This window comes from Streptomyces litchfieldiae, from assembly GCF_031845365.1.
GTDB classification, from domain to species: domain Bacteria; phylum Actinomycetota; class Actinomycetes; order Streptomycetales; family Streptomycetaceae; genus Streptomyces; species Streptomyces litchfieldiae.
Window position 1 is genome coordinate 1 of record NZ_JAVREL010000008.1, and the last position, 115,343, is coordinate 115,343.

Annotated in this window: 98 protein-coding genes and 4 pseudogenes (1 of these 102 running past the window's edge); 36 read left to right on the forward strand and 66 right to left on the reverse strand. The window is 73.0% G+C overall.

Annotated elements, in window-relative coordinates:
- From RM590_RS15230 to RM590_RS15265, 8 genes are all read right to left on the reverse strand, one after another.
- Positions 1-1,129 (reverse strand): condensation domain-containing protein (locus tag RM590_RS15230; RefSeq protein WP_311705096.1); only part of this gene is annotated, 1,129 nt, incomplete at its 3' end.
- A 16-nt stretch (positions 1,130-1,145) separates the two neighbouring features.
- Positions 1,146-2,870, reverse strand: coding sequence for a carbamoyltransferase N-terminal domain-containing protein (locus RM590_RS15235; protein WP_311705097.1), 1,725 nt, complete (start codon positions 2,868-2,870; stop codon positions 1,146-1,148).
- Positions 2,871-2,934: 64 nt separating this feature from the next.
- Positions 2,935-4,152: an MFS transporter gene (locus RM590_RS15240; RefSeq protein ID WP_311705098.1), complete on the reverse strand. Its 1,218-nt coding sequence runs from the start codon at positions 4,150-4,152 to the stop codon at positions 2,935-2,937.
- 3 nt (positions 4,153-4,155) lie between these two features.
- Complete coding sequence (locus tag RM590_RS15245) at positions 4,156-16,509, reverse strand: non-ribosomal peptide synthetase (RefSeq protein WP_311705099.1); 12,354 nt, start codon at positions 16,507-16,509, stop codon at positions 4,156-4,158.
- Between the two features lie 149 nt (positions 16,510-16,658).
- Positions 16,659-17,774, reverse strand: a complete 1,116-nt coding sequence (locus RM590_RS15250; protein WP_311705100.1) for a glycine amidinotransferase — start codon at positions 17,772-17,774, stop codon at positions 16,659-16,661.
- A gap of 66 nt (positions 17,775-17,840) precedes the next feature.
- A complete protein-coding gene (locus RM590_RS15255) occupies positions 17,841-19,352 on the reverse strand; it encodes an amino acid adenylation domain-containing protein (RefSeq protein ID WP_311705101.1) in 1,512 nt (503 codons plus the stop codon).
- Positions 19,353-19,425: 73 nt separating this feature from the next.
- On the reverse strand, positions 19,426-20,394 hold the full coding sequence (locus RM590_RS15260; RefSeq protein ID WP_311705102.1) for a TauD/TfdA family dioxygenase: 969 nt from the start codon (positions 20,392-20,394) through the stop codon (positions 19,426-19,428).
- On the reverse strand, positions 20,385-21,254 hold the full coding sequence (locus RM590_RS15265) for a 2OG-Fe(II)-dependent halogenase WelO5 family protein (protein WP_311705103.1): 870 nt from the start codon (positions 21,252-21,254) through the stop codon (positions 20,385-20,387). Before RM590_RS15265 ends, RM590_RS15260 begins: the two co-directional genes overlap by 10 nt.
- A 614-nt stretch (positions 21,255-21,868) precedes the next feature.
- On the opposite strand from RM590_RS15265, the gene hppD reads away from it, so the two are divergent.
- The 4 genes from hppD to RM590_RS15285 all read left to right on the forward strand — a co-directional run bounded on the left by hppD (position 21,869) and on the right by RM590_RS15285 (position 25,295).
- Positions 21,869-22,942: a 4-hydroxyphenylpyruvate dioxygenase gene (gene hppD / locus RM590_RS15270; RefSeq protein ID WP_311705104.1), complete on the forward strand. Its 1,074-nt coding sequence runs from the start codon at positions 21,869-21,871 to the stop codon at positions 22,940-22,942.
- The gene (locus RM590_RS15275) at positions 22,939-24,048 is read left to right on the forward strand and encodes an alpha-hydroxy acid oxidase (protein ID WP_311705105.1); all 1,110 of its coding nucleotides are present in this window, start codon (positions 22,939-22,941) and stop codon (positions 24,046-24,048) included. The genes hppD and RM590_RS15275 overlap by 4 nt, the downstream gene beginning before the upstream one ends.
- 73 nt (positions 24,049-24,121) lie before the next feature.
- A complete protein-coding gene (locus RM590_RS15280; RefSeq protein WP_311705106.1) occupies positions 24,122-24,799 on the forward strand; it encodes a type 2 periplasmic-binding domain-containing protein in 678 nt (225 codons plus the stop codon).
- 82 nt (positions 24,800-24,881) lie between these two features.
- Positions 24,882-25,295 (forward strand): DUF2000 family protein, encoded by a 414-nt coding sequence (locus RM590_RS15285; RefSeq protein ID WP_311705107.1) that lies wholly within the window; start codon positions 24,882-24,884, stop codon positions 25,293-25,295.
- On the opposite strand, the gene RM590_RS15290 is transcribed toward RM590_RS15285, so the two are convergent.
- The gene (locus tag RM590_RS15290; protein WP_394813876.1) at positions 25,283-25,843 is read right to left on the reverse strand and encodes an alpha/beta fold hydrolase; all 561 of its coding nucleotides are present in this window, start codon (positions 25,841-25,843) and stop codon (positions 25,283-25,285) included. The genes RM590_RS15285 and RM590_RS15290 overlap by 13 nt on opposite strands.
- 422 nt (positions 25,844-26,265) lie before the next feature.
- On the opposite strand from RM590_RS15290, the gene RM590_RS15295 reads away from it, so the two are divergent.
- Positions 26,266-26,799, forward strand: a complete 534-nt coding sequence (locus RM590_RS15295) for an NUDIX hydrolase (RefSeq protein ID WP_311705109.1) — start codon at positions 26,266-26,268, stop codon at positions 26,797-26,799.
- Between the two features lie 6 nt (positions 26,800-26,805).
- On the opposite strand, the gene RM590_RS15300 is transcribed toward RM590_RS15295, so the two are convergent.
- Positions 26,806-28,080, reverse strand: a complete 1,275-nt coding sequence (locus RM590_RS15300) for a hypothetical protein (RefSeq protein WP_311705110.1) — start codon at positions 28,078-28,080, stop codon at positions 26,806-26,808.
- Positions 28,081-28,290: 210 nt separating this feature from the next.
- On the opposite strand from RM590_RS15300, the gene RM590_RS15305 reads away from it, so the two are divergent.
- Complete coding sequence (locus RM590_RS15305; RefSeq protein WP_311705111.1) at positions 28,291-28,566, forward strand: hypothetical protein; 276 nt, start codon at positions 28,291-28,293, stop codon at positions 28,564-28,566.
- A gap of 28 nt (positions 28,567-28,594) precedes the next feature.
- Positions 28,595-28,861, forward strand: coding sequence for a hypothetical protein (locus tag RM590_RS15310; protein WP_311705112.1), 267 nt, complete (start codon positions 28,595-28,597; stop codon positions 28,859-28,861).
- A gap of 214 nt (positions 28,862-29,075) precedes the next feature.
- On the opposite strand, the gene RM590_RS15315 is transcribed toward RM590_RS15310, so the two are convergent.
- A complete protein-coding gene (locus tag RM590_RS15315) occupies positions 29,076-29,516 on the reverse strand; it encodes a VOC family protein (protein ID WP_311705113.1) in 441 nt (146 codons plus the stop codon).
- A gap of 102 nt (positions 29,517-29,618) precedes the next feature.
- On the opposite strand from RM590_RS15315, the gene RM590_RS15320 reads away from it, so the two are divergent.
- Positions 29,619-30,212 carry a TetR/AcrR family transcriptional regulator gene (locus RM590_RS15320; RefSeq protein ID WP_311705114.1) on the forward strand — a complete coding sequence of 198 codons (594 nt, stop codon included), beginning with the start codon at positions 29,619-29,621 and terminating at the stop codon, positions 30,210-30,212.
- 82 nt (positions 30,213-30,294) lie between these two features.
- Here RM590_RS15320 and RM590_RS15325 read toward each other — a convergent pair whose 3' ends face one another.
- The gene (locus RM590_RS15325) at positions 30,295-30,645 is read right to left on the reverse strand and encodes a DoxX family protein (protein ID WP_311705341.1); all 351 of its coding nucleotides are present in this window, start codon (positions 30,643-30,645) and stop codon (positions 30,295-30,297) included.
- Between the two features lie 118 nt (positions 30,646-30,763).
- Between RM590_RS15325 and RM590_RS15330 the strand changes: the two genes are divergently transcribed.
- Positions 30,764-31,678 (forward strand): LysR family transcriptional regulator, encoded by a 915-nt coding sequence (locus RM590_RS15330; RefSeq protein ID WP_311705115.1) that lies wholly within the window; start codon positions 30,764-30,766, stop codon positions 31,676-31,678.
- Positions 31,679-31,683: 5 nt separating this feature from the next.
- Here RM590_RS15330 and RM590_RS15335 read toward each other — a convergent pair whose 3' ends face one another.
- The 8 genes from RM590_RS15335 to RM590_RS15370 form a co-directional block, all read right to left on the reverse strand.
- On the reverse strand, positions 31,684-33,348 hold the full coding sequence (locus RM590_RS15335; protein ID WP_311705116.1) for an alpha/beta fold hydrolase: 1,665 nt from the start codon (positions 33,346-33,348) through the stop codon (positions 31,684-31,686).
- Between the two features lie 70 nt (positions 33,349-33,418).
- Positions 33,419-33,976, reverse strand: coding sequence for a TetR/AcrR family transcriptional regulator (locus RM590_RS15340; protein ID WP_311705117.1), 558 nt, complete (start codon positions 33,974-33,976; stop codon positions 33,419-33,421).
- A gap of 31 nt (positions 33,977-34,007) precedes the next feature.
- Positions 34,008-34,874: a viomycin phosphotransferase gene (vph, locus tag RM590_RS15345; RefSeq protein WP_311705118.1), complete on the reverse strand. Its 867-nt coding sequence runs from the start codon at positions 34,872-34,874 to the stop codon at positions 34,008-34,010.
- Between the two features lie 32 nt (positions 34,875-34,906).
- Entirely contained in the window at positions 34,907-35,122 is a 216-nt protein-coding gene (locus tag RM590_RS15350; RefSeq protein WP_311705119.1) for an acyl carrier protein, read from the reverse strand.
- A 46-nt stretch (positions 35,123-35,168) separates the two neighbouring features.
- Positions 35,169-35,672: a hypothetical protein gene (locus RM590_RS15355; protein WP_311705120.1), complete on the reverse strand. Its 504-nt coding sequence runs from the start codon at positions 35,670-35,672 to the stop codon at positions 35,169-35,171.
- A gap of 24 nt (positions 35,673-35,696) precedes the next feature.
- Positions 35,697-36,008 (reverse strand): hypothetical protein, encoded by a 312-nt coding sequence (locus RM590_RS15360; RefSeq protein ID WP_311705121.1) that lies wholly within the window; start codon positions 36,006-36,008, stop codon positions 35,697-35,699.
- A 268-nt stretch (positions 36,009-36,276) separates the two neighbouring features.
- Entirely contained in the window at positions 36,277-38,106 is a 1,830-nt protein-coding gene (locus RM590_RS15365; RefSeq protein WP_311705122.1) for an ABC transporter ATP-binding protein, read from the reverse strand.
- Positions 38,103-38,858, reverse strand: a complete 756-nt coding sequence (locus tag RM590_RS15370; RefSeq protein ID WP_311705123.1) for an ABC transporter ATP-binding protein — start codon at positions 38,856-38,858, stop codon at positions 38,103-38,105. Before RM590_RS15370 ends, RM590_RS15365 begins: the two co-directional genes overlap by 4 nt.
- Before the next feature lie 209 nt (positions 38,859-39,067).
- Here RM590_RS15370 and RM590_RS15375 point away from each other — a divergent pair, with 209 nt between their 5' ends.
- A complete protein-coding gene (locus RM590_RS15375) occupies positions 39,068-39,397 on the forward strand; it encodes a hypothetical protein (RefSeq protein ID WP_311705124.1) in 330 nt (109 codons plus the stop codon).
- 568 nt (positions 39,398-39,965) lie between these two features.
- On the opposite strand, the gene RM590_RS15380 is transcribed toward RM590_RS15375, so the two are convergent.
- From RM590_RS15380 to RM590_RS15405, 6 genes and pseudogenes are all read right to left on the reverse strand, one after another.
- Positions 39,966-40,862, reverse strand: a complete 897-nt coding sequence (locus RM590_RS15380; RefSeq protein WP_311705125.1) for an LLM class flavin-dependent oxidoreductase — start codon at positions 40,860-40,862, stop codon at positions 39,966-39,968.
- A complete protein-coding gene (locus RM590_RS15385) occupies positions 40,859-41,677 on the reverse strand; it encodes a flavin monoamine oxidase family protein (protein ID WP_311705126.1) in 819 nt (272 codons plus the stop codon). The genes RM590_RS15380 and RM590_RS15385 overlap by 4 nt, the downstream gene beginning before the upstream one ends.
- Positions 41,678-41,705: 28 nt before the next feature.
- Positions 41,706-42,302, reverse strand: a pseudogene (locus RM590_RS15390) (FAD-dependent oxidoreductase); the annotation flags it as partial.
- The gene (locus tag RM590_RS15395) at positions 42,242-43,159 is read right to left on the reverse strand and encodes an SRPBCC family protein (RefSeq protein WP_394813877.1); all 918 of its coding nucleotides are present in this window, start codon (positions 43,157-43,159) and stop codon (positions 42,242-42,244) included. The gene RM590_RS15395 and the pseudogene RM590_RS15390, both read right to left, overlap by 61 nt.
- Positions 43,160-43,264: 105 nt before the next feature.
- Complete coding sequence (locus tag RM590_RS15400; RefSeq protein WP_394813878.1) at positions 43,265-44,335, reverse strand: non-ribosomal peptide synthetase; 1,071 nt, start codon at positions 44,333-44,335, stop codon at positions 43,265-43,267.
- Positions 44,317-45,534: an MFS transporter gene (locus tag RM590_RS15405; RefSeq protein WP_311705129.1), complete on the reverse strand. Its 1,218-nt coding sequence runs from the start codon at positions 45,532-45,534 to the stop codon at positions 44,317-44,319. The genes RM590_RS15400 and RM590_RS15405 overlap by 19 nt, the downstream gene beginning before the upstream one ends.
- Before the next feature lie 425 nt (positions 45,535-45,959).
- On the opposite strand from RM590_RS15405, the gene RM590_RS15410 reads away from it, so the two are divergent.
- The 4 genes from RM590_RS15410 (at position 45,960) to RM590_RS15425 (ending at position 49,924) form a co-directional block, all read left to right on the forward strand.
- The gene (locus RM590_RS15410) at positions 45,960-46,610 is read left to right on the forward strand and encodes a class I SAM-dependent methyltransferase (protein WP_311705130.1); all 651 of its coding nucleotides are present in this window, start codon (positions 45,960-45,962) and stop codon (positions 46,608-46,610) included.
- A 143-nt stretch (positions 46,611-46,753) separates the two neighbouring features.
- Positions 46,754-47,353 carry an SRPBCC family protein gene (locus RM590_RS15415; protein WP_311705131.1) on the forward strand — a complete coding sequence of 200 codons (600 nt, stop codon included), beginning with the start codon at positions 46,754-46,756 and terminating at the stop codon, positions 47,351-47,353.
- Positions 47,354-47,516: 163 nt separating this feature from the next.
- On the forward strand, positions 47,517-49,136 hold the full coding sequence (locus RM590_RS15420; RefSeq protein ID WP_311705132.1) for a radical SAM protein: 1,620 nt from the start codon (positions 47,517-47,519) through the stop codon (positions 49,134-49,136).
- Positions 49,133-49,924, forward strand: coding sequence for a class I SAM-dependent methyltransferase (locus RM590_RS15425; protein WP_311705133.1), 792 nt, complete (start codon positions 49,133-49,135; stop codon positions 49,922-49,924). The genes RM590_RS15420 and RM590_RS15425 overlap by 4 nt, the downstream gene beginning before the upstream one ends.
- A gap of 105 nt (positions 49,925-50,029) precedes the next feature.
- Here RM590_RS15425 and RM590_RS15430 read toward each other — a convergent pair whose 3' ends face one another.
- From RM590_RS15430 to aztB, 7 genes are all read right to left on the reverse strand, one after another.
- Complete coding sequence (locus RM590_RS15430) at positions 50,030-50,509, reverse strand: hypothetical protein (protein ID WP_311705134.1); 480 nt, start codon at positions 50,507-50,509, stop codon at positions 50,030-50,032.
- Positions 50,510-50,667: 158 nt separating this feature from the next.
- A complete protein-coding gene (locus tag RM590_RS15435; RefSeq protein ID WP_311705342.1) occupies positions 50,668-51,054 on the reverse strand; it encodes a YchJ family protein in 387 nt (128 codons plus the stop codon).
- A 100-nt stretch (positions 51,055-51,154) separates the two neighbouring features.
- Positions 51,155-53,941, reverse strand: a complete 2,787-nt coding sequence (locus RM590_RS15440; RefSeq protein WP_311705135.1) for an ABC transporter substrate-binding protein — start codon at positions 53,939-53,941, stop codon at positions 51,155-51,157.
- Positions 53,942-54,131: 190 nt separating this feature from the next.
- Positions 54,132-55,349, reverse strand: a complete 1,218-nt coding sequence (gene aztD, locus RM590_RS15445; protein WP_311705136.1) for a zinc metallochaperone AztD — start codon at positions 55,347-55,349, stop codon at positions 54,132-54,134.
- Between the two features lie 70 nt (positions 55,350-55,419).
- Positions 55,420-56,301 carry a zinc ABC transporter substrate-binding protein AztC gene (gene aztC / locus RM590_RS15450; RefSeq protein WP_311705137.1) on the reverse strand — a complete coding sequence of 294 codons (882 nt, stop codon included), beginning with the start codon at positions 56,299-56,301 and terminating at the stop codon, positions 55,420-55,422.
- A 44-nt stretch (positions 56,302-56,345) separates the two neighbouring features.
- A complete protein-coding gene (locus RM590_RS15455) occupies positions 56,346-57,647 on the reverse strand; it encodes a hypothetical protein (RefSeq protein WP_311705138.1) in 1,302 nt (433 codons plus the stop codon).
- Positions 57,644-58,534 (reverse strand): zinc ABC transporter permease AztB, encoded by an 891-nt coding sequence (aztB, locus tag RM590_RS15460; RefSeq protein ID WP_311705139.1) that lies wholly within the window; start codon positions 58,532-58,534, stop codon positions 57,644-57,646. Before aztB ends, RM590_RS15455 begins: the two co-directional genes overlap by 4 nt.
- 57 nt (positions 58,535-58,591) lie before the next feature.
- Here aztB and aztA point away from each other — a divergent pair, with 57 nt between their 5' ends.
- The 5 genes from aztA to RM590_RS15485 all read left to right on the forward strand — a co-directional run bounded on the left by aztA (position 58,592) and on the right by RM590_RS15485 (position 64,289).
- Complete coding sequence (gene aztA, locus RM590_RS15465; RefSeq protein WP_311705140.1) at positions 58,592-59,305, forward strand: zinc ABC transporter ATP-binding protein AztA; 714 nt, start codon at positions 58,592-58,594, stop codon at positions 59,303-59,305.
- 32 nt (positions 59,306-59,337) lie between these two features.
- Complete coding sequence (locus tag RM590_RS15470; protein ID WP_311705141.1) at positions 59,338-60,096, forward strand: class I SAM-dependent methyltransferase; 759 nt, start codon at positions 59,338-59,340, stop codon at positions 60,094-60,096.
- Positions 60,097-60,277: 181 nt separating this feature from the next.
- Positions 60,278-61,681 carry a dihydropyrimidinase gene (hydA, locus tag RM590_RS15475; RefSeq protein ID WP_311705142.1) on the forward strand — a complete coding sequence of 468 codons (1,404 nt, stop codon included), beginning with the start codon at positions 60,278-60,280 and terminating at the stop codon, positions 61,679-61,681.
- 11 nt (positions 61,682-61,692) lie between these two features.
- Positions 61,693-62,706 (forward strand): TIGR03842 family LLM class F420-dependent oxidoreductase, encoded by a 1,014-nt coding sequence (locus RM590_RS15480; RefSeq protein WP_311705143.1) that lies wholly within the window; start codon positions 61,693-61,695, stop codon positions 62,704-62,706.
- Positions 62,707-62,798: 92 nt separating this feature from the next.
- On the forward strand, positions 62,799-64,289 hold the full coding sequence (locus RM590_RS15485; RefSeq protein ID WP_311705144.1) for an NCS1 family nucleobase:cation symporter-1: 1,491 nt from the start codon (positions 62,799-62,801) through the stop codon (positions 64,287-64,289).
- Between the two features lie 25 nt (positions 64,290-64,314).
- Here RM590_RS15485 and RM590_RS15490 read toward each other — a convergent pair whose 3' ends face one another.
- Both RM590_RS15490 and RM590_RS15495 read right to left on the reverse strand, forming a co-directional pair.
- Entirely contained in the window at positions 64,315-64,926 is a 612-nt protein-coding gene (locus RM590_RS15490) for an aspartate carbamoyltransferase (RefSeq protein ID WP_311705145.1), read from the reverse strand.
- A complete protein-coding gene (locus RM590_RS15495; RefSeq protein WP_311705146.1) occupies positions 64,898-65,341 on the reverse strand; it encodes a MarR family winged helix-turn-helix transcriptional regulator in 444 nt (147 codons plus the stop codon). The genes RM590_RS15490 and RM590_RS15495 overlap by 29 nt, the downstream gene beginning before the upstream one ends.
- Positions 65,342-65,515: 174 nt before the next feature.
- Between RM590_RS15495 and RM590_RS15500 the strand changes: the two genes are divergently transcribed.
- Together RM590_RS15500 and RM590_RS15505 are read left to right on the forward strand one after the other, a co-directional pair.
- Entirely contained in the window at positions 65,516-66,427 is a 912-nt protein-coding gene (locus RM590_RS15500; RefSeq protein ID WP_311705147.1) for an ABC transporter ATP-binding protein, read from the forward strand.
- The gene (locus RM590_RS15505) at positions 66,424-67,311 is read left to right on the forward strand and encodes a hypothetical protein (protein ID WP_311705148.1); all 888 of its coding nucleotides are present in this window, start codon (positions 66,424-66,426) and stop codon (positions 67,309-67,311) included. The genes RM590_RS15500 and RM590_RS15505 overlap by 4 nt, the downstream gene beginning before the upstream one ends.
- A 14-nt stretch (positions 67,312-67,325) precedes the next feature.
- Here RM590_RS15505 and RM590_RS15510 read toward each other — a convergent pair whose 3' ends face one another.
- From RM590_RS15510 to RM590_RS15530, 5 genes are all read right to left on the reverse strand, one after another.
- The gene (locus RM590_RS15510; protein WP_311705149.1) at positions 67,326-68,018 is read right to left on the reverse strand and encodes a response regulator transcription factor; all 693 of its coding nucleotides are present in this window, start codon (positions 68,016-68,018) and stop codon (positions 67,326-67,328) included.
- Positions 68,019-68,102: 84 nt separating this feature from the next.
- Positions 68,103-69,683, reverse strand: a complete 1,581-nt coding sequence (locus tag RM590_RS15515) for a sensor histidine kinase (RefSeq protein ID WP_311705150.1) — start codon at positions 69,681-69,683, stop codon at positions 68,103-68,105.
- Between the two features lie 66 nt (positions 69,684-69,749).
- Positions 69,750-70,181 carry an NUDIX hydrolase gene (locus RM590_RS15520; RefSeq protein WP_311705151.1) on the reverse strand — a complete coding sequence of 144 codons (432 nt, stop codon included), beginning with the start codon at positions 70,179-70,181 and terminating at the stop codon, positions 69,750-69,752.
- Between the two features lie 417 nt (positions 70,182-70,598).
- Entirely contained in the window at positions 70,599-71,429 is an 831-nt protein-coding gene (locus RM590_RS15525; protein WP_311705152.1) for a hydrolase, read from the reverse strand.
- A 54-nt stretch (positions 71,430-71,483) separates the two neighbouring features.
- Entirely contained in the window at positions 71,484-72,227 is a 744-nt protein-coding gene (locus RM590_RS15530; protein ID WP_311705153.1) for an SIR2 family NAD-dependent protein deacylase, read from the reverse strand.
- A 23-nt stretch (positions 72,228-72,250) separates the two neighbouring features.
- On the opposite strand from RM590_RS15530, the gene RM590_RS15535 reads away from it, so the two are divergent.
- The 3 genes from RM590_RS15535 (at position 72,251) to RM590_RS15545 (ending at position 76,419) form a co-directional block, all read left to right on the forward strand.
- Positions 72,251-74,056: a gamma-glutamyltransferase family protein gene (locus RM590_RS15535; protein ID WP_311705154.1), complete on the forward strand. Its 1,806-nt coding sequence runs from the start codon at positions 72,251-72,253 to the stop codon at positions 74,054-74,056.
- Between the two features lie 117 nt (positions 74,057-74,173).
- Complete coding sequence (locus RM590_RS15540) at positions 74,174-75,538, forward strand: hypothetical protein (protein ID WP_311705155.1); 1,365 nt, start codon at positions 74,174-74,176, stop codon at positions 75,536-75,538.
- A 50-nt stretch (positions 75,539-75,588) separates the two neighbouring features.
- Complete coding sequence (locus tag RM590_RS15545; protein WP_311705156.1) at positions 75,589-76,419, forward strand: inositol monophosphatase family protein; 831 nt, start codon at positions 75,589-75,591, stop codon at positions 76,417-76,419.
- Positions 76,420-76,508: 89 nt separating this feature from the next.
- Here RM590_RS15545 and RM590_RS36240 read toward each other — a convergent pair.
- A pseudogene (locus RM590_RS36240) lies at positions 76,509-76,911 on the reverse strand (hypothetical protein); the annotation flags it as partial.
- 98 nt (positions 76,912-77,009) lie between these two features.
- Here RM590_RS36240 and RM590_RS15555 point away from each other — a divergent pair.
- The 3 genes and pseudogenes from RM590_RS15555 to RM590_RS15565 all read left to right on the forward strand — a co-directional run.
- A pseudogene (locus RM590_RS15555) lies at positions 77,010-78,046 on the forward strand (non-ribosomal peptide synthetase); the annotation flags it as partial.
- Positions 78,047-78,289: 243 nt separating this feature from the next.
- Positions 78,290-79,708 (forward strand): phytoene desaturase family protein, encoded by a 1,419-nt coding sequence (locus RM590_RS15560; protein WP_311705158.1) that lies wholly within the window; start codon positions 78,290-78,292, stop codon positions 79,706-79,708.
- A 99-nt stretch (positions 79,709-79,807) separates the two neighbouring features.
- On the forward strand, positions 79,808-80,953 hold the full coding sequence (locus tag RM590_RS15565; protein ID WP_311705159.1) for a glycerate kinase: 1,146 nt from the start codon (positions 79,808-79,810) through the stop codon (positions 80,951-80,953).
- Positions 80,954-80,972: 19 nt separating this feature from the next.
- Here RM590_RS15565 and RM590_RS15570 read toward each other — a convergent pair whose 3' ends face one another.
- From RM590_RS15570 to RM590_RS15595, 6 genes are all read right to left on the reverse strand, one after another.
- Positions 80,973-81,569, reverse strand: coding sequence for a Dps family protein (locus RM590_RS15570; protein ID WP_394813868.1), 597 nt, complete (start codon positions 81,567-81,569; stop codon positions 80,973-80,975).
- 158 nt (positions 81,570-81,727) lie between these two features.
- Positions 81,728-82,426, reverse strand: coding sequence for a hypothetical protein (locus tag RM590_RS15575; RefSeq protein WP_311705160.1), 699 nt, complete (start codon positions 82,424-82,426; stop codon positions 81,728-81,730).
- 5 nt (positions 82,427-82,431) lie between these two features.
- A complete protein-coding gene (locus tag RM590_RS15580) occupies positions 82,432-83,187 on the reverse strand; it encodes a hypothetical protein (RefSeq protein ID WP_311705161.1) in 756 nt (251 codons plus the stop codon).
- A gap of 13 nt (positions 83,188-83,200) precedes the next feature.
- Positions 83,201-84,994, reverse strand: a complete 1,794-nt coding sequence (locus RM590_RS15585; protein ID WP_311705162.1) for a vWA domain-containing protein — start codon at positions 84,992-84,994, stop codon at positions 83,201-83,203.
- A 149-nt stretch (positions 84,995-85,143) separates the two neighbouring features.
- The gene (locus RM590_RS15590) at positions 85,144-85,710 is read right to left on the reverse strand and encodes a hypothetical protein (RefSeq protein ID WP_311705163.1); all 567 of its coding nucleotides are present in this window, start codon (positions 85,708-85,710) and stop codon (positions 85,144-85,146) included.
- On the reverse strand, positions 85,707-86,855 hold the full coding sequence (locus RM590_RS15595) for an ROK family glucokinase (RefSeq protein WP_311705164.1): 1,149 nt from the start codon (positions 86,853-86,855) through the stop codon (positions 85,707-85,709). Before RM590_RS15595 ends, RM590_RS15590 begins: the two co-directional genes overlap by 4 nt.
- 333 nt (positions 86,856-87,188) lie before the next feature.
- On the opposite strand from RM590_RS15595, the gene RM590_RS15600 reads away from it, so the two are divergent.
- The 3 genes from RM590_RS15600 (at position 87,189) to RM590_RS15610 (ending at position 89,557) form a co-directional block, all read left to right on the forward strand.
- On the forward strand, positions 87,189-88,208 hold the full coding sequence (locus tag RM590_RS15600) for a LacI family DNA-binding transcriptional regulator (protein ID WP_311705165.1): 1,020 nt from the start codon (positions 87,189-87,191) through the stop codon (positions 88,206-88,208).
- Between the two features lie 56 nt (positions 88,209-88,264).
- The gene (locus RM590_RS15605) at positions 88,265-88,390 is read left to right on the forward strand and encodes a hypothetical protein (protein WP_311705166.1); all 126 of its coding nucleotides are present in this window, start codon (positions 88,265-88,267) and stop codon (positions 88,388-88,390) included.
- A gap of 84 nt (positions 88,391-88,474) precedes the next feature.
- On the forward strand, positions 88,475-89,557 hold the full coding sequence (locus tag RM590_RS15610; protein ID WP_311705167.1) for an amidase: 1,083 nt from the start codon (positions 88,475-88,477) through the stop codon (positions 89,555-89,557).
- A 1-nt stretch (position 89,558) separates the two neighbouring features.
- On the opposite strand, the gene cutA is transcribed toward RM590_RS15610, so the two are convergent.
- From cutA to RM590_RS15640, 6 genes are all read right to left on the reverse strand, one after another.
- Positions 89,559-89,882, reverse strand: coding sequence for a divalent-cation tolerance protein CutA (gene cutA, locus RM590_RS15615; RefSeq protein ID WP_311705168.1), 324 nt, complete (start codon positions 89,880-89,882; stop codon positions 89,559-89,561).
- Positions 89,883-89,994: 112 nt separating this feature from the next.
- A complete protein-coding gene (locus RM590_RS15620) occupies positions 89,995-90,624 on the reverse strand; it encodes a hypothetical protein (protein WP_311705169.1) in 630 nt (209 codons plus the stop codon).
- Positions 90,625-91,047: 423 nt separating this feature from the next.
- The gene (locus tag RM590_RS15625) at positions 91,048-91,857 is read right to left on the reverse strand and encodes a sporulation protein (protein WP_311705170.1); all 810 of its coding nucleotides are present in this window, start codon (positions 91,855-91,857) and stop codon (positions 91,048-91,050) included.
- A complete protein-coding gene (locus RM590_RS15630; protein WP_311705171.1) occupies positions 91,845-92,405 on the reverse strand; it encodes a hypothetical protein in 561 nt (186 codons plus the stop codon). The genes RM590_RS15625 and RM590_RS15630 overlap by 13 nt, the downstream gene beginning before the upstream one ends.
- A gap of 156 nt (positions 92,406-92,561) precedes the next feature.
- Positions 92,562-92,738, reverse strand: a complete 177-nt coding sequence (locus RM590_RS15635) for a hypothetical protein (protein ID WP_311705172.1) — start codon at positions 92,736-92,738, stop codon at positions 92,562-92,564.
- Between the two features lie 229 nt (positions 92,739-92,967).
- Positions 92,968-93,681 carry an SGNH/GDSL hydrolase family protein gene (locus tag RM590_RS15640; RefSeq protein WP_311705173.1) on the reverse strand — a complete coding sequence of 238 codons (714 nt, stop codon included), beginning with the start codon at positions 93,679-93,681 and terminating at the stop codon, positions 92,968-92,970.
- Positions 93,682-93,760: 79 nt separating this feature from the next.
- Here RM590_RS15640 and RM590_RS15645 point away from each other — a divergent pair, with 79 nt between their 5' ends.
- A complete protein-coding gene (locus tag RM590_RS15645; protein WP_311705174.1) occupies positions 93,761-94,441 on the forward strand; it encodes a TetR/AcrR family transcriptional regulator in 681 nt (226 codons plus the stop codon).
- Positions 94,442-94,515: 74 nt separating this feature from the next.
- Here RM590_RS15645 and RM590_RS15650 read toward each other — a convergent pair whose 3' ends face one another.
- From RM590_RS15650 to allB, 3 genes are all read right to left on the reverse strand, one after another.
- The gene (locus tag RM590_RS15650) at positions 94,516-94,938 is read right to left on the reverse strand and encodes a ribonuclease domain-containing protein (protein WP_311705344.1); all 423 of its coding nucleotides are present in this window, start codon (positions 94,936-94,938) and stop codon (positions 94,516-94,518) included.
- Positions 94,939-95,068: 130 nt separating this feature from the next.
- On the reverse strand, positions 95,069-96,172 hold the full coding sequence (gene alc / locus RM590_RS15655; RefSeq protein ID WP_311705175.1) for an allantoicase: 1,104 nt from the start codon (positions 96,170-96,172) through the stop codon (positions 95,069-95,071).
- Positions 96,169-97,515, reverse strand: a complete 1,347-nt coding sequence (allB, locus tag RM590_RS15660; RefSeq protein WP_311705176.1) for an allantoinase AllB — start codon at positions 97,513-97,515, stop codon at positions 96,169-96,171. The genes alc and allB overlap by 4 nt, the downstream gene beginning before the upstream one ends.
- A 104-nt stretch (positions 97,516-97,619) precedes the next feature.
- Between allB and RM590_RS15665 the strand changes: the two genes are divergently transcribed.
- Genes RM590_RS15665 through aceB form a run of 3 tightly spaced genes read left to right on the forward strand, consistent with a single transcriptional unit; the run spans position 97,620 to position 100,707 of the window.
- The gene (locus tag RM590_RS15665) at positions 97,620-98,432 is read left to right on the forward strand and encodes an IclR family transcriptional regulator (RefSeq protein WP_311705177.1); all 813 of its coding nucleotides are present in this window, start codon (positions 97,620-97,622) and stop codon (positions 98,430-98,432) included.
- 40 nt (positions 98,433-98,472) lie between these two features.
- The gene (locus tag RM590_RS15670; protein ID WP_311705178.1) at positions 98,473-99,063 is read left to right on the forward strand and encodes a nucleotidyltransferase family protein; all 591 of its coding nucleotides are present in this window, start codon (positions 98,473-98,475) and stop codon (positions 99,061-99,063) included.
- Between the two features lie 45 nt (positions 99,064-99,108).
- Positions 99,109-100,707, forward strand: coding sequence for a malate synthase A (gene aceB, locus RM590_RS15675; RefSeq protein ID WP_311705179.1), 1,599 nt, complete (start codon positions 99,109-99,111; stop codon positions 100,705-100,707).
- A 15-nt stretch (positions 100,708-100,722) separates the two neighbouring features.
- Here aceB and RM590_RS15680 read toward each other — a convergent pair whose 3' ends face one another.
- Genes RM590_RS15680 through uraD form a run of 3 tightly spaced genes read right to left on the reverse strand, consistent with a single transcriptional unit; the run spans position 100,723 to position 103,853 of the window.
- Positions 100,723-102,099, reverse strand: coding sequence for an 8-oxoguanine deaminase (locus tag RM590_RS15680; protein ID WP_311705180.1), 1,377 nt, complete (start codon positions 102,097-102,099; stop codon positions 100,723-100,725).
- A 16-nt stretch (positions 102,100-102,115) separates the two neighbouring features.
- A complete protein-coding gene (gene pucL / locus RM590_RS15685) occupies positions 102,116-103,003 on the reverse strand; it encodes a factor-independent urate hydroxylase (protein WP_311705181.1) in 888 nt (295 codons plus the stop codon).
- Positions 103,004-103,010: 7 nt separating this feature from the next.
- Positions 103,011-103,853: a 2-oxo-4-hydroxy-4-carboxy-5-ureidoimidazoline decarboxylase gene (gene uraD / locus RM590_RS15690; protein WP_311705182.1), complete on the reverse strand. Its 843-nt coding sequence runs from the start codon at positions 103,851-103,853 to the stop codon at positions 103,011-103,013.
- Positions 103,854-104,150: 297 nt separating this feature from the next.
- Between uraD and RM590_RS15695 the strand changes: the two genes are divergently transcribed.
- Positions 104,151-106,970 (forward strand): ATP-binding protein, encoded by a 2,820-nt coding sequence (locus RM590_RS15695; protein ID WP_311705183.1) that lies wholly within the window; start codon positions 104,151-104,153, stop codon positions 106,968-106,970.
- 313 nt (positions 106,971-107,283) lie between these two features.
- Positions 107,284-108,027, forward strand: coding sequence for an SDR family oxidoreductase (locus RM590_RS15700; RefSeq protein WP_311705184.1), 744 nt, complete (start codon positions 107,284-107,286; stop codon positions 108,025-108,027).
- A 117-nt stretch (positions 108,028-108,144) separates the two neighbouring features.
- On the opposite strand, the gene RM590_RS15705 is transcribed toward RM590_RS15700, so the two are convergent.
- The 7 genes and pseudogenes from RM590_RS15705 to RM590_RS15735 all read right to left on the reverse strand — a co-directional run.
- Positions 108,145-109,212 carry a methyltransferase gene (locus RM590_RS15705; protein WP_311705185.1) on the reverse strand — a complete coding sequence of 356 codons (1,068 nt, stop codon included), beginning with the start codon at positions 109,210-109,212 and terminating at the stop codon, positions 108,145-108,147.
- Positions 109,213-109,276: 64 nt separating this feature from the next.
- Positions 109,277-109,777, reverse strand: coding sequence for a cupin domain-containing protein (locus RM590_RS15710; protein WP_311705186.1), 501 nt, complete (start codon positions 109,775-109,777; stop codon positions 109,277-109,279).
- 2 nt (positions 109,778-109,779) lie between these two features.
- Positions 109,780-111,396 carry an FAD-binding oxidoreductase gene (locus RM590_RS15715; RefSeq protein ID WP_311705345.1) on the reverse strand — a complete coding sequence of 539 codons (1,617 nt, stop codon included), beginning with the start codon at positions 111,394-111,396 and terminating at the stop codon, positions 109,780-109,782.
- Positions 111,397-111,533: 137 nt separating this feature from the next.
- Positions 111,534-112,130 (reverse strand): annotated as a pseudogene (locus RM590_RS15720) (3-deoxy-7-phosphoheptulonate synthase); the annotation flags it as partial.
- A gap of 229 nt (positions 112,131-112,359) precedes the next feature.
- The gene (locus RM590_RS15725) at positions 112,360-113,979 is read right to left on the reverse strand and encodes an FAD-dependent monooxygenase (RefSeq protein ID WP_311705187.1); all 1,620 of its coding nucleotides are present in this window, start codon (positions 113,977-113,979) and stop codon (positions 112,360-112,362) included.
- 107 nt (positions 113,980-114,086) lie between these two features.
- Entirely contained in the window at positions 114,087-115,310 is a 1,224-nt protein-coding gene (locus RM590_RS15730; protein WP_311705188.1) for an aspartate kinase, read from the reverse strand.
- 11 nt (positions 115,311-115,321) lie between these two features.
- Positions 115,322-115,343: the 3' end of an FAD-dependent monooxygenase gene (locus RM590_RS15735; RefSeq protein WP_311705189.1), read on the reverse strand. It continues 1,166 nt past the right edge of the window; the window shows 22 of its 1,188 coding nt (coding positions 1,167-1,188); the start codon falls outside the window, past its right edge; the stop codon is at positions 115,322-115,324.

The following is a 115,343-nucleotide window of genomic DNA, read 5'->3' on the forward strand; positions in this document are numbered from 1 at the left end:
CCGCACACTGCACCGGCAGCACTTCCCACACCGGCACCCGCCCCGCCACCCGCGCCGCGTACGCCACCCCCACATCCCGCAGCACCACCCCCACCGACCAACCGTCCACCGCGATGTGATGCAACACGAGCGCGAGCACGTGCTGTTCGTGTCCGATCTCGAACAGGGTGGCCCTCAGCGGCAGTTGTGTGCCGAGTTCGAAGGGCCGCGCGGCCTCCGTCGCCAGCGCCTCCCGCAGCCCCGCCTCCGGCACGGCGGCCACCCGTAACCCGACAGCGGTGCCGATGACATCCGCGGCGTCCCGGATCACCTGGTACAGCACGCCGTCGGACTCCTCGTACACCGTCCGCAACGCCTCGTGCCGGGCCACCACATCGGCCAGCGCCCGCTCCAGCGCCACCCGGTCCAGCCGCCCCGACAGCCGCAGCGCCAGCGGCACGTTGTACAGCGAACCCGTGCTCTCCAACTGCTCGATGAACCACATCCGCTGCTGGCTATAGCTCGCCGGAACCCGGGCGGAACGCTCCGCCGGCACCAGCGGCGCGGTCCGCTCGGCCGCGCGCGTGCCGTGTTCCATCAGGGCGCGCACCGTCGGCCGTTCGAACAGGTCCCGGACCGACACCTCCAGCCCCATCACCGACCGGACACGGCTCACCAGACGCGTCGCCAGCAGCGAATGACCACCCAGCTCGAAGAAGTCGTCGTCCACCCCCACCCCGGGCACATCGAGCACCGCCGCGAACAGCGCGCACAACAGCTCCTCCTGGGGGGTACGCGCGGCGCGGCCGGCGCCGGTCAGCAGGCGGGGCGGGGGCAGCGCGGCCCGGTCCACCTCGCCGGACGCCGTGTACGGCAGGTCCTGGAGGAACACCACCACGTCCGGGACGGCATACCCCGGCTGCCGCTCACCGGCATGGGCGCGGATCTCGGCCTCGGTCGGGACCGGGCCGCCCGGGGCGGGCACGGCGTAGACCACGAGCAGTTCGTACGCGTCCCCGTCGTCGTCCTCGTACGCCAGGAGCACTCCCACGGCGCGGGAGATGCCCGGGTGTGCCGCCACGACGTCCTCGATGGCCGCGAGTTCGGGGGACCCTGATGGGGAGGTGCCGATGACCGAGTGATCGTTCATGGGATCTCCGCGGGTGTCAGGCGGCCGAGGCGGGCCGGTCGAGGCGGGTGTACAGGCGCTGTTCCGACCAGATGTAGCGGGTGCCGCCCCACGCGGCCGCGGAGGCGACGTCCGGGAAGAAGCCGCGTCCGTTGAGGTTGGCGCTGGTGTTGCACAGCACGGGGATGCCGCTGAGGCGCTCATAGGCGGTCAGGATCCGGCCGGTGACGCTGCCCGCCCGTTCGTCGATGGTCTGGAGCCGGGCCGTGCCGTCCAGGTGGACGATCGCGGGGACCCGCTCGGCCCAGCCGGGGCGCATGTGGTGCTCGAACAGCATGTAGGGGTCGCTGCCGCCGGGGGCGAAGACCTCCGCCGCCCGCGAGGTGAGGCAGATCGGGGCCACGGGCCGGTAGGCGGCCCGGTCCTTGATGTGGTTGAGCCGGTCCTTCATGGCCGGGTCGGTCGCGGGCGCGAGGATGCTGCGATTGCCCAGCGCCCGGGGGCCGATCTCGGCCCGGCCGGACAGTACGACCACAGGTTCGCCCTCGGTGTGCAGCAGCTCGGCCAACTGCCGTTCGTCGCAGGGCCGGACGTGCCAGCCGGCCGGCACGCCCCCGGGCACCAGGGACGGTCCGCTGTAGACGTTCCAGTCCAGGGCCGTCCGGCCGTCCTCGCGGAACATCTCGCAGCACGCGGTGCCGATCGCCGCCCCCGAGTCGTTGGAGAACGGCGGCACCCAGATGTCGGCGAACAGCCCGCTGTCGCGCAGCATGCTGTTCCACTTGATGTTGAGCGCGCAGCCGCCGCCGAGCACCAGGTTCGGTTTCCAGGAGGCACCGCGCCGCAGCAGGTCGGAGGGGCGCTGCCAGGGCAGCCGGCGCCCCATCAGCGCGGTCAGCCGCCGCAGCAGCAGGTCGCCGAGGTACGCCTGGAAGGTGGCTATGAGGTCCGCGTTCGACAGACCGGGCAGCAGTTGGTCGCGGTTGACGGCGATCTTTTCGCCGATCTCCTTGGCGTTGTCCTGGGACACCGTGGAGAAGCCGGCGATGATGTCGTCGAACACCGGGAACGCGGTCTCCTCGACGGTGCCCAGCGCCGCGTAGGCCATGGCCTTGCCCGCGATGGACAGGTGGTGCCGGATGACCTCGTCCGCGTCGAGTCCGCTGGTGTCCCGGTGGAACGGCTCGAACTGCGAGCTGAAGTCGGCGAAGCTGTTGCCCATGACCGGCAGGCCCAGAGCCGCCGCGCCGACGGTGCGGGTGCGGGCCTCGACGTGGTAGAGGCGGGGGATCACGCCGCCGTCCCAGACGAGGACCATGGCGTCCTCGCCGCGCCGGGCGAACGGACTGGAGCAGTAGGCGCCCATCAGATGGTTGCTGACATGGTGGTAGCTGGCGTAACCGCCGCGCGCCGCGCCGAAGTCGTGGTCGGCGAAGGTGAAGCGCTCCACCGGGCCGCCGGTGCCGACGCCGTCCTGGTACCAGGCGACGGGGAGTTCCAGGGGGTCGCCGCCACTGCGGGTCGCTATCGCCGGCGCGCCGTCGGCACCCCGCGTGTACCACCCGTCCACGACGAAACGGTCCACGTCGGAGGGGGCGATGCCCTCCGACGCGAGGATCCGCGTCACCCGGTCCAGGTCCCCCAGGTAGCTGTACCGGCGCCCGTTCTCGAGCTTTTCCACTTCGACGCTGAACACAAGACGGCCGTCCTCGATCACAGCGACTCCGCCGTCGTGCGAGATCTTGATTCCGCAGATCAACATGGTCCGACAAGCCTTTCTGGCTCGGCGTGCTTACGTTCGGGATACCGCTGCCGGTGTCCGCGGCTCAGGCGGGGACTTCCGGCTCGTGCGTGGGCACTTCCGGCTCGGCAGGGGCCGGCACCGGCCGCTGGCACAGGAAGCCCACCCCGGTGATCAGCAGGCCGCCCAGCCCGGCGGCGGCGAATCCCCAGCCGGCCGAGCCGTGGTCGATCACCAGGCCCACCACGGGGCTGCCCAGCGCGATCCCCAGCCGGGTGGCCGAGTCCTGGAGCCCCATGGCCTCGCCCCGCACCTGGGGCGGGGCGAGCCTGCTCACCGTCTCGGTGCACGCGACCAGCGTGGGCGTGCACATCAGGTTCATCGGGATCAGGGCGATGCCCAGCAGCCACCAGGGGTGGTCGAACAGGCCGACGGGCATCACCAGAGCGCCCAGCAGCACCGCCAGGGTGGCCTGGGGCAGGGACTTCTTGGCGGCGCCGTATACCAGGCCACCGGCGATCGACGCGACGGACATCATGGCGATGACCACGCCCGTCCACGCCGTCTCGCCGTTCTCCCGCAGCGCCGCGATCAGCGCGATCTCGGTGCCGACCAGGGTGAACAGCGCGCCAACCGAGACGAGCAGGGCCGCCACCAGCCGGCCGTCCAGCCAGTGCCGCATGCGCGGCCGGGCCGTCGCCTCCCCGGGGGTCACTTCCCGCGCGGCCCGGATCGGCAGGTTCGTCACGTACAGCACGGCCGACGTCAGGCCGATGCAGACGCCGATGCCGGTGAGCGCCGTCTCCGTGGAGAACTGAGTGGTCACCAGGACGATCAGCGTCGGCCCGATGATGAACGACGCCTCGGCCAGGGTCGTGTCCAGGGTGAACACGGGCCGCCGCTGTTCCTCCGGCACCAGCGCGGTGAGGAACTGACGGGTCAGCGAGTTCGCGGGCACGGTCAGGAGACCGGCGGGCACCGCGAGCACGGCCAGCGCGACATAGGGCAGGTGCGGCGCGGTGAGCCAGAAGGCGGTCGAGAACGTGCCGCAGACGGCGACCACCCGCCGCAGGCCGTGCCGGTCGATCATCCGGCCGACCGCGGGCGCCCCCAGGGCGCCCCCGATGGTCGTCGCGGTGCCGACAAGGCCGGCCTCCCCGTAGCCGCGGTCGAGGGATTCCACGACGTGCAGCGTCATCGCGATGCCCATGGTCGTCATGGGCAGCCGTGCGACGAACATCAGCAGAATCGTTCCCCGGACCCGGGGCAACCCGAGCACGCGGCGGTAAGCCTGCGGCAGCATCCTCTACAGCTCCTCTGCGGTTCCGCGCGTCAGCGCCCTTGGCGCCCCCGGCCGGGGCAGGCGCCGGCCGGCGGTTCGCCCCGGCGCCCTGGTCCTGGTGGCGGGCGTCCCGCTCTCGTCCGGGGTGACGCGAACGAGGACGCCGTCGGCGCGCCAGCGCACGGGTACGCCCGTGCGGAAGAGGCGGGCGTTGCGTCCCTCGGCCCGCTCCCGCGCCGTCCGAAAGGGGTTGGCGACGAACCCGTGCTCCGTGCCGCGCTCGTCGTCGAGATAGCCCCGGGCCAGGCCGGGGCCCGCGACGAACAGCTCCCCCACCGCGCCCACCGGCACCGGCCGCAGCCGCGAATCCAGCACGAGCACCTGGGAGTTGGCCCCCGGCCTGCCGATCGCCCGGTCGCCGTCGCGGGCGGGGTGGACGAGGACGGTGCCGGTCGTCTCCGGCGTCCCGTAGGCGGTGAACACCTCGGTGCCGCCGTCCCGGGCGAGCCGTGCCGACGCGGCCGGGGCCGGCCCGGGGCCGGTGACGACCGCGCGCCGCAGGCCCGTGAGCCCGGTCAGGTCGTGCCGTTCGAAGAAGGCGGGCGTGCCCTCGACGTGCGTGGCTCCGTGCGCGCGCAGATACGCGGCGAGGTTCCCGCCGGGCGCCGCTCCGTTGTCCCGCGCGGCGGGGCCGGGGTGCAGCAGGAGGGTGTGCCCGTTCAGCAGGGCCAGGCAGGTCGCGGTGACGGCTCCGTCGTGCGGGTGGATGACCTCGTCCGTGCCCAGGCCGAGGTCGGCGCCGGCCGCGTACGCGTGGTGGACGAGCGCCCCATGCTCGATCAGCACTCCCCGGTCCGAGCCCGGCGGGTACCACACGCAGGCGAGGTCCCCGCCCGTCGTCGGCCGGTCCCGCCACGGCCGCGGTCCGGCGTCCCCGGCCCGGGCGCCGGTGAGCGGCACCACCGTCACCCTGTCCGGAACGCCCGCCGGGCCCTCGGCGCACAGCGCGAGCCGGGCCGCGCTGTCCCGCAGGATGTGGCGGATCCGTTCCGCCGACTCGTCCGGGGCGAACGGCACACAGACGGCGCCCGCGCGCCAGATCGCCAGAGCCGCGACGACGGAGTCCGCGCTGCCGTCGGCGCACACGGCGACCGGTTCACCCGCGGTGACGCCGCGGCGGTGGACCAGGTGCCCGGCCAGCTCACCGGACATCTGCTCCAACTGCCCGTAGGTCAGGCGCGTGTCACCGGCGACCACGGCCGGCGCGGTGGGCGAACGGTCGGCCCGGGCGCGGAAGAGGGCGGGGACGGCGGCATCGGGCGGGCAGGGCAGCGAGGTCCCGCGGCCGAGGGCGACGAGGGCGTCCCGTTCGCCGGGCGTGACGTGGCGCAGCTCGCCGACGGGGGTGTCGGCCGTCGCGGCGAACTGCTCCAGGATCGTCCGGTAGAGGGCGACCAGCCCTTCCACGGTGCCCCGGTCGAACAGGCTGAGGGCGTAGGTGAACGTGCCGACGAGGGTCTGCCCGCCGTCGTTGATCTCGGCGCTGAGGTCGAACCGGGTGATGATCTCCTGACGCCCGTCCGAAGCGGCGTCGTTCAACGCGTAGGTGCGCAGCGGGGCCTCTGGAGCGGCATGCGGACTCCCGCCGTCGTGGTCCGCCGCGGTCTGGGCGAATGAGTGGACGTCGAACCATACCTGGAACAGCGGGTGCCGGCTCGCGTCCCGGGCCAACCCCAGCTCGGCGACGAGCCGTTCGAAGGGCAGGTCCTGGTGCTGCTGCGCCTCCATGATCCGGTCGGCGACCTTGCCGATGAGCGTCCTGACATCATCGTCGCGCTCGATGGTGAAGCCGATCGGCAGGGAGTTGATGAAACATCCGATGAGATCATGGGTCGCCGGGTGCTGCCTGTTGAACGCGGGCACCCCGACGATCAGCCGGTCCTGGCCGGAGTACACCGACAGCATGAGGTACCAGCCGGTCAGCAGCACGTGGAACAGGCTGACGTTGAGCTCCTTGGCCAGATCGCGCAGGGCCACGGAGACGTCCGCGTCGAATTCGAGGGTGAGGTACGCGCCGCGGTAGTCGAACCGGGGCGGCCTGGGGTGGTCCGTCGCCAGGTGGGGCGTGGTGTGGCCCGCCAGCCGGGCGCGCCAGTGGTCCAGCAGCGCGGGCAGCCGTCCGCCGTCCAGCCCGCTTCGCTGCCAGGCGGCGAAGTCCCGGTACTGGATGGGTAGTTCGGGCAGCGGCGGGGGCGTGTCCGGGCCGTGGTCCGGCCGTGCGAAGTGGGTGTGGAACGTGCCCACCTCGGCGAGCAGCAGATCGGCCGACCAGCCGTCGAACGCGATGTGGTGGGCGTAGAGCCCGACGACGGCCGGGCGGCCGGAGCCCTCGGGCGGGAGGTAGAAGGAGACGCGGAACGGGCACTCGGCGGTCAGGTCGAAGCCGCGTTCGGCGTCCTGCCGTGCCCGGGCGTTCAGTTCGGCGGTGTCCGCCACGCGCACGCGGTCGACGGCCAGCGGCACGTCCAAGAGGCGCTGGTAGGGCTCGCCGTCGGCGTTCTCCGCTATCACCGTCCTGAGCACGTCGTGCCGTTGGAACACCGCCCGGATGGCGCGCTCCAGGACGTCCAGGTCCGTGCCGGGCAGCACCTCGTAGAGCAGGTAGATGTTGTAGGCGTTGCCGCCCTGTTCGTAGCGGTCCACGAACCACAGGCGTTCCTGCGCGGACGACAGGACCTGGGCGGACTCCTCCCGCGCGTCGAGCCGGGGGATGGCGGCCGTGGGGGTTTCGGCCAGGTCGAGGTTGTTCAGCAGCTCGGCGATCGAGCGGTGCCGGAACAGCGCGGCAATGCTGACGTCCGCGTCGAGCGCCTTGCTCAGCCGGCCGACCAGCTTGATCGACAGGATGCTGTTGCCGCCCAGGTTGAAGAAGTCGTCCCGGACGCCGATCCGTTCCGCCGGCACGCCCAGCACCTCGGCCATCACCTCCCGGGCCCGCGCCTGCGCGGGGGTGCTGGGGGCGAGGAAGTCGTCGGTGGCGATCAGTTCGGGCTCCGGGAGTGCCCTGGTGTCCAGCTTGCCGCTGATCGTGCGGGGCAGCCGGTCCAAGCGCACGAGCGCGGACGGGATCATGTACTCGGGCAGCTTCGCCCGCAGGAATTCCAGGATGTCGACGGTGGCGAGCGCTTCCGCGGCGGTGTAGTAGGCGGCCAGGGTGGCGCCCTCCCCGCGGGCCCGGACCACGACCGCGCACTGCCGCACGCCGGGGAAGCCGGCCAGGACCGTTTCGATCTCGCCCAGTTCGACGCGGTGGCCGCGGACCTTGACCTGGAAGTCGTTGCGGCGCACGAACTCCAGGCTGCCGTCCGGGGACCAGCGCACCAGGTCCCCGCTGCGGTACAGCCGGGCGTTGCGCCCCAGCGGCGACGTGCCGCGGTCGGCCCGGTCCGCCGGTGACTGGTAGAGGTTCGGGATGAACCGCTCACGCGTCAGCTCCGGCCGGTTGAGGTAGCCCTCGGCCAGGCCCTCGCCGCCGATGAACAGTTCGCCGACGGCGCCGACCGGCACCGGCCGCAGCCGCTGGTCCAGGACGTAACCGGCCACGTCGGGCAGGAGCGTGCCGATGTCGGTGGAGCTGACGTCCGTCTCGTCGTAGAGCTTGGCGCAGGTGAAGACGGTGGTCTCGGTGGTGCCGTATCCGGCGGCCAGCCGCGGCAGGCCGGCGTCGTACCGCTCGTACCAGGAGCGCAGGAGCGGAACGTTGAGGGCCTCGCCGCCGAAGAAGACGTACCGCAGGTCGTCCACCCGCTGCCGGTCGTCCTTGGTCAGCGCGACGTCCATGAACTGGAAGAAGGCCGTGGGCGTCTGGCACAGCATGGTGACGCGCTCCCGGCGGCACAGCGCGTAGAAGAGCTTCGGGTCACGGGTCTCCTCGAAGCCGGGCACGACGAGCCGGCCGCCGTAGAGCAGCGCCCCCCACATCTCCCAGACGGTGAAGTCGAAGGTGTAGGAGTGGAACAGCGTCCACACGTCGTCCTCCCGGACGTCGTACACCTCGTCGGTGGCCATGAACAGGCGGACGACGTTGGCGTGGGACTGCGGTACGCCCTTGGGCGTGCCCGTGGTGCCGGAGGTGTACAGCACATAGGCGTGGTTGCCGCTGGTAGCCGGGGTGTCCGGGTTGGTGAGCGGTTCCTCGTCGAGCCGGTCCAGGAACTCGGGGTCGTCGACGGCGAACACGGCCGGCGGCACGCCGTCCGGGTGCGGCGTCCCCTCGGCGATCCGCGTCAGGCGGCCGGCGTGCCGCCGGTTGGTGATGACGGCCCGCGCCCCGGTGTCCCGCAGGATGAAGGCGATCCGCTCGTCGGGGTAGGCCGGGTCCACGGGAACGTAGGCGGCGCCGGCTTTGAGCACGGACAGGATGGACTGGATCAGGTAGTCGCTGCGGTCCAGACACAGCAGGACCAGGGAGTCCGGCTCGGGGCGGGCGTCGCCGAGCAGGTGGTGGGCGAACTGGTTGGCGGTCTCGTTCAGTTCCTGGTAGGTGAGCCGCCTGCCCTTCCAGACTAGCGCGATCCGATCCGGGGCGGCCTCGGCCCGCGCCTCGAACAGCCGGTGCAACAGGGCGTCGGAGTCGTAGCGCGCTCGCGGAGCACTCCACCGGTCCAGCAGCTCCCGGGACTTCTCCTCGCTCAGGTAGGAGAGGTCAGCGACGGTGAGCTCGTCGCGGGAGGCGCCGCGGCCGGCCAGTCGGGCGAACTGCCGCAGCACCGTCAGATAGGTGTCGCCCAGGCTTTGGACGGTCGCCGGATCGAAAAGGCTGGTCGCGTAGTTGAGGCTGATGCGCAGGCTGTCGCCGGAGTCGTCCACGAAGGTGCTCAGGTCGAACCGGGCCACGTCGTAGAGCATCGTGGTCTCCGGCGAGAGGCGCAGCACCTCCGGCTCCCCGTCCGTGCCGTCGCGGGGCGGCGCGCCGAAGCTCTGCACGCCGAAGGCGACCTGGAAAACGGGGTGCCGGCTCATGTCCCGGGGCACGTTGATGCCCTCGACCAGCCGCTCGAAGGGGAGCTCCTGGTGTGCCAGCACCTCCACGACCTCCGCGGCGGTGGCCCGGATGTAGTCCAGCAGCGGGCCGTCGGGATCGATGCGGGAGCGCAGCGGCAGGGTGTTGACAAAGAAGCCGACGAGCCGCTCCAGTTGCGGGTGGTCCCGGTTGGCGAACGGCGTTCCGACGACGATGTCGTCCTGGCCGCTGAAGCAGCGCAGCGTGAGGAAGTGGCCGCTGAGCAGCAGGCTGAAGAGGCTGACCTTCAGCTCCTTGGCCAGTTCGCGCAGGTGCCGCGACACCTCGGGCTCCACGTCGAGGATGATGTCGGCGCCCCGGTAGTCCAGCGTCTCCGGCCGCGGGTGGTCGGTGATCAGCGCCAGGGTCTCGAAGCCGTCGAGCTTGTCCCGCCAGAACCGCATCAGGTCCTCGACGCGCCCCCCGGAGAGGTACTCGCGCTGCCACGCCGCGAAATCCCGGTACTGGAGGGCGGGCACCGGCAGGTCGGCGACCGGGTCGGTGCCGGGGGGCGCCTGGGCGTGCAGCCGGTAGAAGGTGGTCAGGTCCTGGAGCACGATGTCCGTGGACCAGCCGTCAAACGCCACGTGGTGGATCACGAAGGACAAGTAGCGGCTGTGGTCGTCGGCGACCTCGTAGAGGCGTGCCCGGATGGGCAGTTGCTCCGAGAGGTCGAAGATCAGCCGCACCTGCTCGCGCATGTCCTCGTGCATCACCGCGCGATCGGCGACAGTGACCGTGTCGATCTCCCGCGGCACGGCCTCCATGTCCCGCACGACCTGGTAGCCCTCGCCGTCCGGCCGCTCCCGGATCAGGCTGCGCAGGATCTCGTGGTGGCGGTGGAGGTCGCGGACGGCGCGGCTCAGCGCCCCGATGTCGACGCCGTCGGCGAGGCGGAAGACCAGCGGCAGGTTGTAGGCGTTGGATCCGTCCTCGAACTTCTCGATGAACCACAGCCGTTCCTGCGCGAACGACAGCGCCTGGTCCTCGGGCACGGTGCGGGGCGCGGGTGGGATCTCCGGCACGGCGGGCGCCCGGCCGCCGTCGCCGGGCGCGCCGCCGCGGCTGTCGAGGCCGTGCAGGCTGTCGACGAACGAGCGGACGGTCCGGTGCGCCAGGAGCCGGCCGGGGCCGGCGGGGATTTCCAGCTCCCGGGTGAGGGCCGTGACGAACTTGATGGACAGGATGCTGTTGCCGCCCAGTTGAAAGAAGTCGTCGTCGATGCCGATCTCGTCCGGCGGCAGGGAGAGGACACGCGCCATGACGCGGCACACCCCGGCGTCCGTGGCGTCGCGCGGCGGAACGCGGCGGCGCCCGCCCGGCGCGTCCGGCTCCGGCAGCGCGGCGCGGTCCACCTTACCGCTGATCGTCAGCGGCATGCTGGCCAGCCTGACGGTGGCATCGGGCAGCATGACGGCGGGCAGGACCGCCCGCAGATGGCCGGCCAGGGCCTCGGCGTCGACGTCGCCGTCCGCGACGTAGTAGCCCACCAGCGCCGCACGGCCGGTGTCCCGGACGACGGCCACGCTCTGGCGCACCCCGGGGAAGTGGGACAGGGCGGTCTCGATCTCGCCCAGCTCGATCCGGTGTCCGCGGATCTTCACCTGAAAGTCCTTGCGGCCCAGGTACTCCAGCTCGCCGTCGGAGCGCAGGCGCACCATGTCCCCGGTCCGGTAGAGCCGTTCGCCGTCCCTGGTCAGGAACTTCTCGGCGGTGAGCGCGTCGTTGCCGAGGTAGCCGCGCGCGAGGCCGGCGCCGCCGATGAACAGCTCGCCGACCGCTCCGGCGGGCACCGGGCGCAGGCAGGCGTCCAGGACGTGCGCCGTCTCACTGTCCAGGGGCAGCCCAAGGCCCACGCCCGGGCCGGGCCGGGGCTCGGTGTGCGGGTAGGAACGGGAGGTGGACCAGATGGTGGTCTCGGTCGGGCCGTACATGTTGGCCGCGTCGATCGACCGGGCCAGCACCCGGTCCAGCAGCTCCTCGCTCAGCCGTTCGCCGCCGATGAGCAGCAGCGTGCCCTCGGTCCCGGTAAGCCGGTCCAGCATGAGATCGCAGACGCTCGGCGTCATCTGGACGAAATCGAGGCCGCGGCAGTCCAGGGCCTCCGGCAGCCCGGTGGCAAGCTCGACGGTGCCGCCGGTGAGCAGCGGCAGGCCGTACTCCAGGCCAAAGATGTCGAAGACGTGGCTGGTCACGCTGTAGGTGCTGAGGGCGGCCCGGTCACCGAAGTGGCGTGCCTTCACCGCGTCCAGCACCAGGCAGAACGACCGGTGCTCGATCATCACTCCCTTGGGCAGGCCGGTGGTGCCGGAGGTGTAGAGGACATAGGCCAGGGCGGAGGCGTCGGCCGGCGTGGGCGGATCGGTGTCCCGGGCGGCCGCCAGCGTTCCGGCGAACTCCGGTGCGTCCAGGGCGAGAACGGCCCGGGCCGGGGTGCCGGCCAGCCGGTCGCGGTACCGGACGGTGGTGAGGACGACGCGTGCCGCGGTGTCGGTGAGGACGTGCGCGGTGCGCGCCTCGGGGGTGTCCGGGTCGAGGGGCACGTAGGCCCCTCCGGCCTTCATGACCGCGAGCATCCCGACGACCAGGTCGATGCCCTTGTCCAGGTAGAGGACGACGGGCTCCCCGGGCCGCGCGCCGTGGTGGCGGCCGAGGACGTCCGCCAGCCGATTGGCCTGTTCGTTCAGGGCCCGGTAGGTGAGCCGGTCGGCACCGGCGATCACCGCGATCCGCTCGGGCGTGCGCCGCGCCTGCTCCTCGAAGCGCCGGTGGAACGGCTCCTCGCTCGGCGGGTCGGCGGGCGGCGGGTTCAGCGCCGCGGTGACCTGCCGCCGCTGGCCGGGGTCGATCAGGTTCAACTCCCGCCAGGGACCACCGCTCTTGGCCGCGACCTGGTCGAGCAGGTGGCGCTGCGTGCGGAGCATCTGCTCGACGCAGGCGCCGTCGAACACCTCCTCGGCGTAGCTGAGCCGGAACTCGATGGCCTCAGGCGTCTCGGAGACGATGGCCGTCAGCGGGTAGTCCAGCTTCTCGTACTCGCCGTCGTGGGTGACGCGCAGCCGGGCCTGCCACCCGTGCTGAGCGATCCTGGGCCAGTTCTCGTAGATGAACAGCGTGTCGAACAGCCGGCCGCCGCCCTCGTGCAGCGACGAGAGGTCAACGGTGCTGTGCGCGTTGAACTCGTTGATCTGGCGCTGGACTGCCTTGATGCCCTCGACGACCGTCTCGTCGGGGTCGGCGTGCCCGACGACCAGCGGCAGCGTGTTGATGAGCAGGCCGACCGCGTTCTCCACGCCGCTGACGGGAACGGCCCGGCCCGAGAGCACCAGACCCGAGATGGTCTGGCCACTGCCGCTGTAGAGGCCGAGCACCTTGTGCCACAGGGAGAGGAACAGCGCGTTCGAGGTGACGCCGAGCTCCTGGCCGAGGCTCTTGAGCTCCTCGTGCCGCGCGCCGGTGACGGAGAACCGGATCTCTCGCATCTCCCGGGTGTGCCGCACCTGGTCGACCCGGACGCCGCGTCCGCGGGCCTCCGGCGCCAGGATCCCCTGGAGGTCCATCCGCTCCTCGTACCGGGCGAGGTGATCCAGCCAGTACCCGGCGTGGTCCTCGCGATGCTCCTGCTGGTAGCGCTGCACCGCGGCGTAGGCGTAGTCCGGCGCGGAGTCCACCGGCCGGCCGGCCAGGATGTCCTCGTACGCCTCGTGCACGTGGTCGAGCAGGATGGTGTTGCTCCAGCCGTCCAGGATCGAGTGGTGGCTGCTGAACAGACAGGTGACGCGGGCGGGTCCGCAGGTGATCAGGTGGACGCGGAAGAGCGAGCCGCGAGTCAGGTCGTAGGGCTCGGCGCGGTCGGCGGCCCGGATCCGGCGCAGCGCCTCCTCCTGCTCGTCCTCCGGCACGCCGGTCAGATCGGTGACGCGCCAGTCCACGGTGCCCCGGGCGTCGATGATCTGGATCAGGTTCTCCTGCCAGCCGAACCTGAGCCGCAGCCCGGCGAACTTGCGCTGCGCCGACCGCCACGCCTCGTGCAGCGCGTCCTGGTCGATCCCGGTGCCATAGGTCCAGATCATCTGAACGATGTAGGCGTCGTCGAACTGGCCCTGGGTGACGGCGTGGTAGATGAATCCCTGCTGGAGGCTGTTGGCCAGGTGGACGCTCTCGATCTCCCGGTCGCGCTGGGTCTCGTCCAGGTGCTCCTGGGAGACGACGTGGGCGACATCGGAGGGCGTGAGGTAGGTGCGCTCCATGGCGGACAGCTCGTCGATCAGCTCCACCAGCGTGTGCCGGAACCGGTCGGCCAGCAGGTCGGCGGCGCGCTCGCCGAGCTTGCTGACAAAAGTGAAGGTGAGCCGTCCGTCGAGGACCATCCCGTTGATGGTCACGAGGTTGGGGTCGGTGTTGGCTGGGTGCACCGCCACCCCGGCCGGTTCCCGGGTGATCCGCCAGGAGCCGTCCGCGCCGCCGAACCGGCCCAGGTAGTTGAAGTTGATCCGGGGCAGCCGGTCGTTGTCGTAGCCGAAGAACGCGCCGTAGCCGATGCCCTTGGCGGGGATCGCCCGCAGTGTCTCCTTGATGTCCCGCAGGCTGGTGCGATAGTCGTCCGAGGCGGCCAGGCGGACGGGGAACATCGTGGTGAACCAGCCGACCGTCCGCGAGACGTCCAGCCGCGGATCGATCTCCTCGCGGCCGTGGCCCTCCAGAATGATGTGGTTCACCCGCTGGCCGGTGACCTCGCCGAGCGCGTGCGCGAGCGCGGTCAGCAGGACGTCGTTGATCTGCGTGTGGAAGGCGCGGTTGGTGTCCTGGATCAGCCGGTCGGTCGTCGCCGCGTCGAGATCGCAGGCGGACACGGTCCTGGTGTCCTGGCTTTGGACGAGCGCGCGCAGACCCGCGTCGCCCGTTCGCGCGAACCCGTCCAGCACCCGGAGCCAGTAGTCGCGCTCCTCCGGGTGTTCCGCCGGATAGTCGTGCAGCGCCCGCGCCCACTGGCGGTAGCCGCTGCCGACCGGGGCCGGTGTCCGGCCGTGGTACAGGTCCTCCAGGTCCTCCGCCAGGATGCGCCAGCTCAGCGCGTCCACCACGAGGTGGTGGCAGGCGATCAGGATCCGCGCGCCGCCGTCCGGGAACCCGTCCACGTATCCGATGCGGTGGACGGGACCGTCGGCCAGGCCGAAGTCGCCCTGCCACGCGGTCAGCAGATCCTGGAGACCCGCGTCGCCGCCCACGGAGGCGGTCACCAGCTCGCCGGGCCGGGCCGCGTCGGCGTAGAACTGCACCGGCTCGCCCGTCTCCGAGCGCCGGTACCGGAGGCGGAAGGCGCTGTGGTGCCGGGCGAGCGCCCGGACGCTCTCCCGGAGCCGTTCGGGGTCCAGCGCGGGCGTGGCGATCAGGAACGCCTGGTTCCAGTGGTCCGGCCGTGCGAAGTCGTTGTCGAAGAACCACTGCTGGATCGGCAGCAGCGGAACGGTTCCGGCGGGCTCGGGCTCCTCGGTCAGGATCCGCACCGCTGCGCCGCCCTCGGCCTGCCGGGCGGTGAGCAGCGCGCAGAACCGCTCGATCGTGTTGTGGTTGAGCACCTCGTCGACGAAGACGTGCGGGCCGAGGCGCTGTCGCAGCCTGCTCAGCAGTTGAACGGCGACGATGCTGTCGCCGCCGAGCTTGAAGAAGTCGTCGGTGACGCCGAAGGTGCCCTCGCCGCGGCCGAGCAGCTCCGCCCAGACCCCGTGCACGAGGCGTTCGAGCTCGGTACGCGGCGGCACCCGCCCCTCGGCGGGCGGCAGTTCGGGCCGGGGCAGCGCGTCGAAGTCGGTTTTGCCGTTCGCGGTCAGCGGCAGCGTTTCGAGGAAGACATAGGTGCCGGGGCGCATGTACGCGGGCAGCAGTCCGCCCAGATACGCGTCCAGCTCGGCCTCGGAGCAGCCGAACTCCCCGGGCACGACGTACGCGATCAGCTCGCCCGCCGGGTGGCCGGGGCGTTCGGCGGGCAGGACGGCCACGGCCCGGTCCACATCGCCGTGCTGTTCGAGGGCGGCCTCGATCTCGCGCAGTTCGACCCGGAAGCCGCGGATCTTCACCTGCCGGTCGTCGCGGCCGATGTACTCCAGGCTGCCGTCGGGCAGTTGTCGCACGAGGTCGCCGGTGCGGTAGAGCCTGGCGTCGGCTTCGTCCGCGCCGTTCCCCGGCATCCGGAAGGGGTCGGCCACGAACTTCTCGGCCGTCAGGTCCGGGCGGTTGAGATAGCCCCGGGCCAGGCCGGCGCCGCCGAGGAACAGTTCGCCCACCTCGCCGGGCGCGACCGGCCGCCCGTCGGCGTCCAGCACGTGGCCCCGGTAGTTGTCGTACAGGGTGCCGATGTTCGGCTCCCCCCCGGGCAGCGGGAAAACGGTGCCGAGGGAGGCGCCGACGGTGGTCTCCGTGGGCCCGTACTCGTCGTACACCGTCAGGGCCCGGCGCCCGTCGGTCCTGATCCTGCGCAGAATCTTCGGGTTGAGCTTCTCCCCGCCGAGGACGACCGTCGTCACGGCCGTCTCGTGCACCATGTCGGCCAGCAGCGCGAAGTAGCCCGGAGTCAGCTTCAGGAAGTCGACCCCGTGCCGGATCAGATGCGCCCGGTAGGCGTCCAGGTCCCGCGGGTCGCCGTCGTACACGGCGATCCGGCCGCCCAGCGCCAGCGGGGCCAGGGTCGTGGTCACGGTGAGGTCGAATCCCGGGCTGGTCGAGAAGTCGCAGGTGTGGGCGGAGGACAGCCCCGTGCGGTCCCGGACGTTCCCGATGTAGTTGACCACGCTGCGGTGCTCGATCATGACGCCCTTGGGCCGCCCGGTCGTGCCCGAGGTGTAGATGACATAGGCGAGATGCTCCGCCCCGGTCCGCGCCCCGGCGCGTAAGCCGGCCGACCGTGCCATCCGGTCCGCGGCCGCCTCGCCGTCGACCGCGAGGACGTCCACGCCGGCGCACCCGGCGCCCGCCGCCAGGGCGGTGAGGTGCGCGGCGTGCGCCTCGGTGGTGAGAACGCTCTTCGCGCCGGAGTCCTGAAGGAGGAACGCGAGCCGCTGCTCCGGGGTGCCCGGATCGATCGGCACATAGGCGCCGCCCGCCTTCAGGACCGCGAGCATGCTGACGATCAGGTGCTCGCCGCGGTCCTGGACGATCGCGACGAGGTCGTCGGGCCCCATGTCCCGGTTCTCGCGCAGCAGGACGGCGAGCCGACCGGCCCGGTCGTCCAGCTCCCTGTACGTCAGTTCCGTCTCGCCACGGACGACGGCGACGGCGTCCGGCTGCTCGCGCACCCGTGCCTCGATGAGCTCGTGCACGGTCGGACGCGTGGCGGTACCGGTCTCCGCGCGGCTCCGGGTCCCGTGGCCGGCGTGACCCTGCGAAGTGGGGGACATCTGGCACCTTCCTGTTTCGGGTGGGACTCCGTCCCGGCTCGATGAGCCGGGTACCTGATCGCCGGCGCGGATCAGCCGTCCAGCTTCGGGAAGTAGGACTTCAGCCCGCCGCGACGCCTGATGTCCGTGGTGCAGCAGTGGAAGCTGCCGCCGAAGCGGTAGACGTCGCGGAACGGGAGCGGGATGACGCGGAAGCCCAGCGTTTCCAGCATCTTGATCATGGGCTCCTCCTGCTCCTCGCAGATGATCGTCTCCTCGTCCACGTTGAACACATTCATGGAGATCCAGTTGCTGACCTCGTCCGGCCGCGGGATCGTGTCGGAGACCGAGGGCACGGCCTCGACGACCTCCCACCCGTTGGACGTGAACAGCTCGACCGTGTCGTCGAGCGCGGGCCGCTCGGGGTTCATCATGACCAGGCCCGGCCGCAGCGGCACCATGGTCGCGTCGATGTGCTGAGGGTGCGGATCCTTGAACCGGGCGCGGTGGACACGGAATTCGGGGCCGAGGTGGCGGGCCAGCCAGCGGGCGCCGAAGTCGTTGGTCACCACATCGGGCTGGTAGAAGATGTCCCTGCCGATCCGGGCGAAGCTGGCGGCGTCAAAGCACGGTTCGAGCTCGGTCAGCGAGGGGTGGGTGTCGGCGTCGAAGCCGACTTCCTGGGTCGAGTAGTCCGCGGTGTACATCTCGTCCGCCATGGACGGCTTGGGGGCCGCGACCCACCGGGCGCCCCTGTTGAAGTACTCCCGCACCAGCTCGCGGTAGGGCAGGTACTCGAAGAACCGCACCCGCATGCCCATCGTCGCCTCGACGATCTGGTCGCCGATGACCAGCAGCACGTCCCGCGGGCAGGCGCTGGCATTCTGGCCCGCCACCTCGAAGGTCGGCGTCCGTACCGGGGTGAAGAAGTCCGTGGGCGTCGGACGGCGCACGACAACGCCCTCCTGCTCCAGCACCCTGGCCAGATTGTCCAGTTGCATCTCGGCGGCCTCGATCAGCTCGGCCGGTCGCCGGGCGGCTCGGGACAGCCGGTCCTGCGGCGAGCGGACATAGGCGTTGAAGGCGGGCTCGTGGCCGGGTTTCGTGGCCCCGAACGCGGTTCCGACGATGACTTCCTCGAGCGGGTCCCAGCCGTTGTAGGTGTTCACCACGCGCTCGGGCGGGGCGTCCTGACCGTTGTCACTCATCAGTTGGTCCTTTCGCAGCGGAATCGGCACTGTCTGCGCGGGGGCGGCGATGATCCGTCGCCGGCCTCACGCGGCGCTCATGTCCAGCAGCGCCTGACGGTCGACCTTGCCGTTCGGGGTCAGCGGCAGCGCATCGACGACCCGGACCACGCCGGGCACCATGTAGTCGGGCAGCAGTCGGCCGGCCCGCATCCGGATTTTCCGGCCGGATGGCGCGTTCCCGGCCTCCGGGACGGCGTAGGCGACCAGTTGCCGCTCGCCGTGCGGGTCCCTGGTCACCACCACCGCAGCGCGGCTCACGCCGGGCTGGCCCTCGATGGCCGCCTCCACTTCCCCCACCTCGACGCGGTAACCGCGGATCTTCACCTGCCCGTCGCCGCGCCCCAGGAATTGAAGGGCCCCCTCGTCGTCGACGCGCACCAGGTCGCCCGTCCGGTACATGCGGGCTCCCGGGGGACCGTGCGGGTCCGGAAGGAATCGCTCGGCGGTCAGCGCGGCCCGCCGCCAGTAGCCGCGGGCCACTCCGTCGCCGGCGATGAAGAGTTCACCGGCGGTGCCCGGCTCCACCGGGCGCAGGGTCTCGTCCAGCACATAGGCGCGCACCCCAGCGCGCGGCTGTCCCAGCGGCAGCGGGCGACCGCTGTCCCAGTGGCCCGTCAACTCGCCATGGGTGGCGAACAACGTGGTCTCGGTAGGGCCGTACTGGTGCTGGACCCGAATGCCGGGGCAGGCGCGGAGCACGCGGTGCACCCCGTTCGGGGAGATCACGTCGCCGCCGGTGTGCACCTCCACCAGCGAGGCCAGGGCCTGCGGCATCTCCTCGGCGATGACGCCGAACAGGCCGGCGGTCAGGTGCACCGCGCGCAGCTCGTGCCGCAGCAGCAGCGAGCGCAGCAGCGCGCCGTCCAGCGGCTCGGGCGGCGCCACCACGATCCGGCCGCCGGTCAGCAGCGGCACCCACACCTGGTAGACGGAGACGTCGAACGCGTACGGGGCGTGGAAGAGCACCCTGTGGTGGGCCCCGTTCACCCAGCAGGCGTCGTCGGCCGCGTGGACCACCGCTCGGTGCGGCAGCGCGACGCCCTTGGGCGTCCCGGTGGAACCGGAGGTGTGCATAACACAGGCCAGGGCCGAGCCGTGACCGGCGATCCCGGGATCGGAGGCGGGCTCGGCGGCAAGCGCGGGGTCGTCGTCGACCACGACGACCCGGGCGTCATGGCCGAATCCGACCGCGCGCGTGGCCCGGTCGAGCAGCAGGACGGACGCGCCCGCGTCGGCCATCACCGCGCTGTGGCGAGCGGCCGGATATCCCGAGTGCAACGGGACGTACGCCGCTCCGGCCTTGACCACGGCGAGCAGGGACACGACGAGGTCGGCGGTGCGTTCCTGGAAGACGGCGACCCTCGACTCCGGGCCCACCCCGAGCCGCAGGAGCCGGTGGGCGAGGCGGTTCGCCCGCGCGTCGAGAGCCGCGTAGCCGATCTTGTGGCCGTTCCACTCGACCGCGACGGCGTCGGGACGGCGCGCGACATGGGTCGTGAAACGGCCGTGAATGGTTGCTGGGGACAGGGCATTCATCGCTGGATCATTCCCTTGCGGCAGGGCGGGGGAAATCGGTGAATTACACTCGACGGGGTGGCCCTCCGCCGAGTCAGCCCATGGCGACAACCACCTTGCGGGTGCCCTGGAAAGGCTGACGGCCGTGTGCGGCGAGGAGATTGTCGAGCAGCATGATGTCGCCCTGCCGCCAGGGAAACACCACCTTTTCCCGCTCATAGACGTCGCGTATGTGTTCCAGGACCTCGCGCTCGATCGGCTCGCCGTCACCGTAAAACGCGTTGCGCGGAACGTTTTCCTCGCCGAGCGTGTCGATCAACGCCCGCTGTTCGCGCTCGGCGAGTGCCGACAGGTGAAACAAATGCGCCTGGTTGAACCACACCCGCTCGCCCGTCGTGGGGTGCGCGACGGTCGCCTGGCATACCTGCGTGGTCGTCAGTTCCGTCCGACCGGCACGCCACGTCACGTCGATTCCATGGGCGGCGCAGAACTCCTCGACCCGGGACCGGTCGTCGGTCTGAAAAACTTCCGGCCAGCTCAGATCGATACCGGCCGTGAAGTTCCGGACGTAACGGACGCCGGTCCGCTCGAATTTCTCCCGGACGGCCGCGTCGATCCGCCGGTGGACACCGCGGCTGTCGGCGACGGGTGTCTCGCCCCCCACGGCGGCAACAACCGCGCTGTAGAAGAAGATCTTCTCCGGCCACACGTCGGTGTAGGAGCTCTCGTTGTGCAGCGCGATGGTCTTCTCCGCCGGGTACTCCGTCGCGGTGTACAGCTTTCCGCCCAGCCTCGTCCGGGGCGTCGACCGGTTCACATAGTCGAGGAGGTCGGGGTGGAGAAGCTGAACCGCCTTGTTGAAGCCGGACACCGAATTGATGCCGAGATCCCGCAGGACGACACCACCGTGCCGCAGCAGGATCCCGTCGATCGTCTGCCGGCTCTCGCTCAGCCAGGCGTACGTGTCGGCGGTGCCCGCCGGGGGGCGCAGGAGCACCGGGCCGCCGCCGTCCGGGGCGGCGAAGGACAGCGGGGTGTCCGGGAACGGCGCGGTCACGTCCACGAAACCACCGTCTTCTCGTCGATGAACCCCAGCAGACCGGACAGGGTGACGCGGCGGGCCAGGGGATCGGCGCTCGGCTCCACCGCGTGCACATGCGAGCCGTTGAACAGGTAGATGTCGCCCGGGCGTACGTCCAGCGACATGGACTCGACACCCGCCAGGCTGCCGAGTGGATAGGGCACGCCGGTGTACTGGAGCCCCAGCCGCCGCCGGCTCGGCTCGTCGGGCTTGATGTTCCACACGATGAGCCGGCCGCCCGCGCCGTTCGTGAGGCACATGTTCATCGCCACGACCTGGTGGGCGGTGGCCCGCTGAATCTCGAAGTCCGCCTGTCCCGGCTCGGTGCACTGGCCGTAATCCTCGTGCGGGGCCAGCGCGAACTCGTCCTCGCCGTCCCAGGAGCGAAGGATCGCCGGGCACGCCTCGCGGCCGTCGTGCCGGGCGAGCCGCAGTTCGACGCCCTCGTCGGCCAGGACATCGCCGAGCTCCCGCCGGAGGGCGGCGAGAGGGTCGTCGGGCATGTCGAGGATCTCGTCGAGCGCGGACCTGGTGGCCGCTGCCTGGCGCAGATAGTCGTCGGTGGTCTTGGCGTAGTGGAACGCCCCGACGAACTGACCGGGCACGTCCGACCCCCTCGCCCGGCGTGCCGGACTCGTCAGGAACCGGTCGGTCAGTTCGGCGCACGTCGCCGCGGGAATCACCCCGCGGAAGACGACGCCGGCCAGGCGACCGCGCAGGATTTCCACGATCGACTCGGGGCGTAATGTGGTGTGCTCCTCGAAGCGAAAATAGCCGAGGTCGCCTTCCCATCCGGTGACGAGAAGGGGCAGCCGACTACTTGTGCCCTGGGCTTTGCTCACGTCCTAGTCACTCCAGCGAGGTGATGTCGCGAGTGAGGCCATACGGGTGCGCCTCAGCGGTGAATACGGCGAAAGATCGTGGCGAACGGTGCGTGTCTTCGCGTGTCGGCCGGCCCCTCCCGAAGGACCGGTCAACGGCATTCGTAACCTATGGCCGTCCACAGTATTGAACGCGGCCGAACTCACACTGCAAGCACGTTGCGAAGAACCTTGTCCAACGGCAAGAGGCAATAGCGGCTGGAACAGGAGATACCGATGTGACCGCCGAATCGCCGACTCATAGCCTCGCTTAAAGCTTTGAACCCGTCAACCCCCCCTCGGCGCAGGGGTTCGGGAGGGGCCCTGGTGCAAAGACGAGATGTGTGCCTATGCTGACGCGCGTCGGCTGCTTGAACCCGTCCCCCACTCGGAACGTGCGCATTTTCGGTCAGACGCCCGCCAGCAATTCGGGGGTCTTGACAGCCGACCCCACGTCCGTTCCCGCCGCGCCGTGCGAAGGCGGGCTTCGGGTGCTCCGCGATTGACCGCCGAAGGCGCGGACCATGAACGCCGTCGTCCGCTTTCCGGTCGGAAAGAACCTTTCCCACACCCACCATCTCCGCTGGGAGCCCCGCATGACTGATGCGTTACACCTCGCCGGTCTGGATCACGTCGAGTTCTATGTGGCCGATTCCGATGCCATGACGGAGCACATGGTGGCGGGATACGGATTCGAGGTCGCGGGTCGGAGCACGGCCGATCCGACGAGCCACCGCACCGTGGCCCTGCGGCAGGGCGGCATCGTCCTGGCCGTGACCCAGGGGCTGAGCGACGAGCACCCGGCCAGCGCCTTCGTCCGGGCGCACGGTGACGGCGTCGCCAACATCGTCTTCCGCACCCCCGATGTCCGCGCGGCCTTCGCCGACGCCGTGGCGGGCGGCGCGCGACCGCTCGCCGCCCCGGCCGAGGCGCACGGCACGACCACCGCCGCGATCGAGGCGTTCGGAGATGTGCGGCACACCTTCGTCGAGCGCTCCGCCGGGGACCCACCAGGCCTGCTGCCGCCGGGAGTTGAGCCGGTGCGGACCGAGGGGGGCGCATTCGCCGCCGGGCTGCGCGCGATGGATCACATCGCCGTCCTGGTCGAGGCCGGCCGGCTCAAGGAGACGGTGGCGTTCTACGAGTCGGCTCTCGGCTTCCGGATGATCTTCGAGGAGCGCTTCTCCGTCGGCACCCAAGGCATGAACTCGCAGGTGGTGCAGAACCGTGCCGGGGACGCGACGTTCACGATCATCGAGCCGGACCAGGACTGCGAGCCCGGGCAGATAGATGACTTCGTGGAGAGCCACGGCGGCGCCGGAGTCCAACATCTAGCCTTCCTGGCCGACGACATCGTGCGGGCCGTCCGGACGCTCCAGGACCACGGCGTGGAGTTCCTGACGACGCCCGGCACGTACTACGACCTCCTGCCCAGCCGCGTGGACATCGTCGAGCACCCCCTCGCCCAACTGCGGGAGCTGGGCATCCTGGCCGATTCCGACCACGCGGGACAGCTCTTCCAGATCTTCACCCGGTCCACGCACCCGCGGAAGACGTTCTTCCTGGAGATCATCGAGCGCCACGGTGCGGAAACGTTTGGCCGGGGCAACGTCCGGGCGCTCTACGAAGCCGTCGAACTGGAGCGGACGAACGCGGAGCCGCGTCCATGACGTCGGTACCGGCACCGGGGCCCGCGTCCTCCCCCATGTGTCTGGCGGACCTGGCGCGGGCGGCCGAGGCGGCCGCTCCCGGGGCCGTCTGGGACTTCATCGAGGGCGGCAGCGGACGCGAACTGAGCCTCGCCGCCAACAGAGCGGCGCTGGACGCGCTTTACCTGGTGCCGCGGGTGCTGCGGGACGTCGCCCGGCCCGACGCCGGGAGCCGGCTCGTGCGATCGTCCGCGCGCATGCCAGTGGCGATCGCCCCGATGGCGTACCAGCGGCTGCTGCACCCCGACGGCGAACTGGCCACCGCCCGCGCCGCAAAGACCGCGGGCGTCCCGTTCACGGTACCCATGTTCAGCAGTGTCACCGTGGAGAGGGTCGCGGAATCGGGCGCCGCCCTGTGGTTCCAGCTCTACTGGCTGCGCGACCGCGGGGTGACGGCGGACCTGTTGGACCGGGCCGAGGCCGCCGGGTGCCGGGCGGTGATCCTCACGGTGGACGTGGCCCGGCTGGGCCGGCGGCTGCGCGATCTGCGCAACGGCTTCTCGTTGCCCAACGGCGTGCGCGCCGCGCACTTCGCCGAGGAACGCGCCTCCGCGCCACGGCGGCTGCCGGACGGTTCGCTGGATGTGCGGCACTACGTCGACACGTTCAATCCGTCCGTCACCTGGTCCGATGTGGCCTGGCTGCGGGAGCGGACCCGGCTTCCGCTCGTCCTCAAGGGAATCCTGGCCCCCCAGGACGCCACCGAGGCGGTAACCACCGGTGCCGACGCCATCGTGGTCTCCAACCACGGCGGGCGACAGCTCGACGGGGCCCTGCCGGCCATCGAGGCGCTGCCGGGTGTCCGCGAGGCGGTGGGCGACGCCTGCGAGGTGCTTCTGGACGGCGGGATCCGGTCCGGAATCGACGTGCTCAAGTCGCTGGCCCGCGGCGCCTCCGGCGTGCTGCTGGGACGACCGGTGCTGCACGGGCTCCTGGCCGGTGGCGAGGACGGCGCGGAACGCGCGCTGTCCCTGCTGCGCGACGAGATCGACGACGCGCTGGCGCTGGTGGGGTGCCGTCACATCGGGGACACGGCAGAGCTGCGGCTGACGAGGCTGCCGGTGTGAACACGAAAGAGGCGGCGGACCGCCGCCGGCCGCCCGGATGTGACAAGTTCGAAGCCTTGATGGGGTGGATGCCATGACAGTCAGGGACGACCGTTCACTCGATGCCGCCGCGCCGGAAGAGCACGTGAGCGCGGAGGGCCCCGACGCCGCCCTCCTTCCCCAGGCCGGGCCCGTGGTACCTCCGGCGTTCAGCACACGGATCGAGCCGGAGCCGCTCTACGGATCCGTGGCCACGCTCGCGGACGATCCGGCCGGGCTCACCTGCAGCGTCACGGTGGGGCTGCGGTGGGCACCGGGCAACACGAGCAGGCTGTTCGGCTATCCCTCCTACGAGTTGGCCGCCGAGACCGTGCGGCGCGGCCGCCATGACGCCCTGCTCGTGGCCGGCGCCTATCCGGAGATACGCATGTTCTTCTTCGACAGCGGGCTCCGGGCCGCGGAGGCGTTCGTGACGCCCCTGCCGGACATCGTCTTCGCGGCTCCCATCGACAGCGCGTCGCTGGAGCACTTCGACCGCGTTCACTACCACCCCGCGACCAAGCTGCTGCTGGAGTCCCGGGTCCTGGCGCGCACGGACCGGGCGGTGCCCGCCACGTCCAACAGCGGGGCCTGCCGGGACGCCCTGTCGGGCGCCGGTTCGGCGGCTGTGATAACCAATCAGATCTGTGCCGATCACTATGGACTCAAGACGATCGAAGTCCTGTCCGCAGGAAAGCCCATGGGGTTCGTCGTCTTCGCGCGGAGCACCTGAGCCGTCCCAGTGGCCGGGCCGCGTGGCGGAGGGCCGTTCGGCACGCCGCAACTCAACGACCAGGAGTGGAGCAGCAGTATTCATGTCGGATCTCCTCCGCACGGCCATCGCCGTGAACAAGGCGCTCGCCCCGGGCGCCGTGGCCAACGCGGCCGCCATCGTCATGGGGCAGCTCGCCCGCATCGAACCCGCGATCTACGCGGACGACGTGCGGGACCGCGACGGACTGCTGCACGCGGGTATCCGTTTCAACACCGTGATTCTGTCCGGCCGTTCGAGCCATCTGCTGGCGCTGGCCGAGGCGGCGCCCGCCGAGGGCCTGGCCTCCGTGGTCTTCACCGAGCGGGGCCAGGCGCTCAGCAACCGCTTCGACGACTACCGCGCCTTGGTCGGCGGCGGCTCCGCCGCCGAGCTCGGCCTCTGCGCGGTGGGCGTGGCCGGCGGCGAGGAGGCCGTGCGGACGCTCACCAAGCGCTTCGGCGTCTACCGGGGCTGACCGGGCGCCGCCCCGGCCAGGAACGGCAGCACGTGCGGCAGGACGTCGGCGGACCGCACCCAGCCGCCGCGGTGGTCGGCGCCGGGTATCGAGAAGAACGCGGCGCCGGTGCGCACGGCGACCCGCCGCATCGGTTCGTGCCAGGGGTCGGCGGTGCCGCAGTACATCAGCGCGGGAACGTCGGCGGACGCCAGCCCGGCGTCCAGGTCGCGGTCGCGGGAGAACGCCTCGTAGTTGGCGCGCAGGGCCGCCGGGTCGGCGGCGTCGATGACGGCGGCCTGGGCGGGGTCCGCGTAGGCGCCCCGCCACAGCAGGCCGAGCCCGTCGGTGTCGGCGGGCAGGCCCAACTCCCTCAGCGCGAGGTCGAGTCCGGAGGCGAACCCGGCCACCGGGTCCCAGAAACCGGCGACAATCCGGGCGCAGCGTTCCGGTGCGTGCAGGGCCATGCCGAGGGCGGTCAACGCGCCCATGGAGTAGCCCCAGACGGCGGCCCGGTCGGCGCCGATGTCGTCGAGCATGGTGGTGACGCAGGCGACGCGGCGTTCCAGGGCAGGTCCTGTCCGGTCGGTCGATGGGGGTCCCCCCGGACCGAGTCTGGGGGAGGATCACCCTGCGGCGTCTGGTGCGACACATCTTCGCGGCGACTGGTCCACGGTTCCGGGGTTGGGCTTGCCCGGTGACTGGTGTGGGTGTCCGCGCGGCCGGCCGGAGAGGCTTGGGGCGGGAGCTGCCATGGGGCGAGAGAGCGGGGGGCCGTACGCTGGCTAGCGGATCGGGCAGTCCTGGCCTGCCCGCGTAGTGCCCGATTGGCCCCCCGCTCTTCGAGGCTCGCCCCATGGTGGCTGCCTCAAGCCTCGGAGGCCGTCCGCCCCAGCCCGGCGGGGCCCTGCCGCAACGCGTTGCTGTCGCCGTTCGGGTCGAACCGGATGGTCTCTGGAATGCTGGGCACCTGACGAGAGAGGCGGCGTCCGTGGAGTGGCAGACCTTCGGTGAGCGGCGAATCTACAGCAATCATTGGCTGAACCTGGATCTGGTCGATGTCCAGCAGCCGGACGGGCGGCGCTGGGAGCATCACGTGGTGCGGCTGCGTCACCTGGCAGTGGCGGCGGTGGTCAACAGGCGTCGTGAAGTGCTGATGCTGTGGCGGCACCGGTTCATCACGGACACGTGGGCGTGGGAGTTGCCCATGGGGCTGATCGAGGATGGCGAGACACCGGACGAGGCGGCGGCCCGTGAGGTGGAGGAGGAGACCGGCTGGCGGCCGGGACCGTTGAAGCCGCTGATCTACGCGGAGCCCGCGAACGGCATCACGGACTCGCAGCACCATGTGTTCCGCGCCGATGGGGCCACCCACATCGGCCCGCCCACCGAGCAGAACGAGGCGGAACGAATCGAGTGGGTTCCCCTGGACCGGGTCCGGGGCCTGATCGACCGCCGGGAGATCGTCAGCAGCGGCTCACTGGTCGGTCTGCTGTACCTCCTGATGGACGAGTCGGTCCGCTGACCCTCTTCAGGTGAACGCCTCGCGCAGCCGCGAGCGGAACGCGGCGGTGACGGGGTCGCGCAAGTGCGGGCCCAACTGCTGGTGGAACTCGCGCAGGTGGCCCGTGACGCGTTCGGACGCGACGGCCGTCGCGGGTTCCAGGGCGTCGGTGGCTGTGCGGCACGCATGGTCGAGGTTCCCGCGCTGGAACTGGGTGCGGGCGAGCCAGAACGCGTGGAAGGCCCTGCCGCGTTGATTGGTGCCGTCCTTGCGGGCAAGGGCGTCGCCGATCAGCGGTTCGGCGGTCTTCGCCTCGCCCAGTTGGCCGTGCACGATTCCGGTGTCCACCATGAGCTTGTCCTCGCCGAAGTAGGCCACCCATGCGGGGTCCGGATCCGTTGCGGAGACGTGCTCGAACTGCCGGTGTGCCTGCGCGATCGCGGTGTGCGCGGCGCCCGGATCGTTAAGGGCCGCGTGGGCGAAGGCTTCCCGCATCGACAGCATGGCCATCACGCGCGGGGTGCCGGCGGTCCGGACCTGGTCCTGCGCCGCTGCGGCGAGCGCCAGGGCGTCGGCGGCGCGGTCCTCATAGGTGGCCTGAAGGCTCATGCAGGCGAGCACGTTGGCGACAAACTGCTGGTCGTCGGTCTCCTTGGCGAGGCGAAGCGCCTGGGTGAAGTACGCCCGGGCCTGGCTGTATTGCCGGGCGTCGAAGTACGTCCAGCCGGTGAGCCTGGCCAACTCGGCGGCGACGGCGATCAGTCCGTTCCTGAGTTCGCCGTGTCCGGCCCGGTCGATCAGGCCCACGACAAAGCGGAACTGCCCCACGACGGCCGGTCGCAGGGCCTCGCCACCGTGCTGGTCGTCACGGCGCCAGTAGTCCTCGATGGAGGAGCGCAGGGCGAGCAGCGTTGACGTGCTGGGGTTGGTCCCGGCCGCTATGGCCAGGATGCTGTCGATGTCGCTGCCACTGGAAGGCTCGGCCGGAACGGGCGCCGCGGCCCGGCTCGTACCGGTCTCCCAGGCGCGCGGCGCGAGCCCGATCAGATGCCCGGGGATGCGCAGGCCGTCCGCGACGGCGGCGATCTTCTCGTACGTGGTGATGGCGGCATCGCCCCGGGCGACCTTGCCCACGCGCTCGGGCTTGATGTCGCAGGCGTCCGCGATCTTCAGGAAGCTGATCCCGCCGTACTTCCTGGCCAGTGTGAACACCGTGCCGAAGTCATGACGTGCCAGTGCGGCTCGCATGTCCGGGCGTTCCAGGAGACGCGCGGGCAAGGCGGCCAGAGGTCGGTATGTCATCTCGCATCCCCGCGTAGTGGGTCCAGGGGGCGGTACGGGATCTTTCGCGGGGAGTCTACCCATGGTGGGTATCCCCTCGTCGGGAAATCATGATGGGCCGTCAGTGCGCGAGCGTGAGCCTCCCCAAGGACTGGCAGGGAGTGCCGATGTTGCCGTTCTTCGCGCGACGCCCCGCGACGCGCCGTCTCCTCTCGGCGCGGGGGTCGCGTCATGCCTGAATTTCTCCCGGCTGCCCGACCGTTGCTCACCTGCGGCGCCTGCCGGAACCTCTACCTGGAGGGAACCCGGCACCTGTGCCCGGCACCGCCGGAGCACCTGCCGCTCGCACTGATGGGGCTGGATTTCGACGAACGGCTGACCCACCGCCAGTGGAAGGGCGCCGCATGCGTGCTGTGCGCCCGGAGCCTCGACGCTCGGGCGCGGGTCCTGGCCACCATCCGCGACCACGAACTCCGCGCCTGCGCACCCGCCTGCCCGCCCCGATAACCCCCGTCTCGACAAAAGAAACATCGCCGTGTCCTTCCGCCCCACACCCCCCATAACGATCCCGCCGACCGCCCCGGTCCTGGTCTCCGTTGAAGTCGACGCCCGCACCGTCCAACGCGGCGACCAGTTGATGATCGGCGGCCAGCAGTTCACCGTCAGCGACATGACCGCGCTGGGACCCGGTCGCAAGCGCCTGGCGTTCACCACGGGGGAGATCTTCACGATGAACCCCACCACGGTTCTGTGGGCCGCCCGCCGCATCGACCCCCGCCTACAAAGGTGGGCGCGGCGCTAACGCACCCCTCCGTGCGGTGGCACCGAGCGAGGAAGCGCCAACCGTGAGCGCGGGGAGCGTGCCGCTGCGGCATCGTGTGCAGTGAGGCCGACCTGTTTCGGGCCGCCGAGGAGCTGCGTCGGCATGCGGGCGGCGGGCCGCTCGCGCGGGACCGGCCGTAAGGCCGCAGCCCGCGCGAGGGCGGCCGGACCCCAGCGGAGCGGTGGCGGTCGGCCTACGCGTGCGGGGCGTGGCCCGGGGCGTACTGCTCGGCGTACTCCCCGGTGGCCGGGACGGGCGTGATGACGTCGATCAGGACGCCGTCCGGTGCCGCGACGATGAAGTGGCGCTGGCCGAATTCCTCGGTGCGCAGGGAGAGGAGCTCGGGCAGGCCGGCCTGCCTGACCAGCCTGCGGTGCTCCGCGTCGACGTCGCCGACCTCGAAGTTCAGCAGCAGGCCGCCTCGGATGGGGTCGCGGTGGCCCTCGGGGAGGGTCGGGTGGGCGTGGTCGAGCAGGGCGAGCTCGTACTGCGGGGCGTCCGGGCGATGCAGGCTGACGTACCAGTCGGCCTCGAAGGTCGCCTCGAACCCGAAGTGGCCGGCGTAGAAGCGGTGTGCCGCGGCGACGTCGCGGGTGGCGATCACCGGGTAGAAGCCGCCGAGTTGGGCGTTCATGACATGTCTCCATCTGCTCGGACGCGCGATTTCACATACCTTGGGTATGCAAAACGGAACGCTAACATACCGGGGGTATGCGAACGGAAGGGCGGAGCGCGGATGGCTGTCACGAGGGCCGAGCAACGGGCGGCGACGCGGCGGGCGCTGCTGGCCGAGGGGCGCCGGCGGTTCGCCGCCGACGGCTATCACGGCGTCGTGCTCGCCGAGGTGGCGCGGGCCGCGGGGGTCACCAAGGGGGCGGCCTATCACCATTTCCAGAGCAAGGCCGGGCTCTTCCGGACCGTGGTCGCCGAGGTGCAGCGGGAACTCGGCGAACGGGTCGCGGCCGCCGCCGACCGGCACGACGATCCGTGGGAGCAACTGCGGGCGGGCTGCCGGGCCTTCCTGGCCGCCGGGTCCGACCCGGCGGTGCGCCGGATCCTGCTGGTGGACGCCCCGACCGTGCTCGGGTGGGACGAGTGGCGGGCCATGGACGAGGAATCCTCCGCCCGGCACCTGGCCGAGGCGCTGGAGGACCTGGTGGCGGCCGGGATCATCGCCGACCAGCCGGTCGAACCGCTGACGCGCTTGCTGTCGGGCGCCATGAACGAGGCCGCGCTGTGGCTGGCCCGGTCGGCGAGCACTCAGGCACTGGCCCAGACGGAGCAGGCACTGGACCTGATGCTGAACGGGCTGCGTGCCCCGGCGCGTTGAGACCACACACGCGCCAACCGGCCCAGGAGGGCGGCGCGTTGACCGCCTGCGCGCTGCCCGGGGTTCGAAGGCCCGGTGCGCACTACCGCGCGACCGCGAGCGCCAGGGCGGCGACGGCCAGCGCCAAATAGCCGCCCGGGAAAGCGATGTTGTAGTACACACCGGCCCGGACGTGCGCGGCGACGGCGCCCAGGTAGAACAGCACGAGCCCGGCCGCCGCGGCGATGCCGATGACCGGGACGCCCAGCAGTCCGAGCAGGAGCCCGGCGGCTCCGGCCGCCTTCAGCGCGGCGAGCCAGGGGAGCCAGCTCCGCGGGACGTCCACCTCGGCCGAGTTGGCCAGGACGAACTCGGCCCTCCTGAGGTCCGCGACGACAATGGCCGCGTTGACCAGGATCGTGATGACAGTGATGACCACATAGGCCGTGAACATGTGCGTCGCCCTTCGTTCAAGCGCCTCGGCGCGGACGGGCGAGCCCTCCGCGCTCACCGCGACCAGCCTTCCCGAGCCCCGGAGCGGCGTCCAATACCTGCGTCTATAACCTGGCGGCATGGATGTCGACACCCGGCTGCTGCGCGCCTTTCTGGCCGTCGCCGAGGCGGGTACCCTGACCCGCGCCGCGACACGGCTGTTCGTGTCCCAGCCGGCGATCACCAAACAGATCGGGCAGTTGGAAACCCGGCTCGGCGTACGGCTGTTCACCCGCTCCCGCGCCGGCATGGCGCTCACCGCGCCGGGCCGGGCCCTGGCGGCGCGGGTGCCCGCCCTGCTCGCCGACTGGGACCACGTGCTGCGCGAGACCAGGAGCACGGCCAGCCGGGCGGCCCGGGTGCTGCGGGTCGGCTTCCTCGCCAGCGCCGCCAACGAGGCGACGCCGCGCATCGTCGCGGAGTTCGCCCGTCGCCGGCCGGGCTGGCGGGCGGACACGCGGCAGGCCACCTGGTCGAATCCGACGGCCGGGCTCGCCGCCGGGGAGGTCGATGTCGCCCTGCTGCGGCTGCCGTTCCCCGGCCAGGAGACCCTGCGGACGGCGGTGCTGTTCACCGAGCCCCGCTGGGTGGTCCTCCCGGCCGGGCACCGCCTCGCCGGGCATGAGGTCATTCCCTTCCGGGAGTTGTGGGACGATCCGTTCGTGGCCGCCCCGCCCGAGTCGGGCCGCTGGCGGGACCACTGGCTGGCCGCCGACGAACGCGACGGGCACCCGGTCCGCGTCGGCGCCGTCACCGATCAGCCGGACGAGTGGCTGAGCGCCATCGCCAACGGCTATGGCATCGCTCTCGCCCCCGCGTCCGCCGCCCGCTTCTACGCCCGCCCCGGCGTCGTCTTCCGGCCCGTCGACGGCGTCAGCGCCACCCGGGTCGGCGTCGCCTGGGCCCCCGCCGACGACATGAATCCCGTCGTTCAAGACTTTGTCCGCTGCTGCCTGGACAGCACGCCCGGGCCTGGTGGGACCGCCGCCCGTTGATGACGTCATCCGCCGAGGTGGTGCGCGACCTCGTCCGGGTGCGTGAGCTGCGGGTAGTGCCCGGCCCCGGCGATCTCGGTCACCGGGTGCTCGACGGCGGCGGTCAGCGGGTCGGCCGAGCCCATGATGATCCGGACCGGGACGCCGACCGTGTCCAGCAACTGCCGTGAGCGCGCGCGCTGGGCGGACGTCGCACGCAGGGCCGCGACCACGCGCCGCGCCACGCCCGGCCGGCGCAGGTCCGCCGCGGCGCTTTCGACCTCCGGACCCTCGGGGAGGCCAAGGGCCGCGGCCAGCCGGGCGGGCGACAAGCGGCGCATCGTCGGCACGGCCAGGACCGAGCGGCTGAGCCGGGGCCCGGGAGCCTGGAGGAACGCCGGGGCGACGAGGACGAGTTCGCCGACGCGTTCCGGATGCCGGGCGGCGAAGCGCAGCGCGGGTTCGCAGGCCAGCGAGTGCGCGACCAGGACCGGGCGGTTCACCACCGGGCTCAGCAGGTCGGCGAGCCACGCGTCGATCCCCCGCGCGGCGGCGGCCGAACGCCCCAGGCCAGGCAGGTCGGGCGCCAGGACCGGGCCGGGGAGGCGGGCGGCCAGCGGCGCCCAGAGGTCGGCGTTCATCGGCAGCCCGTGCAGCAGGACGTGGGCGGGGGCGTGCCGTTCACCGGTGACCCAGGTGCGGCTGCCCGCGACGGCGTGGAAGCCGTAGGGGCTCAGCCGGGGCGTCACGGCGCCGAAGCGCGTGGCCACCAGGTCGTCGGCCCACGCGCGCAGGGCCTCGGCGGCCGGCGGCATCTCCAGGCCGGCGGACGCCGCGAAGGCGCGGGCGGAGGCCGTCGGGTAACGGTCGGCCGTCAGGAACGTCAGCGTCTCGGGGTCGGCGCCGGTCATCGTGCGCGGCAGGCGCCGCACCAGGCCCACCGGCACGGTCCGGCGGGGCGCGCGCACGCCCAGGTGGCCGGCGAGCGTGCCGATCAGCTCCGGGAAGAGGGGGGTGTTGTCGTCGAGCACCCAGTAGTGCTCCCCCGGGGGCGCGGCCGGGATCTCCGCCAGGAACCGCGCGAAGTAGTCGACCGTGACGATCGGCAGGAAGGTGTCGGGGCCGCCGGGCAGCGCGGGGAGCTGCCCGTTCCACAGGCGCTCGACGAGGGTGGCGAGGCCGACGTACTGGCCGGGCCCGATCACGGTGCTGGGGTTGGCGATGGTCAGCGGGATCCCCAACTCGCCCGCGCGGGCACGCAGCGCGAGATCCCCCTCCAGCTTCGACGCCTCGTACGCCCCCAGCCGGGCGTAGTCCGGACTGCCCTCCGGCGCGCTGACGCGGTATCCGCTGATGTGCACCAGCCGCCGCAGCCCGGGCAGCGCGGCGGCCCAGTCGAGCACGTTGAGCGCCCCGGTGACGTTGGTCGCCCGCGCCTCGCGCACGCCGAGGCCGAAGGCGTAGCGGGCGGCGGCGTTGTAGACGTCGCGCGCCTCGGGGAGTTCGGTGGGCGGGCGCGTAATGTCGGCGGTGACGGTGACCAGTTGGCCGGTGTCGACGCCCCGGGAGGTCAGCCAGGGCGTGAGGGTGTCGTTCCGTACGGCTGCCGCCACCCGTTGCCCCCGGCCGAGCAGTTCGGCGACGAGGGAACGGCCGATGAATCCGGTCGCGCCGAAGACGATCGCGTCCATGAGCTCCTCAATAGATCGGTCTACATATTTTTGGGTGTGACAAAAGGCCCGCCGGTCGCGGCGGGCCGGGTCAGCTCAGCAGCGCGCCGATCTGGCGGGCGGCACGGTCCAGCGGCTCCCTGCTGCGGTGCGCCCGGGCGAGCAGGAGCGCGCCCTCGATCAGGGCCAGGATCGTCGCCGCGAGGTCGTCGGCGTCCGCGCGGCCCGCCAACCGGGCACGCAACACCGCCTCCCACGAGGCGTAGATCTCCGAACAGGTCTCCCGCAGCGGGTCGTTGGTGGCCGCCACGTCGAGCACCACGGTGGCCACCGGGCACCCCTTGCGCCAGCCCGACTCCGCCAGCCGCTCGCCCAGGTGCCGCAGCACCTCCGTGACGAACTCGGCCACCGACGCGCTCTCGTCGGCCAGGCCCTCCAACTCCTCGCCGATCCCCCGGCCGGCCCGTCGCACCGACTCACCGACCAACTGGTCCTTGCCGCCGGGGAAGTGGAAGTAGAGCGAACCGCGGGGCGCGCCGCTGGTGGCGATCACCTGGTTGAGCCCGGCCGCGAAGTACCCGCCGGTCTCGACGAGTTCCTGCGTGGCGGCCAGGAGCCGGTCCCGTGTCTCGGCGCCCTTCTGTCCCATGCCGACACGGTAGACCGATCTACATATTCTTTCAACTGCGGTAGCCGGCCAAGCCGTCGGCCCGTTCCTCCGCGTCGCCGTCGCGGTGCCCGGACAGTGCCTGCTGGAGGGCGAAGGTGCCGCGGATCGCGGCGATGCGGGCGGCCAGCCCGCCGGGCGGGGGCCCGCCGTGCGCGAGCACGTCTGCCAGGAAGTCCTCGCCGTAACTGGCGCCGACGGCCGCCAGGTCCTCGGCGGGGTCGCCCAGCGTGACCTCGTCCCAGTCGACCACGCCGCCGAGCCGGGGCAGCCCGTCGGTGTACTCCCAGAGGACGTTCTCGGCGCCGAGGTCGCCGTGCACCACCGCCGTGGTGAGGTGGGGCAGGCCGTCGAGCGCCGCGAGTTCGCGTTCGGCCCGCCGCCGCCCGGCCTCGGACATCAGGCCGAACAGCTCCGCGCGGACGTCCGCCGCGAACCGCCGCCACCGGTCCGCCGGCGCGTGCGGCAGCGCCGCCCGTACCGCCTCCGCCGCGCCGGCCCGGGCGAGTCCGGCCAGCAGCGCGGCGTACTGCGCCGCCGCGGCCTCGGCCGTCTCGGAATCCTGGAGGGCGTCCGCGTCCAGCGGCCTCCCGGGAACGCGGCCGAGCACCAGGAACGGCGGCTCGTCCGAGCCCGGCACCCCGCCCCACGACAGCGGCTCGGGGGTGCGGAAGCCCAGATCCAGTCCGGCGAGCAGGCCCAGCACGGCGGCTCGTTGGGGCAGCCGGTCACCGGCCGCCGCGGTGCGGGGAAAACACACGACCCGGTCCGCGCTCAGCACCACGTCGTGGAACTGCCCCCGGCAAACGGTGAGTTCACCAGGCTCGTCGTCGGGCAGCAGTCGGCGCAGCAGGGCGCGGCGCGCCCGAAGGATCTCCATGGGACGACAACTCTCCCACGGCAGCGGCGCGTTCAGCCCACCAGGCGGGCGTAGTCGGCGAAGGTGGCGGCCTCGTAGAGAAGCGCGATGTCGACCTCCCTGCCGAGCGCCTCCTCCACGCGCAGCGAGTACTCGACGGCCGCCAGCGAATCGGCGCTGAGCGCGAAGAAGTTGTCCTCGGGCCCCACCGGGCGGCGCAGTACCTCGCCGGCCAGGCGGAGCAGCAGGTCAAGTGATGGCTGGTCCATGGTGCCGTCCCGAAGTGTGCGTGGTGGATGATGTGGTGGCGGTCCGTCAGCCGGCGCCGGCCGTGACGGCGACGCGTTCCACCGTGGCCCTCTCCTCCCGCGCGAGGATGCGCAGCAGCCGGGGCACCTGCTGAAGCATGCGGGTGCCGGTGGCCGGCGACCCGGTCCCGCCGAGCCACAGGGAGGCGACGGTGTCCCACTGCCGGGCGAGGGCGGTCACGGTGTCGGCGTGTGCGGCGAGGGCCGCCGGGCCGAACCGGGCGGCGCGGCGCAGCCAGCGCGCGTGGCCGTGGCGGGCGGCGCCGATGTCGACAAAGCTGCTGACGGGGAGTTCCCGGCGGAGTGCCGGCTCGTGCGGCGGCGCGGCGGCCAGCCACTCCTCCAGCCGGTCGGCGAGGACGCCGAGCGCGCCCACGCCCCGGCCCGGCGAGTCGTCCAGCAGGGCCTCGGCGTTGCGCCGGATCTGCTCCCGCCAGGTGCCGTCGAGGTAACGGCCCGGGGCGCCGGAGTCCGCCGGGTGCCGCCCGAGCGCGAGGCCGGTCCAGCGCACCGCGCCCAGCTCCTCCGGCCCGGTTCACCGCGCCAGACGCCGCGCGGGCACGACCGCTTCGAGCGGGCAGCGCGGGTAGGCGTCGGTGACCGCGAACCCGGTGTCGTCCGCCGCCGTGACCAGCAGATGGTGCGGCACGTGGGCGACGCCCTGGAACGGGGCGCCCTCGTAGGCGTACTGGTCGACGGTGATGACGGCGAGCGCGGCGCCGGGGCCGGTGGTCTCGCGTATCCACCGCAGATAGCCGTCCGCGTCGGCAGCCTTGTGGCCGGTGAGGGCGAGGCCGAGGTGGCGCGGCAGGACGCCGAGGTCCGGGGTGGGGCGGAAGGAGAGCACCAGCCCGTCGTCGACGCGCAGCGCGGGGTCGAGCCGGAAGCCGAGTCCGCCGAAGAGGACGTCCTCCGGGTGCCGGATCCCGGCGCGCAGCAGCGCGGTCCAGTGCGGTGTCCCGGCAGTCCCCGTGCGGGAAGACCGCGGTGGTGCGGGCGGTGGTCATCGGTGCGGCTCCCTCGGCGTCATCGGTGTTCAGGCCCAGCGGTGTTCAGGCGCAGCGGTGTTCAGGCGCAGCGGTGTTCAGGCGCAGCGGTGTTCAGGCGCAGGGGTGTCAGGCGGAGTAGGCGGCTGCCTGGATGCCGTACAGGTCCGCGTACCGGCCGCCCTCCAGGGCGACCAGTTCGTCGTGGGTGCCGGCCTCGACGAGCCTGCCCCGTTCCAGGGTGAGGATGAGGTCGGCGCCCGTGGCGGTGGAGAAGCGGTGGGTGACGATGACGGTGACGGCACCGGTGCGGGCGGCGATCTCGCGGGCGCGCGCCATGTACCGCTCGAAGATCTGCTGTTCGCTGGAAGCGTCGAGGGACGCCGTGGGCTCGTCCAGGACGAACAGCAGCGGCCCGGGCCGCATCGAGGCGCGGGCCAGCGCGACCTTCTGCCACTGCCCCTCGGACAGGTCGACGCCGCCGAAGCGGCGGCTGAGCTCGGTGTCCAGGCCGTCCGGCAGCGCGGCGACGAACGCTCCGGCGTCGGCGGCCGCGACCGCGCGGCGGATCCGGCGGACGTCCCGGGCGTGCGGCAGGTCGCCCAGGCCGATGCTCTCGCCGAGCGTCGTGCGGAACCGGCCGAAGTCCTGGAACGCGGCGCTGGACCAGGCGCGCCACAACTCGGTGTCCAGCTCGGCGAGATCGGTGCCGTCGATGGAGACCGTGCCGCCACTGGGCCGGTAGAACTTGCACAGCAGCTTCACCAGCGTCGTCTTGCCCGACCCGTACTCGCCGACGAGCGCGACCACCGAACCGGCCGGCAGGTGCACGGAGACGCCGTCCAGCGCGGGCCGGGCGGCGCCGGGGTAGCGGTAGGAGACGTTGTCCAGGGTGATGCCCTCCCGCAGCCGCTCCGGCGCGGGGCGGGTCCCGGGGTCCTCGGCGCGCGCGGCGGCGGCGTAGTCCCGCAGCCACAGGTAGGGCTCGATGAGACGCCCGGCCCGGGCGACGTTGGTGGTGTAGTGCACGCCGGTGAAGACCGACTGGCGCAGGCTGGCCGCGACCGTGATGGCCAGCACGATGTCCCCCGGGGAGCCGTCGCCGCGCCGGACCTGGACGACGATCAGCGCCAGCCCGGCGCCGAAACCGAGGGTGAAGACGCTCCAGCCGCCGAGTTTCCACAACGCCGCGGCCAGCCGCGCCCGGTACCGGCCCGCCATGGCCTCGTTCCACGCCGCCGCCTGACGGCGGGCCAGCTCCGCCCCGGCGCCGCTGACGCGGATCTCCTTGCCCGCCGCCGCGTCGGTGCCGAGGTCGAACAGCTCGCGCTGGAGGCGGAACGGCGCGGCGGTCGCGGTCTCGGCGCGGATGATGGCCCGGGTGCCCCGCTGGTCGAACCACAGCGGGAGGGCGGCGAACACCAGGAGCAGCAGCAGATACGGGTTGACCGTGCCGAGCAGGAACAGCGTGACGACCAGTTCCAGCACGGCGAACAGCACGCCGTTCGCGGACCACAGGCTGAGCACCGACTCCCAGGCGGAGTTGCGCACGACGGTGAGCCGGTCGAGGTAGTCCGTCCGCTCCAGGTGCTCCAGGCCCTCCAGGGTGGCGATGTCCCCGTAGACGCGCGGGTTGACGTCCAGGACGGCCACCTTGCCGATGAGGATGCCGGCGGTGTTGATGTCGAACGCGCCCAGCACCATGAGGGCGGTGCCGGCCAGCCCCGCGCCGACGGCCCAGGCGACCGCGGGCCCGCCCGCGCCGCGCAGCGCGGAGTCCACCGCGCCGCGCAGCGCCAGGGCGCTGCCCGCGACGGCCGCGACCATCAGCGCCGGGATGACGAACTGGCAGGCCGTCAGCCAGGGTGCGCGCCGCCAGCTCAGCCGCAGCAGTTCGAACCACAGCGAGAAGTACCGCCGGCGGGGAACGGCGTCCCCGGCGGCCGGACGCTCCGTCATGAGTGGTGGCCCTCCTCCAGCCGGTCCTGATGGCCGCGTCGGAAGCGCGCGGCCTGGATGGCGAACATCTCGGCGTAACGCCCGCCGGCGCGCCCGCCGGCGGCCACGAGTTCGTCGTGCGTGCCGCTCTCGGTGATGCGGCCGTCCTGGAGCAGCACGATGCGGTCGGCGCCCCGGACGGTGGACAGGCGATGCGAGATGAGGACGACGCTGGCCCCGGTGCGGCGTTCGCCGAGCCTGCGGAACACCTCGAACTCGGTGCGCACGTCGAGATGGGCGGTGGGCTCGTCCAGGACGAGGATCCGGGCCCCGCGCCGCACGGCGTACAGCACCCGGGCCAGCACGACCTGCTGCCACTGGCCGCCGGAGAGGTCGACTCCGCCGGACACCGTCCGGCTCAGCGGGGTGTCCCAGCCGGCCGGCAGGCGGGCCACCACCGGGTCCAGGCCGGCCTCCCGGGCGGCGGCCTCGATCTCGCCCGGCGGGACCGGACCGGCCACCTGGCCCAGGGCGACGTTGTCGCCGGCGCTCAGGGGGTAGCGGACGAAGTCCTGGAAGGCGACGGCGACGTGGGCCCGCCAGTTTTCCGGCCGCAGCAGCGCGATGTCGTGCCCGTCCGCGGTGACGGCGCCGCCGGTGGGCCGGTACAGCCCGCACAGCAGCTTGATGAGGGTGGCCTTCCCGGCCCCGTTGAGGCCGACCACGGCGAGGAGTTCGCCGGGCCGGATCTCCAGGTCGAGGCCGCTCAGCACCTCGCGCCCGGTGCCCGGTGCCCGGATAGGTGAACGACACCCGCTCGAAGCGGATACGGGGCGGGCGGTCGCCGGCCTGGCCGTCGGTTTGGTCGTCCGCTCGGTTGTCGGCGGTGCGGGGGGCCAGCAGCGCGCGGAGGTCGTGTTCCGCGCGCAGGCCCTCGGCGGCGGTGGCCGCCGACCGCAGGTCCTCGTTCCAGCCCAGCGCCTTGAACACCGGCCAGGCGGTGACCAGGACGGCCGTCGCCACGGCGATGGTGGTCGCGCCGCGCACCGCGTCGTGCGCCACCCGCGCGTACAGGGCGCACAGCGGGACGCCGACGAGCAGGACCTGGCTCCACTCGGCGCGCATCATGCCGGTGATCGCGCCCCACACGGGCCGTTCCATCGCCAGGCTGTGCTGCCGGATGCGGTCGACGGACCAGTTGCCGAGGCCGAAGACCCGGATGTCCTTGCCCTCGGCCGGGGAGATCGCCGAGTCCTGCCACATCTGGGCCTTGGCGCCCTCCAGGGTGCCGGCCCGCCACGTCCGCACGTAAGCCAGCGCCTGCCGCTGGCGCAGCAGCCAGTTGGCCACGGCGGGCAGCACGACGGCGGGGACCGCCCACCAGGCGTAGCCGGCGAGGACGACGCAGGCCCCGGCGACGCCGACGAAGCCGGCCAGGACGCGCAGCAGCGCGTCGGCGCCGTCGCCGGGGGTGTGCTCCGTCCAGTTGTCGGGGTCGGCCCGGGCCGCGCGGATGAGGGCGCGGACCTCGGGCGTCTCCAGTTGGTCGATGGTGGGCGTGGCGGACACCAGCTCGGTGAGCGACGCCCGGTGGCCGCCGTCGACGGCGGCCTGGACGCGGAACGCCAGCGGCTCGATGACGGTGTCCATCAGGTGCCCGAGGAGCAGGACGGCGACGAACGCCAGCAGCGGCGCCAGCGCCTCGGACAGCGGCGGCACCGCGGTCCCGGCCGACTCGAACCGGCGCAGCAGCGCGGCCAGCAGCAGGGCCGTCACCGCCGGCACCAGACTGCTCAAGCCCAGCAGCAGTGCCAGCGACAGGCCGAGCGGTCTCCTCGCGTGCCGCAGGGTCCGCAGCAGGCTCAGGGCGTCGGACACCCTCATAGGTCCTCCTTCCGGGGGGCGGCGGGTGGCCGGGGCGGTCCCTGCCGGGCCCAGGACCAGGCGTGCGCGGGGTCGCGCGACCAGGGGTCGAAGGACTCCAGCCACCAGGTGGCGCCGGCGTCGAGGTGGCGTTCGACGGTCTCGCGGGCGGCGGTCGGGTCGTCGGGCGGGGTCCGGCCGGGAACGGCGACCGTCCAGTGCGCGGGCCGGCGGTCGGCCGGCGGGAGCAGCGCGGCCAGTTCGCCGGGGTCCGGGCCGCGCAGCCCGCCGCGCGCGTCGGTGACCATGGGCACAATGCCGTCCCGGCGCAGGGCGCGCCGCAGCGGCCCGGGCGCGCGGGCCGGCCAGGTCGCCGCGACCCACACGGGGACGCGGGACCGCTGGGGTGTGGGGAGGTGGGTCACCCGGTCCAGGCGGTATCTGAGTCCGGTGTGGCTGACCTCCTCGCCGCTCCACAGCCGGTCGAGCAGCGCCAGCGCCTCGTCGGTGCGGGCGGCGCGCCCGGCCAGGTCAGGGTCGTCCCCGTAGGCGGCGAAGTCCAGTTCGCCGGAGGCGCCCAGGCCGACGCCGAGGACGACCCGGCCCCCGGAGAGCTGGTCGAGGGTCGCGGTCTCGCGGGCCACTTTCCACGGCTGGCGGGCGGCGAGCGGGGTGACCAGCGGTCCGCAGATGATCCGCCGGGTGGACGCGAGGATGGCCGTGACCGCCGTCCAGGTGTCCGCCACGGGCAGCCGCAGGTGGCGGTGCAGCATGAGGTGGTCCCACAGGAAGACGCCGTCCCAGCCGGAGTCCTCGGCGGTGCGGGCCAGGCCCACCAGCAGCCGCGGGTCGGCGTAGGTGCCGGCGTTCGGCAGCAGGAGGCCGTAGCGGGCGGGCCTGGTGGCGGCGGTCATGGCGCGGCCTCGCCGGCCGGCGCGCCCAGCACCCGGGCGGCCACCGCCCGCCCGGAGCGCACGGCGCCCTCCAGGTGTCCGTAGAACGCGCCGCTGTGCTCCGTTCCGCAGAAGTGCAGCCCGCCGTCCCGCTCCCGGCCGCCCGGGGCCGGCCGCGGCGTGGTCCACGCGCCGAACTCGGGCACGGCGGCCCAGCAGCCCTCGACGAACTCCTCAGCCTGCCAGTCCTGTTGGAGGAACGCGACCGGTTCGCCCGCCTCCGGCCCGAACCAGCGCGTCACGCGCGCAAGGACGGCGCGGCGCCGTTCGGCCGGCGGGGTGGCCGCCCAGCGGCGCGCGTCGCCCCCGGTGACGAACCCGATCAGGACGCCCGCTCCGCCGCGGCCCGCCGAGTCGTCAACGGTGAACCGGACCGGGCCCCGGTCACCCGCGGCCCAGCCGGACAGGCCGGCCTCCCGCCAGAACGGCCGCTCATAGACGAGGTGCAGCTTGACCGCGGAACCACGGCCCGCCGGCGGCCGGGCGACGGGACGGGTGGGGGCGCCGCCGGGGCCGCGCACATCGATCCGGGCGGCCATCCCCGGCGGCACGGCGAGCACCGCGTGCCCGCCCGCCAGGGACAGGCCCGGCCCCTCGACGAGGACGCGCGGCCCGGCGTCGAGCCGGACGCGCCTCACGGGGACGCCCAGCAGCACCGGCGGGTCGAGCGCCGCCGCCAGCCGCTCGGCCAGCGTGTGCGCGCCGCCCTCGAACCGTTCCTGCTGGGCGCCGCCCGAGAACGCCGTCAGGTAGCACCCCGCCGCCGGAGCGGACATAGAACAGGAGGTGCAGCAACGACACATCGGCCGGCTCGGCGGCCAGCATCTCGTGCGCCAGGAGCCCGGCGACGAGGCCCGCGTCGGGATGGCGGAACTCCCGCGCCGCCCAGTCGGCCACGGACAGTTGGTCCAACTCCGGGGCGCCGGGCGTCTCCCCGGGCCGCTCCACGTCCACCCCCGCCGCCAGCGTCTCCAGCCGGTCCAGCACGTCGCCCAAGGCGAGCGCGCTGAACGCCGGCACCGGGTCGCCGGCGCGGCTGAGCCGTCCGCGCACGTCGAACAGGCCGGCGCCGGGCGCCTCGGTGCGGCGCAGCGGCACGCCCAGCCGCGCGGCCAGGGCCCGCACGGCGGTGTGCCGGTCGCCCACCCAGGCGCCCCCGGCGTCCAGCCGCTGCCCGGCCACCACATGACCGGCCGTGCGCCCGCCCACCCGGTCCCGCGCCTCCACGACCCGTACGCGCAGCCCGCGTTGGCGCAGTTCCGCCGCCGCGGTGAGCCCGGCCAGGCCCGCGCCGACGACCACCACGTCCGCCGCCTCCCCCGTGTGGGCGCCGGGGGCGGTCACGCGGCGCCGCCCGGGACCGGCCCGGCGGCACCCGGTCCGCAGGCGTCGGCCAGCCACCGGTGGAACGCCCGCAGCGCGCCCTCGTGCGGCGCGAGCGGCCCCGGCACATACCGCGGGTGGGAGACGCCGCGCTGGGTGGATTCGCAGGCCGCCCAGTCCTGGGCGTTGGTGGTGTGCCAGAAGTCGACCGCGTAGGCCGGGTCGGTGCCCCGCGACAGCAACTCCTCGGGGAACAGCCACTCGCACACCACCCGGGTCCGCCCGGCGGCCAGCGGCTCCAGACGGTGCGTCACCAGGTAGTCGTGCAGGGCCGTGACGAACAGCCCGGGCAGCAGTCCGTGGTAGCAGACCTGCCGGGCCCGGTCCTCGTCGAGGCGGGGGAAGACCCAGTCGGATCCCGATCCGTCGAGCGACATCGACCGCGCCGAGTTGCGCAGGTCGAGCAGGCCGCCGAACCAGGCGCCGGTGGCGGGGAAGTCCTCGCCACCGGCGGTGCGCTGCACCCGGCTCAGCTCGGGGTGGACGCTGGGGCAGTGGTAGCACTCCAGGTAGTTCTCGAAGATCAGCTTCCAGTTGGCGGCCACCTCGTAGCGGCGGGTGGCGACGGTCACCAGGGCCGCCGGGTCGTAGGCGTCGAGGTAGGACCCGAGGTTGCCGGTCACCGTCTCCAGCGGCTCGGCGTCACCGGCGGCGTTGACGAAGAGCCAGCCGTGCCAGACAGCCGAACGCACCGGCAGCAGCCCCAGGTCCTCGTCGTCGGGCAGGTCGAAGCGGGGCGCGTTCCGCAGCGAGCCGTCGAGCCGGTAGACCCACGCGTGGTAGGCGCACCGGATCGCGCGGGCGCGCACCGAGCAGCCCGCGCGCACCAGTTCGTGCCCCCGGTGCCGGCAGGCGTTGACCCAGGCGCGGACGATCGTCCCGCCACTGCCGCCGGGTCACGTCCCGCCAGCCCGGGAAACGGGTCCAGTCCGGCTCGACCAGCTCCCGGCGGCGGTATAAGTAGGAAACGGCGCCGCCGGTCATGGTCTGCCTTCCGGCCCGGCGGGGCTCGCCTCCGGGGCGCGCAGGCGCTCGGCGAGGGCGCTGGGCGTGCGCCGCTCGAAGATGTCGACAAACGTCAGCTCGACGTCGAAGCGCCGGTAGATACGGGATATCAGCCGGGCCGCCAGCAGCGAGTCGCCGCCGGCCTCGAAGAAGTCGTCGTCCACGCCGTAGGGGCGGCCCAGGATCGCGCCGGCCAGCGCGGCGATCTCGGCCGCCGCGGCGCCGGGGTCCGGGCCGGGCGCGGGGTCCTGGGGGATCTTTCCGTCCTCGAGCATCGCGTAGTCGGTCTTCCCGTTCGGCAGGACTGGCAGGTGGGAGGCGAAGTGGAGCAGGCCCGGCAGCAGGTGCGGCGGCAGCCGGACGCGCAGCCAGTCGAGGAGTTCGGTCACCGACGGGCGGGCCCCGGTGGCCGGGACGACCAGGGCGGCCAGCCGCCGCGCGCCGTCCGGGCCGGGCGGCGCGTGGACCGCGACGTCCCGCACGCCGGGGTGCGCGCCCAGGGCGCGTTCGACCTCCTCGGGCTCGATCCGGAACCCCCGGATCTTGAGCTGCCGGTCGACGCGCCCCAGCCACACCAGGCGTTCATCGGGCAGCACCTCGACCACGTCCCCGGTGCGGAACAGACGTCCCTCCGGGTCCGCCGGATCGCCGGTGAAGCGCTCGGCGGTGAGGTCGGGCCGGCCCTGGTAGCCCGACGCCAGGGACGGCCCGCCGATCAGCAGCTCCCCGCTCCGGACACCGGGCGCGAGGCCGCGGACGACCTGGCGCACATGGGGCAACGGCCGCCCGATCGGGACGCGTCGGTCGTCGGTCAGCGCGCGTCCCGCGTCGCCACCGAGGTCGGCGGCGTGGGTGACGAGCGTGGTCTCCGTCTGGCCGTACGTGTTGACGAGCCGCACCTCGCGGGGCACGCGCGACACCCAGGACCGCACCGCGGGCGCCCGCACCTCCTCGCCGCCGATGACCACCACCCGCAGGGAGGCGCCTGGCCGCCCCGGACGTGTGACCCCGCGCGCGTGGCGCCGCCTCAGTCGTTGTCCGGCCAGGCGTTGTGGCGCGTGACGCGGATCCGGGCGACGAGCGCCATCAGGAGCGCGGTCACGCCGCCGAGCGTCATGACCAGCGACGGCGAGGAGCGGTCGACGACCACGCCCCCGGACAGCGCCCCGAGCGAAATCGTCGCCTGGAACGACGCGGTGAACATCACCGACGACGCCTCCGGCGCCCCGGGAGCCGCCTTGGCGAACCACGTCTGGGAACACACCGGAACGGCGCCGTACGCCGCGCCCCAGACGATGAGCAGCGCGACCGCGCCCACGCGCCACTGGCCGAGCACGGGCAGGAGCAGGGTCGCGGCACCGATCAGCACGGCCGCCGCCGCGAAGGTGGCGCGCGGATGGCGCGGCGCGGCGGATCCGCCCAGGAAGTTGCCGGCGATGCCCGCCGCCCCGTAGACGAGGAGGAACACGGTGATCGATCCGGTCCCCACCTCGGTGACCTGCTCCAGGAACGGGGTGATGTAGGTGTAGGCCTCGAAGTGCGCGAGCACGACGAGGAATGTGGCGGCCAGCGCGAAACGTGTGTGCGTGCTCCGCAGCATGCCGCCGAGCGCGTTCAGCCGAGTGACCTGCTCCGGCGGCAGCGGGGGCAGCACCAGGGCCAGCGCGGCGAAGACGGCCAGGGACAGAACTCCCAGCGCGGCAAAGGCGATTCGCCAGCCGGCGAGGTCTCCGATGAGGGTGCCCAGCGGAACTCCGAGCACCGACCCCAGCGGCACCGAGGAGAAAATGACCGCCGTCGCCCGCCCCACCGACGCGGGCGGCACCAGGCGGCTCGCCAGGCCGGCCCCGATCGACCAGAAACCACCGATGGTGATCCCCACCAGAATCCGGGAGATGAGCACCAGCCAGTAGCTGGACGCCGCCGCGGCAAGGAAGTTGGCCGCGGCCAGCAGAAGGATGAAGGCACACAGGACGACCCGGCGGTCGACGCGCGCCGCGGCCACCGTGACCAGCGGCGCGGAGACCGCGGCCAGGAATCCGGGCATGGTCATCATCAACCCGGCCATTCCGTCCGAGACGGTGAAGCCGGAGCCGATCGACGTCAGCAGGCCGATGGGCAGGATCTCGGTCGTGACGATGGCGAATATCCCCATCGTCACCGAGGCCACCGCCAGCCGGGACATGAGGGGCGAGCGACGCGCCGCCCCGGTTCCGCCGGCGGAAACGACAAGAGCTGGGGGCATGAATGTCCGTCCTGTGTCGGGCGATTCCACGAACTGTGCGATCACCAGCTCAGCAACCCCGCCCACCGGAAGCTGGCGGAATCGCGACACCGACGAGGGGCCGGACGGTGATGTCGCGTTCCCGCGACGCCCGGCCGGGGGCACCTAGGGCCTGTATCGAGTTCCCGGTCGGATCAGCCCGCGGCGTCAGACGCGGTGCCCCCCCAGGCCCTTGGGGGCCTGGGAGGTACCCCCAGCAAGGCACCGGATCGCAGCTCATACCCGGCCGTATTCGCGCGATTCGGCTGGGGGCACCTCCCAGACGGAGTCTGGGGGAGCGGCGAGGTGCCGTGACTGGCGTCGCGGGCCCGGACGGGAACTCGACACAGGCCCTAGGCTGGTCCTCGAACCTGCGACGGCCCGGACCTGAGGGAAAGCGAACCGACGTGGACGACGACGGCAGGCGCGAACTGGGCGACGCGCAACGGGCGCACTGGCAGGAGACCTACACGGCCCACCCGGGCATGTACGGCGAGCAGCCGTCCGCGCCCGCGCGGCACGCCACCGAGGTCTTCCGCGCGGCCGGCGCCCGGGACGTGCTGGAGCTCGGCGCCGGACAGGGCCGCGACACGCTGGCCCTGGCCCATGAAGGTTTCACCGTCCGGGCCACCGACTTCAGCGCCGCCGCTCTGGAGCAGCTTCGGGCGGCCGCCCGCGCCCAGGGCGTCGAGGACCGGGTCACCTGCGTGGTGCACGACGTCCGCCCGCCGCTGCCGCTGCCGGACGACTCCGTGGACGCGGTCTTCGCGCACATGCTGCTGTGCATGGCCCTGTCCACCCCGGAGATCCACGCCGTGGCCGCCGAGGTCCGCCGCGTCCTGCGCCCCGGCGGGGTCTTCGTTCACACGGTCCGGCACACCGGGGACGCCCACTGCGGCACCGGCACGGCGCACGGCGACGAAACATCTACGAACACGGCGGCTTCGCCGTTCACCCCTTCCCTCGCGCCCTGGTCGACGCCCTCGCCGACGGCTGGGTCCTGGAGGAGGTCCACGCCTTCGAGGAGGGCGACCTCCCCCGCCGCCTGTGGCGCGTGACGCAGCCCCTCCCCCGCCGAGCACCGCGCCGACACCGGCACCCCGCTCAAAGCCGCATCCCCTGCGGAAGCACGGCGGCGTTCTAGCGTCGGGGCATGGACTCCCCTCACGTACCGCGCGGGCGACCGGGCAGGAGCGCGGCCGTGGCACCCCCGCCGGTGACCCGCGCGCGGCTGGCACGCGCCGCCGCGTGGACCGCCGCCCTCGGCGGCGCCGCCACCGCCGGCTGGCTGGGGCTGGTGACGGGGGCACTGCCGGCCGACCTGGGCGTGGGCCGGCGCACCCGGGCGCTGGGACCGCTGACCGCCGACATCGCGGCGCCCCGGGAGGTGGTCTTCGATGTGGTGGCCCAGCCGTATCTCGGCCGCGCCCCGCGCGCCATGCGGGCAAAGCTGAACGTGCTGGAACGCGGCGGCGACCTCGTCCTGGCCAAGCACTTCACCCCCGTCGCGGGCGGGCGGCTGACGGCGGTCACCGTGGAGACGGTGCGCTTCACCCGGCCCGGGCGCGTCGACTTCCGTCTCGTGCGCGGGCCCGTGCCCGAGGTGACCGAATCCTTTGTGCTCGGCGAGCACGCGGGGGGAACGCGGCTGGTGTACGAGGGGCGGATGGGCACGGACCTGTGGCGGCTCGGTCAGTGGTGGGGCGCCGCGGTCGCCGCCCGCTGGGAGGGCGCCGTCGCCGCCTCCCTCGCCACCGTCCGGACCGAAGCCGAACGCCGGGCGGCGGCCGCGCGCCGGTGAACGCGCCAGTCCGCGCCCGCTCGCCTCTTCCGGTGAGATACCGGCCGTTCCTGGCGCGTACCGCCCGGCGCGCGCGGCCCCGGGACCACGCTGACCGTGCCGCCCGTCGTCGGCGGACCGGCGACCGGGCATACGACAGCGGCGAGGCGGGAGCAGAGACGCGATGACAGTGGACGACACGGCACGGCCGGCGGGGCCGCGCGCCAAAACGCGGGCCCAGGAGAAGCGGGACCGGGACGAGGTGTTCGTCGAGTTCACCCGGTCGATCTGTCCGCTGTGCAAGACCCCGGTCGACGCCCAGGTCAACATCCGCGACGGCAAGGTCTACCTGCGCAAGCGCTGCCACCGGCACGGCGCGTTCGAAGCCCTGGTCTACGGCGACGCCGAGGAGTACCTGTCCTCGGCGCGATTCAACAAGCCCGGCACCATCCCGCTGGTCTTCCAGACCGAGGTCCGCGACGGCTGCCCCAGCGACTGCGGGCTCTGCCCGGAGCACAAGCAGCACGCCTGCCTGGGCATCATCGAGGTCAACACCGGCTGCAATCTGGACTGCCCGGTCTGCTTCGCCGACTCCGGCCGCCGGCCCCGCGGCGGCTCCGGCGCGAAGTCCTGGGGAGGCTACTCGATCACCCACGAGCAGTGCGCGCGGATGCTCGACGCGTTCGTCGCCTCGGAGGGCGAGGCGGAGGTGGTGATGTTCTCGGGCGGTGAGCCCACCATCCACCGGCACATCCTCGACTTCATCGACCTCGCCCAGGACCGGCCCATCCGCGGCGTCACCCTCAACACCAACGGGATCCGCCTCGCCACCGACAAACGCTTCGTCGCCGAACTGGGCCGGCGCGACCGGGCGCCGGGCAAGTCGCTCACCATCTACCTCCAGTTCGACGGCTTCGACGAGCGCACCCACCGGGAGATGCGCGGCCGGGACCTGCGGACGGTCAAGCGGCGGGCGCTGGACCACTGCGCCGAGGCCGGGCTGACGGTCACCCTGGTCGCGGCCGTGGAGCGCGGGCTGAACGAGCATGAACTGGGGGCGATCGTCGCGTTCGGCGTCGACCACCCGGCGGTGCGGTCGGTCGCCTTCCAGCCCGTCACCCATTCCGGGCGGCACGTCCCGTTCGACCCGCTGAACCGGCTCACCAACCCCGACGTGATCCGCCTGCTCACCCAGCAGCTACCGGACTGGTTCACCAAGGACGACTTCTTCCCCGTGCCGTGCTGCTTCCCGACCTGCCGTTCCCTCACCTACCTGCTCGTCGACGGCGAACCGGGCAACCGGACCGTGCTCCCCATCCCCCGGCTGCTCAACGTGGAGGACCACCTCGACTACATCACCAACCGCGTCCTGCCCGACCCCGGCGTCCGGCGGGCGCTGGAGAAACTGTGGTCCGCCTCGGCCCTCATGGGAACGGAGACCACCGAGGAGAAGCTGCGGGCCACCGCCGAGGCCCTGGACTGCGCCGCCGCCTGCGGCATCGACCTGCCCTCCGCCGTGCGGGACCTGAACGACAAGGCGTTCATGATCGTCGTCCAGGACTTCCAGGACCCCTACACCCTCAACGTCAAACAGCTCATGAAGTGCTGCGTCGAGGAGATCACCCCGGACGGACGCCTGATCCCGTTCTGCGCGTACAACTCCGTCGGTTACCGAGAGCAGGTCCGCGCGCTGATGTCCGGGGTCACCGTCGCCCCCGTCGCCCCCAACGCCCGGCCGCTCGCCGACCGGCTCACCGACACTCCGTACGGCTCCCGCACCGCCACCGAGACGAACGCGCCATGACCGACCGGAACGCGCTCAAGGCCTGCTGCGCCGCCGCGTACTCCTCCGACATCGTCGCCCTGCTGCTCGGCGACTCCTACCACCCCGGCGGCACCGCCCTCACCCGCCACCTCGCCGACGGCCTCCAACTGGACAAGGGCCACCGGGTCCTCGACGTCGCCTGCGGACGCGGCACCACCGCTCTCCTCCTCGCCGACGGCTACGGCGTGCGGGTGGACGGCGTGGACTACTCCCCGGCCAACACCGCCCACGCCCGAGATACCGCCCGTGCCGCGGGGCTCGCCGGACGGGCCGAGTTCGTCACCGGCGACGCCGAGCGCCTGCCCCACCCGGACGGCGTCTTCGACGCGGTGGTGTGCGAGTGCGCCCTGTGCACGTTTCCCGACAAGGCCCGGGCCGCCGCCGAGTTCGCCCGCGTCCTGGCGCCCGGCGGCCGGCTCGGCATCACGGACGTCACCGCCGTCCCCGACCGGCTCCCGCCCGAACTCACCACGCTCGCCGCACACATCGCGTGCGTCGCCGACGCCCGCCCGCTCGCCGCGTACGAACGGCTCATCACCGCCGCCAGCCTGCGCACGGTCCGCGCCGAACGCCACGACCGAGCCCTGACCGGCATAATCGACCGGATCGAGGCACGGCTGGCCCTGCTGCGGATGACCAACCCGGCCCTCGCCGCCGACCCCGCCCTGAACCCCGAAACGGCCCGCCCCGTCCTGGCCGCGGCCCGCGCCGCCATCGCGGACGGCACCCTCGGCTACGCCTTGCTCATCGCGGAGAAGTCCCGCTGAGAGGGGGCCGAGGCCCGGCACATGGGTCCGGCCGCCCCCTCATGCGAGTGTCGCGCCGCACGCGGGCCGGGGGCCTTCCGCCCCCGGCCCGGCGTCAGCGGCGGATCAGCCCGCCCGCTGGAGGGTGCGGACGGAGTCCCGCCGACCGGCCTGGTCGGCGATCGTCCCCGCCAGATCCCGCGCGTTCTCGGTGTAGCCGGTGACCCGCAGAACCTCGCCGCCCGTCAGGCGGACGCGGCAGACGACGTCGTGCCCGAGGAGCCGCGACAGCGCCCGGACCCGGTCCACGATCGCGACCTCGTCGATCTCCTGCCAGGGCACCGCCCGGGCGGTGCCGGCCCGGCGGTTGATCAGACCGCGCTCACGAATCATGAAGATCTCGGCACCCGCGCGCCGGTGATCGAGTGCCCGCACCGCGCCCCGCCACAGGGCCAGCAGCCCCACGGCCAGCACGGGCCCGACGGCGTAGCCGGGCAGTCCCACCGGGACGGCGACGACGCCGGCCCCCACCGCCACCACCCCGACAACCAGCGAGCGGACGGCCGCCCGCCCCCTCCTCCGGTTGTCGGTCCGGTGCTTGCTCAACAGTTTTCCCAGTGCCCTCTCAGTTGCTGAGGCCATATGCGCTACCTCGGGTAGTCGGTGATCGTCGGACGGTCCTCAAAACGTGTACCATGCGGGCCGCGCCTGAGGCGACGATGTGAACGGCCTGAGAATGGGATGAGAACCGCCGGCCGGGACCTTCAGACGGAGAGGTCCCCGTCCACATAGACCCAGGCCCCGTCGACCCGCTCGAACCGGCTGCGCTCCCGGAGAAAACCGGGCCGCCCGCTGTCGGTGTGCCGGGCCTGGAAGGTGACCGTTCCGGTCGTGTGCAGTGCCGTTCCGTCGCGGGTGTCGAGGATCTCCAGGCCGAGCCAGCGCGTCCCGGCACCGAATTCGATCCGTGGCGGCCGGGTCCTGGGGTGCCAGGTGTGCAGCAGATAGTCCGCGTCCCGCAGGGCGAACGCGCTGTACCGGGAACGCATCAACGCCTCGGCCGTGGGCGCCGCGGCCTCCCCGCTGTGGTACCGGCCGCAACACCGCTGATAGGGCTCGGGCCGGCCACACGGACACCCGGCCGACTCGATGCCCCGCCCGGACTTCCGCCGAGGTGCGCGAGATCGTCGTGAGGCCACGCCCCCATTGTGCCCGGGCACCGGACGCCGCCCCGGCCGGGTGACGTCGGCCTCACTGCCCGGCCGTCACCGGGCAGGGCAGCGAGCGGTCCGGGCCCCAGGTCCGCTGGGGCAGATCCTGGGTGATCGCCCCGCACACCAGGGTCGCCGTGATCTCCCCCTCCGGCTCGGCCCGCACGATGATGGTCAACTTGTCGTGTGTCCGGCGGTCGTTGGTCACCGCGGAGGAGTCGACGCGCCCGGTCGCGCCGTCGAATCCGCCCTCGCCCAGGCCCTGGTAGAGCACGCCCTGCACCACATCGCGATCCAGCCGGGCATTGCTGCCTCCCGTGGCCCGCCACGCCTGGTCCACCCCCTCGGCCAGATAGCGCAACGCGTCCCAGGCCAGTGCCGGATGGGCGTCCACGCCCAGTGCCCTGGTCGCCGCGTCCCGATCGCCCGGGTCGTACGCCTGGTGGTAACGCTGGTAGAACTCGAACGCCTCGGGGCTCGCGCCCTCGCCCCGGGCGTAGTCCGCCAGCAACGGACCCGCGCCGCCCACCACGAAGTAGAGGTGGAGCCCGGGGTAGGCCTGCCAGGGGTCGTTCTCGCTGATCCTCGCGTTGGTCACCTCGTCACCGCCGAGCATGGTCAGCTCGGGGCAGCGCCCGGACTGCCGTTGCAGCTCCTGGAGGAACGGGCCTATCTCGCTGCCGCGGGCCGTCCACACCAGCACGGTGCGGGGCTCGGCGACCACCGCGTCGCACACGGTGCGGGCCAACTCCCGTGCGTCCTGCTGTATTTCGCCCTCGACAGCCGGTCCCTCATCCCGGCGGCCACCGTCCACCGGGCTGTAGAGCAGTGTGCGTGCCTCCGGATAGTCCTCCTGGAAGCCCCGTGCCAGATCGCTGCTGTAGGAGTCCCGCGGATCCGCGACCAGCAGCGCGACCTCCGCGGTGGTGTGGCCGTCCCCGTCGGGGATCAGCTCGCCCCGCCGGGCGAACTCGGCCATGATCGCGGCGGCCCGGCTGTTGGTCGGCGCGATCTGGTAATAGTGCTGGCCGTGGTCGAGCAGCTCGTCCGCGGTCCCCGAGGTGCCGATCACCGGCAGCCCCGCCGCGCTGAAGATCTCCAGCGCGTCATAGGTCGGCTGGCGGCTCTGCCCCATGCCGATCAGCCCGACCACGGAGCTGTCGCGCTCGGCCAGCTCCACGATGTGACGGGCCACCTCCCGCGCGTCCTGGAAGCGCTGTCCCGCGTCCGCGACCATCACGCGCAGGGGCACCCGTTCCCCGTGGAGCGCGCTGTCGTTCGTGTAGCGCTGCGCCAGCGCGATGCCCCGCAGCTCGGCGAGGGTCCCCCCGAGCACCGGATCGCTGGCCTCCACCGCACCGCTGAGCGTCCCCACGTAGACAACGGTGCGCGGCTGCGGGCGCCGGCCCTCGGCGGGCCAGTCCCGGGTGGCCTCGGCCACCCGCTCGTTCTCCGCCTCAATGGCCTTCAGCACGGCGGCCACATCCTCGTTGACCGCGCTGTCCGCCTCCTGGATGCCCACGCAACTGCCGTCCGTGCCAAGGATGGTGTTCTTCCCGCAGTGGTCGTCGTCGCCCAGCGGGAACGGGCCCACGGTCGCCGCCACCGCCAGCACCGCGCAGGCAAGCGCCCCCGAGGCCAGCGAGGCAACCAGCTCGGTCGTCGGCCCGAAGCGGCTCTCCGGGACCACGATCTTGGGGTGTGCCTTCAGCTCGAAGGCGGCGCTCTCGTCCTCCGCCGGGCCGGCGGGCAGCCGCACCACCAGGCCGCTCTGCCGGGGAGCCTCGTGCAGTGCCGCGCTCAGCTTGTCCGCCGCCCGGCCGAGGCCGGTGGCCGTCTCGTCCTCGATCTGGTCGGCCAGCGAGCCGACGCCACAGGCCAGGATCAGCGTGGAGGTGGCGCCCAGCCGCGCCGCGGAGGCGCGGGCCTCCCTGACGAACTGCTGCTCCCAGGAGTCCTTGTCGCCGGCCCGCTCGAAGACCAGCACGAACCGGGTGGCCCTGCGGCGGCGCCAGGGGTTCAGCCGGCCACCGCGCACGGCCCGCTCCAGATCGGTGAGCAGGGCCTGGGCCAGGGCCCGGTACAGCTCCTCCTGCCGCTCCCCGTCGAGCTCGGCCGTCCCCGCCTCGGGCACCAGCTCCTGGGCGTAGGCGAAGAGACTGAAGGGCCCCTTTCTCGCCTGCCCCAACTGCTCCTTCCCCCAGCGGCGGAACCAGCCCAGGCGGCGCCGCAGCGACACCCCGAACCACCAGCGCGGCAGCCACTGGAACAGCCAGGCGCTGGCGCCGTGCCACAACAGCGCCGGCAGTCCGCCGGAGGCGGCCTCGCCGTCCGCCGGCCCCCCGGCCAGCCGCCACAGCGCGTCGGCCACCGGGGAACTCTCCCGGTAACGCGCGTAGCAGTGATCGCGCAGCGCCCGTGGGCGGACCAGATCCGCGCGCGCCTCGTCGGGCGCCCGCGCCACCGTGGCGAGGAACCACAGCCCCGGCAGCCCAAGCCGGCCCTCGTCGCGCTTCTTGGTGATCTCCCGCAACTGACGCGCCATCGTGTCGATCATGGTCAACGGCCCGTCGCCGGGGGCGCGCGCCGGCACGTACGCATACCGCGTCAGCGGCGTCTCGGCACCGCCCAGCCAGCGGTCGAGGCCCGGGGCGATACGCGCGCTGTCCGCCGTGCCACCGGCTTCGGGATCGCACAGCAGCACCACGGGCAGCCAGTCCCGGCCCTTCCGGGGCTGGGTGATGAGTTGTTGCAGGGCTCGCGTGAACGCCCCCATCCCCGCGTACGCGGGCAGCCTCCCGCTGTCCCGTCCGTTGCTCCTGGTCATCTGCCCCCCATGTGACCCGGTGACCGGTGCGCCACTCCCCGTGAGCGGGCACCCGGCAGTCGCTCAACGTACGGAGACGCTCACGCGTTCCGCGCGGTTCGGGGCCGTCGGCGGTCGTCGCGGGACGTACCTCCATGGCGGAGGGCCGGCGCCCCTCCGTCGCGCCGGCCCTCCGCCTCGTGGGTGCGGGTCAGTGCTGCTGGGCGACCACGCCGCTGAGCTCGTTGGGGACCTCCGGCAAAGACACCGTGTTCACCACCTCACCCGACTCCAGGTCCACCGCGTGCAGTTCCTTGGCGGCCGGGTCGGTCACGTAGGCGGTGTGGTCGCGCACGAAGATCGCCGGGCGGGGCTGCTGCCACTCCAGCGGCTCCCGCCACTCCTCCTCGATCACCGGGATGGTGTCCACGACCTCGGCGCTCTCCGGGTCGATCACATGGATCTGCCCGTCGGTGCCCAGGACGAGGGCCTCGCCCTCCGGGCCGCGCGCCAGGGAGCGGAACGTGTAGCTCGTGCCGAGGTCGACCCGGGTCAGGGTGGCCGTCCTGGTGTCGATGAGCGAGATCTGCTCGGGGCGTTCGAGTTCCGCGTCGGCGTCCTGCTTGTAGTCGCCGAGCACGATCGGGGAGGCGTCGGTGCCCGCCTGGTTGCCGACCCGGCCGTACTCGGTGGGGCTGTCGACCTTCGTGATGGCGCCGTCGCGGTAGATCAGCACGCCGTCCTCGCAGCCGATCACCACGGCCTCGTCCTGCGCGGTCGCCTCGCCGTGCACGCCGGGGCAGTCCTCGTTGCGGGCGATCTCCTCGCGGTTCTCGTCGAGCACGATGATGCCGGTGCGCTCCTCCTCGGTGCCGAGCGTGACGACGAGTTCGCCATTGGCCAGCTCGATCGCCACGCCGTGGTGGGGGGCGGCCGCGGTGTAGGTCTCGGTCTCGGGCATGCCGTCGCCGAGGTGGTCCGGGTCGAAGCTGGTGACCTCGCCCGTCCCGTCCGAGAAGAGCACGGTGCGGCCGGCGTGGCGCACGACGTGGCCGGGCTCGGCTCCCTCGAATTGGACGTCCGTCAACGCGGCGCCGGCCGCGTCCAGGACGCGGAATCCGGCGGAGGTGGAGACCATGACGTGGCGGTCGTCGCCGGCCGCGTTGAGTCGGTTGAAGCCGTCGAGCGGGATGTCCTCCGCGATCTCGTACGTCTCGCCGTCGATGACGTACAGGCCGCCGTCGTAGGTGACGACGATCGGGTTCGCCACCGACGCGGCGGGCGTCTGGGACGGCTCCGACGCCGCCGGCTCGCCGGAGTCGTCCGAGTCGTCCGAGCCACAGGCGCTCAACGCGATCAGCGTGGCGGTGAGCGTGGACAGTGCCGCGGTTCGCCTGGTCCTGCGGGCACGCTGGCGTGGGGAGTGCATGGGTGAGTTCACCTTTCTTTTCCGGTCGTAACCGGTCGTTTCCGGTCGTTGCCGGGGGTATCGGGGGGGGTCAGTTCTCGCCGAGTCCGGCGGCGATGGCCTCGGTGTTGGCGCGCATCATGTCCAGGTAGGTCCCCGCGCCCTCGCCGGGCTCGGTCAGGGATTCCGAGAACAGCTCCACGACCTCGACGCGCAGGCCGACCTCGTCGGCGAGCACCCGCGCGAGCCGGTCGGGTTGCGAGGAGTCGGCGAAGATCGCGGGCACGCCCGCCTCGCGGATCGTGTCGGCGAGCGCGTCCAGGTCGGAGGAGCTGGGCGAGGCGAGCGTCGTGCCGCTGGGTATCACCGCGCCGACGACCTCGAAGTCGTAACGCTGCGCCAGGTAGCCGAAGACGTGGTGGTTGGTGACCAGGCTGCGCCGCTCGGGCGGGATGGCCGCGAAGCTCTCGTCCATCCACGCGTCCAGTTCGTCGACCTGTTCGAGGTAGCCCTCGGCGTTCGCGCGGACCGCCTCGGCGTCGACGCCCTCGACCTCCGCCACGACATGGTCGGTGATCGTCTCGACGGCGGTCCGCACCCGGCGCGGGTCGGTCCAGAAGTGCGGGTCGGGCTGGCCGGCGGTGTCGTCCGCGGTGTGGCCGAAGTCGATCGGGTCCACCTGCGCTCCGACCTCCAGGGTGGCGACGCCGGCGTCCTGTGCGGCCTGGACGTTGCGCAGCACGCCCTCCTCCAGGCCCAGGCCGTTGTAGACGACGAGTGAGGCGTCCTCGATCAGCGCCGCCTGCTGGGCGGAGATCCCGAACGAGTGGGGGTCGGCGTTGGGCTTCATCAGCACGGTCACCTCGGCCTCGTCGCCGATGACTTGCCGGGTGATGTCCCCGAGGATGTTCGTGGTGACGACGACGCCGGAGCCCTGGTCGTCGTCCGCCACGCAGCCGGTCAGCCCAGTCATCGAGATTGTGAGGGCGGGGAGCAGGAGCGCGAGGCGTATCGGTTTCATCGGCCTGTCTCCACCATGTGCGTGGGCGTGAAATCGAGGGGGAAGGTGCGGGCGACGCGCAGGTCGTCGTTGTAGTCGATCTCGTAAACGGTGTCCGCCGCCGCGTCGTTGACGTAGGCGCGGCTGCTGTCGATCTCGATGACGGGGGGCGCGGCGGCCGAGGCGGCCACGGGTTCGGCGAGCAGGGAGGCGTGGGCGGTCTCCTCGCCGCTGGTGGTGTCGTACGCGTGGAGCGCGCCGTCCGCGGTCAGGGTGAGCAGCGTCAGTCCGTCGCCGACGGCGTTGGCGGCCACCACCGGGCCGGTGTCGAACAGCGTCCACTCCCCGGCGCCGACGTCGAGCGTCCACACGCCGCGTTCGCCGGCCGGCGCGGCCAGCACCGCGCTGCCGGGGCGGTGGCTGAACTCCCAGGCGCGGTCCGCCTCGTCCGACCCCGGGTAGGGGATCTTCTCGGCGGTGAACGTCCCTTCGTTCTCGGGGTCCTCGGCGACCAGCAGGGCGCCGTCCGCGCAGCCGAAGACGACGCCGTGGCGGGTGACGACCGTGCCGTGCAGTTCGGGGCAGGGCTCGCCGAGGGTCGCGACCTCCGCGCCGTCGCGGGTACGGACCGCCACGGCGTCCGCGAGGTCCTGTCCCTGCCGCGGGACGGTCACCAGCAGGTGCTGGGCGTAGGGCACGGCGGTGCCGCGGTGGGGGGAGCCGAGGTCGAGGGTGCCGGGCCCGGCCGGGGAGACGCTGCCCGCTTCGAGTTGGGCGCGGTCCAGGAGGGTGACCGTGCCGTCGTCGAAGGTGACGGCGGTGACGGCGGTGTCGCTGTGGACGCTCACGGGGCGGGCGTCCGTGTCTCCGACGAGGGTGCCGGTGGCGCGGATGTCGGCGCGGTAGTAGTGGACGTGGTCGCCGTGGTCGACCATCCACGCGCCGCTGTCCACGGCCTGGACCGGCGCGCCGGCCTCGGCGGGCGTGAGGTAGGCGAACCGGCCGTCCCCGCCGATGCCGTCGACGCCCCCGTCCTGGCGCGCCTCGGGGACCTCGACGACCTCCTCGGTGATCAGGTCCAGGACGTGGACCGCGCCGGTATCCCCGTCCGCCAGGACGAGGCGCGACTGCTGTTCGGCGGTCTCCTCGGCCCCCTCGACGTAGCCGTGCGGGGTCTCCTCCTGCCCGGTGTTCTCGGCGGCGGCCTCGTCCGCGTCGTCGCCGCTGCCGCAGCCGCCGAGCAGCAGGCTCACGGCGACGGCGGAGGCGAACGAGGCGGACAGGGCCTTTCGGTTTCTGGTGCTGCTGGTGTGTTTCACGATGCGTGCTCGCTAGCTGCTTCCGTAGTGCTGGTGCTGAGGGGGGTCGAGTCGGGGAGAGGGGTGGGGGCGCCGCGGGTGCGCAGGTGGGCGGCGATGGCCGCGACGAAGAAGACGGCCACGGCCGTGGCGGCGATCGTCGCACCCGCCGCCGTGCCCCAATGCCAGGAGATGACCAGGCCGGCGACGGTGGCGGCGACGCCGAGCAGCGCGGCCGTGAGCATGATCAGCGGGATGCGCCGCACCCACAGCACGGCGGTGGCCGGCGGCGCGATGAGCAGGCCGAAGACCAGCAGGGTGCCGACGACGTGGAAGGACGCGACGATGGCGAGCGTCACGAGCCCCAGCAGCATGGCCTGGGCCACCCGCGGCCGCAGTCCCAGGGTGTGCGCCGTGCGGACGTCGAACGCGAGGGCGACGAACGACCGGTAGCCGAGCGCCGAGACCACGGCCGCGACGAGCAGCGCGACGGCGAGATACCCCAAATCCTCCTGACGGACCGCCAGGACGTCGCCGAAGAGGAAGCCCGTCAGGTCGACGGCGAAGGACTGGGAGTGCGAGACGATGATCACGCCCGCCGAGAGCATGCCGACGAACAGCAGGCCGATGCTGGTGTCCTGCGACAGCCTGCGCGAGCGGCTGAGCACCGTCACGCCCAGGGCCATGGCGCCGGAGCTGAGCGCGGCGCCGAGGAGCAGGTTGCCGCCCAGGAGCGAAGCCAGCGCGACGCCCGGGAGCATGCCGTGCGACATCGCGTCGCCGAGGAACGCCATGCCGCGCAGCACCACCCACGTGCCGGCCAGGGCGCAGATCAGCGAGACAAGGACCCCGCCCCACAGCGCACGTTGAACGAACGACGCCTGAAAGGGGTCAAGCAACCACTCCATGGCAGTGCACCCTACAATGAAAATGATTATCAGCACGATGAAGCGGATGTGAGGCTCGTGACAGCGGAGGCAGTGACAGTGCGCAACCTCTCGGCCGGCTACGGGCGCCGGCCGGTCCTCCAACGGGTCACGGCCCATATCCCGCGCGCCCGCACCACAGTCGTCGTCGGCCCGAACGGCTCGGGGAAGTCCACGCTGCTCGGCGCGCTCGCCGGCGTGGTCCCGCCGACGTCCGGCGCCGTGGCACGCCAGGCCCTGGATGCGGGCCGCACCGCGTTCGTGGTGCAGCGCAGCGAGGCGTCCGACGTACTGCCCATCACCGTGCGGGAGACCGTCGCCATGGGGAGATGGGCGCGGCGCGGCCCATGGCGGCGCCTGACCCGGCGGGACCGGGCGGTCGTCGAGTCCTGCATGGCGCGCCTGGGCATCCTCGACCTGGCCTCACGGCAGTTGGGCGCGCTCTCCGGCGGGCAGCGCCAGCGCGCGCTCGTCGCCCAGGGCCTGGCCCAGGAGGCGGACCTGCTGCTGCTCGACGAACCGGCGGCGGGCCTGGACCTGGAGGCGCAGCGCCGCATCCGGGAAGTGCTCGACGAGCAGCGGGAGTCCGGCGTCACCGTGGTCCACACCACCCACGACCTCACCGAGGCGATGCGCGCCGACCACTGCCTGCTGCTCGGCCAGGGGCGCCTCCTCGCGGCGGGCCCCCCGGACTCGGTGCTCACCCGGGACGCCCTGGAACGGGCCTGGGGGATGCCCGGGATCGACGTATGAGTGTGGTGCCGCCCAGGAAGGAACCTGTGCCCATGTCCGTTGAGACCGACCCCTACGCGGTGTCCGCGCCGTTCATCGACCCGCTCATCGCCGGCTTCTGGGAAGGTGTCGCGCCGTCACTCACCGCGGAGCTCACCGGGCTGACCGCCGGCTCCGGGCCGGTGGTGGACCTCGGCGCGGGCTCCGGGCGCGGCGTTCGCGTGATCGGCACGGCGCTGCCCGGCGTTCCCGTGGTGGCCGTGGAGCCGTCCGCCGCGATGCGGACCGCGCTGTTCGCCCGGCTCGTGGACGACCCCGGGCTCGCCGCGCGGACCACCGTCGTCGCCGCCGATGCCCTGGCCGTCGAACTTCCCGCCGCCACGCGGGCGGTGGTGGCCATGAACGTCCTCGGCCATCTCGCGCCGGCCGAGCGCGCTCGGCTGTGGCGCCGGGTCGCCGAGCGCCTGGCGCCCGGCGGGGCACTGTTGGTCAACAATCAGCCCCCGCACGCGCCCTCGGCGGTGCCGCTCGCCCGCGGGAACGCGTTCCGCGTCGGCGACCACGACTACGAGGGCTGGGTCCGGGCCGAGCCGGCCGGCGAGGACCGAATCCTGTGGCACATGACGTACAAGACCCTCCAAGGCGGCCGGTGCGTGGCCGAGGTGGCGGTCGACTACGACTGGTGGGTGGTGACCGACGAGCGGCTGCGCGCCGAGTGGTCCGCGCACGGCCCGACCGCGCGCGTGGCGGGCACCGGGCCCTCGGCCTTCCACGTCGTCACCGCCGCCCCGGACGGGGCCCCGGCGCGTTGACCGGCTTGCGGCGCCCGTTCATGAGCTGAACGGGCAGCCGCTGTCCGGCACATGGTCCGTCCCGCGCGGGCAACATGCTCGACCCTGATCATTAACAGTCACGCTATTGCCACGGTCCGTGATGCGGTCTACGGTCGTCTCCTCGTGGATCTACAGGCGTAGACGAAGAGGGGCGAGGCGCATGCGACGAGTCGTCATCCGGGGCGGGCTGGTGGTCACCGCCACCGATGAAATCGAAGCGGACGTACTCGTCGAGGGCGAACGCGTCGCCGCCCTGGCCGAGCGCGGGAGCGACGCCGCGCAGGGGTGGACCGCGGACCACGTCATCGACGCCACCGGCAAGTACGTCATACCGGGCGGCGTCGACGCCCACACCCACATGGAGCTGCCCTTCGGCGGTACCTCCGCGTCGGACACCTTCGAGACCGGGACGCGGGCCGCCGCATGGGGCGGGACCACCACCGTTGTCGACTTCGCCGTGCAGTCCAAGGGGCAGGCGCTGCGCGACGGGCTCGACGCCTGGTACGCCAAGGCCGCCGGCCACTGCGCCATCGACTACGCGTTTCACATGATCCTGTCGGATGTCACCGACGCCTCGCTCAAGGAGATGGATCTCCTTGTCGACGAAGGAATCACGTCGTTCAAGTTGTTCATGGCCTATCCCGGGGTCTTCTACAGCGACGACGGCCAGATCCTGCGGGCCATGCAGCGGGCCGCCGGCAACGGCGGGACGATCATGATGCACGCGGAGAACGGCATCGCCATCGACGTGCTGGTGGAGCAGGCGCTCGCCGCCGGGCGGACCGATCCCCGGTATCACGGCGAGGTGCGGAAGGTGCTGCTGGAGGCGGAGGCCACCCACCGGGCCGTTCAACTGGCGCGGGTGGCCGGCGGTCCGCCGCTGTACGTGGTGCACGTGTCGGCCGAGGAGGCCGTCCGGGAGCTGGCGGTGGCGCGGGACGCGGGGTTGCCGGTGTTCGGGGAGACCTGCCCGCAGTATCTGTTCCTGTCCACCGACAACCTGGCCGAGCCCGACTTCGAGGGCGCCAAGTACGTGTGCAGCACCCCGCTGCGCCCGCGCGAGCACCAGGCCGCGCTCTGGCGGGGGCTGCGCACCGACGATCTCCAGGTGGTGTCCACGGACCACTGCCCGTTCTGCTTCAGCGGCCAGAAGGAGCTGGGCCGGGGCGACTTCTCCAAGATCCCCAACGGCATCCCGGGCGTGGAGAACCGCATGGACCTGCTGCATCAGGCCGTGGTGGAGGGGCACATCTCGCGGCGCCGCTGGATCGACATCGCGTGTGCCGCGCCGGCCCGGATGTTCGGACTGTACGGGCGCAAAGGGACCATCGCGCCGGGCGCGGACGCGGACATCGTCGTCTACGATCCGGCCGCCGAGCAGACGCTGTCGGCCGAGACCCACCACATGAACGTCGACTACTCGGCGTACGAGGGGAAGCGGATCACCGGCCAGGTGGTCACCGTCCTGTCGCGCGGCCGGACGGTCATCGACGAGCGGCGGTACACCGGGCGCGCCGGGCACGGGGTGTTCCTGCCGCGCGCCACCTGTCAGTACGTCAATTGAGGGGCTGCGCCATGGACTTCGGACTCGTCCTCCAGACCGATCCGCCCGCCGCGGAGGTCATCGCGCTGATGCGCCGCGCCGAGCGGGCCGGCTTCCGTTACGGCTGGACGTTCGACTCGGCCGTGCTGTGGCAGGAGCCGTTCGTCATTCACAGCCAGATTCTCGCGCAGACCGAGACGCTGACCGTGGGGCCGATGGTGACCAATCCGGGGACGCGCACCTGGGAGGTGACGGCTTCCACATTCGCCACGCTGAACGAGATGTACGGCAACCGCACGGTGTGCGGCATCGGGCGCGGCGACTCGGCGATGCGCGTCGCGGGCCGCAGGCCCAACTCCCTTGCGCGGCTGGGCGAGGCGATCGGCGTGATCCGGGATCTGGCCGAGGGCCGCGAGGCGGTCGTGGACGGGACGGCGATGCGGCTGCCGTGGATCCGGGACAGCAGGCTGCCGGTGTGGATGGCCGCGTATGGCCCCAAGGCCCTGGCGCTGACCGGGGAACGGGCCGACGGCTTCATCCTCCAGCTCGCGGACGTCTTTCTGACCGAGTGGATGGTGAAGGCCGTCAAGTCCGCCGCGGTGGCGGCCGGCCGGGACCCGGCGGCGGTCACCGTGTGCGTGGCCGCGCCCGCGTATGTCACCGCCGACGACTCCCCCGCGGCGCTGGCCCACGCGCGTGAGCAGTGCCGCTGGTTCGGCGGGATGGTGGGCAACCACGTGGCCGATCTCGTGGACCGGTACGGCGCGGACTCGGGGCTGGTGCCCGCGGAGTTGACCGCGTACATCGCGAAGCGGCAGGGCTACGACTACAGCCACCACGGGCGTTCGGGGAATCCGGACACGGCGTTCGTGCCCGACGCGATCGTCGACCGGTTCTGCCTGATCGGGCCGGTCGAGGCGCATGTCGCGAAGCTGCGCCAACTGCGCGAGCTGGGCGTCGACCAGTTCGCCGTCTACGACATGCACGACGCGAAGGAGTCGGTGATCGACCTCTACGGCGAGCATGTGATCCCCGCCCTGGGCTGAACTCCCCACGGGCGTACGCCGCGACGCCGCGAACGCGCGGCCGGGCACGCACCCGCACGGCCCCGATCCGCCGACCAGGAAGGGCCACCCCCGTGACCGAGACAGCTCCCGCCCTCACTCCCCCGCCCCCGGCCGACGGGCCGGACGGGCGCTTCGCCAACGACGACCTGCTGCCGGTGCCACCGGAGCGACGGAGCTGGAAGACCTATCACTTCGCGGCGTTGTGGATCGGCATGGCCATCAACGTCCCCACCTGGACGCTGGCCGCGGGGCTGATCGCCCTGGGCATGGACTGGGTGCAGGCCGTGCTGACGATCGCGGTCGCCAATGTCATCGTGCTTGCCCCGATGCTGCTGACGGGCCATGTCGGGCCGAAGTACGGCATACCGTTCCCCGTGCTGGCGCGCGCCTCGTTCGGGGTGCTGGGCGCCAACGTGCCAGCGCTGCTGCGGGGGTTGGCAGCGTGCGCCTGGTTCGGGATCCAGACCTGGGTGGGCGGCCAGAGCATCTGGTTCCTGGCGGGCAGGCTGTTCGGCGCGGGGAGTTGGTGGAACGAGGCGGGCGAGATCGGCGGCCGGGCGTGGACGCTGTGGCTGTGCTTCGTGCTGTTCTTCCTGATCGAGGTCGGGATCATTCTGCGGGGCATGGACACCCTGCGGCGGTTCGAGAGCTGGGCCGCGCCGGTGATGATCGTGGGCGCGGTGCTGCTGCTGGTGTGGATCGCGGGCGAGGCGGGCGGCTTCGGGCCGTTGCTCGACCAGCCGTCGGCGCTGGGCTGGGGCGGTGATTTCTGGGAGGTCTTCTTCCCCGCGCTGATGGGCATGATCGGCTTTTGGTCGACGCTGTCGCTGAACATCCCGGACTTCACGCGGTTCGGCTCGGGCCAGCGGGCGCAGGTCTGGGGGCAGTCGCTCGGACTGCCCACGACGATGGCGGCGTTCGCGCTGCTGTCGGTGCTGGTGACCTCCGGCTCGCAGGCGGTGTACGGGGAGCCGGTGTGGGATCCGGCGGAGCTGGCGGCCCGGATGGACAACGAACTGGGCGTGGTGTTCGCGCTGTTCGTCATCCTGCTGGCCACGCTCACCACCAACATCGCGGCGAATCTGGTCAGTCCTGCCTACGACCTGTCCAACGTGGCGCCCCGGCGTATCAACTTCCGTGCGGGGGCGCTGATCGCCGCCGGGGTCGGCATGCTGATGTTCCCCTGGGAGCTGTACGAGAATCCCGACATCTACATCTTCACCTGGCTGGGCACGGTGGGCGGTCTGCTGGGCACGGTGTCCGGGATCCTGATCGCGGACTACTGGCTGTTGCGGGCGACCCGACTGGAGGTCGCCGACCTGTATCGGGCGAGCGGCCGTTACTGGTACCGCGGGGGCTGGAACTGGCGGGCGCTGGTCGCGTTCGGCGCCGGCGGCGTGCTGGCGGTCGGCGGCTCCTACTCCGGGCCGTATCCGGAGGACGGGCTGATCCCGTTCCTCCAGCCGCTGGCGGACTACGGCTGGGCGGTGGGCCTGGGCGTGTCGTTCGTCGTCCACGCGCTGCTGATGCGGCTGATACCGGCGCGGGCGGCGGAGGGCTGATCCGCCGCGCGGCCGGCGGCGGGGGTCAGTGGCCGGACCCGGCGTGCGAGCCGTGGTCGCTGAGCTGGGCCTCGAACCAGTCGTGCAGGGCGTCGACGAGCGCGGGGTCCTCCGTTTCGTAGAACAGGGTGGCCCCGTCTGTCCGTTCCTCGTAGCGCACCTCGAACTGGTCGTGGCCCGCCTCCAGTTCGGCCAGGCCCGGCATGTCGGGTCCGTGGATCCGGGCGGGGTCGCCGAAGTCGCCCCGGCCGAAGGCGGCGGCCTCCTCCCGCAGATGGGCGCGGATGAGGTCGATCTGCCCGGCGTCGCCGGGCCGGTTGGCCACGACGTCCTGGACGCCGCCGGTCGGCGTGGGGGTGAAGTGGTGCGTGGTCTCCTCCAGGTCGAACGGCATGACCTCCCGGCCCCGCTCGGCCACTTCCGGCTGCCGGTCGCCCTGTCCCTGTCCGTCGCTCTGCCCCTGTCCGTCGCCCGCGTCCCGCGCCGGGCCGCCGGTCATCAGGGCCACGGTGGCCGCCGCGGCGGCGAGGGCCACGGTGGCCGCCGCGGCGGCGAGGGCCGCGCCCGCGCTCGCGCTCGCGCTCGCCAGCAGGACCCGGCGCTTGCCGCTATTCGTCCAGTGCCTCCACCAGGACATGCAGGGCGTGGAGCACGCCCTCTCGTTCGTGTTCGGGGATCGAGACGAGCAAGCGGGAGAACTTCTCCCGCCGGGCCTCGGCCAGGTTCCCCGCGGCGCGCTCGCCCGAGGGCGTCAGCCGCAGGACGACGCCGCGCCCGTCGCCGGGCGCCGGGGCGCGTTCCACCCAGCCGCGCGCGGTCAGTTGGCCGACGAGCCGGCTGACCGTGCTCTTCGTCAGCCGCAGCCGGCGGGCGAGTTCGACCTGGCGCAGCTCGCCGTCCTGCGCCAACTCGCCCAGGGCGTGCGCCTCGGAGACCGGAATCGGCTGCCCGCAGGGCGTCTTCTCCGGCTGATGCAGCCCGAAGGCGCGGACGAATCCCCGCAGCGCCTCCTGGAGTTCGGCCGGGTCGTCGGTCCCGCGTTCGCTCGACATGGTTCGACTGTACAACCAGATGGTTCGACGATGCAACCAGTTGCCGATGGTCGGGTGGGGCGTCGGCATGACGAAAGACAGAGAGAAGTCCTGCCGTTGGACAGATGTCCGGGGCCTCCCGATTTTCTAGGGTCGCTGGTGAGAAAGCACGACGACGGCGAAGGACCACGAGCGATGATCACCCTGGAGCGGCTCACCAAACGATTCGGCGACAGCACCGCCGTCGACGACCTCACCGTCGACGTCGGCGCGGGTCTGGTGACGGGGTTCCTCGGGCCCAACGGCGCCGGCAAGTCCACCACGATGAGGATGATCCTCGGGCTCGACCGGCCCACCTCCGGACGGGCCCTCGTCGCCGGCAGGCCCTACTCGGAGCTGCGCCATCCGCTGCGCGAGGTCGGCGCGCTCCTCGACGCCAAGGCGCTCCACCCCGGGCGCGGCGCGCGGACCCATCTGCGGGCGCTGGCCCGCACCCATCACATACCGGCGCGGCGCGTGGACGAGACGCTGGACATCGTGGGCCTCGGCGAGGTCGGCGGGCGGCGGGCCGGCGGGTTCTCCCTGGGCATGCACCAGCGACTCGGCATAGCCGCCGCGCTGCTCGGCGATCCGGGCGTTCTCATCTTCGACGAGCCGGTCAACGGGCTCGACCCCGACGGCGTGCTGTGGATCCGCGAGCTGATCCGTTCGCTGGCCGCCGAGGGCCGGACGGTGTTCGTCTCCAGCCATCTGATGAGCGAGATGGAGCTGATGGCCGACCGCCTGGTCGTCATCGGCCGCGGGCGGCTGATCGCGGACGCCCCCCTGAGCGAGGTGATCGCCACCAGCTCCGTCGCGGCCGTCGTCGTGCGCTGCCCCGACCCCGGCCGGCTCGCCCTGCTGTGCCAGCACCTGGTGGCGGGCGGCGCCCGGGTCGAGACGTCGGAGGAGAGCCGGCTCGTCATATCCGGCACCCCCATCGAGGAGGTCGGCCTGCTGGCCCACAGGCTCGGCGTCCCGCTCCTGGAGCTCAGCGCGCGCCAGGCCTCGCTGGAGGAGGCATACATGGAACTGACAGCCGCCTCGGCGCAATTCAGGGCCTCGTGACGCCGCCCACCCACCGCACCGCCCTCCCGCACCACCCCGCGCTGCCCGAGCCCCTCGGCGCGCCGAACGAAAGGCACCACCCCATGTCCTCCGCCACCTCCCCCGCCGCCCTGCCCTCGATCACCGCGCGGACCCGCGCCCGCAGTTCGTCCCTACGCGGCACCCTGGGGTCCGAATGGATCAAGTTCTGGTCCGTGCGCTCCACCTGGTGGTCGCTGGCCAGCGCCTTCGTCCTCATGGCGGGCTGCGCCGCCGTCCTCGGCATGGACTTCGCCGCCGACGTCGAGGCCGGTGAGACCTCGGACGGGAGCACGATGGGCTTCGGCGAGCCGGGGGACAACGCGGTCATGCTCGCCCAGTTCGCGGTGGTGGCCTACGCGATGCTCACGGTGACCGCCGAGTTCGCGACCGGGGCGATGCGGGTGACGCTCACGGCCGACCCGCGGCGTGGCCGGGTGCTCCTCGCCAAAACGGCCGTCGTCGTCGCGGTGACCGCCCCGCTCGCGCTCGCCCTGGCCGTGCTCGGCCTCGCGCTGGGCCACGCCACGCTCGGCCCCCACGGCGTGGGGGACGCCGCGTCGGGCGCCCGCGACGTGGCCGCCGTCACCGCCTACCTGGTGCTCACCGCGGTGCTGACCGTGGGAGTGGGCGCCGTGCTGCGCAGCTCGGTCGGCACCCTCAGCGGAGTCCTCACCGTCATGCTGGCCCTGCCGATGATCATCACGACGACCGGGTCGGAGTATCTGCCGGGGCGCGCCGGGCTGACCCTGCTCTCGGGCGAGACCGACGCCCTCGGCCCGGTGGCCTCGGGTGTCGTACTGGCGGCCTGGGCCGTCGCGGCCCAGGCCGCCGGCTACCTCGCGCTGCGCCGGCGGGACGTATGAGCCCCGGCGGGGCGTCAGGTCGCCAGACGCTCGACCATGCCCGCCTCGTAGGCGATGAGCGCGGCCTGGACGCGATTGCGGATCCCCAACCGGCCCAGGATGGCACTCACATGGGTCTTCACGGTGCCCTCCGTCAGATGCAGGCGGCGGCCGATCTCCGCGTTGGACAGGCCGGAGCCCAGCAGCGCCAGCACCTCACGCTCCCGGGCGCTGAGCGCGGCGATCCGCTCACCGCCGCCCGGCCCCGGCAGCAGCCGGCCCCGGCCGATGCGGGTGATGACGCGCTTGGTCACCTGCGGCGACAGGTAGGCGGCGCCGTCGGCCGCCGCCCGGACCCCCGCGACCAGCTCCCGCGGGTCGCCGGTCTTCAGCAGGAAGCCGGTGGCGCCGCTGTCCAGCGCCCGGGAAATGTAGGCGTCCTCGCCGAACGTGGTCAGGATGACGACGGCGCTCTCCGGCACGGTCCGGCGCAGTTCGGCCGCGGCGGACAGCCCGTCCATGCGCGGCATCCGGATGTCCAGGACGGCGACGTCCGGACGGTGCCGGCGGGCCAGCTCGACGGCCTCCTGACCGTCGCCGGCCTCCGCCACGACATCGATGCCCGGGTCCGCGGTCAGGATGGCCCGGACGCCCGCGCGGATCAGCGGCTCGTCCTCGGCGAGCAGCACCTGAAGGGCGCGGGGAGTGTCGATGTGCCTGTCTGCCATGGCGGCGTCCGCCCCTTCCGCTCTCTCCGGTCATCCTCAACGCACCCCGCTTCCCCGGGGCTTCACGGCCCGGCCGACGGCCGGCTACTCGTCCCGGTCGAGCGGTATCTCGTCCCGGGAGACAAGCCGCCCATCGCGGAAGCACAGACGGTACACGCGGTTCGGGAGCGGGCTCTCACCCGCCGCGTAGTACTCGCACGCCGCCCCCGCCGGGACGGGCGGCTCCCGGTCCGGCCGCTGGTACGCCTGCTGGTCGGGCAGCAGCGGGGCGAGATCGGCGCGCAGTTGCCCGACGCGCATCCGCGCGTAGACCTCCTCGTCGAGCGTGGGAGTGCCCTGCACGAAGAAGTAGGCGGACGCGGTGACCACCATCGCCGCGCCGGTGAAGCCGAGCGACTTCAGGAAGCCCCGCCGCATCGTGTGCCGCTGCTGCGCGACCCGTTCCGCGACGGCCGGCTCGGGGGCGGGCACCGGGTGCGCCACATGGTGGGGAAGGCGGGCCTCGACGCGGAAGCCGCCGCCCTCGGCCGGCCCGGCCGCGCAGTCACCGCCGAGGAGCCGGGCCCGTTCCCGGATCGAGGCCAGCCCGCGCCCACTCCCCGCCGCGGGCGCCGCACCCTCCGGCGGCCCATTGACGATCTCCAGCACGATGCTGTCGTCGGTGTGGACGACGGACAGCCGCACCGGCGCACCCGGCGCGTGCTTGGCGGCGTTGGTCAGCGCCTCCTGAGCGATGCGGTGCAGCGCCTGGTCGACGATCGGCGGCAGGCCGGACGGATCCCCCGACCGATCCAGCTCCACCTTCATCCCGGACGCGCGGCACCGCTCGACGAGATCGTCGACGCTCTCGTGCACCGGGTCCACCGGCGAGGGCTCGTCGTCTTCGCGCAGCACGCCGATGATCTCGTGCAGACGCTCCGTGGCCGCCGCCGCGCCGGCACGCAGCTCGGCCGCCTGGGTGCGCTGCGGTTCACTCAGCCCGGCGGCGAACTCCAGCGCGCCGGCCCGGATGGCCAGCAGGCTCAGATCGTGACCGAGCGAGTCGTGCATGTCCTGCGCGATGCGCGCCCGTTCCCGCAGCCGGGTCTGCTCCGCGACCATGGCCTGTTCGCGCTCCAGTTGGGCCGCGCGGTCCCAGCCGGCCTCGTTCAGCGCCAGCCGCTGGTACTGGTAGCGGCCGACGAGCCACGGCAGCACGGCCGTGGTCAGCAGCTCGACCGGCAGGGCGGCCAGCCCGACCAGCGGCTCGGAGCGGAGCACCATGACCCCGACCGGGACGACCGTCACCGCCAGCCACCGCAGCGGGCGCGCGCCTGGGACCGTGTGGCGGCCGATGAGGAAGGCGGCGAGGGCCACGATGCCGTAGAAGCGCTCGTCCCACTGGGCGAGGCCCAGGGTGAGCGCGAGGGCCCCGGGCTGAAACGTGCGGCTCAGCACGGCGGCCGCCGCCGTCGCGCCCACCATCACCGCGACGTACCCACCGGACGGCGGGAACGGCAGGTTGATGGTCAGCATGCCGACCAGGACGAGGCACCACCACATGAGGTCGGCCAGCGGGATCCGGCCGGAAAGACGGCGCCGGTGACCCGTTCCGGCACGATCCGGACGGGAGTCGGCCTCGGCGCGCCGACGGCGCACGGCGCCCCGCAACAGCCCGCTTCCCATGGTCAAGGAATACCACGCACCCCGGATCCGGCCCCGGGCCGAGTGCGGCGGCGCTCGCCCGGCCGGCTACCAGCCGTGGAAGGAGAACGGCTCGCCCTTGAGGTAGTGCGCGATGCCGAGCGCGTTGTACCGCACGATGTTCCCGGGGAGTTGATCGGCACGGTGCCAGCCGATCCCGGCGCACTTGTGCGGCTCGGCGTTGACCGGTTCGCCGTCCCACCGCGCCGTCGCGAAGAACCAGCCGACGCGCGCCTGGCCCTCCGGGTTGCGGAAGTGCATGACGTGGACGGGGCGGAGCACCGCCGGGTCGATGGTGACGCCGACCTCCTCGCGGGCCTCCCGCACCGCGGCGTCGAGGGCGTTCTCGCCGGGATCGACCTTGCCGATGGGGAGGTTGAGGCGCCCGTCGGCATAGCCGGTGCCCAAGCGTTCGGCGAGCAGGACGCGGTCCCCGCGCTCCAGGATGATCATGGCGTCGACGAACGTGTGCGGTGGCATGTCCCGGACCCTAGGGCCTGTATCGAGTTCCCGGTCGGATCAGCCCGCGGCGTCAGACGCGGTGCCCCCCCCAGGCCCTTGGGGGCCTGGGAGGTACCCCCAGCAAGGCACCGGATCGCAGCTCATACCCGGCCGTATTCGCGCGATTCGGCTGGGGGCACCTCCCAGACGGAGTCTGGGGGAGCGGCGAGGTGCCGTGACTGACGTCGCGGGCCCGGGCGGGAACTCGATACAGGCCCTAGCGCCCCGTTGGCGCCGGCCGCGGCCGTCTCCCGCGCGCCGGCAAAGCAGCGGTCGGGCCGTGGACCGGTCGTGGCGGCGGTGGGCGTCCGCCCGTTCCTCCTCGGTCCCGCGCGTCGGGCCAGGTGCGGAATCACCCGGCAGGGCACCGCCGGAGGGATCCGGCGGTGCCCGCGTTCAGCAGCCCGTGCGGGTGGTGCCCACGGCGATGTCGTCGTACCAGAGGGTGTCGGTGCCCTCGCCGTAGCTCTCCCAGCCGAACCGGAGATCGGTCAGGTCGGGGTGCCAGGCGCCCCGGTTCAGCCACTGGGCGTCGATGTCGTGCGTCGGAGTGCCGTCGACGGCCAGCCCCGTGACGCTCGTCCCATTCAGCCACGTCTCCAACAGGCCGCCCGCCGAGTCCAGTTGGAACTCGACGCAGGACCACTCGCCCACCGGCAGCGGCGCGCTGAGCGCCACGCCCGCCGGGCTCTGCGCGGGCAGGGTGGCGTCGTCGGACTCGCGGTTCCACTGGAGGGCGCCGTTCTGGCCGCCCATCCGCAGGTCGCGGGCGCCGTCGGCGGCGTCCTCCATCGCCAGGAACGTCACATGCTGGGTGGGCAGCGCGTCGCTGTGCCGGACCCAGAAGCGCACATAGAGCCCGGAGTCGGTGGCCACATCGTCCAGTTCAGTGCCGACGAAGACGTGGTTGCAGTAGCCCAGACCACCGTTGACTCGGATCGAGGTGGTGCCGGTGTGGGCGACGGAGGTGTCCACGCTCGCGGTGCCCGTGCCAGAGCAGTCGGGGAACTCGGTGGCCCAGCGCCCGGAGGGCGCGGACCCGGTCTGGGTCTCGAAGTCCTCGCAGAAGCCGTCGGTGGTGCACTCGGCGGCGGACGCGGCCGGTTCACCGGCTGGCGCGGCCGACGCCCCGGTGGCCGCGAAGGTCAGCGCCAGGGCGGCCGTGGCCGCGCCGGTGAGACGTGCCGCCGGGGCGAGTCGGGAGGATCGTGTGGGGGGAAACGTCATTGTTGGCTCCTCGTGCGTGCGGCTCATGGGAGCGCTCCCACATGGACAGTAGCCTCAGACCGCGAGCCGGTCCAGAAGTGCGGGCAGGGCTTGGCCGATCGGTTCGCGGATGACCTCGGCGGCGATCGCGTCATAGGGGGTGGGTTCGGCGTTGACGATGATCAGGCGGGCGCCGTGCTCGGCGGCGAGTCCGGCGAGGCCGGCGGCCGGGTGCACCTGGAGGCTGGTGCCGACGGCGATGAAGATCTCGCAGGCCTGGGTGATCGCGACGGCCTCCGCGAGCAGCTCCGGGTCGAGGGGCTGCCCGAACATCACAGTGGCCGCCTTCAGGATGGAGCCGCAGTCCCGGCACGGCGGGTCGTCCTCCCCCGCCGCCACGCGGTCCAGCGCCTCGGCCATCGGGGAGCGCGCGCCGCAGCCGGTGCACACCACCGACCGGGCGCTGCCGTGGAGTTCGAGCACCTTGCGGTCGGGCATGCCGGCGGCCTGGTGCAGCCCGTCGACGTTCTGGGTGAGCACGCGCACCGGCACCCCGGCGCGTTCCAGCCGGACGACGGCCTCGTGGGCGGCGTTCGGCCGGGCCCGGAACGCCGGGCTCTCGGCGCGCATCAGCCAGGACCGGCGGCGGATGTCGGGGTCCTTCATGTAGTAGCCGTAGGTCACCAGCTTCTCGGCGTCCGGGTCGCGCCGCCACAGCCCGGACGGGCCGCGGTAGTCGGGAATGCCGGAGTCCGTGGAGATGCCGGCACCGCTGAGGATGGCCACCAGGGGACGCCCGGAACCCTCGTAAACGCTCATGCGAAAAGCGTATGCTCCGCCGCATGTTCACCACCCGTCCCACGTTGCAGGGCACCTTCGGCATGGTCTCCAGCACGCACTGGCTCGCCTCCCAGTCGGCCATGGCCGTGCTGGAGAACGGCGGCAACGCGTATGACGCCGCCGTGGCGGCGGGTTTCGTGCTGCACGTCGTCGAGCCCCATCTGAACGGCCCGGCCGGGGACGTGCCCATCATCCTGGCGCCGGCCGGCGGCCCGGTGCGGGTGCTGTGCGGGCAGGGCCCCGCCCCGGCGGGCGCGACCATCGACCACTACCGGGGGCTCGGCCTGAAGCTCGTGCCGGGCACCGGCCCGCTGGCCGCCGTCGTGCCGGGCGCGTTCGACGCCTGGCTGACGCTGCTTCGCGACCACGGCACCAAGGAGCTCGCCGAGGTGCTGGACTACGCCATCGGCTACGCCGAGCGCGGCCATCCGGCGGTGGAGCGGGTCGGGCTGACGGTGGAGAGCGTCCGGGAGCTGTTCACGCGCGAGTGGACCTCCTCCGCCGAGGTGTATCTGCCCGGCGGCCGGGCCCCGGCCCCGGGCGAGCTGCTGCGCAACACCCAACTGGCCGCCACCTGGCGGCGATTGCTCAAGGAGGCCGGGGCGGCGGGCGGCGGCCGGGAGACCACCATCGACGCGGCGCGCCGGATCTGGCGGGAGGGGTTCATCGGCGAGGCCATCGCGGCGCACGCCGCCCGGCCGGCGATGGACTCCTCGGGCCGGCGGCACGCCGGGGTGCTGAGCGGCGAGGACCTGGCGGGCTGGTCCGCGTCCTACGAGGAGCCGGTCAGCTTCGAGTGGCGCGGCTGGACGGTGTGCAAGGCGGGGCCGTGGAGCCAGGGGCCGGTGTTTCTTCAGCAACTCGCTCTGCTGGACGGAGGAATCGACGCCGACACCTACGGTACGCCGGAGTATGTGCACGCTCTCGTCGAGGGGAGCAAGCTTGCCATGGCGGACCGGGAGGCGTGGTACGGCGACGCGGCCCCGGTGCCGCTGCCGGACCTGCTGTCGCCGGAGTACAACGCGGCGCGGCGGGCGCTGATCGGCGAGACGGCGTCGGCCGAGTTGCGGCCCGGCTCCCCCGGCGGCCGGGCGCCGCGGCTCGGCGCGCTGGCCGGACGCGCGGGCACGGCGGCGGCGTTCGACGCGATGGGCATATCGGCGGCCGGCGCGGGCGAGCCCACCGTTCAGCGGACCGGCGAGACCAGCGGCGACACCTGCCATCTGGATGTGGTGGACCGCTGGGGGAACATGATCAGCGCGACGCCCAGCGGCGGCTGGCTCCACTCCAGCCCGGTGATCCCGGGGCTGGGGTTCCCCCTCGGCACCCGCCTCCAAATGACCTGGCTGGAGCCGGGGTTGCCGTCGTCGCTGACCCCGGGACGGCGACCGCGCACCACGCTCACCCCGTCGCTGGCGCTGCGCGGCGCGGAGCCGGTGCTGGCGTTCGGCACACCGGGCGGGGACCAGCAGGACCAGTGGCAGTTCCACTTCTTCCTCGCCGCGGCGCTGCGGGCCCCGGTGCGGGGTGGGCTGGATCTCCAGGGCGCGATCGACGCGCCGAACTGGCACCAGGACAGTTTTCCCAGTTCCTTCTACCCGCGCGGCACCAGGCCGGGCAGCGTCACCGTGGAATCCCGGATCGGCGAGGCGACGATTTCGGAATTGCACCGGCGGGGGCACGAGGTGACGGTGGCGGCGCCCTGGACGGAGGGTCGGCTGTGCGCCGTGGCACGGGATCCGGAGACCGGTGTGCTGTCCGCCGCGGCCAATCCGCGGGGGATGCAAGGTTACGCCGTCGGGCGCTGAATCTCGTCCGAATCGACGCTGTTTCGACGGAAGGCAAAGGCCGAAAAAAGCAGCTCGAAAACTGCCTGTGACCCGCCGGTAACAAGGTCTGTAACACGGCTTGGATTCAGTACGGGCATGGCGGATATGCCCTTGGCTCAACACGAACCGGCCCAGCGGGAAATGGCCGCCCGGCTGGCGGCCTTCACGGCGGAGCTGCGGGCGGTCACCAGCGCCCTGGACCCGGAGGACGGCTGGTATGCGGCGTTCGCCCGGCGGAGCGCGGAGGAACTCGGCGCGTGGCTGGCCGGACGGGAGCTGCCGCCGTGGGACGTGGTCGCGGATCTGCTCCAGGACCTCGCCGGATCGCGCGGCCCGGCGGTGGCGGAACAGGCCGGCCTGCGGCTGCGTGCCGGTTACGAGGCGGCGGCGCGGGCGCAGGACGCGCTGCCCGGCAGCCGCGAGTCGCTGACGCGCCGCCTGGGCGAGCTGGACCGGACGGAACGCGCCTGCCGGCTGCGGGAGCGGCAGTTGGCCGCGGCGCTGGACGCCGCCCGGCAGGCGGGCCAACCGGGCGAGGCGGACCGGCTCGGCACGCTGCGGCTGTGGGCCCAGGACGACGAGGAACGGCTGCTGTCCCGGCGGGCCGAGCTACGGGCCCGGCTAGCCCAGCTCGGCCAGCGGGCCACCGCACCGCCCGCCTCCGGCACGGCACAGGCCGGGGAGCCGGCCGCGCGGGAAGCGGCGGCACGGGAGGCGGCGCCGCCGAAGGCCAGGAAGCCGGCGCGCAAGCCGCGCGGCGCGCGGTTCGCCGGCCTGGAGGAGGAGGCGGCCCCGAGCGCCGCACCACCGGCCGTGCCGCTGCCGGAGCCGGCGGCGCCCGAGGCCACGCCGATGCCCAGCGGGTCGCGGTTCGCCGGGGCGCTGCGCGAGGCACCGGCCAAGGCCGGCCGGAAACGACGCGCGACGCCGACGGAGGAGGACCGCGAGGTCGCGCGGCAGACGGCGCGACAGTTGCGGCAGTTGCGCTCCGAGGGGCAGAGCGGGGCCGCGCACATCCTGCTGTGCGCGACGGCCGGCGGCCCACCCGTTCAACTGCCGGTGGTGCTCGCCGAGTTGGAACGGACGGGGCTGGCCTCGGACATGGCCATGCTGCTGTGGGAGGCCGCCTCGCTGCCCCCCGGACCACTCGCCGCCGCGGCGGAGGCGCTGGCCGCGGCGGGGCGGGAACGCGACTGCGGCCAGTTACTGCGGCAGGGCGCCGCACGCCCGGCGCGGGAAGCGGGCACGATCGCGGCCGAGCTGCACGCGGCGGGCCACGTGAGCGAGGCCGTCACCCTGCTGGCGGCGCTCGTACAGGCACGGACCGCCGAGGAGGCCGCCGCGGCGGCGACAAGCGCGCCGGACGTGGTGGTCCCCCTGCTGCTGGACGCGGCCCGCCAGGTCTCGCCCCGCCACCACTACGCCGTCACCAGCGAACTCCGCCGGGCGGGCGTCGCATAGAACGGTGCCCCCGCCCGGAGCGCCGGGAACGTCCGTGTTTCGATGGACGCATGATCGACGAACATCTCGCGGAGCGGGTGGAGGAGGCCGTGCGCAGCGCGGCGGCCGCGGAAATCGTGCCGCGGTGGCGGCGGCTGGCCGACCACGAGGTGTCCGTCAAGGCCGGACCCCACGACCTGGTGACCATCGCCGACCGGGAGGCCGAGCGGCTGCTGACCCGGGAGCTGACGGCACTGCTGCCCGGCTCGGTGGTGGTCGGCGAGGAGAACGTGCACGAAGACCCGGCCAGCTACGCCGCGCTGACGGGCGCGGCCCCGGTGTGGATCGTGGACCCGGTGGACGGCACGCGCCCGTTCGTCCGGGGCGAGCCCGGCTTCTGCACGCTGGTCGCGCTGGCGCACCAGGGCGAGGTCCTGGCCTCCTGGACCTACGCGCCGGCGCACGAGTTGCTGGCGCACGCCCGGCGCGGCGCGGGCGCGTGGCTGAACGGCGAGCCGATCGCGGCCGGTTCACCGGCACCGGACAAGGTGCTGGAAGTGGCGTTCTCGCACCCCGACTACACCACGCGGGAGCAGAAACGGGCACTGGAGGGCCTGCGAACGGCGGGCGTGGCGCCCCGGCCGTGCGGGGCGGCCGGACTGGAGTACCTGGGAGTCGCCACCGGCCGCGTCGACGCCGTCGCCTTCTCCTGGGAACTGGCCTGGGACCACGCGGCCGGCCTGCTGCTGGTCGCCGAGGCGGGCGGGGCGAACCGGACCCTGACGGGCGAACCGTTCCGCATCGCCGGCGGCAACGCCCTGCCGTTCACCGCGGCCCGCGACGCCGCCACGGCGGAACGAATCCTGACCCTGCTGAACGGCGGCACCGCCGGAGCGGCGTAACAAGCGCGACGATCGGCGCGCCGCGCGTCCCCGCCCAGGGACCACCCCAGCGAATGGAAGGGGCCGGATTTCTGAACCGTGCGGATGTGCCCGAGGAACTCGGCGGCCGTCTCCTCCAAGGTGTCCAGCAGATCCTTCTCACCGTTCAGACCGCGCGCCTGCATTCCATGGACCGGATACTCAAGGGGCAGGTGCTTGGCAAAGCCCAGGCAGCACCAACTCAGACCGCTGCTCGGCGGCAGGAAGAAGATCGGCGGCCGCGCACCCGAGGTGTCGCCACCGAGGTCGTCAACGCCGATGTCCTCGCGGCCCAGGACGTCGGCGAAGAGGGCGGCCGTGTCCGGTGCCTCGTCCGTGCCGGGTGCCGGGGTGAGGTAGGCGGTGAGGCGTTTGTCGCCGGGACGGTCCTCGCGGACGATGACGGCGGCCTGCTGCTTCGATTTCGCCGAGCTCGACGCGGACGCCGCGGATCTTGACCTGGTGGTCGGTACGCCGCCGGTGCGGTACATGCGCTCACCCGGGCTGTCGCGGCGATGCAGAGCTCGCCGGGGGTGCCTGGGGGCACGGGTCGCAGCACCGGGTCGAGGAGGTTCGGTCCGGACGATGTGTGGTCGTGGTTCCACTCCTTCGCGTTCGACTTCTCCGTCTGGGAACTTCCTGCGCCTCCTCGCGCGGGAACGCGTCACCGTTCTCAACCAGACACCGTCCGCCTTCTACCAGCTCGGTCAAGCCGACACCCAAGCTGACGAACCAACAGCGGATCTGGACCTGCGCTGGGTCGTCTTCGGCGGCGAGGCGCTGGACCGCACGCGTCTTCAGAACTGGTACAGCCGCCACCCCGACGACAGCCCCGTGCTGGTCAACATGTACGGCATCACGGAGACCACCGTCCTCAACACCTACGAGCCCCTCAACGCCACGCCCGACCTGCCGGCTCCCACGCCCAGCATCATCGGCCGCGGGCTGCCCGGCCTGCGTTCGTACGTTCCCGATCCCCTGCTCCGGCCGGTGCCCGTCGGCGTTTCGGGTGAGCTGTATCCGGCCGGACCGGGGCTGGCGCGCGGGTACCTGGGGCACACGGACCATCAGGTGAAGATCCGGGGCTTCCGCATCGAGCCGGGCGAGATCGAGGCCGCGCTGACCGCGCATCCCGCGGTCGCCCAGGTGGCCGTGATCGTTCGTGAGGACCGTCCGGGGACAGGGTTCTGACCGCTTACCTCGTTCCCGGCCGGGGCGGGCTCGGTGCCGGATGCGGCCGGGCCCGCGGGCGCATCTCCGGGGCACGTTGCCGGACTACATGGTGCCCGCCGCGTTCGTTGTGCTGGATGCGCTGCCGTTGACGGCGAACGGGAAGCTGGACCGCCGTGCGCTGCCGGCGCCCGGTCAGGCCAGCGGTTCGGCCGGGCGGGAGCCCACCACTGAGCGGGAGCGGACTCTGTGTGAGCTCTTTGTCGAGGTGCTGGGGGTGGATCGGGTGAGCGTCGATGACAGTTTCTTCGATCTGGGTGGGCATTCGCTGGTCGCCGCCCGTCTCATTTCACGCATCCGCAGCGTCTTCGATGTCGAGCTGAGCGTTCAGACTCTGTTCGACCACCCGACCGTGGCGGGGCTGGCCGAGCAACTGGCCCTGGCTCCGAAATCGAGCCGTCCGCGGCTTCGTCCGATGCCGAGGCCGAAGGAAGGGGAATGACCTTGGGCCGATGGTGCCTGGCGCCGTCTCGTGGCGGCCGCGCCACCGCGTCGCTCCGTCCGGTGGAAGGAGCCGGTGGCGTCCGGGCGCTGACCGTTCGCCACGCGCGCGGTCCCGGCGGGGGGCCGCGCGGGGGCGGCGTATCCTCGGAGGGCTGGTCGCCGGCGAGGGGAGTGGTACGTGCCGTCGATGCGTGACGCCGTGGTGGTGGGAGCCGGGCCGAACGGGCTGACCGCCGCCGCCGAACTGGCTCGCCGCGGGATGTCCGTCGAGGTGTTCGAGGCGCGGGACACGGTGGGGGGCGGGGCGCGGACCGAGGAGTTGACGCTGCCCGGGTTCCGTCATGATCCGTGTTCCGCGGCGCATCCGATGGGGGCGGGGTCTCCCGCGTTCCGGTCGATGCCGCTGGAGCGGTACGGGCTGACGTGGGTGCATGCCGAGCTGCCGCTGGCGCATCCGTTTCCGGACGGTACCGCGGCGGTGCTGGCGCGGTCGGCCGGTGAGTCGGCGGCGTCGCTGGGGCCGCGTGACGCGGGGACGTACCGGCGGCTGGTGGCGCCGTTTCTGGGCAAGTGGGAGTCGCTGGCCGGGGATTTCCTCAAGGTGCCGTGGGATGGGCTGCCGCGGGATCCGGTGACGTTGGCCCGGTTCGGGCTGACAGGTCTGCAGCCGGTGTCGTGGGTGACGCGCCGGTTCCGGGAGGAGAAGGCGCGGGCGCTGTTCTCGGGGCTGGCGGCACATGTGATCTCGCCGTTGTCGACGCCGGCGACGGGGGCGATCGCGCTGGTCTTCGCGCTGGCGGCGCATGAGGTGGGGTGGCCGATGGCGCGGGGTGGTTCGCAGGCCGTGTCGGACGCGCTGGACGGCTATCTGCGGGACCTCGGCGGGGTGGTGCACACGGGCGTGGAGGTGAAGCGGCTGGATGAGCTGCCGCCCGCGCGCGCCTATGTCTTCGACACCTCGCCGACCGCGCTGGCGCGGATCGCGGGGCTCGGCCGGGCGTTCGACCGTTTTCGGTACGGCGCGGCCGCGTTCAAGATCGACTACGCGCTGGACGGTCCGGTGCCGTGGACGGCGGCGGAGGCGCGGCGGGCCGGGACAGTGCATATCGGGCCCACCAGTCGGGAGATCGGGGCGGCGTTGCGGGCGGCGGTGGGTGGCCGGGCGCCCGAGGCGCCGTTCCTCATCACCAATCAGCCGACGCTGGTGGATCCGGGCCGGGCGCCGGAGGGGAAGCATGTGTTCTACGCGTATGGGCACGCGCCGCATGGTTTCGAGGGTGATCTGACGGAGGCGATCGAGCGGCAGATCGAGCGGTTCGCGCCGGGGTTCCGGGATCGGGTGCTGGCGCGTGCCGTGGCGGGTCCGCCGGAGTTGGCGCGGCGCAACGCGAACTATGTGGGTGGTGACATCGGGTGTGGCGCGTTCACGGGGCTTCAGACGATGTTCCGGCCGCGGCCGGCGCGTGATCCGTATGGGACGGCGCATCCGGCGGTGTTCCTGTGTTCGTCGGCGACCTGGCCGGGGCCGGGGGTGCACGGGATGTCGGGGCACAACGCGGCGAAGGCGGTGTGGCGGCGGTTGCGGCTCGCCCGGTGAGCGGCTGGATGTGACCCATCCGGCGCCCGTCGCCCATGGTCGCGGGCGGTGGGTGCCGGATAGGGTCGCCCCGAGCCGAATGATCACAAAGGGCGGAACATGACCGACACGGGGCGCGTATTGATCGCCGCGGATAAGTTCAAGGGCTCGTTGACGGCCGCCGAGGTCGCCGAGCATGTGGCGGCGGGCATTCGCGCCGTCCGGCCGACGGCCGTCGTTGAGGCGCTGCCGGTCGCCGACGGCGGGGACGGCACGGTGGCGGCGGCCGTGGCGAGCGGCTTCGAGCCGGTGGAGCTGGAGGTGACGGGGCCGCTGGGGCTCCCCGTCCTGGCCACGCTGGCGGGGCGCGAGGAGGTGGCCGTGATCGAGATGGCGCAGGCGTCGGGTCTGGCGCTGCTGCCGCCGTTCACGTTCGCGCCGATGACCGCCACCACCTACGGCACGGGCGAGCTGATCGCGGCGGCGCTGGACGGCGGGGCCACCACGGTGGTGCTGGGCGTGGGCGGCTCGGCGACGACGGATGGCGGCGCGGGCATGCTGGCGGCGCTGGGCGCCCGGCTGCTCGACGCGGACGGCGACCCGCTGCCGTTCGGCGGGGGGCCGCTGCGGGAACTGGCCGAGGTGGACCTGTCCGGGCTGGATTCCCGGCTGAAGGACACCGAGTTCGTGCTGGCCAGCGACGTGGACAACCCGCTCACCGGGCCGCAGGGCGCGGCGGCCGTCTACGGGCCGCAGAAGGGCGCCGATCCGGTGGAGGTCGAGGCGCTGGACGCGGCGCTGACGAACCTGGTGCGGGTGCTCGAACAGACCGTGGGCGCGCGTGCCACCGAGTGCGCCGCCGCGCCGGGCGCGGGCGCGGCGGGCGGCATCGGCTTCGGCGCGCTCCTCGGTCTGAACGCGGTGTTCCGGCCGGGCATCGAGGTGTTGCTGGACGTCCTGGGGTTCGCGTCGGCGCTGGAGCGCGCCGATCTCGTCATCACGGGTGAGGGTTCGCTGGACGAGCAGACGCTGCGTGGCAAGGCCCCGGCCGGGGTGGCGGCCGCGGCCCGGGCGGCGGGCCGCCGGGTGGTGGCGGTCTGCGGCCGGCTGGCCATCGACGAGGACGCGCTGCGCGGCGCGGGCATCGGGAAGGCGTATCCGCTGACGGAGATCGAGCCGGACCCCGAGGTGTGCATCGCGCAGGCGGGCCCGCTGCTGGAGCGGGTCGCCCGCCAACTGGCCGAGGAGCAGTTGCCCCGGCCCTGACGGAGTGGGCCGAACGGGCCTACGCGCGGACGAGCGGCGTGTCGACCAGGTGCTCGGCGACGAACCAGCTCTGCAGCTCGTTGGTGCGGATGACCTCGGAGATGAGCAGGTCGTTCGTGCCGTCGTCGCCCATTTCCTGGGCGCGCGCCGCCGCGTCGTGGCAGTCGGTGAGGATCGCCTCGTGGGCCTCCAGCAGCCGCGACAGCATGGCGGGCACGTGCTCGGCGCCGTTCGGGGCGCGCGGGATGGTGGTGATCTCGGCGACGTGCCGCGGGTCGCCGACCGCGATGCCGCCCAGGGTCTGGACGCGTTCGGCCATCTTGTCGACCAGTTCGAGCTGTTCGTCGGCGTGCTTGTCCATCAGCAGGTGCAGCTGGAAGAACGTCGCGCCGCGCATGAGCCAGTGGTGTTTCTTGTAGAGGCTGTACAGGATCTGGGTGTCCGCGAGGACCTTGTTCAGCCGCTGGCAGGAGTACAGGCGCGTGTCGTGCGTGAGCGACACGGGGAACTGCTTGACGGTGCCGAATTCCTGGATGACCTCGCCCCGCTGGTGCAGCCAGGGCTGGCTGCCGTCCGGGCTGCGTTCCTGGGTGGTCATCTGTGGGCTGGCGTTCATGGCGGCTCCTCGGAGTAGGGCGGCCCCCGCCACAGGGGCCGACGGTGCCCGGCGCGCGCGTCCGCGCGGTGCGCCATAAAAAGTTGATCAGCCTCTCACGGACCCCGCAAACGGAGATCCGGCGCCGGACGCGCGTCCGCGGACGTCGCTCCGGGGGCTCATCGCTGCCGTCGCTCGTGCCAGTGGCGAAAGTAGTCGTGCAACGTTCCGTGGCGGCGGACGAGGCGGCGCTGCCAGGCCACCGCCAGGGTGGGGGCGGCGGCGGTGGCCGTCGCGGCGGCGCCCAGCACCAGGGCGGGCACGGTGAGCCAGCCCATGCGGTCGGCCGCGACCGGGGCGGCGAGGCCGTGGGGGTCGGCGTAGACCTCGACGTGCTCGCCGGGGGTGAGGGCCTCCTTGGGGCCGAACGCCATCCAGCCGAGGTCGCGTTCGGTGACGGCGTCGCGCAGCTCGTAGCGGACGGTGCCGTGCGGCTCGCCCTCCTGGTCCGAGGGGTAACGGACGTTGGCGATCACGGCCCGGGACCGCTCGCCGAACGCGGCCTGGTAGAGCTGCGGGCCCGAGACGCAGATCACCGCGACCGCGAGCAGGAGGGCGCAGGCCGTGCCCGCCAGGAAGCCGACGGCGGCGCCGCCGGTCAGGAAGCGCCAGCGCGGCTGGTCGGCGTAGAGGTAGTGGATGGAGAAGTAGACGCAGGACAGCGCGAGCAGGAGGGTGGGAGGGATCAGCGCCATCAGCACGAACACCCCGCCCTCCAGCGGGTCCCGCACCCAGGCGGCGCCGCCGGCCAGGAGGATGAGCAGCAGGCCGAGGCCCACGAGCAGCGGCCTCGCCGCGCCCGGTTCGGCGTGGCGCATGTCCGTCACCCCTCGCCCAGCAGGTCGTGGGTGATCTCCTCCAGCTTGTCCAACCCGGCCTGGACCGCGGCCAGTTCGGCGCCGAGCGGGGTCAGGTCGAGCCGGCCCTCCAGGGCGGCGTCGCCGGCGGCCCGCAGGGAGACGATGATCGAGCCGCGCTCGGCGGCGGCCTCCAGGCGGAGGGTGGTGGATTCCAGGGTGGCGAGCAGCACGTCGCGCAGTTCGTCGAGCCGTTCGCGGGCGGCGGCGCGTTCGGCGGTGGCGGCGGCGGAGGACTCCTTGGCGGATTTGAGGGCGCCGGGCGGCAGGGCGGCGGCCTCCTTCTCCAGCCGGTGCTGGTCGCGGCGAAGTTCCCGGGAGTCGGCGGTGCCGGCGGAGGCGTCGAGGACGGCCACGGCCCGGGCGCGGCGGCGGAGTTGTTCAGCGGCGGTGCGCGCGTAGGCGGCGGCGTCGGCGAGTTGGGGTTCGGCCGCGCGGTGGGCGGCGAGCCGGTCGGCGGCGGCCGTGGCGCGGGCGAGCCAGCGGCCGGTGTCGCCGGCGGGTGCGGGGGCCGCCGCGCGGGGCGGGGGCGGCGCGGGGGCGGTGATCCGGGTGGCGAGGGCGTTGACCGTCCAGACCAGCAGGGCGATGCCGGCGCCGGTGGGCAGCGCGGTGGTGAGCGCGGCCCCGGCCAGGGCGGCGACGGCGGCGCCGGCGGCGCCCAGCAGAACGGCGGCGGTGATGCCGGGCGGGTCGGTGCCCGCGCGGCGTTGGGTGCTCATGGTGGGCTCCCGGTCAGAAGTTGCTGAGCACGGAGATCATGACGCGGTCGATCGTGGCCGGGTCGCGCGCGTCGTAGGCGGCGGCGCGGGAGGCGGCGGCGATCTCGGCGAGGGTGTCGTAGTCGGCCTCGCCGCTGAAGGCGACGGGGAAGAGACGGACGGAGCGTTCCATCTCGTCGGCGTCGACGTCGCGCAGCAGGGCGTCGAGGTCGTTGTCCGGCGGGTATTCGTTCCTGCCGTCGCTGAGGACCACGATCGCGTTGATGCGGTCGGTGTCGAGGTCGGTGAGCATGTACTCGTGGGCGGCGCGGACCGTGGAGTACAGCGCGGTGCCGCCTTCGGCGTGCAGGCCGTTGATGGCCTCGGTGAGGGCGTCGCGGCCCTCGCCGAGGGGGGTCGGCGCCAGGATCTCGCGGTGGGGTGCCGTGGGGTGGTCCTCGGTCTCGGTGGAGAACGCCCACAGTCCGACCTCGTCGTCGGGGTGGAGGAGGTCAAGTGCCGCGATGGCGGCCTCCTTGGCGGCCTCCAGCCGGCTGCGGCCGTCTCCGGCCGGCTCGTTCATGGAGCCGGAGACGTCGACGACGAGCAGCACGCGGGCGTTCTTGCGCAGTTCGTCCCAGCTCTCCAGGATGCCGGTGAGCATCTGGGGCGAGGGCGGCTCGATGAGCGACAGGGGCCGGTCGGGGTCGGCGCCCAGGGAGGTGGCCAGGTCGGCGCCGAGCCGGCCGTCGAGGGTGCGGAAGCCGAGGTCGGTGAAGCGGCGCTGGCGTTCGTCGTCGAGCAGGAAGTCCTGGAAGTCGGCCGCGGCGGCCCGTTGCCCGGCGTCGGCCGAGGGGAGGACGACGTACGGGTGGTCCAGCATGAGGGTGCCGTCGTCGGGGTGGAGGGCGACGAGCGGCACCTGGGGGCGGGTGCCCTCGCCGATCAGTTCGGGGTCGCCGGTGGGGCTGCCCTGGTTGTAGAGGTGGATGAGCTGCTCCTGGACGACGACGGCGCTGGTGTAGGACATCGCCTGGCCCTCGGCGTCGGCCTCGGCGAGGTTGGCCATGTAGGTCACGGCGTCGTCGGAGTAGTGCAGCACTCCGGCTTCCACGCCCTCGACGAAGGCGCGGGCCTCGGGGTCTTCGAGCTGTTCGGGTCCGAGGTCGCTGGACAGGCCGGTGGCGGCGTAGAACGCGGCGACGGTGGCGGCGAGTCCGGAGGTGGAGGTGTGCGGGTTGTCCTTGCCGAGGGTGAAGCGGCCCCACTCGGGGTGGCCGAGGGAGCCCCAGCCGCGCGGGTCCTGGGTCAGGGACAGCACGTCGGACCAGCCGATGGCGGCGTCGGGCCAGCCCAGGGCCTCGGCCATGGGGCGCGGCATGGCGATGGCGAGGGGGCTGGCCGTGATGGACGCGGGCTCCGCGTCGGTCAGCACGGTGCGGTCGGCGGCGGTGGCCCGTTCCCGCAGCAGATCGAGCCAGAGAGTGGAGGTCGGAATCCACACCTGCGGCTCGGGCGCCTTCTCGCGGTCCTCGTCCCAGCCGTCGGCCAGTGCCTCCATGGCGACGCCCGAGGTGGTCTTGGCGACGGACACCTCGGCGCAGGTGTCGTCGGGGCCGAACGCGCGGTCGGCGTCGTTGTACTCCTCGGCGAGCTCGGCGAGGAGATCGCCTTTCTCCGTGGAGGAGTTGACGGCCAGCTCGACGCAGTCGCCCCGTCCGGGGCCGCCGGTCCGGACGACGAGGAAGGTGACCAGGATCGCCGCCAGCCCGGCCGAGACGGCGAGTATCAGCGGCAGCCGGCTCCGGCGGCCGGCAGATATGTACATCCCCATGCGACACCCCCACAACGTCCGAGGTTGCTCCCCCACTGTGTCCCCTCAGCACCTTAGGGGATTGTTCAACAATCGTCGAGAGGGCAGACGGGAGCAATTACCGGGCGCGGAAGGCGAGTTGAACGGAGGTGGCGCGAGTGACGTCAGGGCTCGGTGGTGGACACCACGTAGACCCGGGGCCGCTCCTCACGGGTGAGGTCCACCGTGATGGCGACCTCGGGCTCCATCGACGACTGGTGGACGACCGTGCCCGCGAAGACCCGCTCGGGGTCGTCGAAGCGCCAGCCGACCACGTCCGCCTGCTCGGTGCCGATGGTGACGGCGTCCTCGGACAGCGCGGAACGGTCGGTGCCCAGCTCCTCCAGGAACGCGCTGAGCTGGCGCGGCGAGCAGCGGAACTCCACGAACAGGGAGCTGCGTTCCCACGCGTTGGTCTCGTAGAAGCCCACATACGCCGAGCCGGGCGGGATCGGCACGTCGTAGATGCGGCGCTGGACCTTGCTGGGCCACTCGTAGATCAGGGCGCGCGCGGAGGCGGCCCGGGCCTTGTCCTCGCCGCTGTCCCGGCTCTGGTAGGCGGAGAGCACCAGGTACCCGGCGGGGATCGCGATGAGCAGCACCACGACGACGGCCACCAGCCAGCGGTGGCGCGGGCGTCGCGGGGGCCGCCCGGGGGCGTCGGCGGCCGGGGAGGTGGTCGTGGTCGTCATGGTCTGGCCGCCCGTCCCCGCGGCGGCAGCCGCAGCTCGAATCCGGTGCGATGCGCGCGCTCGGCCCGGCGCCGGTTGGCGCGGCGGAAGCGGCGCGCGACCAGGCGGGCCAGGTCGGCGGCGCCGACCATGCCGGCGTCGGTGCCGAGCTCGGCCCGGACGATGTCGGCCTCCGGGCGGTAGCCGCGGCCGGTGAGCTGGCGGCGGAACGCGTCCCGGGCGGGGCCGATCAGCAGGTCCTCGGCCTCGCTGACGCCGCCGCCGATGACGAAACGGGCCGGGTCGAGGGCCGCGGCGAGGTTGGCGATGCCGATGCCGAGCCAGCGGCCGATGTCCTCCAGCAGCTCCACGCACATCGGGTCGCCGCCGCGGGCCAGTTCGGTGATCAGCGGCCCGGTGATGTCGCCGATCTGCCCGCCGACCCGGTCCAGGATGTGATGGGCGACGGGCGAGTCCGCCGCGGCCAGCTCGCGGGCCTCGCGGACCAGGGCGTTGCCCGAGCTGTACTGCTCCCAGCAGCCGCGGTTCCCGCAGGGGCAGCGGTGCCCGCCGGGGACCACCTGCATGTGGCCGAACTCGCCGGCCACGCCGTAGGCGCCGCGCTTGACCCGGCCGGCCTCCAGTATCGCGCCGCCGATTCCGGTGCCCAGCGTGATCATCACCAGGTGGTCGGCGCCCCGGCCCGCGCCGAACCGCCACTCGCCCCAGGCCGCGGTGTTCGCGTCGTTGTCCACCATGATGGGCACGACCAGCCGGGCGGCCAGCGCGTCGCGCAGCGGCTCGTTGCGCCAGGCGAGGTGCGGGGCGAACAGCACGCGGGAGCGGTCGGCGTCCACCCAGCCGGCGGCGCCGATGCCGACGGCGTGCACGTCGTGCCGGTCGGACAGGTCGAGCACCAGCTCGGTGATGGTGTCCTCGACGACCTTGGGGCTCTTGGACTTGTCGGGCGTCTCGGTGCGCACCCGCTCCAGGACCGTGCCGTCCGCGTCCACGACGCCGGCCATCACCTTGGTCCCCCCGATGTCGATGCCGACGGTGGGGACCCGGGGGGCCGACAGATGTGAGCGACGCTCCCGGGTGGCGATGGCACGCAGAACGGATGCCCGTGCCGTCTGGCGACGCGTGCGCTCACGGTAGGTACTCATCGGCTCGATTGTGCCCTACGCCGGGGACCGCCGGGCGGCCACCCGGGGAGTGGCCGGATCCGGGGCGGACGCCCCCTGGGCCCCGGCCGCCCCGGCCGTCGGGGCGTTGAACATGCCAGGCGGCTCATGGATCATGCCGGGGGCGGCCCGGAGCGCCCGGCCGGCGGTGCCCGTGGCGAAGGGCCCGGGGCGGTGCCGCCGGAAACGAGGGCCGGGACTACGCGAACGTCAATGGCGCGGTTCGCCGGGTGACGGCGGTCGGGAGCAGCGCGGGAACGCGCCGCGGGCCCGGCCGCTCGTACGTCGTTGGGAGAAGCGTTGAAACGTCCGACCATGCAGGACATCGCCCGGCGGGCCGGGGTCACCAAGGCCGCCGTGTCCTTCGCGCTCAACGGCAGGCCCGGGGTCTCCGAGCCGACGCGGCGACGGATCCTGGCGATCGCGGACGAGCTGGGCTGGCAGCCCAGCAGCGCGGCCCGCGCGCTGTCCGACGGGCGGGCCGGCTCGTTCGGCCTGGTGGTCCACCGGCCGGTGCCAACCCTCGGCCTGGAGCCGTTCTTCATGCAACTGCTCTCCGGCATTCAGGCTGAAATCGCCCGGGACACCACGCCGTTGCTGCTCACGATGGTGGAGGACCAGGCCGCCGAGCTGGCGCTCTACCGCAGTTGGTGGGCGCGCCGCCTGGTGGACGGGGTCTTCGTGATGGACCTGCGGGTGGCCGACGCCCGGGTGCCGGTGCTGACCGAGCTGGGCATGCCGGCGGTGGTGATCGGCGGCCCGCAGGGCACCGGCGGGCTGCCGGCCGTGTGGAGCGACGAGACGGCGGCGGTGGTGATGGCGGTGACCCATCTGGCCGCGCTCGGTCACCGCCGCGTGGCGCGGGTGTCGGGGCCGGGCCGGCTGCGGCACACCTCGGTGCGGACCGCCGCGTTCGAGCTGATCAGCGGCGAACTCGGCCTGGAGGGCCGCACGGTGGAGGCGGACTACAGCGGCGAGCAGGGCGCGGCGGCGACCCGGGAGCTGCTGACCGGCGAGCGGCGGCCCACCGCGCTGATCTACGACAACGATGTGATGGCCGTGTCCGGGCTGACCGCGGCGCAGGGCCTGGGGCTCGCGGTGCCGGCGGACGTGTCGATCGTGGCCTGGGACGACTCCGCGCTGTGCGAGCTGGTGAACCCGCCGCTGACCGCGCTGAGCCGGGACATCATCGCCTATGGCCGCCGCGCGGCGCGGCGGCTGCGGCAGGCCGCGGGCGGCGGCCCGGTCGGTGATGTCCAGGACGCCGCCCCGTCGTTGACGCTGCGCGGCTCGACGGGGCCGGCGCCGGGCGACGTCTTGACGCTGCGCCGGTAGAACGGTTTCACTGCCGACATAAGCGGTCCGCCCGCGGTTCGATTCCAGGGAGATCGATGCAGCGCCCGTGCATCCGGACGTTCGGCCGCGCTCCCGGCACCCTCCCGGCCGGGGCGCGGCCGGACTTCTCCGCCGTGCCGCGCGCGCTGCCGCGCCGGGCGGGGACCGGCGGGGGTGGCTGAGCGATTCGCGACGACGAGTACACCGGGCTGACCGCCACCACGATCGCCGCGGCGGTCCGCGCGCGCGAACTGTCCGCCGCCGAGGTGACGGCGGCGGCGCTGCGGCTGATCGACCGGCTGGACGACCGGGTGCGGGCGTTCACCGTGGCCTGGCGCACCTACGCCACCGCGCGCGCCCGCGCGGTCGACCAGGCCGTGCGGCGCGGCGAACGGCTGCCGCTGGCCGGGGTGCCGATCGCGGTCAAGGCCACCGAGGGGCGCACCTCGGAGCAGAGCAGGCGGCTGCTGAGCGCGGGCTGTGTCCCGGTGGGCGCCGGTGCCACGCCGGGGCCCGGCACCTCGTGGCAGACGTGGGGCGCCACCGACCGCGGTCCGACGCGCAATCCCTGGCTGCCCGACCGCTCCCCCGGCGGCTCCTCGGCCGGTTCGGCCGCCGCCGTGGCCGCCGGGATGGTGCCGCTGGCCACCGGCAGCGACGGCGCGGGCTCGGTGCGCATCCCGGCGGCGTGGTGCGGGGTGATCGGGCTGAAGCCGACCAACGGCCGTCTGCCGGCGCGCGATCGGGCCGGGCTGAACGTGGGCGGTCCGCTCGCGCGGCACGCCCAGGACGCGGCGGCCTATCTGGACGCGGTGGCGCACACGGACACCGTCGCCCGGCTGGCCCGCCCGGGGCGGCGGCCCCGGGTGATCTGGTCGCCGACGCTCGGCTTCGCCGACACCGACCCGGAGGTCACGAAGGTCGCCGAGAGCGCGCTGTCGGAGCTGATCGAGCGGCACCCGCTGACGCCGGTGGACCGGCCGGTGCGGCTGAACGACCCGGCTCCGGCGTGGTCCGCGCTGCGCGCGCCGGGACCGCCGCGCCCCGGCCTGCGAGCGCTCAACGACGCGCTGCTGGCCGACGTGTTCGCCGCCACCGACCTGATCGCCACCCCGACGACGCCGCATCCGCCGCATGGCCACCAGGGGCCGGGCGAGCGGATGAACACGGCACTGACCTGGGCGTTCAACCTGAGCGGCCACCCGGCGATCAGCCTCCCGGCCGGCCACACCCCGGCCGGGGAGCCGGTGGGCCTGCACCTGGTCGCCCGGCACGGCCGGGAGTCCCTGCTCCTGACCCTGGCCCGCGCGACCCCGGCTCCCATGGCTCCCGCGCTGCCGTCGCTCTGAACTACGCCCCGGCGGTCTCCTCGTCCAGCCACGACAGGTAGGCGGCGCTGCCGTGCGTGATCGGGGTGGCGATGATCTCGGGGGTGTCGTAGTCGTGGGCGCCCCTGATGTACTGCTCAAGGTCCGCGTACCGGGCGGCGGTTGTCTTGTACGCCACGCGCCACTCCTGATCGGTCCGCACCGCCCCCTCCCACCGGTAGACACTGGTGACCGGTCCGTCGATCTGCGCGCAGGCCGCGACCCGTGCCTCAACGGCACCACGCGCCAGGGCCCGCGCCTTCTCGGCACTGTCGGTCGTCGTGAGCACGGTCAGGTAATCGGCCACGGAGATCTCCTTCGGTACCCGCTGTTGCGACCGTACCGGAACGTCCGGGCACCGACGGGCCGCTACCGCGCGGGCACCAGGCGGCTGGTGACGCCGCACCGGCCGCCGCCGTTCATGCGAGCCGACCGCCGTGCCCGGGAAGCTGGCCGCCGGGCGGCACGTACCGCAGCCGCCCGCTTCGGTCGGTCATCGGCGTGAACCCGGCGGCTTGCAGCCGGGCGGCGTACTTGGCTTTGTAGCGTCGGTTGATGACGAGCAAGCCGGGGAGGGTGGCCATGAGCGCGACCCAGACGATGCCGGCGATGGCCAGGTCGGTGGAGTCGCCGCCGAGCCGGAAGCCGAGGATCACGGCCAACACGGTGAACCCGACTCCCGCGATCACTGTCTTCTGCTTGTCGGTCGTCCTGGCGGCGAGGTCGAAACTGATGCGGGCCTTGAGCAGCTCGATCTCCTCGGGCACGAGCGACGGCAGCGAGCCCCCGTCGCCCGCTTGCGGGTACCGCGCCCGGTTCCGTTCGGCGCGCTCCCGGGCTTGCGGGCTGGGGTCGGGCACGAGCAGCATGATGAGCCCGTTGCCCTGCGGCCCACCGCCCTGCCGTATGTCCGCGTACGCGTAGCCGAACTGCTGGGCGATGAAGGCGAGCCGGGTCAGCTTCTTCATGGTCGCCATGGCGCTGGTGACCTCAACGGGCCCCCCGCCCGCCATCTCCCGCAGCATCTTCTGCACATGCCGCTTACTCACCGGCTCTGCCTCTGCTCAGTGTCATGGTGAACCCTTCTTCGTCCCGTGCCTCCATTGCGCAAAGGCCCTCGGCAGCAGCAAACGCGCGCCCTCGTTGCCCGGAACCGGTAGAGCACGACAGCCGGACCCGATCCCGTTGCGCGGTTTCCGCTGGTAAGAGCATCCTCCCCCGACAGAGCCTCGCGGATCATTGCCCGAACCCGGCAACGCCCCGGCCACCTCACTGCCGATCCCCCGCTCCCATCCCCGACGCTCCGAACCGGGTGGGTGATGTGGCCGCTACCGAGCGGGCAGGAGGCGGCTGGTGAAGCCCGCACGGCAGAGCCGGTCGAAGGCCAGGGACACCTCGGCCGGGACGGGCTGGCTGATCATGAACCCCTCCCGTCTCCCACACCTGGGGTGAGACGTCGGGCAGCAAGCGTTTCAGCTTCCCAGGTCGCCGTTCATCTGGCGGCGGGCATGGCTCCGCCATGCCCGCACGCGGGGCTCTCGCGCCCAAGGGGTGAGGGCGGTGTGGATGTCCTGGACGTACTCGCGGGCTCGGGCGGAGGCGACGCCGGCGAGGATGTCCACCGCGCGGCGGCCGACGGCCAGGCCCCGGTCGAGGTCGCGGGCCCGGAGATGCGCGGTTGCGGTGACGGACAGGCGCAGCCCGACGGCCCGGGTGTGGCCGGCGGGCATGGTGCACTGGGCGTCCCATCCGGCGGCGACGTGTGGTTTTCCCAGGTCCCGGTAGATTTCGACCGCGTCGCTGGCCATACGGGCGGGGCCGAAGTAAGCGATGTAGGTGGGGGATTCTTTCCCACGTGCGGCATCCAGCAGTTGCTCGCAGCCGGACATGGCGCGAGCCGCCGCCCGTTCGTCGCCTGTCCGGGCATGGGCTCGGGCCTCGATGAGCTGGGCGAAGGCGCGCACGCGGGGTGTGGCGTCACGGCCGGCGCGTTCGTAGGCGCCCCGGGCCATGTCGATGGCCTCGGTCGGGTAGCCGCGACGCATGGTCTGGAGCGCCATGGTGGCCAGGACGTAGGCGCCCAGCTCGGCGTTGCCGCCGGCCCGCGCCAGACTCAGTGCCTGGACGAAATGCTGCTGGGCGAGGGAGTGTTCTCCCGCGTCGAACGCCGCCCAGCCCGCAAGCCGGGACAGTTCGGCCGCGGCGGAGTACAAGCCGTCGGCGATCCGCTGGGAAGCTCTCCCGGTGAGCAGGGGGGCCGCACGGGTGGTCAGACAGTCCACGACCTGGCTGGTGCGCCAGTTCGCTCCGCCGTAGCGGGCGTCCCACTGCCGGGCCTGCTCCGCGTGCTCCCAGAGCTCGGTGAGGTCCTGTTGTCCGACGCGCCGGCCGCCGCCGTGGGCGGGGCGGCGACGGCCGGCTGGATCAGCCAGCGGGTGAGGGGCAGCGTGTAGGCACTGATGACGAACGCCCGTCCGACGAGTGAACGGCGGTGCATGTCTCTCCAGAAGTCGGCTGCCCGTTGTGCGGCGTCGGCAGGGTCACGTGGAAACTCCAGCCCGCCGGCGTCGTCTGGGCTGGAGGTGGCCATGCCGATCTCGGCGACGTCCACCGCGCGGCCGAGCCGCTCCCCCAACGCCTGTGCCAGCAGAGCGGGAACGGGCTGTCTCGGGATCATGCCGTCGAGCCAGTTCGCCACGCTCGTGTGGGTGTACGCCGTGGTCCGGCCGGCTGCGGCGGCTAGCTGGTTGACGCGGTGCGCCATGGCTTTGTGGCTGGCGCCGGACGCGGTGATGAGGGTGGCCAGTGCCTCGTTGGGTGATCGGGTCACTGTTTCCTCACCTCCTGACGGGGTGTCACCGTGGCCTCACCGAGCGTAGGACAAGTGGTGGGCGTGTCGGCCCCCTTGTGAGTTTTCAGCCCCCCTCGTGAGCCTCCCTCTCCCCCTGGACACCCGGTTTCCTGGTGTCCGCGCCCGGGGCGGGCATCACTCCGCCGCATCCGAGGCCTTTGCGAGTACGGCGTGGGGCCGGAACGCAGCAAAGCGTCCCGGCCACCCGAACAGCTCGCCATCGAACTCACCCGCTGCGCCGCGGCGGGACTCTGACGCGACCACCTGCTCGGGAAGCGTCGCGCGCGAGAACACGACCAGCCGGCTTGCCATGGGAGGACACCGTGGGTCTCACCCTCATCGGGAAGAGCGCCCCGGTGACGGCCGACGGCGGCTCGCCGACCGTGTGGGGGCACGGCGGAACGGCATGCCGGACTTCGCCGAATCGCTGAGGACCGCCCGGCGCACGACTGGGCACCTGGAATGCGGGATGGCCACAGCGTCGGTGAGGAGGCCGGGTGGCGCGGGGGCGGTTCCTCCTTCCGCGGGCCGCGCTCGTCGTTCAGGTGTCGACCACCGTGGCGACCGAGGCGGCCAGGGCGCGGCCCCAGGCCCGGTAGCCGGCGGGGCTGAGGTGGAAGCGGTCGGCGGCGAAGCCCGTTTCGGGGGAGATGAGCAGGGCGCCGACCGGGAGGTGGTGGACGTGCGGCTCGCGGCGGGCGACGCGGCGCAGTTGGGCGTCGAGCAGGCGGGCGTAGCCGCCCAGCGGGAGGCGGGCCCAGGGCGGCAGTGAGGGGAAGCGGTGCACCGGGGGCAGCCCGACGAGCAGCACCGGGACCGGTCCGCCGCGGCCCAGGCGGTGCCGGATCGAGGTGACCAGCGCCGTAATGTCGCGCCGGAACGCCGCCGGGGGGCGCAGCCGCAGCGCGTCGTTGGCGCCGGCCACCACCAGTACGAGGTCGGGCTGCCAGCGGGTCGCGGGCTCGGTGAGCCGGTCGAGCATGGTGGCGCGGACGAAACGGGCCGTGGCGCCGCGCCGGGCCGTCACCCGCCAGGAGACCTCGCGGCCCGTCAGCGCGGCGAGTCCGGCGGCGAGCTGGCCGGCCAGCGCCTCGGCGTGGGTGGCGGCGCCGACGCCGGCCGCGGCGGAGTCGCCGATCATCGCGATGCGCAGCGTGGGGGCGTTCCCGGGGACGAGTCCGGAGTCGTCGCCCGCCGCCTCCGGCAGCCGGGGGATGTGGCGCGTCATCCGGCGTATCAGGGTCTTTGTGTTCATCCGCTCTCCCGCTCACGCGCCACCCGGCCATAACGGCGTTATGCCCATAACAGTGTTATGACAGCGCTATGCTGGGCCCGTGTCAACCCCCACTCCCCCGGCCACCGCGCAGCGGCTGCTCGACGCCGCCGCCCGGCTGCTGTCGGAGGAGGGGCCCGCGGCGCTCACCACGCGGCGGCTGGCGCGGGAGGTGGGCGCCTCGACCATGGCCGTCTACACCCACTTCGGCAGCCTGGCCGAAGTGGTGCGGGGCGTGATCCACGAGGGCTTCCGGCGCCTGGCCGACCGGCTGCGGGCGTTGCCGGAGACCGACGACCCGGTGGCCGACCTCGCCACGATGTGCCGGGAGTCGCTCGAATACGCCCGCGCCGAACCGCACTTGGTCGCCGTGATGTTCGGCGGCACGACACTGGCCGGCTTCGAGCTGCGGGAGGACGACCTGCGCATCGGCGGCTACGCGCTGCGCATCCTCCGCGATCTGGTGGCGCGCTGCATGGCCGCGGGGCGGTTCCGCGCCGGTGACCCGATGATGGTGACCCGTCACCTGTGGTGCCAGATGCACGGCCTGACCCAGTTGGAGCGGGCCGGATACTTCGCGCCGGCCTTCATCCCCGAGGGATACCCGTACCTGGAGGGCCAGCTCCGGGACTTCGCCGTGGGCGCGGGGGACACCCTGGAGGCGGCGACCCGGTCCGTCGAGGAGTCCGTCCGGCGCTCCGGTGCGCGGCTGAAGAGGCAGCGGAACGCCGGACGGGGCTGAGGGGAACCGCGATGCGGTTGGGCGGCGCCGGGACCGTGTGGGGGCCGGCCCCGGCGCCGCTGGGGGGACGCAGGTCAGCAGCCGTAGTCGATGAGGTCGAACGACTCGTAGTGGTCGGCGGTGTAGTAGTCCTCCTGGTAGGAGTCGCCGGTGACGATGCGGCGGGCGCCGCGGGTGTCGCTGCCCGGGGTTTCCACCGTGTACTCGTGGTAGTAGCCCGTCGGCCGGCTGGGGAGCAGGCCCTCACGGTTGTAGAAGGTGCCGCCGTCCTGCGGGTAGGGGAACGGGCCGCCCTGTTCGATCAGGTCGAGCGTGTCGTACGCCTCGGTGGGCAGGTCGCTGTAGCAGATGTCGCCGTAGGCCAGCGGCTGCACCACGGCGCCGGAGGTGGGGGTGGGGGATGTGGGGGTGGCGGCGGTGGCCTGGCCGCCGATGAGCAGGGTGGTCAGCAGGGCGCCGAGCGCTCCGGTGCGGACGGTCCTGGAAAGGTAGTTCATGCCCATGCCAATAGTGTGACGCGCGTAGCGTTATCCGCGTCAACCGCGCATCCCGGATATTTCCCGGGAGTTCACATGGGCGCGCGCCCTTCCACAAGTTCGTCCCACGGCGCGCGCGACGGCGCACCCGTCAGGCCGTCAGGTCCCGGAAACGCGCGGCCAGTTGGCGCGCGCCGTCCTCGGTGAGGGAGCCGTGCAGCCGCAGCCGGGCGACGCCGCCGTCCGGATGGATGTCGAGCCGGGCGTGGGTGGCGGGCGGCACCTCGGCGTTCAGGACGAGGCGGTGGACCGCGTCCGGGAGCAGCGGTGTGCGCGGCAGCACCTCCCGCCAGTCGCCGGACTCCCCGTCGGCGACGGAGAGCGCGGCCCAGCCGGGGGCGTTGCCCTTGTAGGTGCCGGTGTCGATCTCCACGGCGCGGATGACGGCGCGCCCGGCGAGCCGGTAGCGCAGCCAGTCGTGGCCGCGGTCGCGGCGGCGCCGGGTCTCCCAGCCGTCGGCCATGGTGCGGGGCCGCCCGGGGTGGGTGGTGTGGACTGGTGGGGAGTAGAACCGGTCGGAGGCGTCCTCGGCCAGCCCGCCGTTCTCCAGCGCGGCCAGGTCGAACGTGCCGAGGGCGGCGAGCCAGGCCGGATCGGGCACCGCCTCGCCGTGGACGCGGAGCCGGGCGATCCCGCCGTCGGGGTACTGCGCGAGGCGCAGGTGTGTGAACCGGCGCCCGATGTCGACCGGGAAGACGTTGGCGGCGTGTCCGCCGACGGGTGTGCGCGGCACGAGTTCGGTCCAGCTCGTCTCGTCCTCGGGGGTGCTGGTGCCCCAAACGGCGACGGACTGGGGGTAGTTGCCCCGGAAGTGGGCGGTGTCCACGACGATGCCGCGCACCACGCCGGGCACGCCGAGCCGGATGAGCGCCCAGTCGTGGTCGCCGTCGGCCGGGTGCGGGTGGTCGGCCGAGGGGCCGCGCCGGCGGCGGGTCTCCCAGCCGTCCATGATCTGGCCCTTGTGGCCGAACGTCCCGGGGGCGAACTCGGGCCGGGTGGGCAGCAGCAGGTTCTCCCGCTCGGCGAAGAACTCGTCGCTGGCGGCGAGGACGGAGCCGCCCAGGCGGCGGTCGGCCAGGTCGGGGAGGTGGGCGAACGGCACGGTGGCGGGGTCCGGCGCGCGGTAGTCGGCGTAGGGGTCGCCGCCGTCGTAGGGGCGGGCGTCGCCGGTGAAGCCGGCGCGGGCGGTGGTCACGCCGTTCCCCTTTCGATGAGCCGGCCCGCGCACGCGGTGACGGCGCCGTCCTCGGCGACGAGCCGGCCGCGCAGCCAGGTGGCGCGCACGACGCCGTGCAGGGTGCGGCCGGCGTAGGCGGTGACCGGGTTGCGGTGGTGGAGCGCGGCGGGGTCGACGGTGAAGGTGGCCTCCGGGTCCAGGACGGCGAAGTCGGCGTCCCGGCCGGGGGCGATGGCGCCCTTGCGCTCCAGGCCGGCGAGGCGGGCGGGGGCGGTGGCCATCCAGTGGGCGACATCGGCCAGTTGGTGGCCGCGGCGGCGGGCGGCGGTCCAGACGGCGGGCAGGCCGAGCTGGAGGGAGGCGATGCCGCCCCAGGCGGCCCCGAAGTCGGGCACCTTCAGGTCGGCGGTGCAGGGCGAGTGGTCGGAGACGACGCAGTCGAGGGTGCCGTCCGCGAGGGCGGCCCAGAGCAGGTCCTGGTTGGCCGCCGGCCTGATGGGCGGGCAGCACTTGAACTCGGTGGCGCCGTCCGGGACTTCCTCGGCGGTCAGGGTGAGGAAGTGCGGGCAGGTCTCGGCGGTGATACGCACCCCGGACGCGCGGGCGGCGGCGATCAGGGGCAGCGCGCCGGCGGCCGACAGGTGCAGCACGTGGACGCGGGCGTCCAGCCGCCCGGCGAGCGCGATCAGCCGGGTGATGGCCGCGGTCTCGGCGGCGTCCGGCCGGGAGGCGAGGAAGTCGGCGTACCGGCGGCTGCCGTCGGCGGGCGGGGCGGCGGTCAGCGTCGCGGGATCCTCGGCGTGGACGATGAGCAGGCCGCCGAAGCCAGCGATCTCGCCGAGGGCGGCGGCGAGTTGGTCCGGGTCCAGCTCGGGGAACTCGGTGACGCCGGACGGGGAGAGGAAGCACTTGAAGCCGAAGACGCCGGCCTCGTGCAGGGCCTTGAGTTCGCCGGTGTTGCCGGGGATCGCACCGCCCCAGAAGCCGACGTCGGTATGCACGCCCGCCGCGCGGGCGGTGTCCCGTTTGACGCGGAGGTGGGCGGCGTTGGTGGTCGGCGGGATGCTGTTGAGCGGCATGTCCAGCACGGTGGTGATGCCGCCGGCCGCGGCGGCCCGGGTCGCGGTGGCGAACCCCTCCCACTCAGTGCGGCCGGGATCGTTGATGTGCACATGGGTGTCGACGAGGCCGGGCAGCAGCGCGGCGTCGCCGTAGTCCACGACCCGGGTGCCCTCCCCCGCCGGCGCCTCGTGGGGCAGGACGCCGGTGATCCGCCCGCCGGCCACGGCGACGGCCGCGGCGCGCGTGCCGTCGGGCGTGACCACGCGGCGCGAGCGCAGCAGGAGCTCGGTGCCGGTCAACGGGCCCTCCCTCCACCTGAGGGCTTCAACGTTCTGTTGAAGCGAACGCATCGATCCTCGGACGACGGGGACGGCACGTCAAGGGCCGCCGGGTAGGGTGCCTCATGACCGTCCGAAAGGAACGCGACGTGCCACCGTCAGATGTGCGCAAGCCCGCCGCCAATGGCGGTGGGGTCCAGTCCCTGGAGCGGGCCTTCGCTCTGCTGGAGCACATGGCCGATGCCGGCGGGGAGACGGGGCTCAGCGAGCTGGCCACGAGCAGCGGGCTGCCGCTGCCGACCATTCACCGGCTGATGCGGACCCTGGTCGCCTGTGGGTATGTGCGCCAGCAGCCCAACCGCCGTTACGCGCTGGGCCCGCGCCTCATCCGGCTCGGGGAGAGCGCCGCGCGGCCGCTGGCGACCTGGGCCCGGCCGCATCTGGCGCGGCTGGTCGAGGCGACCGGCGAGACGGCGAACATGGCGCTGCTCGACGGCGACGACGTCGTCTACGTGGCGCAGGTGCCCTCGCGGCACTCGATGCGGATGTTCACCGAGGTCGGCCGGCGGGTGCTGCCGCACTCCACGGGCGTGGGGAAGGCGCTGCTCGCGGGGCTGCCCGACGCGGAGGTGCGGGCCCTGCTGCGCCGCACGGGCATGCCGGCCGCGACGGAGCGGACGATCACGACGCCGGACGCGTTCCTGGAGGCGTTGCGGGAGGTGCGGGAGAACGGCTTCGCGGTGGACGACAACGAGCAGGAGATAGGCGTGCGTTGCATCGCCGTGCTGGTCCCCGACTCGCCCACCGCCGCCGCGATCTCGGTGTCGGGTCCGGCCGGCCGGGTGACGGAGGCGGCCACGGAGAAGATGGTCCCGCTGCTCCAGGAGGTCGCCCGCGACCTGTCCACGGCACTGGCCGGCGCGCGCGGCGAGGTGTGACGCCAGCCCGTACGGTCGGGCCAGCCCGTAGGGTGGGGGCATGCCGCAGGAATCGGCCGTCGCGGGGCTGCTGCTGGCCGCCGGGGGCGGGCGGCGGCTCGGGGGGCGGCCCAAGGCCCTGTTGACCTATCGGGGGCGGTTGTTCGTGGAGCACGCGGCGGAGGAGCTGCGTGCGGCGGGGTGCGCTCCGGTGCATGTGGTACTGGGGGCGGCGGCGGACGAGGTGCGCGCGCGGGCGCGGCTGGCGGGCTGTGCGCTGGTGGGGAATCCCGACTGGGAGTCGGGGATGGCCTCGTCGTTGCGGGCCGGGCTGGTCTCGCTGCCGCGAGGTCTCGGGGGCGCGCTGGTGGCGCTGGTCGACCAGCCGGGGATCGGGGCGGCGGCGATGGCCCGGGTGGCCGGGGCGTACCGGTCGCCGAAGACGCTGGCGGCCGCCGCGTATGGCGGGCGGCGCGGGCATCCGGTGCTTCTCGGGGCGGCGCACTTCCCGGGGGTGGTGCGCGCGGCGCGTGGCGACGAGGGCGCGCGGGGGTATCTGCGGGGGCGGGAGATCGCGCTGGTGGAGTGCGGCGATGTCGCCGCGCCGGACGACATCGACGAGCCGGGAGATCTGATTGATCTTCCATCATGAGGAAACTAACATCCGTTTCCAGTCTCGCTGAAGGAGTGACCGCCCATGTCCGCCGTCACCGTCGAAGCACCCACGCCCCAGCCCCGGCAGGAGGAGGTGCTGACCGAGGAGGCGCTCGCGTTCCTGGCCGAGCTGCACCGGCGGTTCACCCCGCGCCGCGACGAGTTGCTGCGCGCCCGCGCCCGGCGCCGGGCGGAGATCGCCGCGACGGGACGGCTGGACTTCCTGCCGGAGACGGCGGCGGTGCGGGAGGGCGACTGGCGGGTGGCCCCGGCGCCGCCCGCGCTGGAGGACCGGCGGGTGGAGATCACCGGGCCGACGGACCGCAAGATGACGGTCAACGCGCTCAACTCCGGGGCCCGGGTCTGGCTGGCGGACTTCGAGGACGCGTCGTCGCCGACCTGGGCGAACGTGATCGGCGGTCAGCTCAGCCTGGCCGACGCCTACCGCCGCCGGATCGACTTCACCGACGAGCGCGGCAAGGAGTACGCGCTGCGGCCGGACGCGGAGCTGGCCACGGTGGTGATGCGGCCGCGCGGCTGGCACCTCGACGAGCGGCATCTGACCGTCGGGGGCCGGGCCGTGCCGGGCGCGCTGGTGGACTTCGGGCTGTACTTCTTCCACAACGCGGCGCGGCTGATCGAGCTGGGCAAGGGGCCGTACTTCTATCTGCCCAAGCTGGAGTCGCACCTGGAGGCGCGGCTGTGGAACGACGTCTTCGTCTTCGCCCAGCGGGAGTTGGGGATCCCCGAGGGGACCGTCCGGGCCACCGTGCTGATCGAGACGATCACGGCGGCGTTCGAGATGGAGGAGATCCTCTACGAGCTGCGTGACCACGCCTCCGGGCTGAACGCGGGACGCTGGGACTACCTGTTCTCCATCGTGAAGAACTTCCGGGACGGCGGAGAGAAGTTCGTGCTGCCCGACCGCAACGCGGTGACGATGACCGCCCCGTTCATGCGCGCCTACACCGAACTGCTCGTGCGCACCTGCCACAAGCGCGGCGCGCACGCGATCGGCGGCATGGCCGCGTTCATCCCCTCCAGGGACGCGCAGGCCAACGCGCTGGCCTTCACCAAGGTGCGGGCGGACAAGGACCGGGAGGCGGGCGACGGCTTCGACGGGTCCTGGGTGGCGCACCCGGGGCTGGTCGCGGTGGCGCGGGAGTCCTTCGACGCGGTGCTGGGCGACCGGCCGCACCAGAAGCACCGGCAGCGCGAGGACGTGAAGGTCACCGCCGACGACCTGCTGGCGATCGACTCCCTCGACGCCCGGCCGACGTGCGAGGGGCTGCGCAACGCGGTGCAGGTGGGCACCCGTTACCTCCAGTCGTGGCTGGCGGGCCGGGGCGCGGTCGCCGTCTTCAACCTGATGGAGGACGTCGCCACGGCGGAGATCTCGCGGTCGCAGATCTGGCAGTGGATCAACACCCGTGTGGTGCTGGCCGATACCGGCGAGCCGGTGACGCGGGAGTTCGTGCGGCAGGTGGCGGCCGATCAACTGGTGAAGATGCGCGACGAGATGGGCGAGGACGCGTTCATCACCGGCGGCTGGGAGCGGGCGTTCGACCTGCTGATGCGGCTGTCGCTGGAGGAGGAGTACGTGGACTTCCTCACCCTGCCCGCCTACGAGCTGCTGGACTGACCGGCCGCCGCCCGCTCAGCGGCCCGCCGCCGTGGCCAGCCGCCGGGACTCGGCGCGGGCCGTGCGGGCGATGGTGTCCTCGTCGGCGGTGAGCAGGCGGCCGTTCTCGACGACGGGGACGCCGTTGACCAGGGACAGGGTCACCGGGGCGGGCGGGCCGAGGACCAGCGCGGCCACCGGGTCGGCGATGGTGGAGTGGCCGAGCCCGTCGATCCGCCACAGCACGACGTCGGCGAGCTTGCCCGCCTCCAGGGAGCCCGTCTCGCCGGCGCGGCCCAGCACTTCGGCGCCGCCGCGGGTGCCGAGGCGCAGCGCCTGACGGGCGGTCAGGGCGCGTTCACGGTGCGGGCCGAGGCGGTTGATCAGCAGGGCGTTGCGCAACTCGGTGTGCAGTTCGCCGCTTTCGTTGGACGCGGTGCCGTCCACGCCGAGGCCCACCGGGACGCCGGCCGCCAGCATGTCGGGGACGCGCGCGATGCCGGCGGCCAGCCGGGCGTTGGACGAGGGGCAGTGCGCGACGCCGGTGCCGGTGCGGGAGAACGCGGCGATGTCCGCGTCGGTCATATGGACGCAGTGCGCCATCCACACGTCCGGGCCCAGCCAGCCGGTGGCCTCGAAGTAGGCGGTGGGGCCCATGCCGAACAGCTCGTGGCAGAACTTCTCCTCCTCCACCGTCTCCGAGCCGTGGGTGTGCAGCCGCACCCCGAGACGGCGGGCGAGGGCGGCGGCCTCGCGCATCAGCTCGGTGGTGACGGAGAACGGCGAGCAGGGGGCGACGGCGATCCGCAGCATCGAGCCGAACGAGGGGTCGTGGTGCTCGCGCACGGCCCGCTCGGTGGCGGCCAGCGCGTCGTCGGTGGCCTCCACGGCGAAATCGGGCGGCAGCCCGCCGTGGGAGACGCCGCGGTCCATCGAGCCGCGGCAGGCGGTGAAGCGCACGCCGATCTCCCGGGCGGCGCGGATCTCGGCGCCGAGCAGGTCGCCGGCGCCGGCCGGGAAGACGTAGTGGTGGTCACTGGCGGTGGTGACGCCGCCGAGCGCCATCATGGCCAGGGAGCCGCGGGCGGCGGCATGGACCATGGCCTCGTCGATGCGGCCCCAGACGGGGTAGAGGGTGACCAGCCAGTCGAAGAGGTTGCTCTCCTGGGCCAGTCCGCGGGTCAGCCACTGGTAGAAGTGGTGGTGGGTGTTGACCAGCCCGGGGGTGGCCAGGTGGCCGGTGGCGTCCACGCGGCGCACGGCGCCCGGAAGTTGGACGGGCGCGGGGCCCTCGCCGACGGCCTCGATGCGGTTGCCCTCGATGAGGAGATGGCCGGAGGCGTACTCGGTGCCGTCGCCGTCGACGGTCGCGATGGCGCAGTTCTCGATCAGGATCCGCTGAGTGGCTGCCACGGAAAGCCTCCTGGCGTTACGGGGTCGTCGTGTCGACGGGAATCCGGGCCGGCGCGCCGTCGCGCAGCACGGTGGCCTCGATCAGGCCGTAGGGGCGGTCGGCGGCGAAGTAGACGGCGCCGTCGGCCGTTTCGTTCTTCATGCCGAAGGGTTCGAGATCGACCAGGAAGTGGTGCTTGTTGGGCAGCGAGAGGCGGATCTCGTCGATGCCCGGCTGCCGCTCGATCACTTCCGAGCCCATGCGGAACAGCGTCTGCTGGAGCGAGGAGGAGGACGTCCCGGCGAACGCGGCCAGCAGGTGCCCGCGCACCGCTTCGTGGGCGGCGTCCCAGTCGGGGGCGTCCGCCGCGTGCCGCCACACGGCTGTCACGTCCGTGGCCAGCACGCGGTCCCCGGCCTCCGGCAGCGTGGTGTACCGGTCCTTGACGAACCCGCGGAACTCGGAGTCGGTCGTGTTCATCACGGTCAGCCCGGTGAGGCCGCTGAAGATCTCCAGCTCCTCGCCGTCGAAGGCGATCCGCGCGGTGCGCGTCTCCCGCCCGGCGCGGACGAACGAGTGCTCCGCCTCCCCCGGCGTCGGCACCCGGTCCCAGGCGTACTCCTCGATGCGGATCCGGGCGCGGGAGATCGACGGCTGCGAGGTGACGAAGTGCCGGGCGAGCAGCGTGCCGAACTCCTCGGGCGAGGCGATGCCGTGCTCGCGGGCGAACGCGAAGACGGTGTTCTTCATCGTGTCGGTGGGCAGCACCGCGGCGTTGGAGCCGGAGTGGTGGACCTCCGCCATGTCGCCGGAGAGGGCGACCGAGACGTTGAGGTCGCGCACGTGGTGGACGGCGCCGTCGCGGGTGACGCGCACGACGCGGGTCTCCGCCTTGCCGTACTGGTTCTGGCCGAGCGTGGGCATGGGCAGGTCAGCTCCCTCGGTAGACGGAGTAGCCGAACGGGTTGAGCAGCAGCGGCACGTGGTAGTGCTCGCCGGGCACCACGGCGAAGGCGACGGTGACCTCGGGGAAGAACGCCGGGTCGGCGCCGGTCCGGGCGAGGTGCGGCTCGACCGCGAACGTCAGCCGGGCCAGCGCGGCGCCGCCGGGCAGCGGGGGCAGGCCGGCGCAGCGGCCGTCGTCGTCGGTCACGCCGGTGGCGTGCGCGGTCCAGTCGCCGCCGGGGCGGTCGGCCACGGACAGGGTGACGGCGAGGCCGGGCGCGGGTCGGCCGGCGCTGGTGTCCAGGACGTGGGTGGAGACGGTGGTGTCCGACTCGGCCAGCCGGGTCAGCCGGAGCCGGTTGATCTTCGCCAGCTCGCCCCGGGTGACGTCCCGTTCCGCCGCCGGGGAGTTGGCGAGGCGGGCGCGCAGCGCGTCCCGCATCCGCTCCCCGCTCAGTCCGGTGGCGCGGATGAGGAAGACATGGCCGAACCGCTCCTGGTAGGCGAGGTTCAGCTCCAGCATCTCTTCCCTGAGCTCGGCGGAGGCGTCGCTCATGCCGCTCTGCTCCCGGGCGGAGGCCGGGTCGCCGGGCTCGGGGCGGCCGATGGGCGGGTGGCCGGCCAGGGCCTCGGCGAGGCCGTCCTCGGTCAGCGCGGCGGTGGCGTCGTCGCCCGCGGCGAGCAGGTCGTCGAGGGCGGCGAACGGTCGGGCGGCGACGAGCGTGTCGCCCCAGGCCCGCGCGGCGCACACGCGCCGCAGCGCGCCGCGCACCGCGCGCTCGTCGGCGCCGTTGATCCAGGCCAGCCCCGGCGTCGGACTCTGCGTCATGGGGGACAGCTAAGCCGCACCGCCGGTGATCGTCAACAGTTTGTTGAACGGCCGGTGTGGCCAGGGACTTCCGGCGGGCGCGGCCAATTCCGGCAAAATGCGTACACGTCAGTGGCTTGTCGGTGAGAGGTCACTGGCCCTGTCTATCCTCGGGTCAGGGGGGAGCGTTGCCAGGGGGCCGTGGTCCTGATCCGGGCGGAGCCGCTCACGTCCTTCCGTTGATTCGGCCTTTTCCACGGACGGGCGGGGATCGTTCGCCGATCGGCATCGCAGGAGGAAAGGGAAAGGTACCGGGACATGAGGGGTTCCATTCCGACCGTTGGCCGCGACACTGAGCTCTCACAGATACGTCAGATCCTCGGCACCGTCGTCGCGGGCAGCGCCCGGGGCCTTCTGATCGACGGGCCGGTGGGGACGGGGAAGAGCCATCTGCTCAAGGAGGCCGTCCGGCAGGCCGAGCATTTAGGGATGACCGTCGCGTCGGGGCGGGCCACCGAGCTGGACCGGGTGGCGCCGCTCTCTCTCCTGCTGACCGCGCTGCGGACGAGCGAACCACCCGTCATCGACGCGGCCGAGCTGGCGGAGCTCGGCACCCGGGGCGGCCAGGAGACCAACCGGTTCTGGCTGCTGGACCGGATCGGCCAGGTGATCGAGGAGCACGGGCGGCACCGTCCGCTGCTGGTCGCCCTCGACAACATCCACTTGATGGACGAGCTGACGGCGCTGGCGCTGCAGACGCTGGTCCCCAGGCTGCGGTCGCTGCCGGTGATGTGGGTGATGGCCGGCCGGACGGACGCCGACCCGCGGAACTGCCGCTTCGTGGACGGCTGGCGGGGCGAGGAGCTCACGCAGCGCATCAGGCTGCGGCCCCTGGACTCCGAGGCCATCAAGGCGTACTGCGCCCACGTGTTCGGCGCCGCCGCCGGCCCCGGGCTCGCGGCCCTCGCCATGCGCAGCGGCGGCAACCCCTTCCTGCTGAAGCGGCTGCTGGCGACCCTGCACGCGAGCGGCCGGGTGTCCACGGCGGGCGGCACCGCGATGGTGGGCGGCGACGATGGCCTGCCCTCCGACTTCGTCTCCGCCGTCAACGCCCAGCTTCGCCATCTCTCGCCCGCGACACGCCGGTTCCTCGAAGCCGGGGCCGTGCTGGGCTGCCCCTTCTCCGTGGACGAGGTCGCCGCCCTGCTGGGCCGACGGACCATCGACCTGATGTCCCAGATGGACGAGGCGGTGATGGCGGACGTCCTGGTCGACGACGGCGCGACGTTCACCTTCCGCCACGACCTCGTCCGGGAGGCGATCTACGAGCGGCTGTCCGGGCCGCTGCGCCGCGCGCTGCACCAGGAGGCCGCCGCCGTCCTGGAGCAGCGCGGCGGGCCGCGCGCCGAGGTGGCCCTGCACCTGGCGCGGGGGGCCGGCGAGGACAGCCCGCGGACGATCACCGCCCTGTGCGATGCGGCGCAGGAGATGGCCCACACGGCGCCCAGCGCCGCCGGTGACCTGCTGCTCCAGGCGCTGGAACTGGTCCCGGACGACGACTCCCGGCGCTCGGCGCTCGTGGCCAGAACGGTGCGGCTGCTCGCGAACGCCGGCCGCATATCCGAGGCCCGCGAGCTGGGCGAGTCCGCGCTGCACGAGAACCGGCCCGAGGTGTACGCGGGGCTGGCCGAGGCGCTCAAGCACGCGGGCCAGGACTCCCTGGTCATCGACTACACCCAGCAGGCCATGGCCATGCCCGGAGTGCCGGGCCCGGTCCGGGCGCAGCTCCTCGCGATCCAGGCGCACGCCCTGCTCAACCGCGACGACCCGCACAACGCCGAGGCCATGGCGGCCGAGGCGATGAAGACGGCGGAGCCGCCGACGGTGGTCTTCGCGGCCGCGGCACGCAGCGCCGCGGCGCGCGCCCTCGGCCGGATCGGGGAGGCGGTCGAGATCGCCTCCGACGCGGTGCGGCTCGCCGACGACTCGGGCCAGGAGGCGCGCCACCGGCACCCCCGGCTCTGGCTGGGGCTCGCCCTGACCGCGGCGGACCGGCTGGACGAGGCCGACGACGTCTTCGAGCGGGGATCGCGGGAGGCGCACGAGCTGGGCTCCGCCTGGTCGCTGCCGCTGTGGTACTTCGGCAAGGCCGAGGCGAGGATGATGGGGGGCCGGCTGGACGACGCCGAGACGGAGGCCCTGGCGGGCCGGGCGGAGTCCGAACGGCTGGGCGCGCTCGCCGTGGTGCCGTCCCTGCTGCTTGTGCTGGCCCAAGTGACGATCCAGCGGGGCGACTTGGCGCGCGCCGGCGAACTGGTGCGGGAGGCGCGGCGGCTTGAGCGGTCCGGTTACGGCTTCCCGCCGGAGACCCTGGCCTGGGTGCGGGCCCAAATGGCGTACCTCGAAGGGGATCCGAGGGGCGCGGTGACGGCGCTCGCCGGAGTGTACGACACGCTGCCGGAGCGTCCGCTGCTGCTCACCCGGGTCGGCTGGGCGGCCCCGGCGCTGGTCCGGTTCGCGCTGGACGCGGACGCGGACCTGGAGGCGAAACGGGCGGCGGAGGCGGCCCGGCGGCTCGCCGACCTCTCGCCGGGGATCGACTCGCTGACGGCCTCCGCCCTGCACGCGGAGGCCCTGCTCCACGGGGACCACGAGACGCTGCGCGCCGCGGTGGACGCCTACCGGTCCGGCCCCCGGCAGCTCGCCCGGGCGATGGCGCTGGTGGAGTTCGCGCGCGGCGAGGCCCGGGCCGGGCGGCGCAGCCGGGCGATCGCCGTCCTGGAGGAGGCGCTGGAGCTGTTGACCCGCTGCGGGGCGAAGCGGGCGATGGCCCGGGCCCAGCGCGACCTGCGCATCCTGGGGATCCGCCCCCGGAAGTGGCGGACGGTGGCGCGGGCCAAGACCGGCTGGGACAGCCTCACCCTCGCGGAGCTGCGCGTGGTGCGCCTGGTCGCCCAGGGGCTGACCAACCGGGCCGCCGCGGAACGGCTCTTCCTGTCCAGACACACCGTCGACACGCACCTGCGGCACGCCTTCGCCAAGCTCGGGATCTCCAGCCGCGTGGAGCTGGCCCGCCACGCCCTGCTGGCCGATCAGGAGTCGGCGGCCCGGCTGAGCCCGGATCACGTAAAGGCGTGATGTCCCGGTCACGCGGAGCACGCAGACTGCCTAGGGTCCTGTCCTGTCGATCTTGTCGGATCAGCCTGCGGCGTCTGGTGCGTGCGATCGCAAGGCGCCGGATCGCAGCTCGTACTTGGCCGTACTCGCGCGATTCGGCAACGCAGCGAGCGTGCGTGCCTGGGGGTACCTCCCGCTTGCGGGGGAGCGTCGCGGGCCCGGCGAGATCGGCCGGACAGGGCCCAGGGCGCCGGTGCCGCGCGGCACCGCGCGCCCGTGCCGCAGCCACTTCGGCTGATCGGAGAAAAAGGCTCATATGTCTGTGGAGGCTCATATGCCCGTGAACAAGGTCGCCATCGTCACCGGAGCCACCCGCGGCATCGGTCGCGCGGTGGCCGAGCGGCTCGGCCGCGACGGCGCTTCCGTCATCGTCAACTACCGTGCCGAGCGCGACGGCGCCCAGGAGAGCGCCGAGGACGTGGTCAAGGCGATCACGGCCGCCGGCGGCAACGCCCTGGCCGCGGCCGGTGACGTGAGCCGGGCCGGCGATGTGAAGGGCCTGTTCGACGTGGCCGAGGAAAAGTTCGGCGGGGTGGACATCCTGGTGAACAACGCCGCGATCTACGCGGCGGCGCCCCTGGAGTTCATGCCGGAGGAGCTGTTCGACCAACTGGTCGCGGTCAACCTCAAGAGCGTGTTCTTCGCCGGGCAGCAGGCGACCGCACGGCTGCGGGACGGCGGCCGGATCGTCAACATCGCGGCCGGGCTGCCGAACGGCGGCATCGCCTTCATGGGCGCGTACGGCGCCACCAAGGCAGGTGTCGAGGTGCTGACCCGCTCGCTGGCCCACGCCCTGGGCGCGCGCGGCATCACCGTGAACGCGGTGCTGCCCGGCCCCACGGACACCGACATGCTGTCCGAGGAGGCCCGCAAGATGGAGGGCCAGATCATCGGGATGACCCCGCTGGGCCGCCTCGGCCAGCCCGCCGACCTGGCGGACGTCGTGGCGTTCCTCGCCGGTGAGGACTCCCGCTGGATCACCGGCCAGGCCATCGCCGTCAACGGCGGCTTCGAGTAGGCCCCTCGTTCGCCGAACGGCCGTGCGCCGGGCCCGCCCCCCCCCGGCGGGGCCGCGGGCGGGGGGGCGGGCCCGCCCCCGGGGGGGGGGCCCGGCCGCACGGCATGTGGCGGGCCGTCAGGAGGCGGTCGTCCGCCTGACGCCGGAGACCAGGATGTCGCCGAGGCCGCCGACGTAGAACCGTCCGGCCGGGTCGAAGCCGGCCTCCGCGAGCCACTGTTCGTACTCCCCGGCCGTGTAGACCATGCCCTCGCCCGAGGCGATGGTCTGGAAGTAGGCCGACAGATACGCGGCGAGCTCGGGGCCCGTCTCGTCGTCGTCCTGGACGGGGGTGAGGATGAAGACCCGGGCCCCTCCCTCCAGGGCCCGGGCCGCTTTGGCGAGGAGCATCCGGTTGCGGTCGACCGACCAGATCTCCAGGAAGTGGGCGAAGATCACGCCGTCGCAGCCGCCGGGCAGTTCGTCGTTGAAGACGTCCAGGCCCACCGCGCGCACCCGGCTCTCCAGGCCCGCCTCGGCGATCCGGGCGCCCGCGGCCTCGACGACGGTCGGCAGGTCGGCGATCGTGATCTCCAGGTGCGGCCAGCGGCGGGCCAGCGCGATGGCGTTGACGGCGGTGCCGCCGCCCACGTCCAGCAGATGGCGGCACCCCGACAGGTCCAGCTTGCGCGCCAGGTCGGCGGCGACGGACCGGCTGACCGAGCCCATCATGTGGTGGAACGTGGTCTCCAGCTCCGCGTGGCCGGCCAGCCGCCCGTAGAGGGTGTCCGCGTCACCGGGCAGCTCCCGCCGGAGACCGACGTTGGTGTTCTCCTTCAGGGACTCGTAGAACCAGCTCATCGCGCGGTACGTCAGGTGGTGCTCGAACGGGACGAACGCGCCCGGCAGGTCGGTCACATCGGCCGCCAGAGGCTCCGATATCGCGGTGATGAAGTAGCCGTCGCCGTCCTTGCTCACCAGGCCGGCCACGGTGCAGCCCAGCAGCAGGACGCGCGTCGGCTGCTCGTCCATCTCCAGCCGCTTGGCGATCTCGGCGCGCGTCAGGCCCGGGTGGGCCGCGAGGAGTGTGAACAGGCCGGACCGGAATCCGGCGCTGAGGAACTGGAATCGGTAGTGGGCCTTGTAGAGCGGACGGAGTTCGGCCTCCGCGCGGTGTTCCGGCCGGGGGCCCAACGTTCGCGACATGTCTTCCCTCTTCCTTGTGAATTGGTGCTCGTTCCGCCGTGGACGGCCCATCCCGGCGCCGGTGTCAGTCCAGCGCGACACGATGGCGGCGGCCCAGGTCCGGCACGCTGCCGAGATCCAGGGAGATGCCGAACTGCTCGGCGTGCTTCAGCAGGGCGTTCAGGTCCGGATCCGCTATCGAGCCGATCGCCTCGTCGATTCCCGCGAAATACGCGTCCAGGTTTCCCGGCGCGATCACCATGGCGAGGCGTGTCGTGCCGGTGCCGGCGTTCCAGAACGTGTGGCGGACGCCCCGGGGCGCGAACAGCACCGTGCCCGGGCCCGCCTGGATCTCCCGCTCGCCGAGGACGGCGCCGACCGTCCCCTCGGCCACATAGACCGTCTCGTCCTCGTGCCGATGGGTGTGCACCGGTGCCAGCAGACCGCCCGGCGCCAGCACGATGTCCAGCACGCTGGACGCGCCGCCGGTCGCCGTGCTCGGCAGGGCGACCCGTTCGGAGACCTTCGGGTGCGTCAGGCGGAATCCGTCCCCGGGGCCGGTGACCGCGGGCGGCAGCGGGGTCATCGTCAGCCCTCCCCCCGCGCGGAGCCCGCCGCGCCCGGCAGCCGGACCGACTGCGCGTGGCGGAACGTGTCGCGGGGATCCCAACGCGCCTTCATCTGCTGCAACTTCGCGTAATTGTCCTTGTAGTACAGCCGGTGCCAGGGCACCCCCGAGGTGTTCCACTGGGGGTCGCTCAGGTCGATGTCCGCGTAGTTGACAAAACATCCGTCGGTCACCGCGTCCGGCACCGGAACGCCGCCCGTCGCGCTGTGCACATCGCGGTAGAACTCCCGTATCCACGCGATATGGCTGGCGTCGTCGCGCTCGTCGCCCCAGCTCACGAGGTAATGCAGCTTCATGACCGAGTCCCGCTGGGCCACGGCCGTGGCCGACGGGGAAACGGTGTTCGTCCGGCCCCCATAGCTGGAAATCTGCACCAGGGCCGCCGGGTTGGCGTAGTCGGCGCGGGTCAGATTCCGGTGGAAGGCGGCTATGTGCTCGTCCGGGAACCGCGTCCGCAGATAGGAGGACTTGAAATCGGCGCGGTAGGTCGCGTCGCCGTCGAACATGCCGCGCCACGTCGTGGTGTGGAGCCAGGGCAGCCTCCGGCGGTCCCAGACGTCCGGCCGGACGCCGACGCCGTCGCCGATCGCCGTGAGGAAGCGGCCCAGCAGGTCCTCCGCGCCCGGCACCGTGGCGTCGATCTGGGAGGCCAGGGTGATCAGCCCGTTGGTCCGGTGGGTCAGGGTGAGCCGGCTGAACAGCGCCACGTACGGGGAGGACGCCGCGCTGTTCCTCTCGCACCAGACGCCGTAGTTGCGCACCAGCCGGGTGAAGTCCGCCTCGGTGAGCGCGGCCCACGGCCACACCGCTCTGCTGATCCACATCTCGGCCGGGGGTCTGGGCAGCAGGTGCGCCGGGTCCGTGCCCGTCGCGCCCGGGGTCCGGAACCAGTAGCGGGTGACGACGCCGAAGTTCCCGCCGCCACCGGTGTGGGCCCACCACAGATCGCGGTTCGGGTCGGCGGGGTCGGAGGTGGCGACGACCCGGCGCGCCGTGCCGCCCGCGTCGACGACCACGACCTCCACCGCGTACAGGTAGTCCACGATGAGGCCGAGTGAACGGTTGAGCTGGCCGTATCCGCCGCCCGCCACATGGCCGCCGACCCCGACCGTGGGGCAGGAGCCCCCGGGGAGGGTCACCCCCCAGCCCTTGAACAGCGTCTCGTAGACCTCGCCCAGCTTCGCCCCCGCCTCGACCGCGAACGCCCGGTGGGCCGGGTCGTAGGTGACCGTCTTCATCTCGGACAGGTCGATGACGACCTCGACCTGCGCGTTCGCCACGAAGTCCTCGTAGCAGTGGCCGCCGCTGCGCACCTGCACGCGCCTGCCCTCCCGGACAGCGGTCTGCACGGCCTCGGTGACCTGGGCGGGCGTGGTGCACAGCCGGACGTACTCCGGCGCGCCCACGAAGCGGTGGTTCTCGCCGCGGACCAGGCCCGGATACCGGTGGTCCCCGGCGCTCACCGTGAGGTCCGCGTCGTCGATCGCCAGGTCCGCCGGTGCCGCGGCGGCGGGGCCCCCGGCCATCAGCGTCCCGCCCGCGGCCGCCGTTCCGGCCAGGAGCGAGCGGCGTGTCATATCACCCACGTGTACTCCTCGTTGTTCGCTGGCCGCGCGGCCAGACTGCTGGGAGGATGGCTCGCTCCTCGGTGCGCGGCATCACGCCTTCGCGGGATCCAGCGCGGGCCGGATACGGGAGAGCGCGGCGGCGTCGTTCATCGGGCGCACCAGGCACGGGCCACGGCGAGTTCCTGTTCGGAGTTGAGCCGGGGGTCGCACAGGCTCGTGTACGTCGAGCCGCCTGCTCGAACTCCCCGGCGTGTGCCACGCACTCGGTGACCGGGTCGGGGGTGGCCTCCAGGTGGAGCCCGCCGGCGACGCCGTCCCCCTCGGCGCCCAGCCGGGCGATCAACGTCAGCCGCCCCGGCTCGCGCAGCGGGTCGAGGCGCTCGCACAGGGCGAGCAGTTCGCCCGGGGACATCGACGGGCCGACCTTGCACGCCACCGGGTTCGCCACCGCCGCCAGCAGCGCCTCATGGCTCGTCCACACCGACAGCTCGCCGGGCGGCCGGGCTCCGAACCTCATCGGCCGCCCCGGGCCGGGCCGGCCGAGGTGGTCCATGGCCGCGCTCGCGGCGCGGTAGCCCTCCAGGAGCCGCGCGGGATCCGGGCGGCGGCCCGACGGGTCGGGCTGAGGGCTGTTGACCATGCTCCCGCGGTAGACGGGCAGTTCGAGGTCGCCGACGCGCTCGGTGGGGCGGGAACGTGACTTGGCGAACTGGCCGCCGCGTCCGGCCGACCCGCACCACGGGCCCGCCGGACGCGGCGGCCAACTCCTCCCGTACCGCGGCGAGCAGCGGCCGGGCCCGCCAGTCGGGCTGCTGCCGGGCGGGTCTGGACGTCAGGAACGCCAGGTCGGGCTCCAGCATCTCGGTCAGGCCGGTGGGGCACCGGGCGGGCGCCGCCGTCCGGGTGGCCGCGACGGACTGGTCGTGGGTGGCCGGCATCTCATACCCCTTGTCGTTTGGGCTTGATGGGCGTTCAGGCGCCGCTGATCCGGTCGAGCACGCCGTCCCACACCGCCGGGTCGGGGGCCTCGTCGCCGCGCCAGGCCACGTGCTGGTCGGGGCGGAGGAGAACGAGGTCGCGCTCCCACACGGCCCGTATGCCGGGGCTGTCCACGGGGAGCAGGGCGATGGGCAGGCCCCTGCGCCGCGCCTGCTCCGCCAGGGCCTTGCCGCGGTTCTCGCGGGAGAGGTCCACGAGGGTCAGGCCGGTGCCCAGCCGGTCGAACAGCGCGTCGCCGTCGTCCAGCCGCACGCTCGGCGGCCGGCCGCCGGGCCAGGTGGTCGGGGTGATCGCCTGCCACTGCCAGTCGGGCTCCGGGCCGTCCTCGTGGCACACGACCGGGGAGTCGCGGTAGCGGTAGCCGAAGTGGATCCCGATGTTGTCGATCTGGAAGCTCTCCTTGCCGAGGTACGCGGCGAGTTGCGGCCGGGAGGCGCCGATGGCGGCCAGTCGCGGGAAGCGCGTCCAGACCGCGAGGAGGTTGGCGCACATCTCCCGGTTGAACAGCGCGACCGGGCGGCGTTCGGCCTCGTAGGAGTCCAGCAGCCGGTCGCCGCCCCAGCCGTTCAGCACGGCGGCGAGCTTCCACCCGAGGTCGCAGGCGTCGCCCAGCCCCGTGTTCGCCCCGTGACCGCCGGTTGGATAGAACTGGTGCGCGGCGTCGCCCGCGAGGAAGACCCGGCCCGCGCGGTACGACTCCGCGACAGCCAGCCTTCCGTGCCAGTACGCGACGTTGAGGACCTCCTCCACCGCGAAGTCGAAGCCCAGTTGCCGCTTGACCACGGCGAGCGGATCCGCGGGCTCCGGCTCGTCGTCGGGCAGGACGAACGTGCCGGTCCAGGTGGCCCCGCCGTCGCGGTTGACCAGGGTCACCCCGCCCGCGGCGATGGTGAGGAAGAACGCGCCGTGCCGGACCAGGGCCGGGTCACCGGAGCGGAAGTAGACGTCGCAGTGGCGGGTGCCCGGCCCGCTCTGCCCGGTCGCGATGCCGGCTTGGCGGCGCACCGTGCTGCCTCCGCCGTCGCATCCGACGAGGTAGCCGGCGCGCAGCATCCGTTCGGTGCCGGTGGCCTCGTCGTGCAGGACCGCCGACACGAAGGAACCGTGGTCGGCCAGGTCGCGCAGGGTCCAGCCCTCGCGCAGGTCGACCAGGGGGTGCCGGCGCAGTCTGCCGCGCAGCACGTCCTCCAGCAGCGAGCCCTGGAGCCGCTGGTAGGGCTCCAGGGGGGCCGACCCGTCGTCGACGCCGTCGTGGCGGCGGCGCAGCCCAGCCACCGAGGGGTACTCCCACACGGAGACCGGCGGCCGGTCGGGCTCCGCCGTCCACAGAAAGGTGAACGGTTCGTCGGGCCCGACACCGCGCCGCCGGATCTCCTCGGTCACCCCGAGGCGGCGCAGCAGTTCCATGCTCCGGCCGTTGATGAAGTCCATCTTGGGGTGGGCGGAGACGGTCGTGGACGTCTCGACCACGGTGCTGCGCACTCCGTGGCGCGCCAGTTCCAGCGCCAGGGTGGCGCCGACCGGTCCAGCGCCCACGATCAGGACGGGGTGGCCGGGCCCGGCCGGCCCGGCGTTCCTCGGGTCGGTGGTCATGCTGCTGCTCCTTCGCCGCCGTCGTATCGGGGTCCGCCGCGCCATCCTGACGGGCCGTCAGGGCGCCGGACATCACGTCTTCGCGCCACGGCGGGCGGCGGAATCCGTCAGTCGCCGTCCGCCAGGCCGAACTCCTTGTGGAGCAGCCGCAGTGCCTCGACCCGGTGCCGGCCGGCCACGACCACGGAGGCGCGCGCCTGGGAGCTGGCGACCCAGCAGGTGGGGATGCCCGCGTCGGAGAGCACCGCGGCCATCCGGGCCAGGTACTCCGGCCGGTTGAGCAGGCCCACGCCGATCAGCGACACCTTGGCGACATCGGCGTCCACCAGGACCCCGCCGCCGTGCGCGGCGGCGACCGACTCCAGTGGACCCCGGATCAGTTCGACCGCGTCACGGGCGATGGTGAACCCCATCCGGAACTCGTCCTCGTACGGCCCCGAGCGGGCCACGAGGTCACCGGGCACGGCCTTCCCGGCCAGCAGCGCCAGGATCTCGGGGGCCAGGTCCCGTCCGTCGCGAGCGTGCACCAGGACGCGCGCCACCGGGGAATCCGAGGTGACGGCGGTGACCGGGTTCCCGGTCTCCAGCTCCGTCACCTCCCCGCCGTGCACGACCGTCCCCTCCGCCTGCACCAGGGAACTCCTGACATGCAGCTCAACTCCTTTGGCGAGGGCCAGTTCCGCCGATCTCGCATGCAGCACCTTCGCTCCCGAGAAGGCCATCTCCACCATCACCTCGGCGGGCACCCGGCGGAGCTTGCGGGCGGATGCCACGAGCCGCGGGTCGGCCGTGTACACGCCTTCCACGTCGGTGTAGATCTCGCAGCGGCGGGCGCCGAGGGCGGCGGCGAGCGCGACGGCCGTCGTATCGGAGCCGCCGCGGCCGAGGGTGACCACGTCGCCCGCGGCGTTGCTCCCCTGGAAGCCGCCGACGACCACGACGCGGCCGGCGGCGAGTTCGCGCCGCACCCGCCGGGTGTCGATGCTGTCGATCACGCCCGCGCCGTGCCGGCCCACCACCCGGATCCCGGCCTGGTGGCCGGTGAGCGAGACGGCGCGAACGCCGGACCGTTCCAGCGCGAGGGCCAGCAGCGCGGCCGACATGTACTCGCCGGTCGCCAGGAGTTGGTCCGTCTCCCGGGCGGCGCGGGTGGCCGCGTGGTGACCGCCGGCCTCGCCGGCCAGGTCCAGCAGCCGGTCGGTGGTGTCTCCGCGCGCGGACACGACGACCACCGTGTTCCGCCCGGCCGAGGCCACCCGCTGGGCGACCGCGCGCAGCCGGCCGGGTCCCGCGAGGGAGGTGCCGCCGTACTTCTGCACCAGGATGGCCATGGCCGACTCCCTCACCCCACCAGTGCCCCGGCG

Coding starts and splice junctions, on each gene's coding strand:
- aztB (WP_311705139.1), bottom strand. CDS start 58,534: ATGGAGTGGTTGCTTGACCCCTTTCAGGCGTCGTTCGTTCAACGTGCG.
- RM590_RS15300 (WP_311705110.1), bottom strand. CDS start 28,080: ATGACATACCGACCTCTGGCCGCCTTGCCCGCGCGTCTCCTGGAACGC.
- RM590_RS15470 (WP_311705141.1), top strand. CDS start 59,338: ATGTCCGTTGAGACCGACCCCTACGCGGTGTCCGCGCCGTTCATCGAC.
- uraD (WP_311705182.1), bottom strand. CDS start 103,853: ATGACGCAGAGTCCGACGCCGGGGCTGGCCTGGATCAACGGCGCCGAC.
- RM590_RS15705 (WP_311705185.1), bottom strand. CDS start 109,212: ATGTCGCGAACGTTGGGCCCCCGGCCGGAACACCGCGCGGAGGCCGAA.
- RM590_RS15665 (WP_311705177.1), top strand. CDS start 97,620: ATGACCGTCCGAAAGGAACGCGACGTGCCACCGTCAGATGTGCGCAAG.
- hppD (WP_311705104.1), top strand. CDS start 21,869: ATGACTGATGCGTTACACCTCGCCGGTCTGGATCACGTCGAGTTCTAT.
- RM590_RS15510 (WP_311705149.1), bottom strand. CDS start 68,018: ATGGCAGACAGGCACATCGACACTCCCCGCGCCCTTCAGGTGCTGCTC.
- pucL (WP_311705181.1), bottom strand. CDS start 103,003: ATGCCCACGCTCGGCCAGAACCAGTACGGCAAGGCGGAGACCCGCGTC.
- RM590_RS15710 (WP_311705186.1), bottom strand. CDS start 109,777: ATGACCCCGCTGCCGCCCGCGGTCACCGGCCCCGGGGACGGATTCCGC.
- RM590_RS15305 (WP_311705111.1), top strand. CDS start 28,291: ATGCCTGAATTTCTCCCGGCTGCCCGACCGTTGCTCACCTGCGGCGCC.
- RM590_RS15385 (WP_311705126.1), bottom strand. CDS start 41,677: ATGTCCGCTCCGGCGGCGGGGTGCTACCTGACGGCGTTCTCGGGCGGC.
- aceB (WP_311705179.1), top strand. CDS start 99,109: ATGTCCGCCGTCACCGTCGAAGCACCCACGCCCCAGCCCCGGCAGGAG.
- RM590_RS15315 (WP_311705113.1), bottom strand. CDS start 29,516: ATGAACGCCCAACTCGGCGGCTTCTACCCGGTGATCGCCACCCGCGAC.
- RM590_RS15330 (WP_311705115.1), top strand. CDS start 30,764: ATGGATGTCGACACCCGGCTGCTGCGCGCCTTTCTGGCCGTCGCCGAG.
- aztD (WP_311705136.1), bottom strand. CDS start 55,349: ATGCACTCCCCACGCCAGCGTGCCCGCAGGACCAGGCGAACCGCGGCA.
- RM590_RS15380 (WP_311705125.1), bottom strand. CDS start 40,862: ATGACCGCCGCCACCAGGCCCGCCCGCTACGGCCTCCTGCTGCCGAAC.
- RM590_RS15650 (WP_311705344.1), bottom strand. CDS start 94,938: ATGAACTACCTTTCCAGGACCGTCCGCACCGGAGCGCTCGGCGCCCTG.
- RM590_RS15340 (WP_311705117.1), bottom strand. CDS start 33,976: ATGGGACAGAAGGGCGCCGAGACACGGGACCGGCTCCTGGCCGCCACG.
- RM590_RS15595 (WP_311705164.1), bottom strand. CDS start 86,855: ATGAGTACCTACCGTGAGCGCACGCGTCGCCAGACGGCACGGGCATCC.
- RM590_RS15240 (WP_311705098.1), bottom strand. CDS start 4,152: ATGCTGCCGCAGGCTTACCGCCGCGTGCTCGGGTTGCCCCGGGTCCGG.
- RM590_RS15255 (WP_311705101.1), bottom strand. CDS start 19,352: ATGAATGCCCTGTCCCCAGCAACCATTCACGGCCGTTTCACGACCCAT.
- RM590_RS15350 (WP_311705119.1), bottom strand. CDS start 35,122: ATGGACCAGCCATCACTTGACCTGCTGCTCCGCCTGGCCGGCGAGGTA.
- RM590_RS15600 (WP_311705165.1), top strand. CDS start 87,189: ATGCAGGACATCGCCCGGCGGGCCGGGGTCACCAAGGCCGCCGTGTCC.
- RM590_RS15495 (WP_311705146.1), bottom strand. CDS start 65,341: ATGTCGAGCGAACGCGGGACCGACGACCCGGCCGAACTCCAGGAGGCG.
- RM590_RS15250 (WP_311705100.1), bottom strand. CDS start 17,774: ATGAGTGACAACGGTCAGGACGCCCCGCCCGAGCGCGTGGTGAACACC.
- RM590_RS15235 (WP_311705097.1), bottom strand. CDS start 2,870: ATGTTGATCTGCGGAATCAAGATCTCGCACGACGGCGGAGTCGCTGTG.
- RM590_RS15365 (WP_311705122.1), bottom strand. CDS start 38,106: ATGACGGAGCGTCCGGCCGCCGGGGACGCCGTTCCCCGCCGGCGGTAC.
- RM590_RS15525 (WP_311705152.1), bottom strand. CDS start 71,429: ATGACGTTTCCCCCCACACGATCCTCCCGACTCGCCCCGGCGGCACGT.
- RM590_RS15405 (WP_311705129.1), bottom strand. CDS start 45,534: ATGCCCCCAGCTCTTGTCGTTTCCGCCGGCGGAACCGGGGCGGCGCGT.
- RM590_RS15715 (WP_311705345.1), bottom strand. CDS start 111,396: ATGACACGCCGCTCGCTCCTGGCCGGAACGGCGGCCGCGGGCGGGACG.
- RM590_RS15285 (WP_311705107.1), top strand. CDS start 24,882: ATGTCGGATCTCCTCCGCACGGCCATCGCCGTGAACAAGGCGCTCGCC.
- RM590_RS15275 (WP_311705105.1), top strand. CDS start 22,939: ATGACGTCGGTACCGGCACCGGGGCCCGCGTCCTCCCCCATGTGTCTG.
- RM590_RS15325 (WP_311705341.1), bottom strand. CDS start 30,645: ATGTTCACGGCCTATGTGGTCATCACTGTCATCACGATCCTGGTCAAC.
- RM590_RS15440 (WP_311705135.1), bottom strand. CDS start 53,941: ATGACCAGGAGCAACGGACGGGACAGCGGGAGGCTGCCCGCGTACGCG.
- RM590_RS15640 (WP_311705173.1), bottom strand. CDS start 93,681: ATGAACACAAAGACCCTGATACGCCGGATGACGCGCCACATCCCCCGG.
- RM590_RS15515 (WP_311705150.1), bottom strand. CDS start 69,683: ATGGGAAGCGGGCTGTTGCGGGGCGCCGTGCGCCGTCGGCGCGCCGAG.
- RM590_RS15725 (WP_311705187.1), bottom strand. CDS start 113,979: ATGACCACCGACCCGAGGAACGCCGGGCCGGCCGGGCCCGGCCACCCC.
- vph (WP_311705118.1), bottom strand. CDS start 34,874: ATGGAGATCCTTCGGGCGCGCCGCGCCCTGCTGCGCCGACTGCTGCCC.
- RM590_RS15490 (WP_311705145.1), bottom strand. CDS start 64,926: ATGTCCTGGTGGAGGCACTGGACGAATAGCGGCAAGCGCCGGGTCCTG.
- RM590_RS15635 (WP_311705172.1), bottom strand. CDS start 92,738: ATGGCAAGCCGGCTGGTCGTGTTCTCGCGCGCGACGCTTCCCGAGCAG.
- RM590_RS15700 (WP_311705184.1), top strand. CDS start 107,284: ATGCCCGTGAACAAGGTCGCCATCGTCACCGGAGCCACCCGCGGCATC.
- RM590_RS15605 (WP_311705166.1), top strand. CDS start 88,265: ATGCAGCGCCCGTGCATCCGGACGTTCGGCCGCGCTCCCGGCACCCTC.
- RM590_RS15730 (WP_311705188.1), bottom strand. CDS start 115,310: ATGGCCATCCTGGTGCAGAAGTACGGCGGCACCTCCCTCGCGGGACCC.
- RM590_RS15530 (WP_311705153.1), bottom strand. CDS start 72,227: ATGAGCGTTTACGAGGGTTCCGGGCGTCCCCTGGTGGCCATCCTCAGC.
- RM590_RS15695 (WP_311705183.1), top strand. CDS start 104,151: ATGAGGGGTTCCATTCCGACCGTTGGCCGCGACACTGAGCTCTCACAG.
- RM590_RS15540 (WP_311705155.1), top strand. CDS start 74,174: ATGGCGGATATGCCCTTGGCTCAACACGAACCGGCCCAGCGGGAAATG.
- RM590_RS15420 (WP_311705132.1), top strand. CDS start 47,517: ATGACAGTGGACGACACGGCACGGCCGGCGGGGCCGCGCGCCAAAACG.
- RM590_RS15570 (WP_394813868.1), bottom strand. CDS start 81,569: ATGAACGCCAGCCCACAGATGACCACCCAGGAACGCAGCCCGGACGGC.
- RM590_RS15545 (WP_311705156.1), top strand. CDS start 75,589: ATGATCGACGAACATCTCGCGGAGCGGGTGGAGGAGGCCGTGCGCAGC.
- RM590_RS15480 (WP_311705143.1), top strand. CDS start 61,693: ATGGACTTCGGACTCGTCCTCCAGACCGATCCGCCCGCCGCGGAGGTC.
- RM590_RS15320 (WP_311705114.1), top strand. CDS start 29,619: ATGGCTGTCACGAGGGCCGAGCAACGGGCGGCGACGCGGCGGGCGCTG.
- RM590_RS15575 (WP_311705160.1), bottom strand. CDS start 82,426: ATGCGCCACGCCGAACCGGGCGCGGCGAGGCCGCTGCTCGTGGGCCTC.
- hydA (WP_311705142.1), top strand. CDS start 60,278: ATGCGACGAGTCGTCATCCGGGGCGGGCTGGTGGTCACCGCCACCGAT.
- RM590_RS15500 (WP_311705147.1), top strand. CDS start 65,516: ATGATCACCCTGGAGCGGCTCACCAAACGATTCGGCGACAGCACCGCC.
- RM590_RS15585 (WP_311705162.1), bottom strand. CDS start 84,994: ATGTACATATCTGCCGGCCGCCGGAGCCGGCTGCCGCTGATACTCGCC.
- RM590_RS15520 (WP_311705151.1), bottom strand. CDS start 70,181: ATGCCACCGCACACGTTCGTCGACGCCATGATCATCCTGGAGCGCGGG.
- RM590_RS15670 (WP_311705178.1), top strand. CDS start 98,473: ATGCCGCAGGAATCGGCCGTCGCGGGGCTGCTGCTGGCCGCCGGGGGC.
- aztC (WP_311705137.1), bottom strand. CDS start 56,301: ATGACTGGGCTGACCGGCTGCGTGGCGGACGACGACCAGGGCTCCGGC.
- RM590_RS15590 (WP_311705163.1), bottom strand. CDS start 85,710: ATGACGACCACGACCACCTCCCCGGCCGCCGACGCCCCCGGGCGGCCC.
- RM590_RS15280 (WP_311705106.1), top strand. CDS start 24,122: ATGACAGTCAGGGACGACCGTTCACTCGATGCCGCCGCGCCGGAAGAG.
- RM590_RS15565 (WP_311705159.1), top strand. CDS start 79,808: ATGACCGACACGGGGCGCGTATTGATCGCCGCGGATAAGTTCAAGGGC.
- RM590_RS15535 (WP_311705154.1), top strand. CDS start 72,251: ATGTTCACCACCCGTCCCACGTTGCAGGGCACCTTCGGCATGGTCTCC.
- RM590_RS15425 (WP_311705133.1), top strand. CDS start 49,133: ATGACCGACCGGAACGCGCTCAAGGCCTGCTGCGCCGCCGCGTACTCC.
- RM590_RS15580 (WP_311705161.1), bottom strand. CDS start 83,187: ATGAGCACCCAACGCCGCGCGGGCACCGACCCGCCCGGCATCACCGCC.
- RM590_RS15335 (WP_311705116.1), bottom strand. CDS start 33,348: ATGGACGCGATCGTCTTCGGCGCGACCGGATTCATCGGCCGTTCCCTC.